Below are 113,089 nucleotides of genomic sequence, written 5' to 3' on the forward strand. Positions count from 1 at the left end.
CGGGCGCCTCCGCCTCGTCGCCCTTCGGCGCGGCGGCCTTCGGCGTGCGCGCACGCGGCGCCCGCTTGGCGCGCGGCTTCTTCTCCGCCGCCTCGCCAGAGGCCTCCTGGCTAGCCGGTTCCGCCGCCTCATTGCTCGGCGCCGCCTCAGTGGTCGTCTCCGCAGCGGTCACAATCGGAGCAGTCTTTGCCTCCGCTTCCGGCGCATCGCCGCCAGAAGCCTCGGCCTCGTCCGTCTCCGCCTTCGGCCGCCGGACGCCCCGTCCACGGGTCCCGCGTGCACGCCGCCGGCTCCGTTCCTCATCCCCCTCGCTGTCGCCGCCAGCCTCGTCGCCCGCCTTTGCATTGAGCATCGGCATGTTGTCGACAAATGGCTGCGGCGCATCGAGCGGCATCACCGGAGTGCCAGCGGCGGTCGGGGCAGTTGCGGCCTGCTCGCGCCCACGCCGCTCACGGCCACGCTCATTGCGGTCGTTCCGATCGTCGCGGGTCCGATCGTCGCGGGTCCGCTCTTCGCGGTTGCCGGTCTCCGCCTCGGCCTCATCCTCGTCGGCGCCGTCGCCGCGCGGAAGAACCACCGGCTGCTGCATGCTCTGCTGCGCCGCCGCGATGATCCGCAGATAGTGCTCCGCATGCTGGAAATAGTTTTCCGACATCACCCGATCACCGGCTGCCGCTGCGTCGCGCGCCAGCTGCTGATACTTCTCGGCCACATGATGCGCGGTACCGCGGATCTTCACATCCGGCCCGTTGGACTCGTAGGCACGGGACAGGGGATTGGGGCCCTTGCGCCCGCCACGGCCGCGAATACGTTTGTTGTTTTGATTTCCTGGTCTCATTCTGCCGTTATCTCTCACGAACGGCGACCGGTGCGAAGCCGATCTGATGTCCGGGCCGCCACGCGGCCCGTCTGCATGAATCGCATCGAAACACTGTCGATGTCGATGGCCCGATCGGACTTCCAAATACCAGACCCCACCTGCGCGCGAGCGCCGGCTGGCATTGCGGTATCATACGGTTCGTCCTGAACAGACCAGTGCCAAGTCGCACCCAGACCATAAGGTCTACGGCGCATCTTCGTCAGACGGGGCTGCCCGTCTCAAGATGCAGGTGTTGGCCGAAACGAAAAGCTCTATAGCAACCTTCGTACTGCCCTACCCGTGGAAAACACTCCACCCCCGTCGGGTCTCGGCGTGGTGAAACTAGCCCGTTCCGGTCGGTTTTCCAAGCGTCTTTTTCAATTGCCGTCAATCGCTGCGCCGTTGCCGTTATTTTGCAACACCTCGGGCGCGCACCACCCGGTCACATCCGCCAAGGTCTTGAAATACCGCGATGTCAGCCCGTCCCGCAGCCCGTGCGAGCGCCGCCACCTCCGCCGCCTGATCATGACCGATCTCCAGAAACAACGGCGCAGCCGGCGCCAGCAGCCGCGAACTTTCGCCGAAGATCGCCCGGTAGGCGGTCATCCCGTCGGCGCCGGCGAACAACGCCATGTCCGGATCGAAGCCGCGAACGCCAATATCGAGGGTATGCCGATCGCCTTCCCGTATATAGGGCGGATTGCTGACAAGAAAATCGAGACCGGGCGCGAGCGCGGCAGCAAAGTCGCCCTGTACCGGAACGAACCGGTCCGCCATCCCGTGCCGCGCCGCATTGTCCCGGGCGCAGCCAAGCGCGCCCGGCGACAGATCGACGGCAACCGCCACCGCGTTCGGCAACTCGCTCAGAAGGGCAAGGGCAATCGCCCCGGTTCCGGTTCCCAGATCGGCGAAACGCCAGGCATGTTGCGCCCCGCCATGGCCGCCGCACCAGGTCAGCACCGCTTCGACCAGGGTCTCGGTGTCCGCGCGCGGCTCCAGCGTGTCGGCGCTGAGGCCAAGGTCCAGCCCCCAGAATTCCCGCCGGCCGAGGATCCGTCCCACCGGCTCCCCGGCAAGACGGCGCGCCAGCATCGCCTCCGCCCGGGCAAGGGTTGCCGCATCGACCGCGCGGTCCGGATCGAGCACCACCTGATCGGGCAGGCAATCGGCCGCCGCCGCCCCCAGGAGACGGGCATCCAGCGAAGCCGTGTCGACCCCTGCGGTGCGCAACCGCGTGCGCATGCGGCGCACCATCTCGCCAAGACTGTCTGCGGCCAATTCGCTCATGCCCGGCCCTCGTCCGCCTTGCGGCCTTTCGCCGTCACAGCCCCTCGGCGGCCAGCAGCGTTGCCTGATGATCGAGCGCCAGCGCATCGACCACCTCGTCCAGCGCCTCGCCGCCGATCACCTCCGGAAGCTTGTAGAGGGTCAGGCCGATGCGATGATCGGTCACCCGGCCTTGCGGGAAATTGTAGGTGCGAATCCGCTCCGACCGGTCGCCCGAGCCCACCTGCAACCGCCGGGCTTCGGTCCGCTCGCTCGCCAGCCGCGCCCGCTCCTCGTCGAAGATCCGCGCCCGCAGGAGCTGCATCGCCTTCGCCTTGTTCTTGTGCTGGGAGCGCTCATCCTGCACGGCGACGACGATTCCGGTCGGGATGTGGGTGATCCGCACGGCGGAATCGGTGGTGTTGACGTGCTGGCCGCCGGCGCCGGAGGCCCGGAAGGTGTCGATCCTGAGATCGCTGTCGTGAACGGTGACATCCACCTCCTCGGCCTGGGGCAGCACCGCCACCGTTGCCGCCGAAGTATGAATGCGCCCGCCCGATTCGGTTTCCGGCACCCGCTGCACCCGGTGCACGCCGGATTCGAACTTCAGCCGGGCGAAGACATCGCCGCCGGTGACCGCGGCAATGATCTCCTTGTAGCCGCCGACCTCGCCCTCGCTGGCCGACACCACCTCCACCTTCCATCCCTTCAACTGGGCATAGCGCTGATACATGCGGAAGAGATCGCCGGCGAACAGCGCCGCTTCGTCGCCGCCGGTGCCGGCCCGCACCTCCAGGATGACATCGCGGCTGTCGGCGCTGTCGCGCGGCAGGAAACCGATGCGAATATCGTCGGACAGCGCCTCAAGGGTCTCCTCCAGCGCCTCGCGCTCGGCCGCCGCCAGCTCGCGCATTTCCGCATCCGCCGCCGGATCGTCGAGCATCGCCGTCACATCGGCAAGATCGGCCTCCGCCTTGCGGAAGGCGCGGATCTTCGACACCAGCGGTTCCAGCTCCGAATAGTCGCGGGACAGGCGCACATAGGTGTCCGGGTCCGGATTCTGCGTCATCCCGTATTCGATTTCGGCGAAGCGAGACAGCAGGCTATCGAGTTTTTCCGCCGGGATCATGGCGTGGCGTCTCCTACTGGAGCACACGGGTCGGGCAGCGGCATGGCTGCCCCGATCGCGCGGCGCTCCGGGCTGGGGCATCGGACCGCACCGCGCGCTTCCGAAGGTCGGGATGCGGCGATGCGGGTTAGGGACGAAGGCGCCCTGACAGCCAGGCCGTTCGGCCGCGACAGGGCATCAAAGAGGAATATCGTTGTCCTCGGCAAAAGAGCTCAGGAAGCCGCGCGGATCGACAAGCCCGCTTTCCTGGTCGAGCCGGGGCAGGAGCCGGGCGGACAGGCGCCCCACATCCAGCGCCCGGATCATCGCCTTGACCGGACCAAGTGCGGACGCGGACATGGACAGGCCCCGATAGCCAATGGCCGCAAGCGCCATCGCCTCCAGCGGCCGGCCGGCGATCTCGCCGCACAGCGTCACCGGCGTTCCATAGGCCCGCGCCCGTTCGGAAATGGCGCGGAGCGCCCGCAGGAACCCGACGCTCATCGGGTCGAACCGGGCGGCCACGCGGGTGTTGCCGCGATCGACCGCATTGAAGAACTGAAACAGATCGTTGGATCCGACCGAGGCGAAATCCACCGCCTGGAACAGCTCGTCGAGCTGATAGAGCAGCGACGGCACCTCGATCATCACGCCGAGCTGGAGCCGTTCCGGCGTGGGGTGATTGTGTCGGCGCAAATGGGCCAGCTCCCGTTTCACCACCTCCTTGGCGGCATGGAACTCCGAGACTTCGGAGACCATCGGGAACATGATCTTCAACTCGCGGCCGGCAGCGGCATGCAGCAGGGCGCGGATCTGGGTGCGCAGGATGCCCGGCCGGTCCAGGCCGAAGCGGATCGCCCGCCAGCCCATCGCCGGGTTTTCCTCCTGGATCGCCCGTAGATAGGGCAGCACCTTGTCGCCGCCGATATCCAGCGTCCGGAAGGTGACCGGACGCCCGCCGGCGGCATCGAGCACTTGCTCGTAATAGGATTTCTGCTCGCTCATCCGCGGAAAGGACGAGGCGACCATGAACTGCAGCTCGGTCCGGAACAGGCCGACGCCGCTCGCCCCCGATTCCGACACCGCCGGCAGGTCGACCAGCAGACCGGCATTGAGCTGCAGCGCCATCTCCACCCCGTCGCGGCTGACCGAGGGCTTGTTGCGCAAGCGCCGGTATTGCGCCTGCCGCCTGGCCCGGAAGCGCACCTTTTCCGCATAGGCGTTTTCGATGTCGGCCGCCGGGCGCAGATGCACCTGTCCGTTCTCGCCATCGACGATGATCGCATCGCCCGATTCGGCGAGACTGACGATGTTCTCCACCAGCCCGACCGAGGCGATGCCGAGCGCCCGGGCGACGATGGTCACGTGACTGGTCGGCCCGCCCTCCTCCAGCACCACGGCGCGAATGCGGTCACGACCATAGTCGAGCAGTTCCGCCGCGCCCATGTTGCGGGCGACGATGATCGCGTCCTGCGGCAGGCTTTCATCGAGCGGCCCGTGCTGCCGGCCCATCAATTCGCGGATCAACCGGTGAGCGAGATCGTCGAGATCGTGCAGCCGCTCGCGCAGGTAGGGGTCGGTCTGGCGCATCATCCGCGCCCTTGTGTCCGACTGCACCTTCTCCACCGCGGCCTCGGCCGTCAGGCCGTTGTTGATCGCCTCTTCGATCTTCCGGATCCAGCCACGGTCATGGGCGAACATCCGATAGGCTTCCAGCACGTCCCGATGCTCGCCATGCTGGGCGAAATCGCCACTGGCCAGAAGATCGTCCAGCGACAGCCGCAGCCGGTTGATCGAGCGTTCAAGCCGTTCCAGTTCGGCGCTGGAATCCTCGGCGATCAGGTTGGTGACGATGACCCGCGGCTCATGCAGCACCACATGGCCGAGACCGACCCCATCGGCCAGCGCCACCCCCTGAAACAGCATCGGCCGGCTGAGATCGAGCTTCGTGCCCTGCTGAACGATCGCCTCCAGCTCGCCGGCGGCGACCATTTCGGCGATCACCATCGCCGTCGTCTGCAGCGCCTCGACCTCATCCTCGAAATAGGTCCGGTGCGACTGATTCTGGACGACGAGCACACCGAGCGTGCGCCCGGCCCGAAGGATCGGCACGCCGAGGAAGGAGTTATAGGCCTCCTCGCCCGTTTCCGGGCGATAGGCGAAAGCCGGGTGGGCCTGGGCGTTGGGCAGGTTGAGTGGCCGCGCATCGGCGGCGATCAGGCCGACGAGGCCTTCGCCGACCTTCAGGCTGGTCTTGTGGACGGCATCGCGGTTGAGGCCCTCGGTGGCATAGAGTTCCAGCACCCCGTCGGCGCGCAGGATATAGACCGAGCACACCTCCGCCACGACATTCGCGGCGATCAGCACGACGATCTTGTCCAGACGCTCCTGGGCGTTGATCGGCTCCGCCATGACCTCACGGAGACGCCGCAGCAGGACACGTGGCCCGGCGAGAGTGCTCCGCATCACCCGTCAAGTCCTTTCCGCAAGTGCGGCGTCACCGCCGCGACGGCACCGGCGATTTCCGCCGGCACGGTCCTCCTCCCCAGGGAATCCCGAAGGCGAGATCCCCTAGCCGTCCAACCCGTATAGCGAATGCAGAGTTCGCACCGCAAGTTCGGTGTAGGCCGAATCGATCAGAACCGAGATCTTGATCTCCGAGGTGGTGATGGCGCGGATGTTGATGCCCTTGTCCGCCAGGCCCTGGAAACACCGGGCGGCGATGCCCGCGTGTGACCGCATGCCCATGCCGATCACCGACACCTTGACCACGTCGCGCGCGCCTTCGATCGCCTCGTAGCCGATCGCCTCGCGCTGTTCCTCCAGCACGCCGAGCGCCCGCTCATAGTCGCCCTCCGGCACCGTGAAGGTGATATCCGTGGTGCGCCCGTCGGGCGAAATGTTCTGGACGATCATGTCCACGTTGATGTTGGCCTCGGCGAGCGACCCGAAAACGGTGCTGGCCACACCCGGCTTGTCCGCCACGTTGCGGATCGAAACCTGGGCTTCGTCCTTGGCAAAGGCAATTCCGGTAACGACTTGCTGTTCCACGATCTCGTCCTCGTCGCAGATGAGGGTGCCCGGCGGCAGTCCGCCCGCGCCGACCTGCGGCGCATCCGGGTCGTCAAAACTGGAGCGTACGAAGGTGCGCACGCCATGAACCATTGCCATCTCGACCGACCGCACCTGCAGCACCTTGGCGCCCAGGGAGGCCATTTCCAGCATCTCCTCGAAGGCGATCCGGTCCAGCCGCCGCGCACGTGGCACGATGCGCGGATCCGTGGTGTAGACACCGTCCACATCCGTGTAGATGTCGCAGCGGTCGGCCTTGATCGCCGCCGCCAGCGCCACCGCGCTGGTGTCCGACCCGCCACGGCCGAGCGTGGCGATGCGGTTGTCCGGCGCCACGCCCTGGAAGCCGGCGACCACCGCCACCTGCCCCTGTTCGAGCCGCTCGATCAGCGTTCCGCCGTCGATGTCGGTGATGCGTGCCGCCCCGTGCGAGGCATCGGTGCGCAGGGCGATCTGCCAGCCCTGCCAGGAGCGGGCATCGATGCCCATATCCTGCAGAACGATAGCCAGAACGCCGCTGGTCACCTGCTCGCCGGAGGACACCACCGCATCGTATTCACGTGCGTCGTGCAAGGCGGAAGCCTCGCGGCACAGGCCGACCAGCTTGTTGGTCTCGCCCGCCATCGCCGAGACGACGACGGCCACCTGATTGCCGGCTTCCACCTCGCGCTTCACATGCCGCGCGACGTTTCGGATACGTTCCAGATTGGCGACGGACGTACCGCCGAACTTTAATACCAGACGGGTCATGGGATGCGTCAAACGTCTCGACGTAAACGGAAGTTGGGCGCGACATGCGCCATTCGGATTGGCGCACATCCATACAGACTGCGGCGGGCAACCGCAACTACCCGACTTGACAAAGCCGGTGCGACCATCGACCAAAGGATCCGGAAGCCGGCAAGGCGGCCGGAACCTCCCATCAACAGACAGCCATCCGGGGACGGCACGATGAACGCGGCAGATCAAAAGACCAGCAGCACGGGAAACGCCGGCGGCGGCACCACCGTGGATGACGCAGAGGTCGCCCGTTTTTCCGCAATGGCCGCCGAATGGTGGGACCCGGCCGGCAAGTTCCGCCCCTTGCACAAGTTCAATCCGGTACGCCTTGGCTATATCAAGGAGCAGATCTGCGCCCATTTCGGCCGCGACGCGCGGGCCAGCGACGCCCTCGCCGGCCTGAAGCTGCTGGATATCGGCTGCGGCGGCGGCCTGTTGTGCGAGCCGATGACCCGGCTCGGCGCAAAGGTGACCGGGGCCGATGCCTCGGCAACCAACATCGAGGTCGCCCGCATCCATGCCGCCGACGCCGGCCTTGCCATCGACTACCGGGCGACGACCGCGGAAAGCCTTGCCGAGGCCGGCGAGAGCTATGATGTGGTGCTCAACATGGAGGTGGTGGAGCACGTCGCCGACGTGCCGCTCTATCTTGAGGCCTGCGCCCGGCTGGTGCGGCCCGGCGGACTGATGTTCGTCGCTACCATCAATCGCACGCTGAAGGCCTATGCGCTGGCCATTGTCGGCGCCGAATACGTGCTGCGCTGGCTGCCGGTCGGCACCCACAGTTTTGAAAAGCTGGTGCGCCCGGAAGAGCTGGAAGGCCCGCTCACCGCCGCCGGCCTGACCTTGCGCGACCGCTGCGGCGTCAGCTTCAATCCACTGGCCGACGAATGGCGCCGCTCCGCCGACATGGATGTGAACTACATGATGCTGTTCGCCCGCGACGCCTAAGCCAATCCGCCGCGCGCCCATTCTTGAATCGCAGCAAGGCCCCCATGGAACCGATCGTCTTCGTGCCCGGACTGCTGTGCACCGAACTCCTGTTCGCGCGGCAAATCGCCGCCTTCGGCGACAGTCCGATACTGGTTGCCGATCACCGCAGCGACGACACGCTCGCCGCGATCGCCGAACGGCTGCTGACCGCCGTTCCCGGACGTTTCTCGCTCGCGGGTCTGTCCATGGGCGGCTATGTCGCCATGGAGGTGATGCGCCAGGCGCCGGAACGGGTCAGCCGACTGATGCTGCTCGACACCTCCGCCCGCCCCGACACGGCGGCGCAGACCGCCAATCGCCAGCGCCTGATGGACCATGCCGCCGCCGGGCGCTTCGACCGGATCGTACCGGCGCTGTTCCCCATGCTCGTGCACGAGAACCGGCTCGAAGATGCCCATCTGCGCCAGGTGGTGGAGGAGATGGCGCGGGAGACCGGCGCGGATGCCTTCCTGCGCCAGCAGCGGGCGATCATCGCCCGGCCCGATGCCCGCCCGAACCTTGCCGCGATAGCCTGCCCGACCACCATCGTCGTTGGCGAGGGCGACCAGCTGACCCCACCGGAGCTGGCCGCCGAGATGCACCGGGCCATTCGCGGCAGCCGGCTGGTGGAAATCCCCGGCTGCGGTCATCTCTCGACCCTGGAAACGCCCGAGGTGGCGATCCGCCTGATGCGGGACTGGCTGTCCGACCGATCCGCCTGATGCGCATCCGTTGGGGCGACCACCGACGCTTGCAGTGAGACAACCGGCCGCAACGGGCTGAAACGGTGATAGTGTAGCCAGGCGCACGATCCACCGGGAGGAGCAACCATGCAGGTTTCAATCACCGGACTTGCCCTGGCAGTACTCGGCTTGACCGCTCTGACGGGCCCCGCCCGCGCCGACTGGGCCTTCACCGGCGCGCCATCGCCGATTGCCTTCATTCAGACCGGCAACATGACCCTTGAGCTTCAGTGCGACCGTATCCGCTTTGCGCCGGCTGGCGCCGAAGACGCGCGGGACATCGCCCGCAAGCAGGCTCTTTCTTTCCGCTTTCTGAAAAACGCCACCACCGAGGTCGGTGCCTTTCAGGTGGGCGCCGCCAATGCGACGGTCGGCATCGTCGACAATTTTCCGGTGGAGATCACCTTCACGGACCGCACCGACTACGATCTTGTCCTGAGCCAGATCGCCCGCAATTCCCTGCTGAACCTGTCGATGGCCGACCAGGATGTCAGCTATGGCCTGTTCGACCTGAAGGGGTCAGCCGCCGCCATCAAGTCCCTGCGCGCAGCTTGCGCCGCAGCCCCTGCGTCAGGAGCCGCCTCCGCGCCCGACCCCACGGCCCCGGCGTCCATGGAAGCACCCGAGGGGGTGGTCTACTGCGGCGGCGGCCAGGTCAAGCGTCAGATCGAGTTCCTCATCCTGAAGGATGTACAGGATCAGTGGAACGCCCGCGTCACCGTCAACGGCAAGTCCCTGCGGGCGATGACCGCCTACAGCTACTTTGGCAATTCCGCGCCGCCACGCGGCTTCGTCGTCGCCCTGCTCGGCGAAGACCGATCCGAATTTCTGGTGTTCCGTGACGGCGGCGAAGACTGGCTGGAATACGGCGACTACACCTACCGCAAATGCAATTGACCGCAGCCGGCACCATCTGAAGCGGCAAGACGGGGGCGGCAATACGCCCCCGCTCCGCCGGGATGTCAGTTCCGATCCTCCGGCAGCACCGGCAGCGGCAGCACGGCGATCCCCTCGTCGATCAGGCTTTCCACATCGTCGGGAGAGGCAGAACCATAGATGCCGCGCTGTTCCGTCTCGCCATAGTGGATCTTGCGCGCCTCTTCGGGAAAGGCCGTCCCCACGTCTTCGGCACTGGTCATCACCGCCCGCTTCAACTCTCGCAGCCGTGACAGCACTTCGGCACGCAACTCGGCCATCGCACCTGCGTCGGGCTGCGCCACCGGCACGCTTCGCGCCGGTGCGGCAACCGGCACGGCGCTGTCTCCAGCCGGCGCAACGACCTGCTCCGCCGGAGCTTCGCCCTGCCGCGTCGCGGGCAACGTCCCGGCCTCAGACAAGGCCTCACGCCGGCGCGCGGTCGAAACGGCTGGGGCCATCAACCCCTTGCCGACCTCCGCCGAGCCGCAAACCGGACAGTGCAGAAGGCCGCGCTCGCTCTGGGTCTCGAAATCGGCGGAGTTGCGAAACCAGCCCTCGAACCCGTGCCCCGCATCGCACACCAGGGTGAAGTGGATCACTCCGCCGCCTCCTGGCCACTGGGCGAGCTGAAGGCCCGCTCGTTGGCGATGGCCGGAATGCGCTGGCGCGCCTCGGCAACCCGCGCCGGATCGAGTTCCGCCAGGGCAAAGCCGGGCTCATCATGGTCGAGCTCTGCCAAGATCTCGCCCCAGGGCGACACGATCATGCTGTGGCCATAGGTTTCCCGGCCATCCTCGTGGCGCCCACCCTGTGCCGCCGACACCATATAGGCGCCGTTCTCGATTGCCCGCGCCCGCTGCAGCACGTGCCAATGCGCCTCTCCGGTCTGCCGGGTGAAGGCCGCCGGCGCGCTCAAGACCTCTGCTCCGGCCCGCCCTTGCGCGCGGAAGATCGCCGGGAAGCGCACGTCGTAGCAGATCGCCAGGCCAAGGCTCATGCCCCCGGCGGGGGCCATCACCAGCTCCGAGCCGGGCCGGTAGGTCGCCGATTCCCGCCAGCTCTCGCCATTGGGCAGATCGACATCGAACATGTGGATCTTGTCATAGCGGGCCGCGACCGATCCGTCGGGAGCGAACAACAGGCCGCGATTGGCCACGCTGTCTTCACCGGTGCGAATGGCGAGCGAACCGATGTGCAGATGAATGCCGAGCTCCGCCGCCAGCGCCGAAAACGCCGCCACCGCCCGATCCTCGCCTTCCGGCGCGATCTTGGCGAAGAGTTCCTTACGGCTCTTTTCCAGGAGATTGGTCATCTCCGGCGTCTGGACGTAGCGCGCCCCGGCCCTGGCCGCCGCGCGGATCAGATCGCTTGCCGCCACCACATTGGCACCGACATCCCGGCCGCTCCGCATCTGGACGACCGCCGCCACCATCCCCGTCATCGCAAGCCCCTCTTCTCGACCGTCACGGATACGTCCCGCTCAGCCCGCCAGCAACGGATCCAGCTTGCCTGCCCGGTCCAGCGCCATCAACTCATCGCAGCCGCCCACATGCACATCGCCGATGAAGATCTGCGGAAAGGTCGCCTTGCCCTTGGCGCGCTGGATCATCTCCTGACGCAGCTCCGGCTGAAAGGTGGCATCCAGCTCCTGAAAGGAAACCCCCTTCCGGGTGAACAGGCTCTTGGCCCTCGAACAGTAGCCACACATCTGCCGGGTGTAGATTTGTACAGTCATACGCCAGTGTCCTTACTTCGATGCGCCGAAGGCCGGCCGCCTGGGGCCGGTCATCCGCTCGCGATCCCGCGAACGGCCAAGGCCTGCGGCCGGCGGGCCCCACGCTTATATTGAACAAATCACGCCGGCTACAAGTCCCCGCGCTCCGCGCCGCCGGCTATTGCAGCGGCGTGTCCGCCCCCGCATGGGCGAAAACCAGCACATCGACCGCCACCGCGCCCGCTGCCCGCAGCACCCGGGTCGCCGCCGAGACCGTCGCCCCGGTGGTGTAGACATCATCGATCAGCACCGCCCGGCGGCCGGCCAACCGCATTGCCGCCTCCGGCGCCACGGCAAAGGCGCCGCGCACGTTGCTGGCCCGCGACACCCGGTCGAGCCCCACCTGCCGGCGGGTGCGGCGAATGCGGCGCAACAGCTCCGGCGCCAGTTCGCAGCCGCTCGCCTCGGCCACCGCCCGCGCCAGCCGCGCCGACTGATTGTAGCGCCGCGCCCACTGGCGCAAGGGATGCAGCGGTACAGGCACCAGCAGCGGCGGCCCGACCTCCGGGAGTTCTTCCCCCGAGGCTCCGGACAGGAGTTCGGCACCGGCACGCGCCATCCAGCGCCCCATCGCCTCGGCCAGGGCCGGCCGGTCGCCATATTTCAGCCCGCTCACCAGCGCCCGCGCCGGACCGGAATAAGCGCAGGCCGCGCGCAACCGGTCGAACCGGGGCGGTCGGGCAATCGCCAGCGGCGACAGCGCCTCCGGCCCCAGGTCATAGGCGAAAGGCAAACCGAGCCGCGCGCACCAGGGCGGCGCCAGGAACGGTATCTGCGTCCAGCAACTGGCGCACAGCGCCTGATCCGCCTCGACCAGCCGGTGACAGCACAGGCAACTCGGCGGCACCGCGAGCGCCACCGTGGCAGCGCCCGCCCGGCGCAGATGACCGAACAGGCCGGAAAGCGCCGGTCTCCCGCGCACGGCCCGCCCCCCGCTTTCTCCGGCCTCCGAAGCCGTCTCCAAGCTCTCCGCCATCCACCAGGCTCCACTCTGGCCTTGCGGCGCGCTCCGGATGCCGACCGGCGATCCCGGTTGACCCGGTGCCGGCGACATGCTTTGACGCAACGCCTCTGCCGCGATGCTAGCATGGATCGCGCGCATATGTCGCCAACAACCCGCAAGGGTTGCAGAGCGCCCTGTCTCGGGAAAGGACCCCGGATGTCCCAGCCGGAACTGTTTGATCGCCCCCTTCTTGCCGAGCGCCGCCGCCAGGCGCTGACCCGTGCCGTCGCCGGCGCCGACTTTCTGCTGGAAGCCGCCTCTGCCGACCTGGCGGAGCGGCTCCAGACCGTGAACAAGAGCTTCGCGGTGGGCGTTGATCTCGGCGGCCACACCGGGCGGATGACGGCGCTGATGCGCGCCAGCGGCAAGGTGGAGCGGGTGATCCGGGCGGATCTGTTTCTCGCAGACCCTGCCGTCCCGGGCTGCGATCTGGTGATCGACGATGCGCTGCCGCCTTTCGCCGATGCCTCGGTCGATCTGATCGTCTCCCCGCTTGCGCTGCATTTCGTCAACGACCTGCCCGGCACGCTGATCCAGATCCGCCGCGCCCTGCGGCCCGATGGTCTCTTTCTCGGCGCCCTGCTCGGCGGCGACACCTTGCGCGAACTGGGCGATGTGTTGATGCGGGCGGAACTGGAGGTGAAAGGCGGCGCCGCCCCCCGGGTCGCGCCCTTTGCCGACACCCGGTCGCTGGGGGCGCTGTTGCAACGGGCTGGCTTTGCCCTGCCGGTCGCCGATTTCGACCGGGTCACCGTGCGCTACGACACGCTGTTCGACCTGATGCGCGATCTCAAGGCCATGGGCGCGACCAGCGTCCTGCGCGATCGCAGCCGGACGCCGCTGCCGCGCCGGGTGTTCCTGCGCGCGGCCGAGCTCTACCAGGAGCATCATGCCGACCCGGACGGGCGCCTGCGCGCCACCTTCGATATCGTTTCATTGTCGGGATGGGCGCCGCATGAGAGCCAGCAGAAGCCGCTCAAGCCGGGCTCGGCCCGCCAGCGGCTGGCCGACGCCCTCGGCACCACGGAACTGCCGGCCCATGACCCGGCTCGCCCGGGGCAAAAGTAACAGCCGGCAAAAAGCGAAAGCGATGTGGGAGTTGGGACGCCCGGTGCGCCGGGCGTCAGACCGCCGAGGCGGCGCTGGCGATCACCGTGAAGACATTCTCGTCAAGCACCTTGCTGATGCCGGCAAGGGTGGTGAGGATCGCCACCGAGATCAACCCGACCATCAGGCCGTATTCCAGCATCATCTCACCGGACCGGTCCTTCAGGAAGCGGTTGGAGAGACGGATAAGCCGATCGCCGCGACCGCACATGGTCTGTGTGATTGATTGCATCTGTCGCGCCTTTTATCTGCACATCCCGCGATGGCGATCGGCACGGCGTCTCGGCTCAGACCAGATCCATCAGATGCGGAACAAGCGGTTCGTCCGCGGCTGGCATCGGGTAATCCCGAAGCCGCACCGGCCGCACCCACTTGATCGCCTGACCTTCCTGTCCGGCCACCGTGCCCGACCATCGTCGGCAGACGTACAATGGCATCAGCAGGTGAAATTCCTCATAAGCGTGACTGGCGAACGTGAGCGGCGCGAGGCACTCTTTCTTAACCGTGATGCCGAGCTCCTCGGCCAGTTCCCGGATCAGCGCCTCCTCCGGGCGCTCACCGGCCTCGACCTTTCCGCCGGGAAATTCCCACAATCCGGCCATTGCCTTTCCGTCCGGCCGCTGCGCGATCAGGACCCGGTTGTCCACGTCCAGCAGAGCGCAGGCGGCGACAAGCAGAAGCTTCATGTTCGATCTCGTTTCGTTTCGGGACGGAAGGGAAAGGGTTTGCTCACCATATGGCGGGAAGGTCAACCGCCGTCCGGTGGCGCGCGGTAGTGATAGCGGTAGGCCTCGGAAAATCCGAGCGCGCGGTAAAGCGCCCGCGCCGGTGCATTTTCCGCCGTCACCTGCAACCAGGCCTCACGGCAGCCCGCATCCGCGCCATGGGCAAGACAGGCCCGCACCATCGTCCGGCCGAGCCCCGACCGGCGGCAGGACGGCGCCACCGCCAGATCGTAGATGCCCAAGAGGTCCCGGTCGGCCACCGCCACGGCGACCGCTGCGGGCGCCCCCTCCCTCGTCCGCGCGACAAGGCAGATCAGATCGGCCGCCACCCGCTCCAGCGCAGCCCCAAGCCGGGACAGCGCCAGCGGCGCCACCGCCGCCGGCCGGGTGCCCCCCGTGGCGCCGAAGGCGACCAGCCAGTCGGCCAGCGCCACCCGCTCCACATTGGCACCGACGCCGGATGGATCCGCATCGGCGTCAATCACCCGGCTCCAGACACCGGTTTCGCCGATCCGCGCCCAGCCCAGCGCGTCCACATGGCCGGTGAGCGCCTGCGGCACCAGCGGCGTCCAGCGCAAGTGGAAGTCCACCCCGGCCCTGGCGAACACCGCCCGCGCCGCCGCAAGCCGGGCGGCGCAGTCCGCGCCATCCGCCGGATCGAACACATTCAGCGAATTGACCCGGCGCGCCGGGTTGCCCGGCGACAGACGCAGGAACCACTGCCCGTCGAGCAGCAGCCGGTCGCTTGGAAAGCCGTTGAGATTGGCTTCCTCCAGCGCCCGCACCCGGGAAAGCGGCACCGCCGGCGCCGCCACCCCGGATCTATCCGCCTCAGGAGCGATAGTCGCCATTGATGGTCACATATTCCTTGGTGAGGTCGCAGGTCCAGACCGTCGCCGTTCCCTCGCCAAGGCCCAGATCGACCCGCACCGGAATGGTCTCGCCGCGCATCACCGCGGTTGCCGCCTCTTCCGAATAGTCCGGATCGCGCTCGCCTTCGACGGCAACCCGCACATCGCCGAACCAGATCGCCAGCCGGTCCCGGTCGGCCGGCTCGCCGGCCTTGCCGACCGCCATCACCACCCGGCCCCAGTTGGCATCCTCACCGGCGACAGCGGTCTTCACCAGCGGCGAGTTGGCGATGGAAAAGGCGATCCGCTTCGCCGAGGCATCGCTCTCCGCGCCCGTGACAGTCACCTCGACGAACTTGCGCGCGCCCTCGCCATCCTTGACGACCATATGCGCCAGGTCCCGGCTGAGCTCCGCCAGCGCCTGCTTGAACGGCTCAAGCCGAGGATCGGCCACCTCGCGCACCGGGTCCCCACCGGCCGTACCGGTGGCGAACAACAGCACCGTGTCGGAGGTCGAAGTGTCACCATCGACGGTGATGGCGTTGAAGGACTGCCCGACCGCATCGGCCAGCAGCGCCTGCAGCACCGGCGCGGCGATCGGTGCATCGGTAAACAGGAACGACAGCATGGTCGCCATGTCCGGCGCGATCATCCCCGCGCCCTTGGCAATGCCGTTGAGGGTCACCGCGACGCCGCCCAGATCGACCCGGCGGGTCGCGACCTTGGGAAAGGTGTCGGTGGTCATGATCGCCTTGCCGGCCTCCAGCCAGCGGCCCGCATCCGCGCTGGCGGCCCCGGCCAGATCATCGATCACGCCCCGGAATTTCTCCGCGTCCAACGGCTCGCCGATGACACCGGTCGAGGCGAGATAAACCTCCTCCGGTGCGCAGCCCACCGCCGTTGCCGCCAGCTCGGCCGAAAGCGCGGTGGAGGCCGCCCCCTTCTTGCCGGTGAAGGCATTGGCATTGCCCGAATTCACCATCAGCGCCCGCGCCTTGCCGCTGGCCAGATTGGCCCGGCACCATTCGACCGGCGCCGAGGGGCAGCGCGAACGGGTGAACACGCCGGCAACCTCCGCCGGCGCGTCGAACACTGCCAGCAGCACGTCGGTACGATCCGCGTATTTGATGCCCGCTGCGGCGGTCGCGAAACGAACGCCGCCGACCGCCGGCATTTCGGGGTAGGACTTGGGAGCAAGGGGAGAAATCGCGTCCGACATCTGGGGGCCGCCTTTCCGGAAGTTGGCAGGTGCTAATAAAAAAGCCCGCCCCGCATCAGCGGGACGGGCTCTTCTCACCACCGGTGAGAGCGCTTGTCAATTTCCGTCTTTGGCCGGCTTTTCGTCGGCCGCAGGCGCATCGCCATCCGCTGGGGCTTCGCCTTCAGCCGGGGCGCCCGGCTCGGTGGCCACGATCTCGATGGTCGTGTTGGCCTTCAGCTCGTCCATCAGCGCCGCATAGCGCTCGCGCAGGAGGTCCTGACGCAGCCGCTCCTGGACTTCCGACAGCTCCGGCGCCGCCTGGGTGCGCACGTCCTCGACCTTGATCACATGCCAGCCGAACTGGGTCTCCACCGGGTCCTTGGTGTAGCTGCCCGCCTCCAGGGCGAACGCCGCATCCTCGAATTCCTTGACCATCCGACCACGGGTGAAATAGCCCAGATCGCCACCGCTCGGACCGGACGGACCGGTCGACTTTTCCTTCGCCAGATCGGAGAAGTCCCGGCCGCCATCGAGCTCGGCAATCGCCGCGACCGCCTCATCCTTGGTCTTGAGCAGGATGTGGCGCGCCTTGCGTTCCTCGTCGCCCTTGAAGTCGGCGAATTCCTTGTCATAGGCCGCCTGGACGTCCGTGTCCGTGACCTTGTTCTCCACTTCGCGGACCAGAAGCGCATTGCGCAGCGCCCGCATCTTCAGGAATTCGACCTGACGCTTGAAGTCCTCTTCCTCGGCAATGCCGGCGGCGGCGGCCGCATTGGCCATCACCTTCATGTCAACGACCACATCGGTCAGCACCTTGCGCCACTGGGTCGGCGGCACCTGTGCCAGCTGGGCCGAAAAATCACGGGACGCAAAGGCGATATCCGCTTCGGTGATGGTGGTGTCCCCCACCTTGGCGACGATTTCACCCGGCTCCTGGGCGAGGGCGGGCGAAGCGGCGATGCAGGCCACGAAGGCGGCGGCAAAAGCACCGCGCCGCAGCGGGCCGGCGGAAATGCGTGTCATATCTGTTCCCTTTTCGGCTTGGTCCGGGGTCCGGTCACCCAAGCGCCCCGTGTCGTACAGGCAAACTCGCCGAAACACGTGACGTTGACAACCTTCTGACCCCCTCTTATCTGTCGGGCGTCCCTGTCGTTACGGCCGGACAGCCCCATTCAAGCGTGCGTTCCTCTCCCGCGACAATACGGCGGATCTGAGGCCGACGTTCGCATGTAAAGTCAATCTGATCGTCGGGTCGCCGCCTGTGCACTGCCGGGCGGCACCTGCTTCACGGAAGGACCGCCACATGGCCGGCCTCGGCGCACTCGCCAGAAAGCTCTTCGGATCCGCCAACGACCGCCGCATCAAGCAGATGCGCGCCCGCGTCGCCGCCATCAACGCGCTGGAGCCGGAGTTGCAGGCCCTGAGCGACGATGAGCTGCGCGCCCGCACGGACATGTTCCGCAAGCAGATCGCCGACGGCACCAAACTCGACGCCCTTTTGGAGCCGGCCTTCGCCACCGTCCGCGAGGCCGCCCGGCGCGTCCTCGGCCAGCGCCATTACGATGTGCAGCTGATCGGCGGCATGGTGCTGAACTCCGGGCAGATCTCCGAGATGCGCACCGGTGAGGGCAAGACCCTGGTCGCGACCCTGCCGGCCTATCTCAACGCCCTGACTGGCAAGGGCGTCCACGTGGTCACGGTCAACGACTACCTCGCCCAGCGCGACGCGGAGTGGATGGGGCGGGTCTACCGCTTCCTCGGCCTGACCACCGGCGTGATCGTCCATGGCCTGACCGACGAGCAGCGCCACGCCGCCTATGCCGCCGATGTCACCTATGGCACCAACAACGAATTCGGTTTCGACTACCTGCGCGACAACATGAAGTACGAGCGCGAATCGATGTGCCAGCGCGGCCATCATTTCGCGATCGTCGACGAGGTCGATTCGATCCTGATCGATGAGGCGCGCACGCCGCTGATCATTTCCGGCCCGCTTGAGGACCGCAGTGACTTCTACAATCTGGTCGATGCCTTCATCCCGCATCTGACCGACGAGGATTTCGAGCTCGACGAAAAGCAGCGCTCCGCCACCTTCACCGAGGCCGGCAACGAGAAGCTTGAAAACCTGCTGCGCGAAGCGGACCTTCTGAAGGGCGAGAACCTTTACGACGTGGAGAACGTCTCCGTCGTCCATCACCTTCAGCAGGCGCTGAAGGCGCACAAGCTGTTCCAGCGCGACAAGGACTACATCGTCCGCAATGGCGAGGTCGTCATCATCGACGAGTTCACCGGCCGCATGATGCCCGGCCGGCGCTATTCGGAAGGCCTGCACCAGGCACTGGAGGCCAAGGAAAAGGCAAACATCCAGCCGGAAAACCAGACGCTGGCCTCGATCACCTTCCAGAACTACTTCCGGCTCTACGAAAAGCTCTCCGGCATGACCGGTACCGCCCAGACCGAGGCGGAGGAGTTCGGCGACATCTACAATCTGGAAGTCGTCGAGATCCCGACCAATGTCAGCGTCAAGCGCATCGACGATGACGACGAGGTCTACCGGACCGTCGACGAGAAATTCAACGCCATCGTCGAGCTGGTCGATGACTGCAAGGGACGTGGCCAGCCGATTCTGGTCGGCACCACCTCGATCGAGAAATCCGAGCTCCTCGCCTCCCATCTGAAGAAGGCCGGCTACCGCCAGGTCGACGTCTCCGATCCGGAGGCGTTCAAGCCCCTGTTCGACGGCGACAGCGGAACGAAGAAGGAAAAGGTCTTCGCCGTTCTCAACGCCCGCTACCATGAGCAGGAAGCTTCGATCATCGCCCAGGCCGGCCTGCCCGGCGCGGTGACCATCGCCACCAACATGGCCGGTCGCGGCACCGACATCCAGCTCGGCGGCAACGCCGACATGCGCATCGAGCATGAACTGGCCGACATGCCCGAGGGCGAGGAACGCAGCGCCCGCGAGGCGGAAATCCGCGCCGAGGTGGAAGCCCGCAAGCAGCAGGCGCTGACCGCCGGCGGCCTTTACGTGATCGGCACCGAACGGCACGAAAGCCGGCGCATCGACAACCAGCTGCGCGGCCGCTCGGGCCGTCAGGGCGATCCCGGCCATTCCAAGTTCTTCCTGTCCCTGCAGGATGACCTGATGCGGATCTTCGGTTCCGACCGCATGGATGGCATGTTGCAGAAGCTCGGTCTCAAGGAAGGCGAGGCGATCGTCCATCCCTGGATCAACCGGGCGCTGGCCAAGGCGCAGCAGAAGGTCGAGGCGCGCAACTTCGACATCCGCAAGAACCTGCTGAAGTTCGACGACGTGATGAACGACCAGCGCAAGGTGGTGTTCGACCAGCGTATCGACCTGATGGATGGCGCCGCGGTGGCCGAGACCGTCACCGACATGCGCCACGACGTCATCGAGGATCTGGTCGCCCGGCACATTCCGGAAAAGGCTTATCCGGAACAGTGGGATACGCAAGGGCTACAGGATGAAGTCCGCCAGACCCTCAATCTCGATCTGCCGATCGTCGACTGGGCCAAGGAAGAGGGCATCGCCGACGAAGAGGTGATCGAGCGCCTGAAGAAGGTCGCCGACGAGACCATGGCCCGCAAGGTCGGCCAGTATTCGCCCGACATCATGCGTCAGGTGGAAAAGGCCGTCCTGCTCCAGACCCTCGACCATCTGTGGCGCGAGCATCTGGCCAATCTGGACCATCTGCGCTCGGTGATCGGCTTCCGTGGCTACGCCCAGCGCGATCCGCTGCAGGAGTACAAGACCGAGGCCTTCACCCTGTTCGAGAGCATGCTGGCCAACCTGCGCCAGGCGACCACCGCCCAGTTGATGCGGGTGGAGCTGGTGCAGCAGGACACGCCGAGCCTGCCCGCCGACGGCGAGTTGCCGGAGATGCAGGCCCAGCATCTGGATCCGACCACCGGCGAGAACGAATTCGACCAGGCGGCGATGGCACCTCTGCCCGCCGGCGGCGCCCGCGACCCGGCCAACCCGGCGAGTTGGGGCAAGGTGGGGCGCAACGAAGCGTGCCCCTGCGGCTCCGGCAAGAAGTTCAAGCATTGCCACGGCGCGCTCGCCTGATCGCTTGGCCGCCGGCCCGGCACATGATCTGATCGAACGGCGGGCCCTCCGGTCCGCCGTTTTTCGTTTGCGGGCGGTGAGGCGGGCGCGCCCATGGGCGAGGACAGGCCCAACAAGGACAGGCAATGCAGACGACCCCGGTACTTGAAGCCATCGAGGACTGGCTGATTCGCGAGGCGCTCGGCGACCCGGACACCGCCGAGATGTTCGCCGGTCTATGCCAGCGCATGAACGCCAGCGGCATTCGCGCCGAGCGGGCGATGCTGTCCTGGGCGACGCTGCACCCGCTGATCGAGGCCGAAACCGTGCTCTGGATGGACGGCGGCGGCATCGAGCTCGCCCAGCATCGGCATGAGGACGCCAACAGCGACGAATGGCTGAACAGCCCGATCCGCGCCATGCTGGAACGCGGCGACCTGCGTCTCAGATGTCCGCTTTCCCGGAGCAACGCCCCCTTCGACTACCCGCTGTTTCACAGCCTGGCCGATCAGGGCTTCACGGATTATCTGGCCATCGCGACGCCCTTCGCCCTGCCGACGGCCCAGGAGGTCGGTGCCAGCGGCATTATCGTCACCTGGGCGACCCGCGCGCCCGAGGGCTTCGACCAGACCACCATCGAGCAGATCGAGTATCTGCTGATGCGTCTGGCGCTGGCCTGCCGCGCAACGATCCAGACCCGGATCGCCCAGACCCTGGCGGACACCTATCTGGGTCGGCGCGCCGGCTCGCAGGTGCTGGCCGGGCGGATCCGCCATGGCGACGGAGAATCCCTCGACGCGGTGATTTTCTACACCGACCTGCGCGGCTCGACCGCCCTTGCCGAACGGCTCGACCCGGATGCCTACCTGCGGCTGCTCAATGGCTATTTCGATGCCGCCGCCGGCGAGGTGATGGCGCGCGGCGGCGAGGTGCTCGACTTCATCGGCGACGCGGTGCTGGCGGTGTTCCCGATCGAGGCGGAGGGCCTTGGCCCCGCCGCCCGGCAGGCGCTGGCGGCGGCACGGGCGGTGCATGCGCGGCTCGCGGCCTTGCCCGTGCCCGGCGCGACGCCGCTCACTTGCGGCATCGGCCTGACCTGCGGGCCGGTGATGTTCGGCAACATCGGCGTACCCGACCGGCTGACCTTTTCGGTGATCGGCCGCACGGTCAATGCCGCCGCCCGGATCGAGGCGAAGACCAAGGAGCTGCGGGAGCCGGTTCTGGTGACGGAAGAGGTGGCCGCCGCCGATCCCGCCAGCTTCCGGGGCGTCGGCCGCTTCGCCCTGACCGGGGTCGACCGACCCGTCGAGCTGTTCGCCCTGCGCACGCCGGCCGTCGCATCCGACCCGGCGCCCCGCTAAGCCGTTCGTTCCAGACTGGTCGTGCGGTGTTTCAGAGCTCCCCAGGCAATGAGACCGGCGGATACGATAACCGCAGCGAGATTGTAGATCATCGCTCCGGAGAAGGCGGCGGCATGGCGCGACACCTGTGCGGTTCCGTCGCCGGCATCCGTCCCCAGAAGGCCGACGAAGAAGATCCCGACGATGGAGACGCCGAACGCACCGCCCACCTGCTGCAGGGTGGCAACGCCGCCGGCCGCCATGCCGGCATGGCGCTCGTCGACCATGCCGATCACGAGATTGAGCAGCGGCGTCATCGACAATCCCTGACCGATACCGACCAGAATGAAGGCCGGCAGTACGGACGAAAGGTCGCTTCGGTCGCCAAGTCCCGAGGTCATGACAATCAGCGCCGCCAGTCCGGCGGCATAGACCAGCATGCCGCCGGCGATCCCGAGCGGGCCGAGGCGCGCCTGGATCTTCGGCGCCGCCCAGGAGGCAACAACGAAACCGCCACTGGCCGGGGCGAACACCAGCCCGGCCTCGAACGGCGTCAGGCCGAGGCCGGACTGGATCAGCAGCGAGAAGCAGAGAAACAACGAGGTTGACGTCGAGTAGATCAGCAGGACCACAAGGGACCCGGCCGAAAAGTCCCGGTTGCGAAACAGCCCCAGATCAACGGTCGGATCGCCGCCCTGCTGCATGACACGGGCTTCCCAGAGCACGAACCCCGTCAGCACCGCGACAGACGCCGCCATGCTGGCCCAGGTCCACAGCGGCCAGCCGCTGGCCGGGCCTTCGAGCAACGGCAAGAGCAGCAGAAGCAGCCCTGCGGTGGCAAGACAGATCCCCGCCCAGTCGACGCCCAGGGCACCCGGTGCGCGCGATTCCGGCAGGCTGCGGGCCAGCACTGCGGCGGCAAGCCCGACCGGCAGGTTGACCAGAAAGATCATCCGCCAGCCGAGACCGAGAATATTGGCCTCGATGAGAACGCCGCCCAGCACCTGACCGGCGATCGCCGCGAGCCCCAGCGTCATGCCAAGCAAACCGAAGGCGCGGCGGCGGCCCGCCTCGTCATACATCACCCGCAGCAACGCATAGACCTGTGGGAACAGGATCGCCGCCGTTGCCCCTTGCAGGCCCCGGGCCACAATCAGCGAGGCGGCATCGGGAGCAATCCCGCACAGAAACGAAGTCAGCGCGAAACCGACCATACCGACCGCGTAGAGGCGCCGCCGGCCATAGCGGTCGCCCAGCCGCCCGCCGGCGATCAGGAGCACGCCGAAGGCCAGCGCGTAGCCGGCGACGACGAGGCCGATTTCAGCAAAACCGGCGCCAAGATCGGCCTGCATCGGCGGGATGGCGACATTGACGACAAACAGATCGAAGACGGTGATGAAGCCGCCCAGCAACAGGGTGGGCAGTGCGAGCCGCGAGGGACGCGATTGAGACAGGCATGGTCGGGCGCTGTGCGAAGCGTGGTCGGTGGTCATGACAACTCCATTGGTGTTGGCGTTGCCTCGCACATCAGTTAGACCATTACTATGGAACAAGTTATCGTATTACAATGAGCGACATGCCCGGCAATCGCCTTGACCGCACCCGTGCCGAACTGGCGGATTTCCTGCGACGGCGCCGGGAGAGCCTGTCCCCCCTCGATGTCGGCCTACCCGCCGGCAAGAGGCGGCGCACGCCTGGCTTGCGCCGGGAAGAGGTCGCCGCGCTCGCCGGCGTCGGCATCACCTGGTACACGTGGCTGGAGCAGGGACGCGCCATCTCGGTGTCATCCGCCTTTCTGGACAATGTCGCCCGCGTGCTGATGCTGGATGAGATCGAGCGACGGCACCTGTTTCTGCTCGCCCATCAGCGGCCACCGGCAATGACCGGGCAGGCCTGGTGCGAGTTGCCGCCCCTGGTGCGGCGCCTGCTCGATGACCTGACGCTGCGCCCCGCCTATGTGGCCAACCTGCGCTGGGACGTCACGGGTTGGAACGCTGCGGCGACGCGCCTGTTCGGCTTCGCGGAGCGCGATTCGTCTGAGCGGAACATGCTGTGGATGCTGTTTGCCGATGATCGGCTGAACAGCCGTATCGCCGAGTGGGAGCTGCAGGCACCGCAGGTGCTGGCCAGCTTCCGGCGAGACTTCGCGCAAGCGCCCGAGGATGATGGCATGCTGGCGCTCGTCGCCGCGCTGGAGCGGGTATCACCCACCTTCAAGACCCTGTGGAACCGGCACGATGTCCACGGCCGCTGCGAGGGGCGCCGAAGCTTCCTCGTCGACGGTATCGGCCCGGTGACCTTCGAACACACGTCCTTTATCGTCGACCAGGAAAAGCATTTGCGACTGGTCTTCTACGCCGCCGAGCCCGGTCGGGACACCACCGCCGCATTCGAGGCAGCAATGCGCCAGGAACCGGCCCGGAGCGCAGACTGAGCCCCGGCGCCGCTGTCATCTGCGGCGCCGAGGGAGCGTCAAGACGTCAGAGAACGTTGACCTGGGCGCCCACGGACACCCGGTTGTAAAGGTCTTCCACATCCTCGTTCAGCATGCGGATGCAGCCGGAGGACACCGCCCGGCCGATCGACCAGTCCTCATTGGTGCCATGGATGCGGAATTCGGTCGCGCCGAGGTAGAGCGCGCGGGCGCCCATCGGGTTCTTCGGGCCGCCCGGCATGTAGCTCGGCAGCTTGCGGCCCTTCTTGCGCTCGCGGACGATCATTTCCTGCGGCGGCGTCCAGCTCGGCCATTTCGCCTTGCGCGACACCTTTTCCCGGCCCGACCAGGTGAAGCCCTCGCGGCCGACACCGATGCCGTAGCGCACCGCCTTGCCGTCCGGCAGCACGTAGTAGAGATAGCGCTTGCGGGTATCGACCACCACCGAGCCGGGCTTTTCCGAGGTGCGATAGCGCACGGTGGTGCGCTTGTACTTCTCCCGCACGATCTTGCCGGCGGCCTGCGGCGTGATCTTGTGCGTCACCCAGCTGCGCGACACCGGATCGAACACCTTCTCGGTCATCGCCTCAGCCATCGGCATCGACACGGCGACGGTCAGAGCCGCCGCCGCCAGCATTTTCGAGATTCTCATTGCAAGTCCCTTGCCCACCAAGTGCCGCGCCATCCCGGCGCCGATTTCAACCCAAGATTACCGCTGATTTCCTGTTAAACATTAAACGTCGGGGCCGCCACCTTCCCGACGGGCGAGCAAAGCTTCCACCTCGGCGCGGCGCGGCAGCGGTGCCACCGCGCCATAGCCGCCGACCGCGAGCGCCGCCGCCGCATTGCCATAGCGGGCAGCCTCGCGCGCGTCGCCCGTTTCCAGATAGCGGGCGAGAAAAGCGCCATCGAAGGCATCCCCCGCTCCGGTCGCGTCCACCGCCGCCACCTTGTGCGGGGCGATCAGGTCCGAGCCGCTGGCGTCGGCAACGAGCACCCCGTCCCCGCCCAGCGTCAGCGCGACGATACCTGCCCCCCGGGCCCGGAACCAGTTGGCGATCTCCGCCGGCGCCTCAAGCCCGGTGATCTGCCGGGCGTCATCGAGGCCGGGCAGCAGGATGTCGCAAAGGGGAACCGTCGCGGTGATGATCGCGCGCGCCCGGGCGAGCGGCCACAGCGAAAGGCGCAGGTTGGTGTCGTAGGAGATCAGCCCGCCGGCATCCCGCACGACTTCAATGGCGGCGAACACGGTATCGCAAGCGCTCGCCGAAATCGCCTGGCTGATCGCCGAGACATGCAGCGCCCGGGTCTGGCGCAACAGCGCCGGATCGAGGTCCTCGGGAGCCATCCGCGCCGCCGCCGAGCCCGTCCGCCGGTAGCTGAAGGCATGGCCCTCGGCGCCATGGGTGACGAAGTAGATCCCGGTTTCCGCCCCCGGCATTCGCCGCACCCCGGCGTCCGAGACCCCTTCGGCGCGCCATAGCGCATGCAGCATGTCCCCGAAGGCATCGTCTCCGGTGGCGCTCACATAGCCGGTCCGGGCGCCGCTGCGGGCGGCCGCAATTGCCGCATTCGAGGTATCGCCGCCAAATCCCTGCCGATAGGCCTCGCCGGTCGATGCCTGATTGAACTCGACCATCGCCTCGCCGAGGCACAAAAGATCCACGCTGCGCTTCCTTTCCGGCTCGCCTTTTCAATCGATTGAAAGTGAGTGCCCCGGCGCTCCCCTGCCTGTCAAGCATGCGGCGGGCCGCAGCGAGTGGTTCAATCGTGAAGGCTTTCCACCTCGCGATCCGGCCCAACTCGTGGCACAACGGAAGGGATCGGGGCGGGCAGGGAAGCGAGGGGCAGGACCCTAGCATGACAGGCGATGCGACAGCCGGCGCCCTGCCGGCAACCGAATATGGTGCGACCAACAGCGGCCCCCCGGTGGTGTTTCTGCATGGCTTTGCCGCCGATGCCCTCACCTGGGCCCCGGTGCAGAAATCCCTGGCCCGGAGCCACCACACCCTTGCCCTCGACCTTCCCGGTCACGGCCGGGCGCTGGACTGGCCCCGGATCGGCAATGCCGCCGTTTCCGCCCGGGCGGTGGCCACCACACTCGACCTGCTCGGGCTCGACAAGGTGCATCTGGTCGGTCATTCCATGGGCGGCACCACGGCGGCGCTGATGGCGCTCGACCGCCCGGAGCGGGTCGCCAGCCTGACCCTGCTCGCGCCGGGCGGCTTCGGCCCGGAGATCAACCACCGCCTGCTGCGCCGCTTCGCCGCCGCCGTGGAAGCGGAGGAACTGGCAGACCTGCTGGAACAGTTCTTTCATCCGGATTTCCGCCTGCCACGCCTGATTGCCCGGCAGACCGCTGCGGGCCGCGCCCGACCCGGCGTGCGCGAAGCCCTGATGCACATTGCCGAGAGCCTGATCGACGGCACCTCGCAAAAGGTGTTGCCGCATGAGGAGATCGCCGGGCTGCCGGCCCCGGTCAAGGTGATCTGGGGCACGCAGGACCGGGTGGTTCCGGCCCATCAGGCAGACGGATTGCCGGCGCAGCTTTCCACCCACCTGTTCGAACGGATCGGCCACATGCCGCATCTGGAAATGGCGCGGACGGTCTGCCAGCTCATCCATCAGCAGACCGCCCAGGGCTAGGGTCAGGCGGCCGGCAACAGGTCGTCGGTAAAGGGTTTGCCAATGGCCCGCCGCGCCATCATATGCGAGCGCGGATGGTTGACGCTGTCGGCGGCGATCAGCCGGCCATCTGCCAGATAGGCGACATAGAACCCGCCGCCTTCCGCCGGATCGCCGACGACCCGCACCTCGTCATAGCCTTCGGACAGGCCGGCGATCTGCAGCTTGATGGCATACTGGTCCGACCAGAACCACGGCACCGGATCGTAATCCTCCTCCGCGCCGGTCAGTGCCGCCGCCACCGCCTTGGCCTGGTCGATGGCGTTCTGAACGCTTTCCAGCCGGATCGAACGGCCATAGCGGCCGGAGAAGAACCGGGTGCAATCGCCGGCGGCATAGATCGCCGGATCCGATGTCTGGCCCGCGCCATCGACCAGAATGCCATCGTCCACATCAAGGCCGGCAGCCGCCGCCAGCTCATCATTGGGCGCCGCGCCGACGGCGACCAGCGCCAGATCGCAGGCGATCTCCCGGCCATCGGCCAGCGTGACCGCGCGCACATGATTGCTTGCGTCGCCGGCAAAACCGTTGATCCCGGTGCCAAGCATCAGCTCCACGCCATTCTTTCGGTGCAGCTCCTCGAAAAAGGCGGAAAGCGCCGGCGAGACCACCCGCTTCATCACCCGATCCTGGGCCTCGACCACCACGACCTCGTGCCCAAGACTGCGGGCGACCGCCGCCACCTCCAGGCCGATATACCCGGCGCCGACAATGGCAATCCGCCCCGGCCGCAGCAGAACCGGACGCATCGCCTCCACATCGGCGATGGTGCGCAGGCTGACCACCCCGGAGAGCTCCGCCCCGGGCAGGGAGAGCGTGCGCGGCCGTGTGCCGGTCGCCAGCACCAGCCGGTCATAGCCGACCGTCTCGCCATCCGACAGCGCCAGCTCGCGGGCGGCGCGGTCGATGCCGGTCACCTCCACATCGAAGCGACACTCGATCCGGTTCTGTTCGTAAAAGGCCGCCGGCCGCAGGTGCAGCGCCTCGTCCTCGATGGCGCCGGCGAGATGTTTCTTCGACAGGGGCGGGCGCTGGTAGGGCGGGTGCGGCTCCTCACCGATCAACACCACCTCCCCCTCGAAACCGCCCATCCGAAGCGACTGGGCAACCTGGGCGCCAGCCTGTCCGGCGCCGACAATCACGATGCGATCCTGCATGGAAACCCTCTCGGTTGTTTTCCTGTCGCCTAACATGGGGTTTGGGAAAAGACCATGCACGGCAAGGCCCGCGCGACAAATGGAACCGGCGCAGGGCGCCACCGTCATGCGCAGGCAAGGCGGTCATCCTCCCTCATCCGCTGGGGCAGGGAAACCTGTCAGGAATAGGAGGCTTTCATAGGAGACTCAGATGCTTAAGCCGCCCGCACACGGTCAAGGAATGCGCCGATTTCCTTGCGCAGGACCGCCGCCTGCGCCCCCAGAGTGTCGGACAGCTCGCCCACCAGCGCGCCGGTGCCCCGGGCGTGTTCGGTCGCCCGGCTGACCCGTGTCATCGCCTCCGCGCCCGTGCCCGACCGGTGCGAAGCCTCGGCCACATGTTCCGTGATTTCGCCGAGCGCCGCGCTCTGCTGGGCGACCGCCCCGGCCACCGAGGCGGCAATTTCATTCATCTCGCGGATGATCTCGCCCACCTCGTCGATGGCCGACACCGCCGAGGCGGAAGCGGACTGGATCGCCCCCACCTGCTGGGCGATTTCCTCGGTCGCCCGCGCCGTCTGGCTGGCCAGATCCTTGACCTCTGCGGCCACCACCGCGAAGCCCCGACCATGCTCGCCGGCGCGCGCCGCCTCAATGGTCGCGTTCAGCGCCAGGAGGTTGGTTTGATTGGCGATTTCCCGAATGAGTCCCATCACCTCGCCGATCCGGTCGGCGGTCGCAGACAGGTCCCCCATCGAGGCGCCCGTCGTCCGGGCACTGCCCATGGCCTGTTCCGCAACCTCGGTCGACCGGTTGGCCTGGCTGGCGATTTCGGCAATCGAGGCATTAAGCTGTTCCGAAGCCGACGCGGCTGAGGTGACGTTGTCGGCGGCGACCCGCACCGCCTCACCAGCCCGCGTCGCCTCGCTCGCCGCGCCGTCCGCCGCCTCATCCAGCGTGTCGGACGCGCCGGCCAGATCCGTCGCCGCCTGATCGAGCCGCGACAGCGCCGCCTCCACCGTTGCCTCGAAGCCGGCGATCAGGGTTTCCAAATGCGTCATCCGCTGGTCGCGCGCCGCATTTCCCTCCGCCTGCGCCGCGGCGAGCCGCGCCTGTTCCCGCGCGGTATCGCGAAACACCGCGACGCTGCGCACCATGGCATCGAGCTCGGTGCGGCCCGGCGCCTCCGGCAGGTCGATCTCGGTTTCGCCGGAGGCGAGCCGTTCCATCGCCGCGCGCAACCGGGTCAGCGGCGCGGCGATCGACCCGCCGATCAGCGCGCCGGCGCCAAGCAGAACCAGCAGCGTTGCAATCAGGATCCCCGCCATGATCAGGCTGGCCAGTTCCCGCCCCTCTGCCAATGCCTTCGCCGCCTCGGCCTTGCCACCATCGGCCGCATTGGCCAGCGTTTCCAGATAGGGCGGCAGCACATCGAAGAAGGCTTCGAGCTTTTCCACCTGGGCGGTGCGCTCGGTGCCGGCGGTGCTGTAAAGGTCGAAGGCGGCGCGATAGGCGGCCATGGTCTCGCCCAGCGGACTGGAGACCTCCGGCGCAAGCTTCGCCCGGGAGAGCGCCCGTTCAAACCGCCCGGCCGCCACCTCGAAACCGCCGAGCGCCACATCGCTGCGGTCAAGCAGGTAGGCCTTTTCCGAACGCTGAAGGTCGATCACCGCAAGGTTCAGCTTCGCCGTTGCCGGGCTGCGGTTGAACCGGGCGAGCTTCGTCACCCGCTGATGCAGCGAACCGCCGAGGCTGGCAAGATCGCCGCGCGCACCGCTTTCGCTGTTGAAGCCAAGTTGCTGCTGAACCCCGTGCAACTCGGCGAAAGCGGCATCAATATTGTCAAATGTCGCGCCAACTTTTGTAATTTCCGTCGCAAACGGCACCGAAACTGGCATCGCCGCAAGCCGCGCCAGTTGCGCCCGGGCACTCGCCAGCACCGCCCCGAACCGGGCATAACCTTCCGCGCCGGGCTCCGCGAGATAGTCCTTTTCCACGATCCGCATGGTTCCGGCGGCTCGCTCCAGATCCTCCACGCCCGAGGCAAGCCTGGCGAAAGTCTCCGCCCGGGTGAAGGCGGTCTCGACCCGGTCCTGGCTCCACCAGAACACCGCGCCGACGGCGGCCAACCCGACCAATGACAGGCCGATCAGAACAAAAATCCTGATGCGGACCGACAAACGTCCAACTATGCTCACCGACAGCCCGGGGAAACGATACCGCGACACCTTGGACACCTCGCCAGCAACGGATTGCGCTGACCGAAAATTTCAATCGGAAGCGTTAAAATCCGATCAACACTGCGGAACTCAGCGCAAGATCCTGATAAACCGCAAGTTTCTAGCCGCCAGACCTCCTTCCAGACCGGACCTCCGCCTTGCGATCACTTCTCGACACCCTGTCTCCCGCCATCTTCGTTCTGCTCTGGTCGACCGGTTTCATCGGCTCAAAGCTCGGCGCGCCCTATATCGAACCTTTCGTCTTCCTGAGCATTCGCTTTCTCTGCGTCATTCCGGTCCTGCTCGCCTTCGCGTTCCTCACCCGCGCCCGCTGGCCGGGCAGCGGGCGCGACATCGGTCATTGCCTCGTCGCCGGAATGCTCATCCATGGCGTTTATCTGGGCGGCATCTTCTTCGCCATCGACCGGGGCATGCCGGCCGGCATCGCCGCGCTGGTGCTCGGGCTGCAACCGCTGCTGACCGCCCTGCTCGCCGGCCCCTTGCTGCAGGAGCGCATCGGCGCGCGCCACTGGCTCGGCCTTGCGGTCGGCGGCTGCGGCCTCGCCCTGGTGGTGCTGCCGCAGCTCGGCGTCGCCGCCTCCGGGCTGACGCTGGTCAACGCGCTGGTCTGCCTGGTCGCGGTCATCGGCATGGCCTTCGGCACGGTTTATCAGAAGAAATACGCCGGCGGCCTCGACCTGATGCCGGCCACCACCTTGCAATATGTCGGCGCGCTGCTGATCACCCTGCCGCTCGCAGCCGGCGAGAGCTGGCAGATCAACTGGTCGGCGGAGCTGATCATCGCCCTCACCTGGCTGGTGCTGGTGCTGTCGATCGGCGCGATCCTGCTGCTGATGGTGCTGATCCGCAGGGGCAGCGCCGCCCGGGTCGCCAGCCTGTTCTATCTGGTCCCGGTCGCCGCGGCGATCGAGAGCTACTTCCTGTTCGGCGAAACCCTGGGGCCGGTGCAGATCGCCGGCAGTGCCCTGGTGGTCGGCGCGCTGCTGATGATCCGGGAACGGCGCATCGGCACCCGGCGCACACCCGCCTGATCCGCTCCGCCTGAGACCCAAGAGGCCAGGCGGGTGCCGAAGCGGTTCAGGCCGAAACGGCCGCCTCGGCCCGGCGGCGGCGCCAGCGCAAGGTGGCGGCGTTGAGCTCGCCGCCCAGCACGAACACCATCGACACCAGGTACAGGAAGATCAGCGCCGTCATCACACCGGCAAGACCGGCATAGGTGGAGACGTAATTGGCAAACCCGGCGAGATAGATACCGAACGCCACGCCCGAGACCATCCACAGCACCAGGGTCGCCAGCACCCCGGGCAGCACGTCGAAAAAGCCGCGCCGGCCGGCCGGCAGCACGAAATGGGCGACGAACAGCCCCATCAGGGTCAGGATCGAGGCGATCAGGTAGCGCGACAGGTTCAGCCGGGCGGTGAATTCCTCCAGGAAAGGCGCGTATTTCAGCACCGCCGTCCAGACCAGCGGCGCGAACACGATCAGGAAGGCGAAGGTGATCAGGATCGCCGAGCCGATCAGCACCAGGGCGATCGCCTGCAGCCGGCGGTAGATGAAACCGCGGTTTTCCGGCTCCCGATACGCCCGGTTGAGCGCCACCCGATAGGCCTCCACCCCGTTGGAGGCGAACCACACCGAGGCGATCACACCGACGGTCAGGAAATCGCCGCGCGGTTCGGTCAGAACCACCGTGATTTCCCGCGAAATCGGCCCGGCGACCTCCTTCGGCCAGGCATCGAACAGCATCTCGGCAATCCGGTCGGCCATGTCACCAAGGCCGAGAAAACCGGTCAGCGCGGCAATGAAGATCAGAAACGGAAACAGCGCCAGCAGCGACGACAGCGCCACATGGCTGGCAATGGCGAACCCGTCATCGCGCGACATTTCCGAAATGGCGTCGCCGATGATCGTTCCAACGGCCTTGAGAATCGAAAAAATGGACATGTGTTCTCGTTTGCGGCAGCGACCGCCGCCGGTCAAGCCGCTCCCTCCCGTTCATGCCGCATTGCAACCGGCGTGAAATAAAATTTCTTGATCCGTCGGTCAAAAGAAGGATTGCTTCGGCGGCGCGCCGCGATACAGTTTGCACCGCAACATAATGCGCAGCAATCGCGCATGAGGTTAATGGAGAGGATGCATGTCGCTAGCGAGCGAATTCGGCGATAACCAGATAGACCGCGCCCTGGAGGAATTGACCGGCGCCGCCGTGGAGGCCCTCGATGGCCTGCTGGGCGCTGCCGCCGATGCGGTACGGGCGCGGGTCATGGACGGTGGCCGGATTTCCACGGCGAAGATGGACGCGGAACAGCGCGCGACCCACGGTCTGGCCTGGCTGGCGACCTATGTGGAGGCGCTGCGCCAACTTCATGCCTATGGCAATCGCCTGCGCGAAAGCGGCGCTTTCGGCGAGACCGAGGAGCTGATCACCCGCATCGGCTTTGCCGAATACCTGGCGCAGATCTTCGGCGGCATTCCGATGAACCAGGGCGAGTTCGTGCGCCTTGCCGATCTGGGGCTGGACGGGGGCCAGGCGGGCCGGTTCCATACGACTGAGATCACCGCCCTGATCGCCACCGGCAACACGCCGGCGACCCGCGCCCGGCTTGCCGGGTTGATCCAGCAGCAGGAAGGCGCCTCGCTGTTCGGCGCCTCCGGGCTCGACGAGACCTATGAGCAGGTGCGCGACGAGATGCGCCGCTTCGCCGCCGACAAGGTCACGCCCCATGCCCATGAATGGCACCTGAGCAACAGCTACATTCCGCTCGACGTGATCGCCACCATGGCCGAGCTCGGCGTCTTCGGCCTGACCATCCCGGAAGAGTTCGGCGGCATGGGGCTGGGCAAGGAATCCATGTGCGTCGTCTCCGAGGAGCTGTCGCGCGCCTATATTGGCGTGGGCTCGCTCGGCACCCGCTCGGAGATCGCCGCCGAGCTGATCCTGTGCGGCGGCACGGACGCGCAGAAGGCCAAGTGGCTGCCGCTGATCGCCTCCGGCGAGGTGCTGCCGACCGCCGTCTTCACCGAGCCCAACACCGGTTCGGACCTCGCCTCGCTGAAGACCCGCGCCGTGCGCGAGGGCGATGTGTGGAAGATCTACGGCAACAAGACCTGGATCACCCACCCGGTGCGCGCCGACATCATGACCCTGCTGGCCCGCACCGACCCGAGCGAGCCCGGCTACAAGGGCCTGTCGATGTTCATCGCCGAAAAGCCGCGCGGCACCGATGACAATCCCTTCCCCGCTCCGGGCATGTCCGGCGGCGAGATCGAGGTGCTCGGCTATCGCGGCATGAAGGAATACGAAATCGCCTTCGACGGCTTCGAGGTGAAGGCGGAGAACCTCCTCGGCCAGGTTGAGGGCCAGGGCTTCAAGCAGCTGATGCAGACCTTCGAAGGGGCCCGCATCCAGACGGCGGCCCGCGCGCTTGGCGTCGCTCAGGCCGCGCTCGACCTTGGCCTGCGCTACGCCCAGGAACGGGTGCAGTTCAGCCGGCCGCTGATCGCCTTCCCCCGCGTGTCGGACAAGCTGGCGATGATGGCGAGCGAATTGATGATGGCCCGCCAGCTTACCTATTTCTCGGCCTGGGAGAAGGATTCGGGCCGGCGCTGCGATCTGGAGGCCGGCATGGCCAAGCTGCTCGGCGCCCGGGTCGCCTGGGCGGCGGCGGACAATGCGCTGCAGATCCATGGCGGCAACGGCTTCGCGCTGGAATACGCGGTCTCGCGCGTTCTGTGCGACGCCCGTATCCTCAACATCTTCGAGGGCGCGGCGGAAATCCAGGCGCAGGTGATCGCCCGGCGCGTGCTGGAATTGCGGGCCTGACCCCCATCGAAGCTGCGAGATGACCAGCGCGCCCCGGATCCCCGCGATCCGGGGCGCGTTTTTCTTGCCCTGTCCCTCCAGTCCGGATCGCGCCCGCTGTGGCTCTCCGATCCCGGCTCGCCGCTTTGCGGCGTGCGGGAGGACGCGGAGCGTGGGGCAATCACCGCGTGACGGAAGGCGTCGCCTCAAAGACGGGCGTCCTCCCGGGCAAGCCTTGGCGCGACCCGGGATCGGGGAGCCGGAAGACTTGCGTTTTCATGAGGATGGACCCGCGAGGCCGTGGCTCTGCGGTCCCGGCTCGCCGCTTTGCGGCGTCCGGGAGGACGCGGAGCGTGGGGTAAGCGCCGCGTGACGGAAGGCGTCGCCTTAAAGACGGGCGTCCTCCCGGGCAAGCCCTGGCGCGACCCGGGATCGGGGGGCCGAAAGGCAAGCGTTTTCAATCAGCAAGAGCCGCCAGGCCGTGGCTCGCCGGTCCCGGATCTTCGCTTTCGCTTCGTCCGGTAGGACGCGGAGAACGGGGCGATGGCCGCGTGACGGAAGGCGTCGCCTCAAAGACGGCCGTCCTCCCGGGCAAGCCTTGGCGCGACCCGGGATCGGGGAGCCGAAAGGCAAGCGTTTTCAGTCGGCAGGAACCGAGACGCCGTGGCTCTCCGGTCCCGGCTCGCCGCTTTGCGGCGTCCGGGAGGACGCGGAGCGTGGGGCGATGGCCGGGGCAGATCAACCGTTGCCCTAAGGACTGGCGTCATCCCGCACGCAGCGCAAGCGAAGATGCGGGATCGGGGAGGCACCGGACCATCGACGCAGCTCCACAAGCGGCACCGTCCGGGTGACCGACCCACCCGCTCAGCGCATCGCCCCGACCAGCCAGAGCGACAGCACCGGACAGCCGATCAGAAGCCCCAGCCGGACGATGTCGGCGATCCAGAACGGAGTGACGCCCTTGAAGATCGTCGCCAGGCTGACGTCCTCCAGAACGCTGCGCAGCACGAAGACGTTGAGCCCGACCGGCGGCGTGATCAGGCTGATCTCGGTGACCACCACGACGACAATGGCGAACCAGATCAGCACCAGTTCCGGATCGGCCAGGAGGCCGGTGCCGAAATCCAGCTCCGACACCAGCGGATAGAACACCGGTACGGTCAGCAGGATCATCGACAGGCTTTCCAGCACGCAGCCGAGGATCAGATAGACGACGACAATGGCGGCGATCACCAGCCAGGCGTTGACCTCAAGGTCATAGACGAAACCGGAGAGCGCATCCGGCAAGCCGGCGAAATTGACGAAGTTGGTGAAGATATCCGCGCCGATGATCAACACGAAGATCATCGCCGTTGCCCGCGCGCTTTCGCCGATCGCCCCCATCAGCGGCCGCCAGCCGAGCCGGCCGAACAGGGCCGCCAGCGGCAGCGAGGCGCCCGCGCCGATGCCCGCCGCCTCGGTCGGCGTGAAGAACCCGCCATAGATGCCGACCATGATGATGGCGAACAGGATCACCAGCGCGGCGACGCCGAGCCCGTCGCGCCGGGTCAGCGGATCCAGCTCTTCAGCAGGCGGGGCCAGCGCCGGATTGCGCCAGACCGCCACCTGCACGGCGGCGAGATAAAGCACGAGCCCGAGCAGCCCCGGCACGATGCCGGCGATGAACAGCTTGCCAATGTCCGATTCGGTCAACAGCCCGTAGATGATCAGGATCACGCTCGGCGGGATGAGAATGCCCAGCGTGCCGCCGGCGGCGATCGACCCGGCGGCGAGACTGTCGGCATAGCCGTAGCGGCGCATGGAGGGCATCGCCACCTTGGACATGGTGGCGGCGGTGGCCAACGACGAGCCGCAAACGGCGGAAAAGCCACCGCAGGCGATCACCGAGGCCATCGCCAGCCCGCCGCGCATGCGCGCGGTCGCGTGATTGGCCACCGCGTAAAGCCCGTGGCTGATGCCCGAGCGCGCCAGCACATTGCCCATGAAGATGAACAGCGGCACCACCGAGAGCGAATAGGCAAGGCCGGCATCGAACACCAGCGTGCCGGTCATCGCCAGCGCCGCGTCGAGCCCGCGCAGCAGGGCGAAGCCGACGAGACCGACCAGCGCCATGGCGAAGGCCACCGGCATCTTCAGGAAAATCAGCAGCAACAGGATCGCAAAACCGATCAGGGATTCCGTCATGAAAGCTTCCGTTCAACGCGGGCGGACACGCAGTGCCTGCAGCGCCGCCGACAAGGCGCTGATCGCGCAGGTCACGGCGGCGAGAAAGGCCACGGGGGCAAGGGGCAGCGACAGGGAGTTGGTGACCGTGCCATCCTCGGCAAGGCGCAGGCCATGGACGAACAGGCGCCAGGCGAACACCGCCAGCACCAGCGCCGTCAACAGGCCGGTCACCGGCCGCGCGGCACGGGCGATCCGTCCGCCGGCCACCATGTCGAGCAGGTCGACCTCCACATGCTCACCGCGCCGGGTGGTCAGCGGCAGCGCCAGGAACACCAGCGTGGCGAGGAAGATCTCGGTCAGCTCATAGGCTCCCGGCAGCGGCGCGTCATAGGCATAGCGCGCCACCACGTCGATGCAGGTGACAAGGGTCAGCGCCAGCAGCAGAACGCCGCCGGCCACCGCCAGCCCCCGGTCGAGCGCATCCCACAGGGAGCGGCGCGGGCGCCGCTCGCCGTCAGGCTGCACGCCCGGAGCGTTCGGGGATGTCATCGCGTGCCCGGCCCGCCTAGTAGGCAACGCCGGTGCGGGCGCGAAGATCGGCCAGCGCCGCCGCCCCATCGAAGCCTTGCGCCGCGACCGCCTCGGCCCAGGCCGCCTCATGCCTGGCCGCAGCCTCCTTGATCGCCGACAGCACGGCGTCATTGGCCGCATAGACCTCGATGTCCGTGCCCGCGACCAGTTCCGCGCCGCCCGCATCGGCCTCGTCCCACACCTTGCCGGCCCGCTCGGCGAAGGTGGCGCCGGACAGCGCCTCCAGCGCCGCCTTGTCCGCATCGGACAGAGCATCCCATTTCGCCTGGTTCATCACCAGGAACCAGGAGGTGTTGTACATGCCGCCGGGCATGGTCATGGTGCTGGTCAGGTGATCGGTCAGGCGGAAGGCTTTCAGCGCCTCCATCGGGAAGGTGACCCCGTCGATCACCCCACGCGACAGCTTTTCATAGACCTCGCCCGGCCCCATGAACTGGGTGGTGATGCCCAGATCCTGCGACAGAGCGGCGATATAGCCGCCGGGGGTGCGGATCTTCAGCCCGGCAAAATCCTCCGGGCTTTCGATCTTGCGGCGGTTGTTGTGAAACATGCCCGGGCCATGGGCGAACAGGCTGAGCAGCTTGACCCCTTCATGTTCGCCCTGGGCATCGAGCTGACCGCCGTAGACGTCCCAATAGGCCTTGGAAACCGCCACCGCATTATCGCCGAGGAACGAGAACTGGCCGATGCGCGAGCGCAGGAACCGGTCGTCCTTGGTGAAGGAATGCAGCCCGTAGGTGATGTCCGCGACCCCGTCCCGGGCGAGATCGAAGTGCGCCGGCGGCGCCCCGAGCGGCTTGGCCAGCACGCGCACCTTGACCCGCCCGTCGGTCGCCTTCTCCACATCGCGGGCCCAGGGCTTCATCACCTTGGCGACGATCGGATGCTTCGGCGGCAGCCAGGACGACAGCACCAACGTCGTCTCCGCCTGCGCGGCGGTGACCGCGAACCCGAGCGTCGCCGCGACCGCGACAAGCCCTCCCGTTACCAGTCCGGCGAACCTCTTCATGACATCTCTCCCATTGGCGCCGGCCTCCCCATGGCGCCGGGCGGCGCACAGCGTCTCTCCCATCCCCGTCCCTTCCGGGCGGGGCTCCAATTAGTTACAGATGAAACTTTTTCAGGAAACGGAACCTGCGTCAAGCTGTCCGCGGGCCTGCGGGAAAGCCAGCGACAACCGCGCGAAAACGCAAGGAAGACCGCGAGCCGGAGCCCGCGGGGATCTCAGAGAAAGGACCCGGCTGAGGGACCGGACGGCAGTCGTCGGCCGCTACCAGTGTTCCCCAGGCAGCGGGTCGACCGGGAACCGCCCCTCCGCGTGACCTCCGCCGGCGCCATGGCGGCCGGTCAGCGGATAGGCCTCCTCCACCAGATAGGGGCCGCCGCCGACGCTGGCGCGCGAGGAAAACAGCACGAAGCGGCCAGCGGTGAAGCTCGGCGCCTGAAAGCTGCCGCGTTCGGCCAGCCAGCGCGCCACATCCGAGGCACTGGAGGCGCGGCAGCGGGCCAGCGTCAGATGCGGCGTATACTTGCGCCGCTCCGGCGGAAGACCCAGCCGCTGCAGGATGCGCTCCTGCTCCGCCTGAAGCTCCATCAGCTCCGGCGTCGGCTCGACCCGCGCCCAGACCGCATGCGGCTTGCCATTGCCGAAGGAGCCAAGCCCGTCGAGCCGGACCGTCACCGGCTCCCGCCGGATGCGGTCGAAGGCGGCGACCACCTCATCGGCCATCCGCTCGTCGATGTCGCCGATGAAGCGCAAGGTGATGTGATAATTTTCCGGATCGATCCAGCGCGCGCCACGCAGGCCGCCGCGCAATAGGGAGAGCATGAGACCGGTGTCTGACGGGATCTCAAGCCCGGTGAACAGTCGAGGCATGGTGTTCCCCTCCGCTGTCGCCGATACCCTATCAGGACCACAATCGGCATTGCCGACAAGGAAAAACATAAAATCGATTGAAATCAGCTCGTTAAATTCTGCCCCGCCGCAACGGAACCCGGCGGCGACACCGCCGCCGGGCTCGCGAATCAGTTGACCGCCCGGCGCGAACCGCGCCGGACAAGGCTCACGGGCAGGGGCTGCCGTGACGCTGGAACAGCCCGTTGATGCGCGCTTCCAGCTCCGCGTCGATGGTCACGTCGAGCGCGCCGAGATCGTGCTCGAGCTGGCCGAGCGAGGTGGCGCCGAGGATCACCGAGGTGGTGAAGTCCCGCGTACGGGCAAAGGCGATCGCCAGTTGCGCCGGCGAGATGCCGACCTCCTCGGCAAGGTCGAGATAGGCGTCGATCGCCTCCGCCGCGCCCGGCTTCTCGTAGCGGCCAAGCCGGTCGAACAGGGTCTTGCGCGCACCGGCCGGCAGGGCGCCATTGCGGTACTTGCCGGTGAGATACCCCTGCCCCAGCGCCGAATAGACGAGCAGGCCCACATCCTCGCGCAAGGCGATTTCCGCAAGCCCGCCCTCGAAGGTGCGGTTGACCAGCGAATAGGCGTTCTGGATCGACGCCACGCGCGGCAGGCCGACCCGCTCGGCGGCGGCCAGATAGCGCATGGTGCCCCAGGGGCTTTCGTTGGACAGGCCAACGTGCCGGATCTTGCCCGCCGCCACCAGGCCGGCGAGCGCCGCCAAAGTCTCCTCGATCGGCGTTTCGTCCGCCGCCCGCTCGGGCGCTTCCCAGATCGTCGGGTTGGAGCCGAAGCAGGTGACCACCCGGTCCGGCCAGTGCAGCTGGTAAAGGTCGATGTAATCGGTCTGCAGCCGGCGCAGGCTCTTGTCGACCGCCTCGGTCAGCTGCGCATGGGTCAAACGCCCAGGCACGCCGCCCTCGCGGAACCAGGTGTTGCCCGTGCGCCCGACCGCCTTGGTGGCGATCACCACCGAGGCACGATTGCCCCGCGCCTTCATCCAGGTACCGAGGATTTCCTCGGTGCGCCCCTGGGTCTCCGGCTTCGGCGGGATCGGATAGAGTTCGGCGGCGTCGAACAGGTTGATGCCATGCGCCAGGGCGGCATCGAGCTGGGCGTGACCTTCCGCTTCGGTGTTCTGCTCGCCGAAGGTCATGGTGCCGAGGCAAAGGCTGGAGACAAAGAGGTCGGTGCGTCCGAGACGGCGCTTTTCCATGTGTCTGTTTTTCCTGTGAGATGTTCGGATGCGTTGGCAGTTTGAGACGGGGCGCGAACGGCCCGGCGGTCAGCCGCCAGAAGCGCGTGCCCGGGAAATCAGCTCCTCGACGCTGGGCAGGATGCCCTCGACCATCAGCCCGACGCCGGCGCCGGTCGGATGGATGCCGTCGGCCTGCACCGTTTCGGGCGAGATCGGCACCCCATCGAGAAAGTAGGGATAGAGCAGCGCATCATGCGCCTCCGCCACCGCGGGAAACACCGCGTCGAAGGCATCGGCATATTCGTCGCCCAGATTGCGCGGCGCCTTGATGCCGGCGAGCAACACGGGCAGGCCGCGCGCGCGCAAGGCGCCGACGATCTGCTCCAGATTGGCCCGGGTGGTGGCCGGCGGCAGACCGCGCAGGGCATCGTTGCCGCCAAGCGCGACGATCACCGCGTCGCTATCCGCCCCGACCGACCAGTCGAGCCGGGCCAGCCCGCCGGAGGTGGTGTCGCCGGAGACACCGGCATTGACCACGGTGACCTGATGGCCGCGTGCGCGCAAGGCGGCCTCAAGCTGCGCCGGGAACGCCTCCTCGGGGGGAAGCTGGTAGCCGGCGGTCAGGCTGTCGCCCAGCGCGACGATGGTCACGCTCTCCGCCGCCGGCGTCTCCTTGGCCGGTGTTTCGGCGCGGGCGACGCCGCCGGCGAGCGCGAACACCGCCAGCGCACACAGGGCGAAAAATGTATCTTTTCGTATCAAGCTGCCTGATCCTCTGGACGCTGCCGCCGGAGTTTCCCATATCGGCGGTTTGAGCGATTGCCGTGACCGCCAGATGACCATGGAGCCTTTCGCCCGTGGTCGGCACACCGCCTATATAGGGTTATCCATGACCGACCGACCAGCCTCGGCGCCTCTCATTTCCCTCAAAGACGTGCATCTCAGCCTCGGGCACGACGCCGGACGGGTGCATATTTTGAAGGGAATCGACCTGGACGTCACCGCCGGACGCTCCCTCGGCATCATCGGTCCGTCCGGGTCCGGCAAGTCGACGTTGCTGATGGTGATGGCCGGGCTGGAGCGAACCGACCGCGGCAGCGTCCGTGTGGCGGACGCCGACCTGACCGGCCTGTCGGAGGACCGGCTTGCCCGGTTTCGCGGCGAAACGGTCGGCATCGTTTTCCAGTCCTTTCATCTGATTCCCAACATGACCGCGCTGGAAAACGTCGCCATTCCGCTGGAGCTGTCCGGGGTGCGCGGCGCCCATGACAGGGCGCGGGCGGAGCTGGCCGCCGTCGGACTGGAAGAGCGGCTCCATCACTACCCGGCGCAAATGTCCGGCGGCGAGCAGCAGCGCGTTGCCATCGCCCGTGCGCTGGTGACCCGGCCGCCGCTGCTCTTGGCGGACGAGCCCACCGGCAACCTTGATGAGGCCACCGGCGCGCAGATCATCGAGCTGATGTTCCGCGTCTCGCGCGAGCGCGGCATGACCCTGGTGCTGGTCACCCACGACAGCGCCCTGGCAAAGCGCTGCGACGATGTGATTCGCGTGCGCTCCGGACGGATCGAACCGCTCGATGCCGCCTCCTCGGCCCGCGCGACGGCCTCCGCCGCCGCTTCCGCCGGGGGAAACTGAGCGATGCATGGCCCCACCACAGGCGCCCCGCGCCCTGCCGCCCGCCCGTCTCTCGCGCTCGCCTGCCGTTTTGCCTTTCGCGAAATGCGCGGCGGCCTGCGCGGCTTTTATATCTTCATCGCCTGCATTGCCCTCGGCGTTGCCGCCATCACCGGCGTGACCTCGGTCTCCCGGGCGCTGACCGAAGGCATCGCCGCCGAGGGAACCTCGATCCTGGGCGGCGATCTCGCCTTTCGCCTGATCCACCGCCAAGCCTCCGCCGAAGAGGCCGAATTCCTCGAAAGTCTCGGCGACGTCTCGCGCATCGCCACCTTGCGGGCGATGACCCGCGCACCGGATCAGGACGAACAGACGCTGGTGGAGCTGAAGGCGGTGGATGGCGCCTATCCGCTCTATGGCGATTTTCGCCTGACCGGCGGCGGCGCTCTGGCCCCGGCCCTGCGCCGCGAAGGCGATGTGTGGGGTGCGGTGGCGGAGGCGGAACTGCTGGCCCGCCTCGGCATCGAAACCGGCGACGAAGTGCGGCTCGGCCGCGCCCGGGTACGGATCACCGACACCATCGCCGCCGAACCGGATCGGCTGAGCGGCGGCATCAATTTCGGCCCGCGCCTGATCATCTCCGATGCGGCCATCGACGACACCGGCCTGATCCAGCCCGGCAGCCTGGTGCGCTGGCTCTACCGGGTTCGGCTCGAAGGCACGGCCAGCGACGCCAGGATCGCCGCCATTGTCGAAGAGGCCGGCGAACGCTTTCCCGATGCCGGCTGGCGCATCCTGTCGCGCGACAACGCGGCCCCCGGACTTCAGCGCAACATCGGCCGGCTGGCGCAATTCCTGACCCTTGTCGGCCTGACCGCGCTGATCGTCGGCGGGGTCGGCGTCGCCAATGCGGTGCGTGCCTATCTCGACGGCAAGCGCCCGGTGATCGCCACCTTCCGCTGTCTTGGCGCCGATGGCGATTTCGTCTTCCGCGTCTATCTGATCCAGATCCTGGTGCTGACCGCCCTTGGCGTCGCCGCCGGTCTGGTGCTGGGCGCGCTGATTCCCTTCGCCGCCGCCGGGCTCTTGTCCTCCCTGCTGCCGATCAAGACCGTCGCCGCGCTCTACCCGTCCGAACTCGGCCTCGGCGTGCTCTACGGCTTCCTCACCGCGCTGACCTTCGCGCTCTGGCCGCTTGGCCGCGCCCATGACGTGCCGCCGAGCCTGTTGTTTCGCGACGATGTCAGCAGCGCCCGCCGGCTGCCGCGCCGCCGCTACAGGATCGCCACCGCGCTGGCGGTCCTGGTGCTGGCCGGTCTGGCCGTGGGCCTGTCCGGCGACCTGCGCATCGCCCTTGTCTATGTCGGCGCCACCGCCGTCGTGTTCGCTCTACTGGCGCTGATCGCCCGGCTGATCATGGCCGCCGCCCGCCGCCTGCCGCGCGCCCGCTCCACCGGCCTGCGCCTTGCCATCGGCAACATTCATCGGCCCGGCGCCCTCACCTCCTCGGTGGTGCTCTCGCTCGGGCTTGGCCTGTCGCTGCTGGTGACGCTGGCGCTGATCGACGGTAATCTGCGCCGCGAGCTCGGCACGGCGATTGCCGGCCGCGCCCCGAGCTTCTTCTTCGTCGATGTGCAGAACAGCGAGCGCAGCGCCTTCGATGCCCTGCTGGCCGGTGCGGCCCCGGAAGCGCGGATCGACGGGGCGCCGATGCTGCGCGGCCGCATCACCGCGTTGAACGGCATCCCCAGCGACCAGATCAAGCCGGCCGAGGGCGGGGCCTGGGCTCTGCGCGGCGATCGCGGCATCACCTATTCCGCCGGGCTTCCCGACAACTCCACCCTGAGCGAGGGGAGTTGGTGGGCGCCGGACTATTCCGGTCCGCCGCTGGTCTCCTTCGAGGCCGAGGTCGCCGAGGCGCTGGGGGTCACGCTCGGCGATACGGTCACCGTCAATGTGCTCGGCCGGCCGATCACCGCCGAGATCGCCAATCTGCGCAAGGTGGAGTGGCAATCCCTGGCCATCAACTTCGTCATGGTGTTCTCGCCGAACACCTTCGCCGGCGCGCCGCACACCCATCTCAGGACCCTGACCTTCGAAAACGGTGCCAGCGAGGAGCGGGAGCTTGCGCTCCTGAAGACGGTCGCCAAGGCCTACCCGACCGTCACCTCGGTCCGGGTCAAGGATGCCATCGAGCAGGTCAACGCGCTGGTCGCCCAGCTCGCCTGGGCCATCCGCGCCGCCGCCTCGGTGACCCTGGTCGCCTCGGTGCTGGTCTTGGGCGGCGCGCTGGCCGCCGGCCATCGCCACCGGGTGCATGACGCGGTGGTGCTGAAGACCCTCGGCGCGACCCGGCGCCGGCTGATGGGCGCCTTCGTGCTGGAATACGCCATCCTCGGCCTGGTAACGGCGCTGTTCGCGGTGGTGACGGGCACGCTCGCCGCCTCCTTCGTGCTGGTCGAGGTGATGGATGCCGGCTTTACCTTCCTGCCCGCAACCGCCACTGGCGCCGCCCTTGCCGCCCTGGCGCTGACCGTCGGCTTCGGCCTGATCGGCACCTGGCGCGTGCTCGGGCGCAAGTCCGCCCCCGTCTTGCGCAACCTGTAAGGCGCTGAAAATCAGGGAAAATTAACCCTCACGCACCGTAAAAACGCACAAGGGGGTGCACGCCCTTGCCTGCCACGATAAGGTGCACCCGGGACGACGCGGGCTGGGGAGCCTGCGACATGACACGGGCTATGGGGACATCTCATGAATTTCAGCTTTACCAAACCGCTTCGCACGCTCGCCGCCGGGCTCGCCCTGGCCGCTGGTCTGGCCGCGCCGGCCATGGCCGAATCGCCCTTCCACACCGGCGTCTGGCAGGTCAACGAGCCGACCGGTCCGCGCGGCCTGGTGGTCAGCGACTGGCTGGTGTTCGAGGAGGGGCTGCCGAAGTTCTGGCTCTATCGCAAGGCCGGCACCAACGACCTCAACCAGTTCGACTTCCTGACCCGGCCGATTGGCCAGTCCACCTACGCCCCGGTGGAGATTCGCGTCTACCGCACCGGTGAGCACAAGATGCAGTACTCCACCTTCGTCAAGAAGGAAGAGCCGGTGCAGCATCCGGCCGAACGGCTGTCGATCCCGAATTACAAGAATTCCTGCCTGTCGGTGGAGAACAAGGGCGAGCGCCTGTTCGGCACCTGGCTCGGCACCAGCGGCTCGACCATGAAGCGGCTGCACCTGTCGAAGTCGAAGATCACCATCGACGGCGAGAGCCGCAAGGTCGACATCATGCCGGTGCGCACCGGGCGCCTCGGCATCGTCGAGAACGGCCAGCCGGTGGCCTTCTTCACCGATGGCGGCGGCGACTATGCCGTGCTGCAGTGGTTCAAGCCGGGCGTGACCACCGAGGTCATGGTCGACCCGAAGAAGGAAATCCTCGACTTCGCGCGCGAGGAAATCGTGCGCGACCCGAAGGGCACCTGCGACCGGCAGATCGCCTCGCGCCTGAAGGCGATGAAGTAACCGGTCTTCGGCGAAACGCCGGGATCGACAGGGCCACAGGCAACATGGCGAAATCGTAATGTTGCCTGTGGCGATTGCATCTTGTCCTTGTCGCCGGCCGCCCCCATATTTCAAAAGACCTGCGCCAGACCGCGCCATCGGGGCGCCTGAGAAACCCGCAGGGTCTCGCATTCATTCACGAGGGATAGAGAGGACTTCGATGTCGACCTTCGACCGCAACTCGAACATTCGGTATGCCGCGGCCGGCGCGCGCGCCGAGGCCGGCGTCTATGACGAAGGGCTTCGGGCCTACATGCTGGGCGTGTACAATTACATGGCCCTGGGCCTGGCCATCACCGGTGTGCTGGCTCTGGCGACCGTGTATTTCGCCACCACCACCGACCCGAGCCTCGCCGTCGCCACCCTCGGCAACGGCAAGATGCTTACGAGCCTCGGCTACACGATCTATGCCAGCCCGCTGAAGTGGGTGGTGATGCTGGCGCCGCTGGCGATGGTGTTCTTCCTCAGCTTCCGCATCCAGTCGATGAGCGCCTCCACCGCGCAGACCACCTTCTGGGTCTATGCCGCGCTGATGGGCGTCTCCCTGTCGTCGATCTTCCTGGTCTACACCGGCGGTTCGATCGCCCGGGTGTTCTTCATCACGGCGGCCTCGTTCGGTGCCCTGAGCCTGTTCGGCTACACCACCAAGAAGGACCTGTCGGCCTGGGGTTCGTTCCTGTTCATGGGCCTGATCGGCATCATCATCGCCTCGCTGGTCAACCTGTTCCTGGCATCCTCCGCACTGCAGTTCGCCATCTCGGTGATCGGCGTGCTCGTGTTTGCCGGCCTGACCGCCTATGACACCCAGCAGATCAAGGAAATGTACGACGGTGCCGACGGCTCCGAGGTGGCCGCGAAGAAGTCGATCATGGGCGCGCTGCGTCTCTACCTCGACTTCATCAACCTGTTCCTGATGCTGCTGCAGCTGTTCGGCAACCGCGAATAAGCGGCTCCGGCCTCAGCGAAAAACCAAGAAGCGCGGGATCGTCTCCCGCGCTTTTTTGTGCCCGGCGCCGCTCCAGCTCCGTCTTCGGACAGGCCGCACAGCATTCCGGACAGATGGTCAGGCAAGGCCCGCAACCCTCCGTTGACGCTCAAGATATTCCCCGCAAGAGTACTTTTCATCCTCACCTCGCTCCGAAAAGCACAATCATGCCCAATTCTCATTTCCACTGCTGCGCTTCCTTGTCCGCCGTTCTGTGCGCGCTCATGGCGGCGACCCCGCTCAGCGCCGATGAATATTCCGCGCAATGGGGCCTGGGCATGATCGGCGCCAAGGCAGCGCATGATCGCGGCTACACCGGCGCCGGCGTCACCGTCGGCGTGGTCGACAGCGGCATCTATCAGTACCATTCGGACCTGATTGACAACCTGAGCCCGATTTCCATGAACGGCCCCACCGGACTGCCCTCCGATGGCGTCGATGTGGAGGGGCACGGCACCCATGTCGCCGGCACCATCGCCGCAGCGCTCAACGGGTATGGCATGGTCGGCGTCGCGCCGGGCGCCCAGGTCGCCTCGCTTCAGCTCGCCGACTACGGCTCCGACGAGATCACCGATGCCACCCTCGACACGACCGCCGCGCGGCTGTTCGACCATGGCCTCGACAACGGCATCGAGTTCTACAACAACTCCTGGGGCAGCGACGACATGATGCCGTTGGACGAGGCCGGACAGGCGGCCACGCGCGACATGCTTGAGACAAAATACGACTACATGCTCGACGCCATCGAGCGGGGCGTCGAGGCGGGCAATGTCTACGTCTGGGCCAATGGCAACGACGGCCTGCCGAGCGTCGCCCTGGAGGCAGGCCTCCCGGTGCTTGCCCCCGAGCTGAAGGGACATTGGATCGCGGTCGCCGCCCTGGAGCAGACAGGCGAGATCGCGTCCTATTCCAACCGCTGCGGGATCGCCGCGACCTGGTGCATCTCCGCGCCCGGCGGCGATGACGATGAGGATGCCGGCGGCATCTACTCCACCGACCACAACGGCACCTATGTGCGCATGTCCGGCACCTCGATGGCCGCCCCACATGTGACCGGCGCGCTGGCCATCGCCCGGCAGATGTTCCCCAATGCCAAGGGCAGCGATCTCACACAGCTCATCTTCGCCACCGCGACCGACGTGGGCGACGAAGGCATCGACGCGGTCTACGGCTGGGGCATCCTGAACCTCGACGCCCTCACCTCGACCCGCGACGCCGAGGCCGGCGCCCTCTACTCCCAGAGCGCCTACGCGCAAGGGCGCACCCTCGGCCAGATCGCCGACATCGCCGGCGCCATCGTCTCCGGCGGACCCGGCGGCGGACAGCAGAACGTCACCTTCTCGACCAACGGCCCGGCTCCGGAGACGGATTTCAACGCCCGCTGGTGGACCGCCCCCCTTGCCGGACTGACCCGGACCCTCGCCAGTGCAACCAGCAACTCGGCCATGACCCGAACCGGCGGCGTGCTCACCGGTCTCGATTTCCGTCCCTCGCAGGACGTACGTTTCGGCTTCGGCCTCGGCTTCAGCGAAACCCGCACCTCCAGCGGCGGCAACAAGAGCCGCGCCGCCGGGTTGCATGCGCTCGCCTACGCCGGCCTGACCATGGGCGAATGGTTCACCGATGCATCCGCCGGTCTCAGCCGCTTCGAGACCTCGACGAGCCGCGCCGCCATCCCCGGCGCGGGCGGAGCGGGCGGCTTTGCCGGCACCGCCAAGGGAACCGACATCGGCGTCTGGGGCAATCTGCGTGCCGGCATGAACCTCACCACCAGCCTCGCCGAGATCCAGCCCTATGCCCAGGCCCGCGTCGTGCACCAGTGGCTTGGCGGCTCCACCGAAACGGGCGCCGGCGTCTTCGCGCTGACCGCCCCCTCGGCCACATCCTCGCAGACGGACCTGGGCGTTGGCGTCCGGTTGACCGGAACGCCCCTGCCGATCTCCACCGGCGACCTGAAGCCGGTGCTTGACGTTGCCTATGCCCGCGCCATCGGCTCGCTCGGCGACAGCCGCGCCACCAGCCTGCTCGGCGCACCGGTCGCCGCCAGTTCGGTGGGCATCGGCCGGGACATCGGCCGTCTCGGCGCCGGCCTGACTTATGCCTCGGCCAGCGGCACCATCAGCGCCACGCTCGGCTACTCGGGCGAGTACCGAGCCCGGGCCGCATCGCATGCGCTCAGCGCCGGCGTGTCGATCAAGTTCTGACATTCCGGAGATGCCGGAACGGCAAAAGGGGCCGCGCGACATCGTCGCGCGGCCCCTTTTGCCGTCGTCTTTGTCGTCGCCGTGCCGGGAACCGGGTCCGCAGCCGGACCCTAGACCTCGACCAGCCGCAGATCGCGTTTCTTGTCGAACACCTTGAGCACCTGGGCCAGATCAGCGCCGCGCTTCAGCACCACGCCGCCAGCGCCCAGCACGCTGTAGGCGCCCTGACGGCGGGCGTTCTTCGGATTCTTCTCGATCCGGAACAGCGGCACCTCGCTCGTGCGCCGAAACACGGAAAACACCGCCCGATCCTTCAGAAGGTCGATGGCGTAGTCGCGCCACTCGCCCGAGGCGACCTTGCGTCCGTAGAGCCGCAGGATCTGATCCAGTTCGCGCCGATGGAAGGAAACAACCGGTCGGGGCGCCGCCGCCGCGCCGCTTCCCGCCGCCGATCCCGATCCGCCTCCCGACCCGCCTCCCGACCCGATGACGGCGCTGCGCACCGCTTGCGGCCGGGATGCCGGGGACTCATCGTCGAACTCGCTCATGACGCCTCCCGCCAGGTTGGTCTGTCCGCACGCTGGCGGCACCTGCCCCCCGCCACGCCGTGCCGCCATGATGCCTCCGGCGCCGGCGCTTTGGCAAGCCGGCGGCCAAACCGGCACGGATCGCGTGCGCAGGCTGCACACGCTCTACCGGAGCGCTCACCCCTTGGCGGAATTCATAGTTTTGCCCCAATCCAGTCAACACCGCGCCATCTTGGAGAGCGACAGTCCAACCGTTGCCAACGGGATTGGCGCTGGTGAGACTTCGGTACGCAACAGCCCCCCAGCCCCCCGGGGTTTCCCGATGTCTTTCCCCGTCCCTTCGCGGACGAAACGGCAACCGGAAGGGCCGGCGTTACGCCGGCCCTTTTCCGTTTTGCGGACCGGCGCGCGCTGGTTCGCCATCTCCCCTCCCTCCGCAATTCTGGCAATCAAGCTTTTGCCCGCGCCGATTCAGCGCTATCATCAAGGCATGAGCCTTGGTCTGATTGCCCTGCGCCCGGCCCGGCAAGATGACGCCATGGCCCTCGCCCTGATCCATGAGGAGGCGTGGCGAGGCACCTATCGCGGCATTCTCGGCGGTGTCGAGCTTGAACGGATGATCTCCCGGCGCGGGCCGCGCTGGTGGAGAACCGCCCTGTCGCGCGGTGTTCGCATCCAGATGCTGGAGGTGGCCGGCACCCCGGCCGGCTATGCCACCTACGGGCGGAGCCGCATGCGCGAACTGCCCTTCGAAGGCGAAATCTACGAGCTCTACATCCGTCCCGACCATCAGGGGCTGGGCTTCGGCACCGAGCTGTTCCATGCCACCCAACGCGCCCTCGACCGGGCCTATCTCTCCGGTCTGGCCGTGCGCGTCCTCAGCGACAATGCCGAAGCGGTCCGCTTCTACCGCCAGCGCGGCGGTCAGGCGCTGATGACCACCCGCGAGCAGATCGCCTCCTCCACCCTTGAGCTGACCATCTTCGGCTGGTTCGCCGACACGCCCCAATAGCCGGCCGGCCGGTCGCGCCTGCCCCCTTCCCTCGCTTCGCCGCGCGGGCCTGGCGGTTTCGCGCGTCCAGAGCGGTTGCACCGCACAATTTCCACCTTGCCATCGGCGCCGGTGCCTGCGATACAGCCCGCGACCCATCACTCTAGGAGCTTGATCCATGCGCATCGATGCCGTTCCGATCGGGAAGAACCCGCCCGAAGACATCAACGTGATCATTGAAGTGTCCGCGGGCGGCGAGCCGATCAAGTACGAAATGGACAAGGACGCCGGCGCCATGTACGTCGACCGCTTCCTGTACACGCCGATGCGCTACCCCGGGAACTACGGCTTCGTGCCGCACACCCTGTGCGGTGACGGCGACCCGGTCGACGTGATCGTCGCCAACCAGCGGCCGATCGTTCCCGGCGCGATCATGAACTGCCGTCCGATCGGCGTGTTGTTCATGGAAGACGAAGCCGGCATGGACGAGAAGCTCGTTGCCGTTCCCAGCTCCAAGCTGACCCGGCGCTACGAGAACATCGCTCATTTCGAGGATCTGCCGGAAATCACCATGCAGCAGATCAAGCATTTCTTCGAGCACTACAAGGATCTGGAGCCCGGCAAGTGGGTCAAGATCTCCGGCTTCGGCGGCCCGGACGAGGCCAAGCGGATCATCGAGGAATCGATCGCCCGCGCCAAGGCCGACAAGGCCTGAACAGCGCGACGCCCGCGCCTGAAGCTCTGAAGAGCTGACAGCTTGACCATCTGACCGGCGGCGGCGCTGCCGGTCAGTTTGCGGCCTCGATGGCTTCCATATCGTCATCGGACAGGCCGAAATGATGGCCGATCTCGTGCACCAGCACATGGGTGATGACCGCGCCGAGCGTTTCCTCATAGGCGCACCAGTAATCCAGGATCGCCCGGCGATAGAGCCAGATCCGGTTCGGCATCTGCCCGCTCCAGCCGGCGGCCGCCCCTTGCGCCAGCCCCACCCCCTCGAACAGCCCCATCAGCTCGAACGGGCTTTCGATGCCCAGTTCAATCAGCACGTCCTCATCGGCAAGATCGGCGACGCGCAGCTCGATCTCGCCGCACAGTGCGCGAAACGCCTCTGGCAGGCGGGCAAAGGCATCCGCCGCGATCTGTTCGAACACCGCAAGATCCGGGGCCTGCGCCCCGCTCCAGCGCATGTCTTCAGGCTTTGGTGCCGCCGTTGCCACGATCCGTCGCTTTCCTCTGGAATTTCATCCGCCTCGGTGGCGCAGCACTAGAGATAGGTCACCACCAGATAGATGATCAGGGCGACGGCGAAGAGCGCGCCGGCGGTTCGGCCGATCCGCGTGCCCCATTCCTCGATTCTGTCAGGCGGGGGCGCCTCCGGATCGGCATTTCCCGAGCGGCCGGATTTGGCCGCGCCGGTGAAGGTGGTGCGCAGGAAGGTCTCGCTTTCGCGCTCGGCTTGCGCAAGCAGGCTGTCCGCCTCGCGCTTGCGCTCCTCCGCACTCCTTTTGTCGGCCATGTCTCGCGCCCGCCGTTCCGCTCTGGTGCCGGCTCACGCCGGCACGGGTCTCAGTCGGCCTTCAGCTTCGAGCCATTTGCCCGCGATGTCCACAGGCAGAGGAGCGCCAGCAGCGCCAGCCCGGTGGACGCCACCGCATTCCAGCCGGCAAAGGACAGGCCGAACATCCGCCAGCTCGCCTCGGTGCAGCTGACCACCCGGGTGCTGCGCAAGGCATTGAGCAGATCCGCCGCATTGGCCGGGGGTGCGGAGCCGCCGCCGCAATCGGCCGGTCCCGGCCAGAAGCCCCATTCCGCGCCGGCCTGATAGCCCCCGAGCCCGGCGCCATAGGCAAACAGCGCCGCCACCAGAAGAAGAAGCACCACCAGCAGCCCGCGCGCCGCCCCCCGCCACAGCAGCCACAGGGCGACAAGTGCCAGCGGCAGGCCGGCGTAATAGGGCACGCGCTGCTCCAGGCAGAGCTTGCAGGGCGCATAGCCGCCGATCAGCTGGTAGCCCCAGGCGAAGGAAATCGCCGCCGTTCCGCCGGCGATCAGCAGGACGAGCAGCAACAAGGAAAACGAACGCGGCGAGGACACGAGGCCAGTCCCTCCCAAGGGTGTCAGAGAAACTTGATCAGGACGAAACCGCCGACCAGGCCGACGACGAACAGGGTGAACATCAGGCCCAACCGCTTTTCGATGAAATGGCGGATCGGTGGACCGAAGAAATACAGAAGGCCGGCGACGACGAAGAAACGCAAGCCCCGGGCAAGCACGCTGGCGACGAGAAACACCGGCAGGCTGAGGCCGGACGCGCCGCTGGCGATGGTGATCACCTTGTAGGGAAAGGGCGTCACCCCGGCGATGAAGACGATCCAGGCGCCGTATTCGTTGAAATTGTCCTGGAAGGTCTGGAACTTGTCGAGGTAGCCGTAGAAGGCGAGGATCGGCTGCGCCAATTGCAGGAACAGCAGGGCGCCGATGGCATAGCCGGCAAAGCCGCCGATCACCGAGGTCACCGTGCACAACAGCGCGTAGAAGAACGCGCGCGCGCGCCGGGCGATCACCATCGGGATCAGCAACAGATCCGGCGGCAGCGGAAAGATCGAGCTTTCGGCAAAGGACACCAGCCCGAGCGCCAGGGGCGCGCGGCGGCCGGAAGCAAGGGACATGGTCCAGTCGTAGAGTTGGCGCAACATGGCGTCTGCTTAGCCCGTCCCCCGCCAGTTGTCACGCGCGCGTGTGCCGCCCGGCACGCTTCCCGGTGACAACCGGTCAGGACAGGCGATCTTTCCGTTGACGGGCCGTGCGCGATGACTATGATCGCCGCGTTTCCGGCAGCCTTTTCGCCCGCTGCCAAAGAGTGCCCCCGTGGCGGAACTGGTAGACGCGACGGATTCAAAATCCGTTTCCTTAACCGGAGTGTCCGTTCGAGTCGGACCGGGGGCACCACTTCCCACCATCGCTGACGCGCCGCATCGCGTGGCCCACACGCCGCCTCCCGGCCTATGTGCTGATGCGTTCCGGGTTTTCCCGCCCTTGCCTTCCTCCCGCCCCCGGTCTTTCATGCGCGGACCGCATGGGGGCGCGCCAGGATCAGGACCCTGGCCGTTTCCTCACCACCCATTTGCCTCGCGGCCGTGAAGCGCACGCCACCAGACGCATTGCCTGCACTTTTATAGAACCAGGGCCGCGCGAAACCGGTAGATCGGAAGCATGACGCAAGGGACACGAGAGATCGAGCTGAAGCTCGAGGTCGATGCCGATGCGCTGGAGGAGCTGAAGGCCGCTCCCGCGCCCCTGGGCTACACGGTCGATCCGCCCCGAACGCAAGACCTGCGCTCGATCTATTTCGATACCGCCGATCTGGACCTCTACCGGGCCAAATGGTCCTTGCGGGTGCGGCAGGTGGGCGCGGACTGGATCCAGACCGTCAAATCCGGCACCTCGGTCAGCGGCGGCCTGTCGATGCCGAAGGAGCAGGAAGCCGCGGTCAGCGCGCCTGCGCCGGACCTGACTCGGATCAACGACCGGACCTTGCAAAAGGCGCTGTGGAAGCAGATCGACGGCAAGCAGGTCGATCCGGTGTTCGAAACGCGGATGCAGCGAACCACCCGCATCTTTCGCACCGAAGAGGGCGCGGAGATCGAGATGGCGCTGGATGCCGGCGAGGTCCGCACCAGGACCCGGACCCAGCCGCTGTTCGAGGCGGAACTGGAGCTGAAGCGCGGCCAGGTGGGCGATCTGTTCGCCCTCGCCTCGGCGCTCAACGGCACCAGCATTGCCCGGTTTTCCGCCCTCAGCAAGGCGCAGCGCGGCTATGCCCTGATGCGCGGCGACGACATGACCTGTCGGCCGGTCGGCGCCGGCCGCGTCGAGCTGTCCCGCAAGACCGACACGGCGGAGAGCGCGCTGCGGGCGATCCTGCGTTCTTGCCTGGCGCAGATCGCCGCCAACCGCGATGCCACCCTGGAGGTGGACGATCCGGAGGCGGTGCACCAGATGCGCATTGGCCTGCGGCGGTTGCGCAGCGCCCTCAAGGTGCACCGCGACCTGCTGCCGATCGCCTTGCGCGAGAACCTTGATGAGCGGGCCAAGGTGTTGGCCCTGAGGCTCGGCGACTTGCGCGATCTCGATGTGCTGGTCGATGAGATCATCGCGCCGGTGCTCGATCAGGTCCCCGCCGATGTCGCCGCGACACGTCTGGCGGAGGTGGTCGGCGCCCGGCGCCAATCGGTGCGCAAGGCGCTGCGAACCGAGCTGCGCGCGCCGGAGGTCAATCACCTGCTGTTCGATCTGGGCAGTCTTGCCGAAGCGGAAACCTGGCCGTGCGACCCGATGGACACGGATGCCGCCGCCGCGCTGCGGGAAACGCTGGCCATGCCGGCGCGCGACTATGCCCGCCGCGCGCTGGAAAAGCGCTGGAAGGCGGTTGCCCGGCTGGGCGAGCGCATTGACGAGCTGACGCTGGAGGAGCGGCACGACATGCGCAAGCAGCTGAAGAAGCTGCGCTATGCGGTGGAATTCTTCCAGCCGCTGTTCCCGGCGAAACACTGCGCCCCGTTCATCGCCACGTTGAAGACCCTGCAGGATGTGTTCGGCTATCTCAACGATGTGGTGATGGCCGCCAAACTGGCGCCGATCGCGCGGGACAAGCGCGGCGAGGGCGCCAAGCTGAGCCTGGCCGCTGGCTTCGTCATGGGCTGGCACGAATACCGGGCGGAAAGCGAATGGGCCAAGGCCCGGGCGCTGTGGGACAAGAGCCGGCGGAGCCGCAAGTTCTGGCGGAGCTGACCGGCTAGCGCAAGCCCCACGCGGAGCGCGTAAACCGGGCGCGCTCCGCCCCTCCGGCGCTATTGCTGCGGCGGCGCCGCGTCCGGCTCGGGCTTCGGCCCCTTGCCGATGCCGAAGGAGCCGAGGAAGCCCGACGGCAGGCCGAAGCCCTGCTCCACCGCGTCCAGCACCTCCTTGTCATCGACCTCGCCGTCGATCACCTTCTGCACGTCGATGCTGCTGCCGCCGCCGGTCACCCGGCCGATCACGTCATTGGCCGCATCGGTCAAGGCCTTCTCCGGCCGGCGCTTGAGCAGCTCCGCCAGACCGCCGCCGATCCCCTCAAGCTGCTTCAGCGCCGTTTTCGGATCGTCGAGAATACCCTTGATGTCGGGATAGATCTTCGGCTTGTTCCAGGGGCCGCGCACGATCACCGGCACGCCGAGCCCGGCCATTTCCCGATCCTCGCCCTTGCCGCGCGGCATCGGCGGCGCCCCTTCGAGCGTCGCCACCACCTTGGGTTCGAACCGCCAGTCGAGGCTCTTGCGCGGCAGGTCGATGAGCCCCGCGCCGGACATGCGCACCAATGGTCCGTAGAGCGCCAGATCGGTCGAGCGGGCGACGCCGTTGGCAATCTCGAAGCCAAGGCCCAGCGAGGAGAAATCCGTCTTCTGCGCCGGATTTTCCGCCCAGCCGAGCAGGGTATCCACGGTCAGCCCGCGCACCATGCGCGGAATGTTGATGCCGCGCACCGCCCCATCCACGAAGTCGAACCTTGCGGTGCCGCCAAGGCTGGCGACCAGATCGGCCTGGCTTGCCCCCCGGGCGCGCAGCGCCAGCGCGGTGCCGACGCGGCCCTCCAGCCAGCCGAAATCGATCAGCGCCGACAGGAACGGATGGGCGTTTACATCGACCAGATCGAACGCGGCTTCGATCACCGGCACCGGCCCGGAGCCATCCAGCGTCAGCGTGCCGCGACCACTGCCGTCGTAAAGCGTGAGATCGGCGAGATCCGCCGTCAGTCGCCCGCCCTTCAGCGCAACCGTCAGCCGGCTCGGCCCGACCTCGACCTTGTCCCAGGCGATGGTCCGGGCGCTCAGCTCCAGATTGGCGTCAACCGCTTTCAGACCGGAAAGATCAATCGGGTCGGTGCTCCAGGGCACTGGGCCGCCGGAGGGCGCGCGGGCGCCCGACTTGGCACTGGATTTCCCGCCCACGCGAGCAGGTGCGGGCGCATTGCCCCCGTCGGCCAGATAAGGATCGAGCCCGAGCCGGTCGAGCGCCAGCGCGGCGGTGATCAAGGGCGGATCGCTGAGGCGGATTTCGCCCTTGCCGGTGCCGCTGATATCATCGAGGCGGATCCGCGCGTCGGTGAAGGCGACCGCCCCCGGCGCAGCCCCGAGCCGCCCGGCGATGGAGAAGGTCTTCAGCCCGCCGCCCGGCGGCAGCGGTGACCCGAGCCAGGCCGCCAGCCCGCGCAAGTCTACCGTTTCCAGAAAAAGATCGCCATCGAGCGCGCCTTGCACGGAGACCGCACCGTCATAGCCCGCGCCCACCCGGCCGCTTTCCACACGCACTCGCACCGGCGCCGGCAAGCCGGCCAGCATCAGCGCCGGTTCCGCCGTTCCGGACAGCCGGAAGCTCTCGTCGCGCCAGCGCAGACCGCCGGTCAGCGACACAGGCCGGTCGAGACCGGCGATCTCCACACTTGCACTGATGTCCTCGATCGTCGCCGACGCCGGATCCTCGCCAAGCGGCGAGGGCAGCACCAACCCGCCGATGCTGCCCTTGGCAAGACGCAAGGACCCGCGCAGGTCGAGCGAGCCGATGAGCGCCGCCGTATCGCCGCCGCGCGCGCTGAAGGCCAGATCGCCCCCGAGCGCGCCGGTCGCCGCCTCCGTGCGGCCGGCAAGGAGCAGCACTTCGGCCAGATCGAGATCGGCAAGGCGCACCCGGCCGGAGATCGCCGGCGCGCCCGCGCCATGCAAAAGCGAACCGGCACCGCTGACCTTTGCAGCGCCAATGCTGGCAACCAGATTGTCCAGATCCACCCGGCCGGCGGACAGGGCGACATCGCCGGCAAGACTGTAGGCACCCGGGTCACGGGCGAGCGAAATGCCAAGGGCGGCCAGCGGCTCGGCGAAGGAGTCCCCGGCAGCGGCAAGGGTCAAGGCCCCGCTGCCGGCGGCGGAAAGATTGCCCGTGCTGCGCAGGGACGCACCGGCCACGGTGGTCGTCAGGTCGATCTCGCTGGCCCCGCCCCTTGCCAGCGCCAGTGGGGCCGCGACACGCCCGGAGACGGCCGCCTCGATGCCGCGATAGCGGGCAGCAATGTCAAGGTCGAGCGTCCCGGCGAGCGAAGGCAGGCGCAAGGTGGCGTTGATCGCATCCACCGCCACCGCATCGCCGCTGCGCCGGTCGGCGTAGACCAGCCGGCCATCCCTGACCTGAAAATAGGCGACACCGATTCGCGCCAGCCCGAGCATGGGATCGGCGGCCTCCGCCGCCCCCTCGCCATCCCCTTCCGAAGAGGCGGGCGGCGCGGCTGCGGCAGGTGTCGCAGCTTGCGGCGGCGGCGCGCCATCGGTCGAGTTTTCGGAAATGGCCTCGGCGGCGGCGGCCCAGCGGTCATGCGGGAAGGCGGAACGCGGTGCCCAGTTGGCCGCCCCGTCCGGCCCGACCTCCAGGCTGATCTCCGGGGTCCGCAGAACGATATGGGTGAGCTGCAGCGAGCCACCGAACAATGTGCCCCAGGCCAGGCCGAAATCGACCTCCTCGGCCCGCACCAGTTCGGCCCCGCCCATTCCGGCCGCTCCGGTGAAACCGACATCGGCGGCCTGCAACCGCAAACTGGGCAAGAGCGAGATCGACACCGGGCCATCGAGTCGCAGTCGCCAGCCGGAGCGGCGTTCCACCTCGGCGATCACCCGGGCCTTGAGCGCATCGGCCGGCAAGAAATACGGCACGATCAGCGCGGCCGCGACCAGCACGAGGACCAGCCCCAGGATCCCAATCGCCAATCGTTTCACCTGCGCCTCCCGTTCCGTGCGAATCACCCGGAGTGTACGTCAAAGCGTGTCGACAGAGTGGCCGACCCCCCGATTGCGTCGCCCCTGCCCCCAGATCCGCACACTTGCCCAGCTCCCTCCGCTGTTGGCATGGACAAGCCTGCGGGATTTTTGCGATGCTGTGGCCGGAATTCCCCACCGACATCGGCGGCAACACGCGGCCCGGGCGGATGGCAGTCAAGGAGTATGCATGTTCGTTGCGTTGAAGCGTTTCCTGAAACAAACGGTGACCGGAAAGCAGGGCAAGCTGAATTTCGCCGAAGACGACCACCGGCTTGCTGCCGCCGCGCTGCTCGTCCACCTCGTCTCCGTCGACGGAGTGGTCGACGACAAGGAGCGGGAGGCCCTCAACGAGGTGCTCCGGCGCAATTATCAGTTGACCCCGGAGATGACCGCCGAGCTGATCGCGGCGGCCCAGCAGCGGGACGATGAGGCCGTCGACTTGTTCGGCTTCACCTCCGTTCTCAAGCGCGATCTGGAGATCGAGGAACGGCTGAAGGTGCTGGAGATGATGTGGGAGATCGTCTACGCCGATGGCATCGTCCATGAATTCGAGGACAACACCATCTGGCGGGTGGCCGAACTCCTGGGCATTTCTTCCCGCGAGCGGCTCGCCCTGCGGCGCAAGGTGGCCGGCGCCAGGGACGCCGCCGCGCCGAACGACGCCGACGACACCTAGCCCGGGACCGGATCGGCGACGGCCCGCGGACTGGCGGCGGGCCGCAGCCCATGCGTGAAATCCCGTAGGGAACGGATGACAACCGGGGCACCCATGCGTTAGGTTGTGGTCATGATCCTTGATCCGAAGCTTCTGGCCGGACGGCCGAAAATCCTTGTGGTGCTGCATCAGGAAACCTCGACACCCGGTCGGGTCGGACAGGAACTGATCCGGCGCGGTTTCGCCCTCGACATTCGCCGCCCGCGTTTCGGCGACTGTCTGCCCTCGACCCTTGAAGACCATGCCGGCGCGGTGATCTTCGGCGGGCCGATGAGCGCCAATGACACCGACGCCTTCGTTTCCCGGGAAATCGACTGGATCGACGTGCCGCTGCGCGAGGGAAAACCGTTCCTTGGTATCTGCCTCGGCGCGCAGATGCTGGCCCGCAATCTCGGCGCCAGGGTTCGTGGCCACGAGGATGGCTTGGTCGAGATCGGCTATTACGATCTTCACCCGACAGAGACCGGCTGCGAGCTGATGCCCCACTGGCCCGACAAGGTCTACCAGTGGCACAAGGAGGGCTTCGATCTGCCGAGCGGCGCCACCTTGCTGGCCAGCGGCGAGACCTACCCCAACCAGGCAATCCAGGTCGGCCCCGCCGCCTTCGGCATCCAGTTCCACCCGGAGCTGACCTATCTGATGATGGTGCGCTGGACCACCCGCGCCGCGCCGCGCATGGCCCTGCCGGGCGCGCGGAACCGGCGCGATCATTTCGCCGGACGCTATGTGTTCGACCCGGCGGTGAAATCCTGGCTGGTCGGCTTTCTCGACCGCTGGATCGGCCATGCAAATGCCTCTGCCCAGCCCTGCCGCGCCGCGATGGAGATGCCCCAGCGGGTGCTGAGCTGACGCCCGGCGCGACCTGAACGGCCACGCCGCGTAGGCAGCGGAGCTAGCCCTCGCGGCAGTCGCGGCACAGACCGCGCAGCTCGATCGTCGAGCCGGCCAGCACAAAGCCTTCGGCCTTGGCCCAGTCGCGAATCGGCGCGGCGATCCGCTCCTCGGCAAACTCGCTCACCTTGCCGCATTTCTCGCAGATGGCGAAGCCGGCGGTCTCATGCCCGGCGCAGTCCGGATGACTGCAGGCGACAAAAGCATTGAGGCTTTCCAGCCGGTGCACCAGCCCATAGGCGCGCAGCTTCTCCAGCGCCCGGTAGACCTGCAGCGGCGCGCGGAAGCCTTCGCCGCGCAGGGCATCGAGAATGGAATAGGCGCTGAGCGGCGCGTCCGAGCCGTTCAGCACATCATAGACAAGCGACTGGTTGCGGGTCAGGTCCGGATGATGGACATGCGCTGCGGTCATCTGGCGCCTCCGCCTCCTCCGTGGGGTGTTGTAAAGCGGCGCAGCAAGGCGCCGACCGGGGTCATCCCCAGCAGGAACAGCGCCAGCGCGGCAACGACGATCGACGGCCCGGACGGGGTGTCGAACCGCAGCGATCCGAAAAGCCCGCCGATGACGGCCAGCGCACCGATGAGTGCCGCATAGACTGCCATCTGCTCCGGGCCGCTGGCAAGGCGGCGCGCGGCGGCGGCCGGGATGATCAGGAGCGCGGTGATCAGCAACACACCGACGATCTTCATGGACAGGGCGATGACGGTGGCCATCAACAGCATGAACACCGCATTCGCCGCATCCGGATTGAGCCCTTCCGCCTCCGCCAGTTCGCGGCTGACGGTGGCGGCGAACAGCGGCCGCCAGATAAAGGCCAGCACCGCCAGAACGGCGGCGCCGCCGGCATAGATCACCGCGATGTCGAACACGGACACCGCCAGGATATCGCCGAACAGGAAGCCCATCAGATCGATCCTGACCCAGCTCAGAAACGCCAGGCACACAAGGCCGAGCGCCAGCGCCGAATGGGCCAACAGCCCGAGCAGGGCATCGGAAGACAGCGACCCGCGCCGCTGCAAGCCCATCAGCAGGATCGAAATCGCCAGGCAGACAGCGAACACCGACAAGGTGATGTTGACCTCCAGCAGGAACGCCAGAGCCACGCCGAGCAAGGCCGCATGGGACAGGGTGTCGCCGAAATAGGCCAGTCGCCGCCAGACGATGAAGCAGCCGAGCGGGCCGGCCACCAGGGCAACGCCAACGCCGGCGACCAGCGCCCGCAGGAAGAAATCGTCAAGCATGGCCCGCCTCGTCCGTCTCCGCCGCGCCTTCTGCGTGGGCGTGACCATGGTGGTGATGACCATCCGCCGGATGGCAATGATCGGTGATCGAGCCATCCGCATGGCGCACCCGGCCATCGGCCAGATGCACGTGGTCGTGGTGATGTTCATAGACGGCGAGCGCCGCATTGGCCCGCCCGCCGAACAGTTGCTGGTAGGCGGCGCTGCCGGCGACCGCCGAGGGCGCGCCGGTGCAGCAGACATGGCCATTGAGGCAGATGACGTGGTCGGTCGCCGACATCACCACATGCAGATCGTGGGAGATCAGCAGGATGCCACAGCCCAGCTCGGCGCGGATCGCCGAAATCAGCTCATAGAGCGCGCTCTCGCCGCTGAAATCGACCCCCTGCACCGGCTCGTCGAGCACCAGGAGGTCCGGCTTGCGGGCAATCGCCCGTGCCAGCAGCGCCCGCTGGAACTCGCCGCCCGACAGGTGGCGCACCTCCGCCCCGACAAGATGGGCAACACCCGTGCGCTCCAGCGCCTCATGGGCCGCGCCGGCCGGCAGCGGTCCGGTCAGCCGCATCAGCCGGTCCACGGTCAGCGGCAGGGTCCAGTCGATCGCCAGCTTCTGCGGCACATAACCGACCTTAAGGCCCGGCGCCCGGTGGGCGGCGCCCTCGTCCGGCCGCGCGATCCCCAGCGCCATTTTCGCGCTGGTCGACTTGCCCGATCCGTTCGGGCCGATCAGCGTGACGATCTCGCCCCGGGCAACGGTCAGGTCGACACCGCGCACCAGCCAGCGGCCGTCGCGGTAAAGCCCGGCGTTTTCAAGACGGACGAGCGGCGGCGCACCGGCACCCGCCCGGGCAGCAGCGGCAAGGGTCATGAGGAAGGGCTCGCAATCGTCATCGTCAGGTCCGGTCCAGGATCTGGCGGTTCCACGTCGAACCGCCGTGTGGGTGTGGTACGGCACGGGCGCCCGCCGTCCAAGCCGTTTTTGTCCCCGCCCCGGGGGAGCGAGGCGCAAGCCGCGCCATGAGTGGGATCGATCGCGGCAGCGCCAGCGCCCATCTTGCGGGCGGAGATTCGTTATGTTATGTCATAACACATCCCGACGCCGGGATCGAGAACCGACCTTCATTTCAGACACGCCCTGTCGCATTTCAAGGACCCTGCCCCGTGGTATCGCCCGCCTCTCCGCTCCAACGCCTGCCGTCCCTCACCTCGCTTCTGCTGGCAAGCACGGTCACCCTCGCCAGCGCCGTTCCAGCCATTGCCGAGGTGACGGTGGTCGCCTCGATCAAGCCGCTGCATTCGCTCGTTGCCGGCGTGATGGACGGTGTCGGCACCCCGGACCTGATCGTCGATGGCGCCGCCTCGCCGCATGTTCATGCGCTGAAGCCCTCCAAGGCACAGCAGTTGCAGGATGCCGATGTGGTGTTCTGGATCGGCCATGAGCTGGAGGCGTTTCTGGAAAAGCCGCTGGAAACCCTGCCGCGCGACAAGGCCGTGGTCGTCGAGCTGCTCGACAGCGACGGGCTGGTGCGCCACCCGATGCGCCAGGACGAGGCCTTCGAGGCGCATTCTCATGCCCATGCGGATGAGGAAGAACACGGCAACGACCATGATCACGACCATGGCCCGGAACATGATCACGACCATGGCCATGGCCACGCCCACGACGAACATGCTCATGCGGACGGCAAGCCGGCGCTCGATCCGCATGTCTGGCTCGACCCGGAAAACGCCAAGGTGTTCGTCGCCGCGATTGCCGCCACCCTCGCCAAGGCCGACCCGGACAACGCCCCCGCCTATGCGGCCAATGCCGAGGCGATGACCGGGCGTCTCGACGCGCTTCAGGCGGAACTTGGCAAGGAACTAGCCCCGGCGGCGGGCAAGCCCTTCGTCGTCTTCCATGATGCCTATCAGTATTTCGAAAAGCGCTTCGGCCTGACCGCAGCCGGCGCCATCACCCTCAGCCCGGAATCGGCGCCCGGCGCCGAGCGCGTGGCGGAAATCTCCGGCAAGATCCGTGCCCTCGACGCGGCCTGCATCTTCTCCGAACCGCAGTTCGAGCCCAAGCTGGTCGCTGTCGTCACCGAAGGCAGCAATGCCCGCACCGGCGTGCTCGACCCGCTCGGTGCCACCCTCGACAACGGCCCGGAGCTCTACCCGACCTTGCTGCGCAACATGGCCGGCGCGATCAGCGGCTGCCTGCTCGCCGGCGGCTGAGGCGGCCCGCACCCCGGACACCGAATGATCGACGGGCGGCCCTAGGGCCGCCCGTTCTTTTTTTGCCGGACAGGATCCGGTTCAGTTGTGATGACCGCTGAGACCGCCGGAAATCTCCTCGGTCTGCTCCGCGCTGAGCTCCTGCGGCAGGATCAGGTTGAGCACGATCGCCAACACCGCCGCCGGCAGCAGGCCGGTGGTCAACAGGATCTGCAGGGTGCGCGGCAGATGCTGCAAGGCCTCGGGCACCAGTTGCAGCCCCAGCCCGACCGACAGCGCCACAGCGAAGATCACCATGTTGCGCCGGTTCCAGTTGACATCGGCCAGCATGCTGATGCCCGCCGCCGCGACCATACCGAACATGACGATGACGCCGCCGCCGAGCACCTCGATCGGCACGGTGGAAATCAGCGCCCCGACCTTCGGCACCAACCCGCAGACGATCAGGAAGATCGCCCCGAAGGTCACCACATGCCGGCTCATCACCCCGGTCATGGCGATCAGCCCCACATTCTGGCTGAAGGAGGTGTTCGGGAGCCCGCCGAACACCCCGGCCACCGCCGTGCCGAGACCGTCCGCATAGGTCGCGCCGGCAATCTCCCGGTCACTCGCCTCGCGCCCGGCGCCGCCCTTGGTGATGCCGGAGACATCGCCCACGGTCTCGATTGCCGACACGACGCCCATCAGGCCGAAGCCGATCACCGCCGCCCAGTCGAAGGCGAGACCGAAATGCAGCGGGTTCGGCAGGGTGAACCAGGCCGCCCGGCCCACATTGGCGAAGCTGACCATGCCGAGCGCCATGGACAGGAGGTAGCCGACGATCAGCCCGATCAGCACCGCCGCCACCGACCACATGCCCCGGGTGAAGAACTTCAGCCCGAGGGTGACGGCAACAACGACAAGGGCGACGAACCAGTTCTGGGCGCTGCCGAACTCCGGCTTGCCCATGGCCGGCACACCGCCGGCCGCATATTGAATGCCGACCTTGACCAGCGCCAGACCGATCATCAGCACCACCAGCCCGGTGACCAGCGGCGGCAGGGCGAAGCGGATCTTTCCGATCACCGTGCCGAGCGTGGCGTGAAACAGCCCGCCAATGATGATGCCGCCCATCAGCGCCGCCATCGCATCGACGCCCTTGCCCGCGACCAGCGGGATCATGATCGGCAGGAAGGCGAAGCTGGTGCCCTGCACCACCGGCAGCCGGGCGCCGATCGGCCCGGCGCCGATGGTCTGGAACAAGGTGGCGATGCCGGCAAACAACAGCGACATCTGGATCATGTAGATGAGATCGAACACCCCGGCGGTGCCGAAGCCGAACCCGGCGGCGCCGGCGACGATGATCGCCGGGGTGATGTTGCTGACGAACATGGCCAGCACATGCTGGATGCCGAGCGGCACCGCCGTGGCAAGCGGCGGCGTGTAGTCGGGATCCCGCAACTGGGCGGGTGTCCCTATCGAACTGTCGACGGCCATCTCTTTCTGTCTCCTTCTGGAAGGTGCGTGGCGGTTCCGCCTTGTTGTTTTTTCGTTCCAAGCAAATCCGGTGCCGGCTTTTTGTTCGCGTCCTCCGCGCGATGCCGGTCACCGGAAACTCTCAATCGGGCAGCAGGCTCAGTCGGCCAGCGTGCCGAACAGGCGCAGCCGGCTGACGCCCCCGTCGGGGTAGATGTTGAGCCGCACATGGGTCACCGGCCCGGTGGAGGCCACCGCCTCCGGACCGATCGCATGCTCCGCATCGGCGGCCAGCGGCGTGCGGGCGATCAGCTCCGGCCAGAACATCGACGAGGTCACCACCGCGTCGCGCAAATCGCCGCCGAGCGCCCCGAGATCGGCCCCTTGCAGGGAAAAGCTCTCCGGGAAATTGCCCTTGAAATGCGCGGTATCGACCAACGCCCGGCCAATGGTGCCGCGCGCGCCCAGCGCAACGATGATCCAGTCATTGCCCGGCTCGCGCCGGCGCCGGGTCTCCCAGCCATCGCCCATGTTGATCCCGCGCCCGGGCACCAGCAGCCGGTGATAGGAGCCGTAATGGGCGTTGGAAAAGGCGACGATCCGCCCGCCGCTGAGCGCCGAGGCCAGATCGATCTCCCCGCCACCGACCGCATCGCGGTCGAGCTCCGGCCGGCCATAGACCCTGAAACGCGCCACCCCGCCATCGGGATGGATATGCAGGCGGACATGGCTCCACAGCGCATCGGAGCCGCAGGCGAAGAAATGCTGTGCCGATGGCCCGAGCGGCGACATGGCCACCAGCTCCGTCCAGACCGTCGCCGCATCCGGCTCGCCCGAAACATGGCACGCCTCGATGCGGCAGGCGGGCGGGTAATTGCCTGTAAAATGGGCGGTATCCACATCGAAGCCCGAAATTCGACCAGCCACCGCCAGCCGCACCACCGCGTGATCGTGCCCCGGACCGCGCCGCCGGCGCGATTCCCAGCCATCCATCCACTTGCCGTTGTCATCGAACTTGTCGGCGATGAACACCGCCTCGGTATCGGCGAGCATGCGATCGGCGGCGGCGAAGAAATCGTCGGTCACGGAGACAACCCGCGCGCCGAGCCCGGCGGAGGCGAGATTGACATCGGTCCGGGTGAAGGCCGGACGGTTGTCGGAGGAAGAAACGCTCATGAAGGCTCCTTGGCGAAAGCGATGAAAACGACACAGGGCCGGCAGCCGGCCGGCGGAAAACGAAACGCGCCGAAACTTCAGTCCGGCAGCATGTCCTGAAGGCGAAAGAGGGCGATCCGCTCCACCTGCTGGCAGGCGGTGCGGAATTCTCGTGCCCGGTCATGGCCGATCCGCGCCTCGAAACTGGCGAGGATCTCATCCTTGCTGCGGCCCTTCACCGCCAGGATGAAGGGAAAGCCGAAGCGGGCCGTGTAGGCGGTATTGAGCTCCTGGAAGCGGGCACGCTCTTCGTCGGTCAGCGCATCGAGCCCGGCGCCGGCCTGCTCGCGGGCGGAGTCCTCCGTCAGCCGCCGGGCCGCCGCCAGCTTGCCGGCAAGATCCGGATGGGCGGTAAGGACCCCGAGCCGTTCCGCCTCGCTGGCACTGCGGAAGATCCGGCAAAGCGCATTGTGCAGCCCGGTCGCCGTATCATGGGCCGGGCCAAGCTCCAGGTCGAAGGCCCGCTCGGCGATCCAGGGCGAATGCTCGAACACCCCGCCGAACCGCGCGACGAACCCGGCCCGCGCCAGACGCGACGGCCGCCCCTCCAGTGGGCGCGGCGGATGGTGCCGCGCCCAATGCTCGGCGATGTCGATCCGCCGGGCGAACCAGACCCGCTCCTGCGCGGCGGCATAGTCGAGAAACCGGGCAAGGGCGGCGGCCCGGCCCGGCCGGCCGGCGAGCCGGCAATGCAGGCCGATGGACAGCATCTTCGGCGCGCCCGCCACGCCCTCGGCGTGCAGCATGTCGAAACTGTCCTTCAGATAGGCGAAGAACTGATCGCCGGAGTTGAAGCCTTGTGCGGTGGCGAAGCGCATGTCGTTGGCATCGAGCGTGTAGGGCACGATCAATTGCTGCCGCCCGTCGTGGTCGCGCCAGTAGGGCAGGTCATCCGCATAGGTGTCTGCCACATAGTCGAACAGGCCGGTTTCCGTCGCCAGATCGACCGTGTTGACCGAACAGCGCCCGGTGTACCAGCCGCGCGGGGCCGCACCGGTCACCTCCTCATGCAAGCGCACGGCGGCGCGCATGTCCGCCAGTTCCGCCTCGCGGTCATGGTCCTTGTATTCGATCCATTTCAGCCCGTGCGAGGCGATCTCCCAATCGGCCGCCTGCATCGCCGCCACCTGGGCAGGCGAGCGGGCGAGCGCCGTCGCCACTCCGTAGACGGTGATCGGAATCTTGCGCTGGGTCAGGATCCGGTGCAGCCGCCAGAAGCCGGCGCGGGCGCCGTATTCGTAGATGGATTCCATGTTCCAGTGACGCTGGCCCGGCCAGGAGGCGGCGCCGACGATCTCCGACAGGAACGCTTCGGAGCCCGCATCGCCGTGCAGGATGGCGTTCTCCCCGCCCTCCTCGTAGTTGACGACGATCTGCACGGCGATCGCCGCATTGCCCGGCCAGCCCGCTCCCGGCGGAGTGGCCCCATACCCTTGCATGTCACGGCAATAGCGCGGCGGAACGTCAGATGCGGTCACCGTTCGGTCTCCCTTCGATCATGAGGACAGAATACGAACCGATAGATAAGGCCGCGCTTCGCCATGTCTCATGCCACGCCGGCCCCATGTATCGGTCCGCCCCTTCATATTGGTAATGCAGAACAATCACCCTCTCTTTCAAAATTTTCTTGAAAGAGATATGCGCCGTCCGGTTGTTTGCCGGCATGGCTTCACCCGGGATAGTGCCGCCCCGCAGTTCAAAACGTAAAGGGCTTCCATGACCCGGACAGCGAATCCCCCGGCAGATCCGGCAACCGCCAAACCGGCCAGCGTCACCACCCATGTGCTCGACACCGCGCGCGGGGTGCCCGCCGAAGGGCTTGTCATCGAGGTGTTCCGGCTCGGCACGGATGGCACACGGCTGCCGCTCGCCCGCCGGGTGACCAATGCGGACGGGCGCACCGATGCGCCGGTGGTGGCGCCGGAGCAGATGGCGGCGGGCAGCTATGAACTGGTGTTTCATGCCGGGGCGTATCTTGCCGCCGCCGAACTCGTCCCGGCAGGCACCCTGCCCTTTCTGGATGCCGTGCCGATCCGCTTTGGCATCAGCGATCCCGCCCGGCACCATCACGTGCCGCTGCTGCTCTCGCCCTTCGGCTATTCCACCTATCGCGGCAGCTAGGGTCCAGACTCTAACTTGCCGCTTGTGCCCCCGGAGGCGCGTCCGCATCGGCCAGCAGCGCTTCCAGTTCCTGCCGGCAGCGCGCGGTGACGAAATCGATGAACAGGCGGATCTTCGGATCCTGATAGCGCTTGTGCGGGTAAAGGCAGGCAAGGCGCACCGGCGGCGGCGGCGTCTGCTCGCACACCGTCACCAGCGCGCCAGAACGCAAATGCCCGGCGACCTCGAACAGCGGCTTGTTGACGATGCCGCAGCCCGCCAGCGCCCAATCGGTCAGCACATCGCCATCGTCAGATTCGAACGGCCCGGACACCTCGAAGGTCTTGCCCCCCTCGGCGGTCGACAGCCGCCATTGAAACTCGCTGGCCCCGGGGAAGCGCAGCAGCAGGCAGTGATGCTCATCGGCAATCAGATCCTCGCCGCGCGCGGGATGCCCATGGGCGGCGAGATAGGCGGGCGCGGCGCACAGCACCCGCTCGCAATCGAGCACGGGGCGCATCCGCAAGGTGGAATCCTCCGGCGAGCCGAGCACGAAGGCCATGTCCAGCCCCTCGCCCATCACATCGAGCTTGCGGTCCGACAAGCGCAGCCGCACATCGACCATCGGATAAGCCGCCTTGAATTCCGGGATCAGCGGCGCGATCAGCCGCCGGCCGATGCCCAGCGGCGCGGCGGCGAAGATCGACCCGCGCGGCGCCCGCGCCACATCCGCCACCGCCGCTTCCGCCTCGGCGATGGTGTCGAGGATCTTCACCGCGCCCTTGTAGAAGATCGCCCCATGCTCGGTCGGCTGCAGCTTACGCGTGGTGCGGTTGAACAGGCGCACCCCGAGCCGCTTTTCCAATTCGCCGATGCGGCTCGACACCACCGCCGGCGACACCCGCTGGTCGCGGGCGGCGGCGGACATGCTGCCCAGCTCGACAACCCGCACGAACACCTTGAGATTGTTCACATAGGACATGACAACCCCGTACCATCTTCAAGAAATTTTTGATAGTGCTGGGGAACGCACCGCATTTTTTGCAAATCCTCCCCGTGCCACCCTTGCCGGCATGGGCTGCGTCGCCGGGGCGAACGTGAAATGATCCCCTGTGCATGGGGCTCGCGGCCGGACACATCGGGGCGGCCGAACGCATCAGGGCGGAGAGAACGGACAAGATGATCGACATGGCATTGGCTTGGGACTGGCTTTCCTTCGCGCTGCGCTGGCTGCACGTGATCACGGCCATCGCCTGGATCGGCTCGTCCTTCTATTTCATCGCTCTCGACCTTGGCCTGCGCAAGGCGCCGGACCTGCCGGAAGGCGCTCATGGCGAGGAATGGCAGGTGCATGGCGGCGGCTTCTATCACATCCGCAAATACCTGGTCGCGCCGGCGGAAATGCCCGAGCACCTGACCTGGTTCAAATGGGAGAGCTACGCCACCTGGCTGTCCGGCTTCGCGCTGATGGCTGTGGTCTACTATGCCGGCGCCGATCTTTATCTGATCGACGCCAATGTGCTGGAGATGTCGCAGCCGGTGGCGATCGCCGTCTCGCTCGCCTCCATCGCGCTGGGCTGGATCGTCTACGATCTCCTGTGCAAGTCGCCCGCCGGAAAGAGCACCACCGGGCTGATGCTCCTGCTCTATGGCGTGCTGGTGGCGATGGCCTGGGGCTACACCCAGATCTTCACCGGCCGCGCCGCCTTCCTGCATCTGGGCGTCTTCACCGCGACAATCATGTCGGCCAATGTCTTCATGATCATCATCCCCAACCAGAAGAAGGTGGTGGCCGCGCTGATCGCCGGAAAGACGCCCGATCCGGCCCTTGGCGCCCAGGCCAAGCAGCGCTCGCTGCACAACAACTACCTGACCCTGCCGGTCATTTTCCTGATGCTGTCCAACCATTACCCGCTGGCCTTCGCCGTTCAGTACAACTGGCTGATCGCCTCGCTGGTGTTCCTGATGGGCGTCACCATCCGCCATTTCTTCAATACCCGGCACGCGCGAAAAGGTTCGCCCTGGTGGACCTGGGCAGCAACCGCGGCCCTGTTCGCCGCCATCGTCTGGCTGTCCGCCCTGCCGCAGCCGATGGCCGGCGAGCCTGAGGACAGCGCCCGGCTGACGCCGCAGCAAAGCCGCTTCGTGACCCAGGCCCGGTTCGACGCGGTGCGCGACACCGTGCTCGGCCGCTGCTCCATGTGCCACGCCCGCGAGCCGGTGTGGGAGGGCATGATCGTGCCGCCGAAGGGGGTGGTGCTGGAGACCGATGCGGACATCGCCGCCCATGCCCGCCAGATCTACCTGCAGGCGGCCCGCAGCCGCGCCATGCCGCCGGCCAACCTGACCTACCTGGAAGACAGCGAACGGCGCCTGCTCGCCGCCTGGTACGAAGACGCGACCCGCTAAGCACGACCCGCGCGCCCTTCGCCTGCCTTACTCACTGCGCTGAAAACCACTCTCTCACCGCCCGGCGCCAACGCGCCCGGCGGCGCTTGCGCGTGGGCACGTCAGTCCGCGCCGGCCCGGTGACGGTTGCACCAATATTGCGCAGCAGCCTTACCAAGGTGGATTCTCGCGACAAAACGTATTAACAAGTCCATCCATCCCGCCTTGGCGCGCCATGCGCCCCTCCGATGCGTTGCCGCATTCGGACAAGACAGAAAATTCGCGCAACAAGAACGACGCCGACTTTTTGTCGCCGGCGCGCGAATAATGACAAGGAGACGACAGACCGATGCCGATTCTCACAGAAGCGGAAGAAATCTCGGATATTGCTTTTGGATACATGGCCTCAAAGGCATTATTCGCAGCGCTTCACTTCGGCATCTTCACGCATCTGTCCCAGGCTCCGGCAAGGGTCGAGGATCTGGCCGCGAAGATCGGCGTTCCGGCGGAGCGGTGCCGCACCTTGCTGACCGCGCTTGCCGCCCTGGGCCTGATCGAACGGGACGGCGGGGCGTACCGCAACTCACCCGCCGCCGAACGCTTTCTGGTGAAGGGCGCGAAATACGACTTCAGCGACTACTTGCGCCTCCAGGTCCATCAGCAGATGTATCCGCTGATGGATCAGATCGAACCGGCGCTGGCCGGCGAGCTGCCGGAGGAGGCGACCGCCTCCTACGCGGAGTGGTTTTCCGACCCCGAAGAGGCGCGGCTTTATTCCGAAAGCCAGCATGCCGGATCGCTCGGCCCGGCTCTCGGCCTTGCCCGCCGGGTCGACCTGTCCGGCGCGCGCAAGCTGCTCGATGTGGGTGGCGGCACCGGCGCCTTCGCCATCACCCTGTGCGAGGCCTTCCCCGAGCTCTCCGCCACCATCGTCGACTTCCCCAATGTGGCGACGCTCGGCCGCACCTTCATCGACAAGGCGGGGCTGTCGGACCGCATCGCCTATCGCGAAGGCAATGCGCTGGAAACCGACTGGCCGGAGGCGCAGGACGCGATCCTGATGTCCTATCTGCTCTCCGGCGTGCCGGATCACACCCATGTGGGGCTGATCGAACGCGCCCTCCGGCATCTGGCGCCCGGCGGCCTTCTGATGGTGCATGACTTCATCGTCGACAGCGACCGCGCCGGGCCGAAGAACACCGCGCTGTGGCAGCTGCAGCACACCGCCTTCACCCCCGAGGCCCGCTCGCTCGCCGACGACTGGCTGGAAACACAGTTGAAAGCCGCCGGCTTTGAAAATGTTAGCGTCGAGCCGCTGATCCCCGGCATGACCAAGCTTGCCGTTGGAACCCGCCCGGCCTGAGGCCGCGCGCCTCAACGGTCACGCTGGTCGAGCAGCCAGTCGCGCACCCGCAGAGCGGGCGGTGCCAGCGCCCGCCCGCGCGGCCAGATGAGCTGGAACGTCTGGTCCGTCTCCAGCACATGCCCACCGACCGGCAGCAGCAGACCGGCCCCTACCAGCCGGTCGGTCAGATGCTGCCAGCCAAGCGCGATGCCCTGCCCTTCCATCACCGCCTGCACCACCAGCACATAGTCGTTGATCACCAGACCGCTGGCGCGCGGCGGGCGCGGCAGGCCGACACTGGCGAACCAGTCGCCCCAGTCGGTGCAGGGGCGGTAGGGCTCCTCCAGATGGATCAGCCGCTGGGACGCCACCTCCGCCGGGGTTCGCGGCCGGCCGAACCGCGCCACATAGGCGGGGCTTGCCACCGCCGCGATCCGCTCCGGCGCCAGCACCTCGGCCTCATAGGCCGCGAAGCCGCCGGCCGGGCCGGAGCGCACCCCGAGCGGAATGTTTTCCGCCGCCAGATCGAAATCCCGATCGCCGGTCTGGATGCGCAAATCGATATCCGGCAGGTCCTCGCGCAATTGCGCCAGACGCGGCAACATCCAGAAACTGGCGAAGGCGGTGGAGGCGAACAGCGTCACATGCCGGTCGCTGCCCAGCGCCCGCAGCTCCTCCGCCGACTTGCGGATATGGCCAAGGCCCAGCATCACATCCGCATGGAACCGGGCGCCCGCCTCGGTCAGCTCCACCTGCCGGTGCCGGCGGTGAAACAGCCGCACCGCCAGACTGTCCTCCAGACCTTTGACCGCGAGACTGACCGCCGCCTGGCTGAGCCCCAGCTCCGCCGCCGCCCGGGTAAAGCTGCCGAGCCGGCCGGCCGCCTCGAAGGCGATCAGCGCGCGGGCCGAGGGCAGCAGATGGCGCAGGCTTTCCATAAGGGAAGCTTATCCGTTCGATGAGAATTTGCCAGCGTCACGGCGCTTGTCGCCCAAGCTAACCTGATGCGAGCGGCAAGAACTCCGGAAAAATCGAAAACGCCGCGGCGGAGGAGAGCATGACCGAAGCCCGACTGGAGACGCCCCCCCACGAAACCCACGGCTCCCGCGACCGCCGGCGGGGCGGCAGCGCCCGCGAGCGGCGGAAGGCCCAGCGGCAGGCAGCCGCCGGCACCGCCGCCCCGGCCTATATCACCCGCGCCCTGCCCCCTTACGACATTCTCGGCGAAGAGGGGCTGGCCCGCATCGAACAGGCCGCCGACCGCATCCTCGCCGAGGTTGGCATCGAGTTTCGCGGCGATCCGGTGGCGCTGGAGCTGTTCCGCCGCGCCGGGGCAGAGGTGCAGGACCTGCGCTGCCGCTTCGAGCCGGGCATGCTGCGCGAGATCCTGAAGAGCGCGCCGTCGGAGTTCACCCAGCTTGCCCGCAACCCGGCGCGGTCGGTGCGCATAGGCGGGAACAGCGCGGTGTTCGCCCCCGCCTATGGCTCGCCCTTCGTGATGGACCTCGACAAGGGCCGGCGCTACGGCACGCTGGAGGATTTTCAGAACTTCGTGAAACTGGCCTATATGGCGCCCTGGCTGCACCATTCCGGCGGCACGGTGTGCGAGCCTACCGACGTGCCGGTCAACAAGCGCCATCTCGACATGGTCCATGCCCATATCCGCTACTCCGACAAGCCGTTCCTCGGCTCGGTCACCGCGCCGGAGCGGGCGGAAGAGTCCATCGAGATGGCCCGCATCCTGTTCGGCCCGGAAGTGGTCGAGCGCCATTGCGTGATCATGGGCAATGTCAACGTCAACTCGCCGCTGGTCTGGGACGGCATGATGACCGGCGCCATCCGCGCCTATGCGGCGGCCAACCAGGGCTCGGTGATCGTGCCCTTCATCCTCGGCGGCGCCATGGGACCGGTGACCACCGCCGGCGCCATCGCCCAGTCGCTGGCCGAAACCATGGTCGGCTGCGCCCTTGCCCAACTGGTTCGGCCCGGCGCGCCGGTGATCTTCGGCAACTTCCTCTCCTCCATGGCGCTGCGCTCCGGCTCGCCTACGTTCGGCACGCCGGAGCCGGCGGCCGGATCGCTGGTGGTCGGCCAGCTGGCCCGCCGGCTCGGGTTGCCGCTGCGCTGCGCCGGCTCCTTCACCACCTCCAAGCTGCCGGATGCCCAGGCCATGCAGGAAAGCGTCACCTCGATGCTCTCGGCGGTGCATTGCGGCGCCAATTTCCTGCTCCATTCCGCCGGGTTTCTCGATGGCCTCCTGTCCATGAGCTACGAGAAATTCATGCTCGACGTCGATGTCTGCGGCGCCCTGCACAGCTACCTCGCCGGGGTCGCGGTGGATGACAACGCGCTGGCGCTCGATGCCTTCGCCGAAGTGGGGCCGGGCAATCACTTCTTCGGCTGCGCCCACACCCTAGCCAACTACGAGACCTGCTTCTGGGACAGCCAGCTTGCCGACAACGACCCGTTTGAAACCTGGGCCGAGAACGGCGGGCTTGATGCGGCGGCCCGAGCCAATGCACGATGGAAGGCAATGCTGGCCGCCTACGAGCCGCCGCCCCTCGATCCTGGCATCGATGAGGGCTTGCGCGACTTCATCGCCCGCAAGAAGGCCTCGATGGAGGATGCCTGGTACTGATCAGAGGACTGATCCGATGGACGAGGAGGGAGGGGAGGCCCGCCGATGACATCAAATCCCGCGCCGCCGGACACCATGAACGCCGCGCAGGTCGCCGGCGATCCGCTGCTCCAGCCCTACCGGCTGAAGCACCTGACCTTGCGCAACCGCATCATGTCGACGGCTCATGAGCCCGCCTATGCGGAAGACGGCCTGCCGAAGGAACGCTACCGGCTCTATCACGCGGAAAAGGCCAAGGGCGGCATTGCCCTGACGATGACCGCCGGCTCGGCCATCGTCTCGCCGGACAGCCCCGCCGCCTTCGGCAATCTCCACGCCTACCGGGACGAGATCGTGCCCTGGCTGCGGGAGCTCACCGACGCCTGCCATGAGCATGGCGCGGCGGTGATGATCCAGATCACCCATCTGGGCCGGCGCACCAACTGGAACAAGGCCGACTGGCTGCCGGTGCTGGCCCCCTCGCCGCTGCGCGAACCGGCCCATCGCGCCTTCCCCAAGGAGGCGGAGGATTGGGATCTCGACCGCATCACCGCCGATTATGCCGATGCGGCCGAGCGGATGCAGGCCGCCGGCCTCGACGGCATCGAGATCGAGGCCTATGGCCATCTGCTCGACGGCTTCTGGTCGCCCGCCACCAACCAGCGCACGGACGAGCACGGCGGCAGCCTCGACAACCGGCTGCGTTTCACCCGCCGGGTGCTGGCGGCGATCCGTGACCGGGTCGGCAGCGACTTCATCGTCGGCATTCGCATGGTCGCCGACGAGGATTGGAACAAGGGGCTGAGCCGCACTGAGGGCATCGACATCGCCCGGCGGCTGGTCGGCGATGGCGCCATCGACTTTCTCAACGTCATTCGCGGCCATATCGACACCGACGCCGCTCTGGCGAAGGTGATCCCGATCCAGGGCATGGCCGCCGCGCCCCATCTCGACTTCGCCGGCGAGGTGCGCGCCGCGACCCGCTTCCCGGTGTTCCACGCCGCCCGCATCAACGATGTCGCCACCGCCCGCCACGCCATCGCCGAAGGCCGGCTCGACATGGTCGGCATGACCCGCGCCCACCTCGCCGATCCGCATATCGCCCGCAAGATCGCGGAAGGGCGGGAAGCGGACATCCGCCCTTGCGTCGGCGCCACCTATTGCCTCGACCGGATCTACGAAGGTCACGAAGCCCTGTGCATCCACAACGCGGCCACCGGACGCGAGGCGACCATGCCGCATGCGATCCGCCGCAGTGAACGCGCGCAGCGCCGTGTCGTGGTGGTCGGCGCCGGGCCGGCCGGGCTGGAGGCGGCCCGGGTGGCGGCGGAGCGCGGCCATGAGGTCACCGTGCTGGAAGCCGCGCCCCATGCCGGTGGCCAGGTCCGGCTGGCGGCGCAAACACCGCGCCGGCGCGAGCTGATCGGCATCGTCGACTGGCGCATGGATCAATGCGACGCCGCCGGGGTCCGCTTCCGGTTCAACACCCTGGCCGAGGCGGAGGACGTACTGGCGCTCGCCCCGGACATGGTGTTCATCGCCACCGGCGGCCTGCCAAACACGGACGTGCTTGAGGCGGGCGGCGATCTCGTCGTCTCTTCCTGGGATCTGCTTTCCGGCGATGTGCGCCCGGGCGCCAGCGTCCTCGTCTTCGACGACAACGGCGGCCACCCCGGCATGCAGGCGGCGGAACTGGCCGCGCGTGCCGGATCGCGGGTTGAAATCGTCACGCCGGAGCGCTTTTTCGCACCTGAAATGGGCGGGCTCAACCATGTGCCCTATGCGGCGCTGTTTCAGGAAACCGACACCCGCATCACCATCAACACCCGCCTCGTGGCGGTGGCGCGGCGCGGCAACGGGCTGGTGGCAACGCTCGGATCCGACTACGGGCCGCAGCGAACGGAACGCTCAGTGGATCAGGTGGTTGTCGAACACGGCACGCTGCCGCTCAGCGATCTCTACTTCGCCCTGAAGCCGCTTGCCCGCAACCGGGGCGAGATTGATTGGCGCGCGGTCATCAACGGCGGCAATCCGTTCCCGGACCGCAATCCCGAGGGGACCTTTCAGCTTGCCCGGATCGGCGATGCGGTCGCCGCGCGCAACGTCCATGCGGCCATCTACGAGGCGTTGCGCCTGGCCAAGGATCTATGAGGCGGCGGCGCTTCTGCCGCGCGCGCCTCGGGCGACAGATGCAACTGTGCAACACTCCGCCGATTTCGGTTTTCCTGTTAAGGCATTCCCCGCCGGTTCGGCGTATAACCCATGACAAGTAGATACCGACGCCTTTTCCGGAGTGGATTGACCACCATGCGCATCGCCAAGCTCCTCGCCGCAAGTCTTTTGTCCGCAACGTTTTTGTCCGCCGGCCCGGGCCTTGCCCAGGATGGAATGAGCGCGCCGGACGATCTGCCGCTGCCGCAGAAGCAATATGTGGTCGACCTCGGCGTCGGCGCCATGGTCCAGCCGAAGTATGAAGGCGCGGACAAGATGCTGGTCTATCCGCTGCCGATCGTCTCGGTCGGCCGCTTCTACGTGCCGGGCCTTGGTCAGGTCGCGGAGGGCGGGGCCGTCAAGCGGGGTGTCTTCTTCTTCCCCTCCTTCAACTTCATCGGCGAACGCAAGGCGTCCGACAGCACAAGGCTGACCGGCACCAACAAGATCGACTGGGCGCTGGAACTCGGTGCCGGCGCGGGCTTCCGCTACGACTGGTTCCGCGCCTTCGTGGAGCTGCGCCAGGGCATCAATGGCCACACCGGACAGGTGGGCCAGATCGGCGCCGATGTGGTGTTCAACCCGATGGAGCGGCTGCAGCTCAGCTTCGGCCCGCGCGCCGACTTTGCCAGCGGCAACTACATGGACACCTATTTCGGTGTGACGACGGCGGAAGCGGCGGCCTCCGGCGGCGCGCTCACCGCCTATAACCCGAGCGGCGGCTTCAAGTCCCTCGGCCTTGTCGGCCGCGCCAGCTACGCGGTCACCGACACCACCGCCCTGCATCTGCAGGCGGGTTGGGACCGGTTCATCGGCGATGCCAAGAACAGCCCGATCGTCAAGGCGGGCAATGAAGACCAGTTCACCGTCGGCGTCGGCGTCACCTACCGCTTCGCCTTCGATCTGTTCGACTGATGCGGACGGGGCGCCCCGCCCCGCCGAACCGCATGTCGAACTGCAAGGACGGCCGAAACCGGCCGTCCCGGGAATGACCGTCCGCCAATAGGCGTTCTCAGTCTTCCGCTTCCTGTGAGCGGCAGGTCTTCAGCGAGAAACCGTCCGGCAGCCGGGTGGTGCTATCGCCGCAGGCACCGATCAGCCGCGCGGCCTGAAGCCCGCGCGAGTGGCGCAAGTCAGCCCCCACCAGACGGGTTCGCCGGAACAGGGCGCCTTCCAGATTGGCCCCGCTCAAATCCGCGCCTGTCAGGTCGGCACTGGAAAAATGCGCGCCGCTGAGATCCGCATCGCGAAACACCGCGCCGCGCGCCTTGACCCGGTCAAGGTCGCCGTATTTGAGCCGGACGCCGGTCAGGTCCGCATTCGTCAGCCAGGTGCGCTCCAGCACGACCCCATCCATCTTCGCGCCGCGAAACACCGCCCCGACGGCCGAAGCGCGCACCATGTTGGCAAGACGCAGATCCGCGTCGACGAAGCTTGCCTTCTCCAGATCGGTCTCGCCGAGATCCGCGTTGCGCAAATCCGCATCGTAGAACCGGGCGCCGGTCAGCTTCGCCTTTTCCAGATCGACCGCCCGCATGGCGGCGCCCTCAAGTTGCGCTCCGGAGAGATCGGCCCGTTCCGCCTCGGTCCGGCGAAGGTCGGCACCGCGCAGATCCGCCCCAACCAGCGACACGCCCTTCATATCCGCCTCGCGAAAGACGGCGCCGCGCAACCTGGCGTTTTTGACATCAAGGCCGCGCAGTTCGCCCAGCTTGAAGTTGCATCGCTCGCACGCACCGGTCCGCTTCAACTGCTCCAGAGGCGTTTCCGCCACGGCGCCGCCGACCGGAAGGACCAGAAGCAGGCTCAGCGCTGCGGCGCATCTGGCGCGTGTGCTGGCGATCATGTCGCATCTCCATCATCCAAATTCGTCACTCCATAGGATTTAGGCTTTTCGGCAGCAAAATGTAAGAGAACAGACCGACTTGCCGCGCGTCGGCCGGCATTTTCCCCCGTGAGGGGACTCAGCCCCGCTGGCGTGTTAAAATTACCGATAATCGTCTGGATTGCTGACTTCCACGTGCGGCCTAAGGGGGGAACACGATGAAGTGCATGTCCTTGATTCGCAGGTGTGCGGTGATCGCCGCCCTGCTTTTTGCCGCGCCCCTGCCGGCGGCGACCGATGCCTTGGCGGCGCAACTGGTCGCCCGCATCGACCTGTCCGAACAACGCATGCGGGTCTACGTCAATGGCCGGCGCTACAGCTCCTGGCCGGTCTCCACCGCCCGGCGCGGCTACCGCACCCCGGTCGGCACCTTCCGCCCGGGGCGCATGCATCGGCGCTACTATTCAAAGAAATACCATGGTTCGCCGATGCCGCATTCGGTGTTCTTTTATGGCGGCTATGCCATTCACGGAACCAATGCGATCCGCCAGCTCGGCCGGCCCGCGTCCCATGGCTGCATCCGCCTGCACCCACAAAATGCCCGCGAACTGTTTTCGCTGATCAAGCGAACCGGCAAGCGCAACGCGCGCATCGTGATCACCCGGTAACCTTTCCGAACGATCGGGTCACTTGAGTACTTTTCCCGGGGGAACGGCTCGGATAGGCTGCGGCAAATTCGGATGCACCATGAGGCATCCGGCAAGATGGGCGGGACGAAGGAAAACAGCGGGGTCGCATTTGCCGTTTTCCCTCGTCCGCCGATCGCTGACGACGCACTACCTGACTATCAGCGCGCCAAAGATGGAGCAAAACCCTTGCCAAATCGTTGGCGCGCTGAATTTCCCAGATCTGGGTCGTCGCCAATCCCTCAAAACAATATGTTGATTTCATTAACCTTTTGACAAGGACCACTGCATCGCATCCCGCCTTGCAAACTGCCTGAACCGGTTAGCGAAAGGTAAACAGCGCCTCACCCTACCCGACGGGGCGCATCCGCGATCCGCTCAAAGAAACTCCGCGCGCAGATCGATGCTGGAGCGTTCGCCCACCGCCGCGAAATTCTCCTCGGCCCAGGTCTCCGCCGCGCCGCGCCCCAGATCCCTGAGATGGGTGAGGAACGGCCATTCCGCGTTGACCTTGGAGGAGGATTGCAACGGCTTCAGCCCTTCCGCCACGATCCGGTGGATGCGCACCTTCTGATAGTCCTTGCGGTCGAGCTTGCCGTCCTCGATCAGCCGGCCGACGAACTCCACCGCCCGCATTTCGCGCAAGAGCGTGGAGTTGAAGGTGATCTCGTTCAGCCGGTTGAGGATCTCCCGCGCCGTGCGCGGCGTTTCCTTGCGCTCCAGCGGGTTGATCTGCACCAGCACCGTATCTTCGGTTCCGGTGGTGCCGAACAGCGGAAACAGCGGCGGATTGCCCATGTAGCCGCCATCCCAATAGGGCACGCCGTCGATTTCCACCGCCTGGAACATATGCGGCAGGCAGGCGGACGCCATCACCGCGTCCAGGGTGATCTCCGGCCCTGAGAACACGCGGATCTTGCCCGTATGCACATTGGTCGCGGCGAGAAACACCTTGAGATGATCGCAGGCGCGCACCAGCTCGAAATCGACGGTCTCCTCCACCACCTCGCGCAAGGGATTGATGTTGAGCGGATTGAACTCGTACGGCGAGGAAAACCGCGAGGCGAGATCGAAGGCGAGATAGCTCGGCGACAGATCGAGGCTCCACTGGCCCATGATCACATCAAGCGGCGTGCGCTTGATCGGACTGAGCCAGGCGCGATTGCTGACCGCCTTCCAGAACCGATGCAGCGCGTCGCGCGCCCCCGCCTGGCCGCCCTCATGCAGGCCGGCGGCCAGCACGACCGCGTTCATCGCCCCGGCCGAGGTTCCGCTCAGGCCCTTCAAGGTGAAGAGTTCGCTCTCCAGGAGCCAGTCGAGCACGCCCCAGGTGAAGGCGCCGTGGGCGCCTCCCCCTTGCAGGGCGAGATTGATCGGCTTGGCCTTCACGGTCATCGTCTCGTCTCCCGCCCCGGTACGGCGCGCTTATTGCGCCGTCCAGCCACCATCGAGCTGCATCATCGTACCGGTGATGCAGGAGGCCGCATCGCCGGTGAGATACAGCGCCATCGCCGCCACCTGCTCGACGGTGACGAATTCCTTGGTCGGCTGGGCCGCGAGCAAGACGTCGCGCTTGACCTCTTCCTCGGTCAGCCCACGCGCCTTCATCGTGTCCGGGATCTGCCGCTCCACCAGCGGCGTCCAGACGTAGCCCGGGCAGATGGCATTGACCGTCACCCCATGCTGCGCCACTTCCAGCGCCACCGTCTTGGTCAGGCCGGCGATGCCATGCTTGGCCGCCACATAGGCGCTCTTGAACGGCGAGGCGACCAGCGCATGGGCGGAGGCGGTGTTGATGATCCGGCCCCAGCCCTTTTCCCTCATGCCCGGCACGGCGGCGCGGATGGTGTGGAAGGCAGAGGAGAGGTTGATCGCCAGAATCGCGTCCCATTTCTCCACCGGGAACTCATCCACCGGCGAGACATGCTGGATACCGGCGTTGTTGACCAGAATATCCACCGTGCCAAAGGTCTTGGCCGCATCCGCCATCATCCCGGCGATCTCGTCCGGCCGGGTCATGTCGGCACCGGAATACTGGCAGGAAACGCCGAATTCGCTCTCGATGCCGGACCGCTCCGCCTCGATCGCGGCGGCATCGCCGAACCCGTTGATGACGACATTGGCGCCCACGCGGGCGAAGGTGCGGGCCATGGCAAGACCGATCCCCGAAGTGGAGCCGGTGACAAGGGCGGTTTTATTGGACAGCATCAAGGCGGTTCTCCCGATCACACCGACCGGCGAACGCCCGCCGGCCTGTTTCGCTCATACAACATGAGATCGCATTGCACCGCAACATCAGCCCTCCGGCGGCGCACCCCGCGCTCAGACCGGGGGCTGGGCCTGCTGCGCGGCATTCGCCTGCCGCTCCCGCAGGAGGAAATAGGCACGGGTCAGGAGAGTTACATAGACAACCGATCCGACGTGCAAGATGGCAAATACAAGAAATAAAAATAAAATTCCGAAAGGTGAATATAAACCATTCACCGCGATAAATCTCAAAGAAAACAATATTGCTATTTTCATAGACAAAAATAACGGAGCCGCCAAAACAAAAATAGAAAATCGAGCCCCCTCACTTAACTTTACTGCTTGAGATATAGTTAAATTCCGCCCCAAAGAAATAGCAGGAACAACAAGCGACGAAGGAGCATGAGACGTCAGAAAAAAATATAAGAAGATAAATACATAAAAAAAATAATCAAGATTATCCGGAAGCAAGAAAAGAAAAAGAGAGTTACCATCATTTAACAAATATCTGTAATAAAATATATTAAAAAAATGAGAACAAAATCTCGCGACAGTAAACGCAATACTAAAACTTCCCAATGTAATAAATGAATATTTGATAAATAAACGAATATATCTCGAATTTAAATTTAAATTAATCCAAAAGACATCTTCATTCAACTGAATGGCACGAATCCACGTCACCGCCCCCGAGGTCAACCCGATCATCAATATGATCATGGGAGGAATATGAAGCAGTTGAAACGACGAAGCGATATCAAGGTAATCGTCAGGCTCTATTCCCGTGATTAGAAATGTCATGGCACTCAGAACCGTCCAGGCGCCACAAACCTTCACAACGAGGATGGGGTTTGAAGATACGACTCTGAGCGTTTCGGTAAGAAGCTGCCTGGTGGTTGCAAACATGCCCTACTGAACCTCGATGTTTCGTACAGGGGGCTTCAGAAGCCGGGAACCGCCTTAGTCCTCCGGCGCCACGCTCAGACTGGGGGCTGCCCCTGCTGCGCGGCATTCGCCTGCCGCTCCCGCAGGATGTAATAGCCGCCGGTCAGAACGCTGATCTGCAGCGCGGTCGTCACGATCTGCAGGACAAGCGAAAGGATCACCGTGGCGAACGCGGCCATCAACTGACCGCCCGCCGGCGTCAGATAGTCGAGCACTGCCGAGACCGCACCGACGATCAAGCCCAGCCCGATCGCCGCCAGCGCCATCGGAAAACCAAGGCCTTCGCTGTCGCGGAAGGCCTCGCCGATCGACAGCTTCTCGTCGAAAGCGGCGGCCGGAAGGATCAGGCTCAACCGCATGAGAAAAGGCAGGAAAAACGCCAGGAACACAAAGCCGGATAGAATAGCGAGCATCCTCCCGCCCATACCCGCCAGCAACCCCGCCAAGGTCACCGCGATAACTGCCGGAACGATAGCGATCACGCCAACCAGAAGCATCTTCAGAAGGTAGGTTACCTCCCGCGCCCCGACCTTCAGATGGAAGCTGCGGGGCGCCTCCTCCAGCAACAGGCACCGGTGCCAGGCGACCGCAATGGAACTGCTGGAGACAAAGAAAAGAGCAACGGCAACGAAGGTGAAGACGATATCCCGAGGACCGACGGCCCCCGTCCCGACCATGTCGCCAGGAAAAACAATTGCGGAAAGCTGGACCGTAAGAAGGAGCGCATACCAGGCCCAGCATATCTTGATCAGGCTGTCGAAATTCGAAAACAGCGCCTTGAACGCGCCGACGAACAGCCGGCTGGTGGTGGTGACGAACATGAAGCCCCCGGGACCCTGACAGATGCATTGCGATACGTGAAGCGCCTGCAGGAAACCCGCTCGGCACAACCCATGCAAGGTATTTTCCGCAAAAAAGCTGTAAAATCTACCGCTTCCGCCGGCGGCCGATATCGCGCACCGCCGCCACCGCCCGGGTCGCCTGAGCCCGCTGGCGCTCGCCGCGCAGCCGCGCCGCCCGCTCCACCTCCGCCTGTTGCAGCCCGACCTGCCGCGCCACCCGCTCGCGCACCAGCCCATAGACGGTGACATGCAGGCTGGAGAGCAACCAGGTCACGATCACCATCCCCCCCATCGGCAGAAGCGCGGAGCGCACTTGTGCGAGCGGCCCGCTGCCGCCGGGTGCCAGCGCCGCATCGAACAGCCACAGCAGCAGCGCCCAGATACCGGCCGCGGCGCCGACAATCGCCAGAACCGCAATCGCGGCAATTGTCAGCGCCCAGCTGAGGCCCGCCGTCAGCCGCCAAGACTCGCGCAAGGTCAGCGGATCATCCAGCGCCGCCGCCGGCAACACCAACGAGAAACGCTGCACCAGCATGATCGACAGCGGCAGACACGCGATCATCAGCGCCGCGCCGACGGGCGGGGCGATCAGCGTCGTAAACGCGGCGCCGAAGAACAACGCCATCAGGATCCCGGTGCCGAGCAGGCCAAGCAGCAACAGCTCCCAGGCCACCCGCACATGGCGCAGACCGAAGGCGAGGAAAAACTCGCGCCGCCCCGTGACGATCCGGCGCACATAGGCAATGGCGATGGAAAACCCCGCCAGCAGATTGGCAAGAACGGCCAGCCCCCGCAGCGCCTTGGCCCGATCGGCATCATCGATGCTGCCGCCGGCGGCAAAAGGCTCCATCATGTAGGAGCCGGTCTGGAAGCCGGTATCCGGGGTCATCGCCACGCTGAGCGCCAGGTTCACCGCCAGCAGCAGCAACATATAGGCCCAGCCGGCGGCAAAGAACGTGCCCAGCCGGCTGCGGGCAAGTTTCAGACTGCGACTGACAACGATCAAAAGCATGAGGCACCCTCTCCCCGTTCAGATGCGGTCTGCGACCCGCGAGGTCAAGCTGCATCTCATCTGGAAGATGCAGACCCGGCCGCGCGCCCTCACGGTCTCCCGTCGACCGGCTATGCGCCGCCCCTTGCGCGCAGGCCCCGTGCGTCCTATTCAATCTGCGGGATTGCGAGCGCCCCGCGTCCCCGCCGGGCGCGACCAGACAAACGCGGATCGGCGTCATGCACAGCGAACAGACAAGTTTCGGGCCGGCGGCGCGCCGGATCTCCGTCCCCGTCCGGGTCGGCTCCGTCACCATCGGCGGCGGCGCACCGGTTGCCGTCCAGTCGATGACCAACACCGACACCGCCGATATCGACGGCACGGTCGCCCAGGTCTCCGCCCTTGCCCGCGCCGGCTCGGAGCTGGTGCGCATCACCGTCGACCGCGACGAGGCGGCGGCGGCGGTGCCGAAGATCCGCGAGCGGCTGGAACGGATCGGCTGCTTCGTGCCACTGGTCGGCGATTTCCACTACATCGGCCACAAGCTCCTCGCCGATCACCCGGCCTGCGCCGAGGCGCTGGCCAAATACCGCATCAACCCGGGCAATGTCGGCTTTCGCGACAAGCGCGACCGGCAGTATTCGGAAATCATCGACATCGCCCTGCGCCACGACAAGCCGGTGCGCATCGGCGTCAACTGGGGCTCGCTCGATCAGGAACTGTTGACCCATCTGATGGACGAGAACGCGGGGCTCGCCAAGCCGGCGCCGGCCAATGCGGTGATGCGCGAGGCGATCATTCAGTCCGGCCTCCTGTCCGCCGCCCGCGCCGAGGAGCTGGGCATGGGCCGGGACAAGATCATCCTCTCCGCCAAGGTCAGTCAGGTGCAGGACCTGATTGCCGTCTACGCCGATCTCGCCGCCCGCTGCGACTACGCCCTGCATCTCGGGCTCACCGAGGCGGGCATGGGCACCAAAGGCATCGTCGCCTCCGCTGCCTCCATGGGCATCCTGCTGCAACAGGGCATCGGCGATACCATCCGCGTGTCGCTGACCCCGGAGCCGGGCGGCGACCGCACCCGCGAGGTGCAGGTGGCGCAGGAGCTGCTGCAGGTGATGGGCTTCCGCGCCTTCGTTCCGGTGGTTGCCGCCTGCCCGGGCTGCGGCCGCACCACCTCCACCGTGTTTCAGGAGTTGGCCCGCGACATCCAGGACAACATCCGCGTGTCGATGCCGGTCTGGCGCGAGAAATACCCCGGCGTCGAGGCGCTCAATGTCGCGGTGATGGGCTGCATCGTCAACGGGCCGGGCGAGAGCAAATTCGCCGATATCGGCATTTCCCTGCCCGGCACCGGCGAGACCCCGGCGGCGCCGGTGTTCATTGACGGCAAGAAGGTCGCCACCTTGCGCGGCGAGAACATCGCCGAGGAGTTCAAGGCGATGGTCGACAGCTATATCGAAAACCGGTTCGGCTCCAGCTCCCGGTCCGCCGCCGAATGAGCGCGCCAATGACGCCCGGCGCCCCCCGGCCGGAGATCCTCGTCGTCAACTCCCAGGTGGTGCGCGGCGCCGTTGGCGGCCGGGTTGCCGTCTTCGCGCTGGAGCGCCTGGGCTTCAAGGTCTGGTTCCTGCCGACCGTGCTCTTGCCCTGGCATCCCGGACAGGGGCGCGGTGCCCGCCATGTGGCCTCCGACGAGACCTTCGCCGCGCTGGTGGAGGATCTTCTGGGGGCCGACACGCTGGCCAACATCGGCGCCGTCGTCTCCGGCTACCTCGGCGCGCCGAGCCAGGCGCACGGCCTTGCCCGTCTCGTCGACAAGATCAAGCAGGTCAATCCGGACGCCTTCTACCTGTGCGATCCGGTCTGCGGCGATCACAACGGCCTCTACCTGCCGGAAGAAACGGCAACTGCCATCCGCGACGACCTGTTGCCGCGCGCCGATGTCGCCACCCCCAATCTGTTCGAGCTGAAGTGGATGAGCGGCCTTGCCGCCGACACGGAACAGGCAGCGATCGCCGCCGCCCGATCGCTGGCACCAAGACGCGTCCTCGTCACCTCCGCGCCCGCCCTCAGGCGCAATGCGGTCAGTAACCTCCTGGTGACCGCCAAGGGGGCGATTGCCGCCGAACACGGCATCGTTCCCGATGCGCCCAATGGCACGGGCGATCTGATGTCGGCGCTGTTCGCCGCTCATCTTCTCGATGGCCTGGATGATGAAACCGCCCTGAAGCGGGCCGCCGGCACCACCTTCGAGATGGTGGCGCGCAGTGTCCGGCAGGGCGCACGCGACCTCTTGATCGCCAGCGAACAGGCCTCGCTCGTCGGGCCGATGGCGATGGTCTCCTGCCGGCGCATCCTCGACCTGCCGATCCGCGCCTGAGACCCGGTGCGGACCTGCCGCGTGAGCCTTGCCGCGCTATTGCGGCTTGGCGGCCGGCAGCGGTGCGACCCCGCCGGCCGAAGTGGCTGGGGAGGCAGCGGTCGCCGCCGCCTCATCCCCGCCGGAAAACAGCCGGCTGAAGAAACCGCCGGAGGATTTTCGCTGAGCCGGCTCCGGCGCGAAAGCCGTGGCGGTGGGCTCGCTCGATGCTGTGGTTGTCGCCGTGGCTGCGGGTACTGACGCAGTCACAACACCGGTCGCCGGATCGGCGGGCGCTTTCTCCGCATCCGCATCCTGAGCCGCGCCGCCACCGAAAATGGCGGCGATCTGCGCCTTGCGCTCTTCCGACCGCTTGCGGCTGGCGACGATCTGCTCCACCTGGTCCCGGTCTTTCTTCTGCTTGACCGCAACCGCCTGCTCGACCGGATCAGGCACATCGTAGGCCGGACATTTGGCGGTGGCGCGGAAGGGCACGCCCTCCACCAGCGGCACCGCGTCGAAGACATAGCCCTTGTCGCAGACATCGACCTTCGGCGGCCGCTTGGTCACCTCGAAATGATCGGAGCCACGCTTCAGCATCCGCCAGAAGTCGATATGCGGACTGTCCTGATGCTCGGCCATGTTCTTCGCGGTCATGCGGAAGGGGAGCGCCTGCACCTGGAAGGAGCGCTGACCGCCCTTGAAGCTTTCGCGCGCCAGCGCGTAGATGTCCTGAACCTGCGCATCGGTCATGGCATAGCAGCCGCGCGAAGAGCAGGCACCATGCACCATCAGATGCGACCCGGTGCGATTGTGCGAGCGGTCGAACTTGTTCGGGTAGCCCATGTTGAACGCCAGATGGTAGCTGGAGTTCGGGTTCATCAGCGAAGGAGTGATTTCGTAAAAGCCTTCCGGCGCCTGCCGGTCGCCTTCCTTGAACTTCGGCCCGAGCTTGCCCGACCACTTGCAGATCTCGAAGCTCTCCAGCAGCGCATAGCGCCCGGATTTGGTCTGCTTCCATACCTCCAGCTCGGAATCTTCCTTGAAGATCCGCAGCATGATCGGGCTCTTGCTGTCCATGCCGAGGCGGGTGATCTTGCTCTTCAACTCGTCGCTGATCGGCCTGAGGTGCTTGGGGCCATAGCCCAGCTCATCCGCCTGACATGCCCCGAGAACGCCGACCAGCGCCAGCGCGGCCACCGTCTTCACCTGCCGTGACCCGAACCGGGCAAATTCCTGAGACATGTCGTCAATCCACCCTCAGCGCGCCGCCATACGGCGGTTTCCAGACAAGGATTTATACCAAACCGGAGCCTAGCGGGAACCGGTTTACCTACGGTTAACCCATGCTGGCGGCACGAAACCGGCCAGCACCACGACCCCAGCGGGTACTTGCTGACTCAGAATTCCGGCAATTTGGCGGCAGAAAAACGACCGGCGTGACGGCGCTACAGCGTGCGGCCGATCTCCAGGAACTTCGCGCGGCGCTGTGCCCGGATCTCCTCGGCGCTCATGCCGTCGAACCGCGCCAGCGCCGCCTCGATGGCCGTCCCCGCCCGATCGACGACGATCTCCTTGGCCCGATGGGCACCGCCGAGCGGCTCCTCGATGATCTCGTCGATCACCCGCAGACCGATCAGATCCTGCGCGGTGATCTTCATGTTGGTCGCCGCGTCCTGCGCCCGGGCGCTGTCCCGCCACAGGATCGAGGCACCGGCCTCGGGAGAAATCACGCTGTAGATGGAATGTTCGAGCATCGCCACATGGTTGGCGGTGGCAATGGCAATCGCTCCGCCCGAGCCACCCTCGCCGATGATCAGCGCCACGCTGGCGGTGGACAGCCCGAGGCCGGCATCGGTCGAGCGGGCAATCGCCTCGGCCTGACCACGCTCTTCCGCGCCGATGCCCGGATAGGCGCCCGCGGTATCGACCAGCGACACGACCGGCAGCGAGAACCGCTCCGCCATGTCCATGATCCGCACCGCCTTGCGATAGCCTTCCGGCCGGGCCATGCCGAAGTTGCGCTTCAGCCGCGACTGGGTATCCGCGCCCTTTTCCTGCCCGAGAATGGCAACCGACCGGCCACGAAACCGGCCAATGCCGGCAATGATCGCCGCATCCTCGGCATAGCTGCGGTCGCCGGACAGCGGCGTGAAATCCTCGATCAGCCCGGAGATGTAATCCACCGCATGGGGCCGGTCCGGATGACGCGCGACCTGGGTCTTCTGCCAGGGCGTGAGCTTTGCATAAAGCTCCTTCAGCGTCTGCTCCGCCTTCTGTTCGAGGCGGGCGATTTCCTGGGAGACTTCCACCGTCTCACCGGTGCCGGCGACGGCCTTGAGTTCGTGCACCTTGCCCTGAAGGTCGGCGACGGGCTTTTCGAAGTCGAGGAAACTGAGCATGGAAAGACGATCTCGGCGCTATGCGGGGTCGGGATATGCCCCGCGGTCTGCGGCGCGAAACTGGCGAGACACGCCCCTCCTGTCAAGAGCGGCGCGCGATCACATTCAAGTGGCGCGGCAAAGGGCCGTTTTCAAGACCGGTTTCCCGCCAATTCAGGGGAACCCTCCGGCAACCGGCGAAATCTCCGCCGGCACGCCTTGGCCCTGCTAGCGCGCGGCCTGGTCCCGCCCGCCGGTGAACCGCAGCTTGCGCGGCTGCACCACCAGGGTGCCGTTCTTGGTCGCCATCTCCACCCGATAAGGCACGAACACGCCCTTGGAGCCGATCGGCGCGAGCCAGGCTTCCATCCGCCGGTTTTCCTTCATGTATTTCACCGAGGCCCGGGACGGGCGATGGCCCGCAACGGGGATCCACCGCGCCGAGCACACCACCACCTGGCCGTCATAGCCCTTGCCCGAGACCTCCCGCATCTCCTTGTACTCAAGCTGGATATCGAACCGCGTCCAGCCATCGAACACCGGGATCCGCCGCTTGCAGACCGAGGCATCCGGCGCGCCGCGGGTGGCCGCCGCCGGCATCAGGATGGCGCTCAAGGGGTCGACCACATTGCGCTTGTGCCGGTCGGTCACCTTGATGCGCTCGGCATTGGGCTTGAACTTCGGCGTGACCCGCATGGAGCGGACCCGGCCCGAACCTTGCGCAAGATCGACGAAGAAATCCCGGTCCGCCGCCCGCGAGGCCATCTTGTAGCGCGCCGGCCGCACATGCTTGCCGTTCAGCCAGCCAGAGGCCTCCGCCCCGCCCTTGCCTGTGGAAAACAGCGTACCGATCCCGGCGGGCTCCATCACCACCTTGGCGGAATAGGCATTGCTCTGCACCACAAGGGACAGGGAGCCGCGCGCGATCTTCAGCCCGGAGACGGAGATATCGTAGACGCCGCCGAGCTTGGTGGTCTCGGCCTGGGCGACGGGCGCCTCGGCAAGCGCCAGTGCCGACGCACCGGCGAGCACGGGCAGGGAGGTCCGCGCAAGGCGGGTGAAAACGGTCGATAGCCTGGTCATCGGAACCTCACCGGAAACGCGGCGACACACGCCGGGCCTGAAGCCGGGGCAGAAACAAAATCGTGGGTTACATCATGCCGACGGGGCGGCACCTTTCACGCAAGTTTCATCGCTCAGGGTAACCGCATGGTTAATGGACTGCAAATGAAGAGCGCGTCAAACCGGCGAAGGCAGGTGCCCGGATAGGCGCGGGAGGACAACGGGCGACCCGCCCCTCGATCTTTCGCAAGTTGCTGGCGCAAGATGCCTTGACGGCGCCGGCGATGCCCCTTATAGCAAGCCGACTTTCCATGAAATGCCGGTCGGACAGTGCCGGACCCATCAGGTCCGCGCGAGGATTGGCAGTTTCGACCAAGAGGCGCGAGCCTCACCGAACAACCCGATTGAGAGAAGGTGTCCCATGGCCCGCCGTTGCGAACTGACCGGCAAGGACGTGATGACCGGCAACAACGTCAGCCACGCCAACAACAAGTCCCGTCGCCGCTTTCTGCCGAACCTGTGCAATGTTTCGCTGATGTCCGACGTACTTGGCGAGACCTACAAGCTGCGGATCAGCGCCCATGCGCTGCGCTCGGTTGAGCATCGTGGCGGTCTCGACGCGTTCCTGATGAAGGCCGCCGAAAGCGATCTGTCGCCGAAGGCGCGGCTGCTGCGCACCGAGATCCGGCGTCGCCAGGCCGAAGCCGTTGCGGCCAGCTGATCGCGAGGGACGCAATTTCCGCTACGGAAAGTTGCTTGCGTCCCCCGACATGATCCGGATATGAGAAGAGAGGCGCCGCGGCGCCTCTTTTGGTGTTTGCGCCCCGTTCGCCCCAGAAAGGCGAAAATCGGCGCCTGACACGCCCAAGCCCCCGTGCGCCTTGTCCGGCGCCGGCGACAAGGATCGACTGCCCGTGACCGACACCCCCAGCTTCACCCGCCTTCACGCCTTCAACGCCATGCTGGCCATGGCCGCCGTGGTGGTCGCCTCGAATGTGCTTGTCCAGTATCCGGTGCATGCGACGCTGGCCGGCATCAATCTGGCCGATCTTCTGACCTGGGGCGCCTTCACCTATCCGGCCGCCTTCCTCGTCACCGATCTGACCAACCGGCGCTTCGGCCCGGCAGCGGCCCGCAAGGTGGTGATGATCGGCTTCGCGCTGGCGGTCGGCATCTCGATCTTCGCCGCCACGCCGCGCATCGCCATTGCCTCCGGCTCGGCCTTCCTGATGGCCCATCTGCTCGACATCGCCGTGTTCGACCGCCTGCGCCGCTTCGCCTGGTGGACCGCCCCGGCCGTCTCCTCGGTCTGTGGCTCGCTGCTCGACACGCTGCTGTTCTTCGGCATCGCCTTTTCCGCTCTGGCGACTCCGCTGCTCGGCCATCACGACGATTTCGCTGCCGAGGCGGCCCCGCTGCTCGGCGTCTTCGCGCTGGAGGTACCGCGCTGGGTGTCCTGGGCGCTTGGCGATCTGTCGGTCAAGCTGCTGGTCGCCGCCGCGCTGCTGCTGCCCTATCGGCTGCTGCTCGCCTGGTTCGCCCTGACCGGCTCCCCGAGCCGCGCCTGACACCTTCCGGACCAGCTGACCGGCGCCTACGTTCCGAGCTTCAAGAAAACGACGCTCCGGGCCTGAAGAGCTTCTCAGGTCCGGAGCGCTGAAACAGGTGCGGCGTGTTACATCGCCGGCACGGCCAGGCCGCGCCGCTGGCAGGCCGCCACCACCGTGTTCGCCAGCAGGCAGGCGATGGTCATCGGCCCGACGCCGCCCGGCACCGGCGTGATCGCCCCGGCAACCTCCACCGCCTCGTCAAAGGCGACATCGCCGACGAGCCGGGTCTTGCCCTCGCCCTTTTCCGGCGCCGGCACCCGGTTGATGCCCACGTCGATCACCGTTGCGCCCGGCTTGACCCAATCGCCGCGCACCATCTGCGGCCGCCCGACCGCCGCGACCAGAAGATCCGCCGACCGGCACAGGGCGGCGATATCGCGGCTGCGCGAATGCACCATGGTCACCGTGCAGTTTTCATTCTGAAGCAGAAGCGCCACCGGCTTGCCGACCAGAATGGAGCGGCCGAGCACCACCGCGTTGACACCGGAGAGATCGCCGCCCATCGCTTCCTTCGCCAGGATGACGCAGCCCTGCGGCGTGCAGGGCACCAGCCCGGGCTTGCCCAGAACGATGCGGCCCGCGTTCTGCGGATGCAGGCCATCCACATCCTTCGCCGGATCGATGGCCAGCACCACCTTGTCGGTGTCGATATGCCCGGGCAGCGGCATCTGCACCAGAATACCGTCCACATCCGGATCGGCGTTCAGCCGCTCGACCAGTGCCAGCAGATCGGCTTCCGAGGTCTCCTCCGGCAGCCGATGCTCGAAGGAGCGCATGCCGCATTCCTCGGTCTGGCGCGCCTTGTTGGCCACATAGACCTTGCTCGCCGGGTCCTCGCCGACCAGCACCACGGCCAATCCCGGGGTCAGCGCCTCGGTTGCCTTCAGCGCCGCCACCGCGCCGCTCACCGCCTCGCGCAGCCGTGCGGCCCGCGCCTTGCCATCAATCAGGGTTGCGGTCATCTCGTCTCCGATGGGTTATGCGCCACGTGCGAAAAAGCTCCGGGCACAGTCTGATCATTCGCCGCCGCACAGCTCCATCAACCGTGCGGCACATTCTTGCGGATCTGCGTCAAGGTGAAGGATTTTCAGCCGCGCCGTCGCCCCGCTTTCCAGCGTGACGGCACTGCGGGCGAGGCCCAGCTGCTTGGCCAGAAGCTTGACCGTCGCCACATTGGCCGCGCCCTTGTCGGGCAGCGCCCGTACCCGCAGGCGCAGCACCGGGCGGCCATCGGACAGGGTCTCGACCCCATCGACCCCGTCGCGGCTGGCCTTGGGCGTGACCCGCACCGCCAGCCTGAGCCCGGAGCCCGAGACGCGCCAGGGAAGGGGATCGACACCGGTCATCTCCCGGCTCCTGGCCTTAGAAGACGTAAGGGTAGACGTAATAGGCGATCAGCCGCTGCAGCAGGAAGATGCCGAGCAAGAGCACGATCGGCGAAATGTCCAGCCCGCCGAAGGAGGGCACGAACCGGCGGATCGGCCGCAACAGCGGTTCGGTGAGGTTGTAGAGCGCCTGACCGATCATCGAGACAAACTGATTGCGCGGGTTGACCACGTTGAAGGCATAGAGCCAGGAAAAGATCGCGCTGGCGATGATCACCCAGGTGTAGAGGTTCAGGATCAGGAAAAGAACGTCGAGAATGGCACGCATGGGCGAGAAGGCTCCGGATCGGACCAGGGATTTTGCGATTGCCCTGATGTAACGGCAGCACGCGCGCCCCGCAAGGCCGCAGACCGGGAAGGGATGCCGCAGCGGCGGTCGCGCGATTCCGCTTTCTCCTCATGGAAACCGAGAGAATAAGGCGCGACGACCCGGAAACCGGGGCGCCCCAGGGGCAAACCCTCTGGCGCGACGACGCCGGACAAGGTCCGGTCAGCTTGACTTTTCCCCTTGCAACCTGCCGCCTGGCGCCGTTTCGGACCCACGCCCACGCTTCTCTTGTGTGCCGGCGCCCATGGCTCTTGACAGCACCCTCCCCGCTCCCCTAAAAGCCGCTGAACGCCAAGGCGTTGGGGCCGTAGCTCAGATGGGAGAGCGCTGCAATCGCACTGCAGAGGTCAGGGGTTCGATTCCCCTCGGCTCCACCAATTCCCCGAAAGATCTGCATTTCCACGAAAATTCGATGACGCAACGGCCGTGCCTTTCAGGCGGCGGACGCGCATTTGCACGCCTCTACGCGCCCTGAGCGGGCGGGCAGGTGGAAAAAGCCGGTAAAGGGGCGCCCCGCGCGCTATCGGCGCCTTGCTGCCGATAGCGCTGTAAGGTCAAAGGCAAGCGTGGCTTTACGCCGCGCCGCCATATTCCAGCGGGCCTTGCCAGGCGACCGGCACCGGGATCATCGCGGCGGCTTCCGCCGGCTGCACGCGATCGGATGGTTGCGGGACCGGCAGCGGCATCGGCGCACAGACATGGGCGCCATCGGCGCGCGGCACGGCGGCCAGCAGGCGGCGGGTATAGAGATGGCGCGGCGCGTGCAGCACCTGCGCGGTCTCCCCCTCCTCCACGATCTCCCCCTGATACATGACCGCGATCCGGTGGCTGACCCGTTCGACCACGGCGATATCGTGGCTGATGAAGAGGAACGACACCCCCTCCTCGCGCTGGATCTTCGCCATCAGATCGGTCACGCGCCGCGCATTGGAGACGTCGAGCGCGGAAACCGCCTCGTCCGCGACGATGATCTGCGGCCGGACCGACAGGGCCCGGGCGATGCAGATCCGCTGTCGCTGCCCACCCGAGAACTGGTGCGGATAGCGCTCGGCGGCATCGGCGGGCAACGCCACCCGCTCCAGCAACTCGCGCGCCATGGCATCCCGCTCCCCGGGGGCGACCATCCCATGCAGATGGGCCGGCTCGGTCACCAGATCGCGGACCGACATGCGCGGGTTCAGCGCCGCGTAAGGATCCTGAAACACCATCTGGATCTTCGCCCGGTGCGGCTTCAGCGCGGCCGCAGTCAGCCCGTCCACCCGCGTACCCAGCAAGGCGATCTCCCCCGCGGCGGGATCGACCAGACGCATGACCGTGCGCGCCAGCGAAGACTTGCCACAGCCGCTCTCGCCGACAAGCCCGAGCGTTTCGCCCCGGCCCAGGGTCAGCGAAACACCGCGCACGGCGGTAAACGGCTCGGACCGGGTCAGGAAACCGCCACCGCCGTAGGTGGTGACCACATCGCGCAGCTCCAACACCGTCTCCGCCCCTCGCAACGGCGCCGGCGAGCCGCCGCCAAGGCGCGGCGTGGCGGCCAGCAACTCGCGGGCATAGTCGGAGCGCGGCGCGGTGAAGAGATCCGCCTTGCGCCCCTCCTCGACCAGATTGCCATCCTTCAGCACCACCACCCGGTCGGCGATTTCGGAGACCACACCGAGGTCGTGGGTGATGAACAGGACCGCCATGCCGAGATCGCGCTGCAACCCGGCGATGAGCGCGAGGATCTCGGCCTGGGTGGTGACGTCGAGCGCCGTGGTCGGCTCATCCGCGATCAGGACGTCCGGCTCGCAGATCAGCGCCATGGCGATCATCACCCGCTGCCGCAATCCGCCGGACAGCTCGTGCGGATACTGGCCGAGACGGCGTTCCGGCTCGGGGATCCGCACCCGCTCCAGCGCGATCCGTGCAGCTTCACGCGCCGCCTTGCCGCGCAGTCCCCGGTGCAACGCCAGCGTCTCGCCCAATTGCGCGCCGATGGTCATCACCGGGTTGAGCGAGGTCATCGGCTCCTGGAATACCATCGCGATCCGGTCGCCCCGGATCGCCCGCAGCGCGGCCGGGGCAAGCTCGGTGATCTCGGCCGGGCTCTCGCCGCCTAGCCGGATGCTGCCCCCGGTGATCCGCCCGCCCTCGCGTTCGATCAACCGCAGGATCGAGAGCGCCGTGGCGCTCTTGCCCGAGCCGCTCTCGCCGACAAGCGCCAGCGTTTCGCCCCGGTGAATGTCGAAGCTCAGGCCGTGCACCGCCTCGACCGAGCCGAAGGCGACGCGCAGGTTCTTGACCGAAAGGACGGGGGGATTGGGGGTCATGGCGCCTACTCCGCCGCGAGGTCTGCGAAGAACGGCGCCAGCGGCGGCGTCCAGCGGCGGCGGGACGGCGTCAACCGCGCCTCGAAGGGATCGTCGCCGAACACCTGCCAGTGGATCGTCTCGCCCAGCTCCAGCAGTCCCCAGGCCCGGGCCGGCTCGCCGGCGGTGGTGAAGCTCTCGGTCAGGCTCTGCTGGGTCATGTGCGGGATACCGTCGACGGTGGTGACGGTGTTCCAATGAACGTGCCCGGCGATGGCCGCCATCGGCACGCGGGCCTGCGCCAGCGCGGTGCGGGCACGCTCGACCTGCGGGTAGGTCGAAAAGCCGGGGTTGCGCTGGAAATAGTAATTGCCGGTCTGGGCATGACCGGAGATCGGGACATGCGAGGCCAGCAGTGTGGGCTTTTCCGCCTGCTGCGCCATGCGCGACAGCCAGAGCAGATCCGCCTCGGGCAGATCGAACCCCGGGCGCGGCACATTGCGGTGAATACGCGCATCCGCCCGCCACAACGCCAGTTGCCAGGCACCGAGGTCAATCACCTCGCTGGCGAGCGCCGTGCCGAGGATTTCCTCGTTGTCAGCGACGCTCAGGTGGTCACGGTCATGGTTGCCGCAAACGTGGTGCAGCGGCGCCTCGATGCGGGCGAGGATGTCGGCCACCTCGCGCTCCAGCCGCGCGTCGGTTTCAGCATCCACGTCCGAGATCCGGTCGCCCAGATCGAGCACCAGATCGGGCTTCTGCTCATTGGCCCAGTCCGTGAAGGCGGCGAGCAACTCAAGCGCCGTATCGCCGCGCTTGGTGTGCGAGGGGGCGCCGTGGTGAATGTCGGTGATGATGGCGATCCGGGTCATGATGATCTCTGTCAAAGCGCGCCAGCTGCGCGTGGAGGCTGTGGAGGATGGGGCCGCAGGGCAAGGGGCCGGACCCGAAGGCCCGGCCCCGTCAGCGCGGGGATCAGTTGCCGGCGAAGGAAATGCTGCCGGCGCGGAAATCGAGCACGTAGGGGATGTGCCCGGGCATCGGCGCCCAGTTCACCGACTGCTTCATGCCCCAGCTTTCGAAGGGACGGTACAGCGGCAGCAGCGGCGGATCCTGCTTGATCTCTTCCATCAGCTCGACATAGGCGGCGTTCCGGTCGGCCACGTCGGTGGAGAAGCGGAAGCGGTCCCACTTCTTCGCGTAGTCGGCATCGGTGTTGAAGCGACCCTCGCTTTCCGAGGGGCCACCGGGCGCCCACATCACGCCGAAGGAGCCAAAGGGATCGGCGAAATACATCGGGTTCGACCAGTTGCGCACCATCATCTCCGGATCGTTGCCGGACCACTGGTCCTGCACGTTCACCCGGCCGTTGATGCCTACCGCGTTCCACATCTCCATGATCGCCTGCGCGGCCAGCAGACCGTTGGTGTAATAGGTCGCGGCGGTGTCGAAGGTGATCTCGAACCCGTCGTAGCCCGCTTCTTCCAGGAGCTTCCGGGCGCGCTCCGGGTCATACGCGAAGGTGACGAGATCGGGCTGATGCAGCGCGCCCATCTCGGCCATGGTGTGGGTCGAGGGCACGATCGCCTTGCCCAGCCACAGCGCCTCGTTGAGCGCGTCGCGGTCGATGGCCAGCGACAGCGCCTGACGGATGCGCGGATCCCGCAGCTTGGGGTGGTTCTGGTTCATGATCATCACGTGGAACAGCGCGGTGGCCGAACCTTCGGTCTTGAGGTTCGGATCGCTGTCGATCAACGACAGCTGATCCGGCGCCACGTTGGTGATGATGTCCGCTTCGCCGGTCTTCAGAGCGGTAACGCGGCTGGCGGTCTCGGCGATCTGCACGACGGTGGCGCGCTCCAGCGGCGCGGTCTCGCCCCAGAAGTCGTCGAACCGCTCCCACACCAGCTTCTCGCCGGGCTGGAAGGCGGCGACCTTGTACGGACCGGTGCCCACGGGCGCGAGAGCGAAGGCCTCGTAGTCGCTGTCCTCGGCCACGTCGGCCTTGCCGGTCAGACCCTTGATGTAGGCCTCGGGCACGATCATGACCTGCTGCAGGGACATCAGGGTTTCCCAAAGCGGCTCTTCACGCTCAGCCACCACGCGGACGGTCAGGTCGTCGACCTTCTCCGCGCGCAGGAAGTTGCCCAGACGATCCTTGGCCCGCACCACATAGGGCGGGAAGGTGGCCTGCATCATGCGGTTGAGCGAGAACACCACGTCATCGGCGGTCATGTCGGCGCCATTGTGGAATTTCACGCCCTCGCGCAGCTTGAACTCCATGACCTTCGGCTCGACCAGCTTCCAGGAGGTGGCGAGCGCCGGCACCCACTCAAGCTCCCGCTTGCCGTGGTCCCGGTCGATCAGCGTGTCGAAGGTGTTGTAGTAGAACTGCGAGCCGACGTTGGAGTGATCGCGGCCCGGATCGAGGTAGGGGGCCACGTTGGCAGCACCCACGGTGATTTCCTGTGCGGCCGCCACCAGCGGCAGCGCGACAAGGGCGGTGGTCAGAAGCAGACGGAACATGAAATGTCTCCGATTGGGGGGAAGAGAAACAGCAACGGGACGGGCCGGTTTGTCCGGCTCTCGGTTTCTTGTCGGATCAACGCTCTCTCAGGCGGACATCGGCGCGGTCGCGCAGCCAGTCGCCAAGGATTTGCACGGTGAAGGTCAGCACCACGATCAGCGCGGCGGGGGTCAGCACGATCCACGGCGCGGTCGGCATGTAGTCGCGCCCCAGCCCCACCATCGATCCCAGCGAGGGCTGTGGCGGCTGCACCCCGAGCCCCAGGAAGGACAGCGTGCTCTCCAGGATCACGATGTTCGACAGCGACAGGGTGAACTGCACGACCAGCGGCGACACCAGATTGGGCAGCACATGGCGCCAGGCGATGTAGAACGGCCCGGCCCCGGCGGTGTGCGCGGCCTCCAGATAAGGCTGCGCGGCGATGCGGCGGACCTCGCCGCGCACAATGCGGGCGTATTGCTCCCAGCCGGCAATGCCCAGAACCAGGACGAGCACGGTCAGGCTCGACCCCATCAGTGCCAGCACCAGCAGGGCGACAAGCGTGAAGGGAATGGCGATCTGCATGTCGACCAGCGACATGATCCCATCCTCGACCCAGCCCCGGCGCTGCCCGGCGATGAGCCCCAAGAGCCCACCGATGAGGAGCCCGATCACCGCACCGGCGAAGGCCAGCGCCAGGGTGAGGCGCAACCCGTGCAGGGACCGGGACAGCACATCGCGGCCGAGCTCATCGGTGCCCGCCAGATGGCCGGCGGCGTAGCGGTCGAAGCCGATGGGCGGACGCAAGCGGGCGAGCAGGCTCTGATCGAGCGGGTCGAACGGCGTCAGCCAGGGGGCGAGAAGGGCGCCGCCGGCCAGCAGCACGGCGCAGACCAGCGCGATGGTCTGGATGATATCCGCCCCCTGCCCCTTGCGGCGCCCGCTGCGGCGGCGAAGGCGGGGAAGCGCGTCAACAAGGCTTGCCATGTCGGTCTCCTTCAGGCGCGGGCCAGCCGGATGCGCGGGTCGGCCAGCGCATAGGCGATGTCTGTCAGGATGTTGATGGCGACGACGGCCACGGCGACGGCGATCACGCCGAACTGCAGCACCGGGTAGTCGCGCAGGATCGCGGCGTTCACCAGCATCTGCCCCACGCCGGGCCAGGAGAAGATGCTCTCCACCACCACGGAACCGGCGGCGGCAAGCCCGGCGATCTGCAGCCCGAGGACCGAAATCACGGTGATCGAGGCGTTGCCGAGACCATGCTTCAGCACCACCTGCGTCTCGCGCAGGCCCTTGGCCCGGGCGGTGCGGATGAAGTCCTGCCCGAGCACATCCAGCATGGCATTGCGGGTGAAGCGGGTCAGCGCGGCGATCAAGACGCCGGACATGGCGATGGTCGGCATGATGAAGTGCAGCCAGGTGCCATTGCCCACCACCGGCAACCAGTTCAGCCAGTAGGAGAAGGTCAGCACCATGACGATGGCCAGCACGAAGGACGGCACCGCGTAGCCCGTGAAGGCCACCACCATCACCGCCGAGCCGATCCAGCTGCGCCGATAGACCGCCGCCAGCACCCCCAGCGGCAGGGACACCGCCACGGTCAGGGCGACCGAGCTCAGCAGCAGTTGCCCCGATGGCCAGAGCCGTTCGGCCACCACCGTCGTGACCGGACGTCGGTCGACGAAACTGAGACCGAATTCACCCGAGAGAACACCGCGCAGATAGGCCAGGTACTGGTGCCACAGCGACCGATCGAGCTGGAAGTAGTCGATCAGCGCCTGTCGCCCCTCGGCGGTCAGCCCTTCGCCCAGAAACGTGTCGATCGGGTTGCCCGACAGGCGGGTGGCGACGAAAGTCACCGTGACGATCGCCCAGAGCGTCACCACCGCCTTGAGCACATGGCGCAACAGATAGGGGGTCATTTCCCGGCCCTCCGCTGGATATGGATGAACGACATGCCGGCGGCCTCGGCGGCGCGCCCGTCAGTCGCGGCGTTGTCGCCGACAAAGACCGACTGCGCCGGCTCCAGCCCCGCCTCGGCCATTGCATGCAGCAACATGGCGGCATGCGGCTTGCCGAGGCAGTGCCAGGCAAGACCGGGCCGGATCGCCCGCAGCGCGGCCAGCAGCGCGCCGGTTTCCGCCACCGGCCGGCCCGCATGATCGGGATGCGAGACATCCTCGTTCGAGACCCACAGCGGAACGCCTCGCGCCACCGGCGCCAGCAGCGGCCCGAGCGTATCGACGGTCTGCGCCGGGTCCCGGCAGAGCAGCACCGCCTGGGGGTCGCGCGCCTCGGGGTCGAGCCCGAGGGCGCGGGCGCGGCCCATGAGCAGCGGCGCGGCGCAGAGCGTCAGCCGCCGCACGCCCTGGCGGGCAAGGTGCTGCAGGGTGAACTCGCCCGCCATCAGAATGTGCGCGGGAGGTACGGAGAGACCCAGCCCGGACAGTTGCGACGCCAGCGCCTCCGCCGTGCTGTCGGAGCGATTCGAGACGATGCGCAGCCGGTCGCCACATCCGTCGGCGAACGCCGCCGTCTCCTCGAAGAGCCGCCCTTCGGACATCAGGCATCCGTCCAGATCGCAGAGTACGATCCGCGCCTGTTGCACGTCACGGGGATCAAGCCGGGCGCGACGTCGGGTTGTCGGGAGGGATGTTGGAACGACGGTCAAGCCTGCTCTCTCCTTGCGTTTGCAAGACCGGACCCCACTGGCCCGGCGCTGGAGAGCAGATTTGACGGCGCTTTGTAACAGGACTGATACGAACGAAAGCTAAGCTTTGGACAAACCAAACCCGGAGCTTGAGAGATGGCCATTTCCCCGCAACGTCTCGATGCCGTCAGGGCGGTCGCGGAAACCGGCTCCTATGCCGCCGCGGCGCGCACGCTGGCGGTCACCCAACCGAACATCTCCGCCCAGGTGCGCGGCCTGGAGCAGGAGTTCGGCGTTCGCCTGTTCCGCCGCGAGGCCGGACGGCTGCTGCCCACCGATCTCTGCCTGAAACTTTGCGATACGGCGGAACGCATGGCCGAAGCCCGGCAGGAGGCCGAACGGCTGCTGCTGAGCCGCTCGTCGCTGCGCGAGGGACAGATCATCGTCGGCCTGGGCAATGCCATGCCAGGCATGGCGCTGGTGGCCTCCTTCCACCGCGCCTTTCCCGGGGTGACGCTGAAGGTCGAGACCGGCTCGCACCACAAGATCACCCGCGCGGTGCTGAACCACGAATGCGACATCGGCGTTTTGCCCGATGTGCCCGCCGATCCGCGCTTTCGCCGCGCGCATCTGGCAAGCGCCCGCGTGGTGGCGATCGCCCCGCTTGGCCACCGGCTGGCGCAGGAGCGCATGGTGACCGCGAAAATGCTCTGCGATGAACCGATGATCTTCCGCGCCTCGGGCTCCTCGACCCAGCGGGCGGTGGACAGGATGTTCGCCCGGGCCGGGCTCTCGCCCCGCCCGTTCCTCACCCTCGACGCCCGCGACGGGCTCTACGAGGCGGTGGCCAATGGTCTCGGCATCGGATTTCTGTGGCAAGGCTCCACCGGCCGCAGCGACGGGGTGGTGCGTCTGCCCATCGCCGAAATGCAGGGCCTGACCATCCACGAGACGGTGTTCAGCCTGAGCGAGACCACCAGTCAGGTGGTCGAGGCGTTTTATCAGCTGGTCCCGCCGCTGCCGAAGTAAGCCGTCCCGTCAACGTCCTTCATCACACGAATAGGCCAAATAACTGCATATATTTCACAGAATGGATAGATAAGAGCGCGATAGCCTGAATAATCGGTTCTGTTTGCCACACACTCACATCTACGGCTTTCTCGAGAACCTTTATCAGCTTCGGCACCGTTTTCTCAAAAAAAGCCTCCCCGAGAAGGGGAGCCAAATAATATTCATACTGTCTTTCTTGAGAAAAATCATCTCGGAGGAGTGTAGACTCCAGCCTCTCGCGCGATCCGTCCAAGCACCCCCCTGACGGTCACATCCAACTGCGAGTTCTCCCGATAGTCAGCTGGAGCTACATAGTTTGCCCGATCCTCGGCAATCAACCTATGAACCTTGCTTTGGGCAGAAGCTTCCTCCCAATGGCGCGGGTCGAAAACGGCAATCGCTGTTCCACCTTGGTAGCGAACCATCTTCATTGACGGGATATCTGTATCGCCATCACCGATAAAGATCATGTACTCAAAAGGCATGGGACGTTTCTTCATCGGGATCCAGTAGTTTACCGCCTCAGAATCCCAAGAGCTCATAATTCCTTTATTTATACGAAAAAGAAACTGCGTCTTATTTGTGAAGTTCACAGCAACTGCAGGCCACACCGCATGTCCATGCTCATCATAAGCAAACCTTGATGCAAAAACATGTTTAAACTCCCGTGCTATAGCGCATGCTTCAATCATTTCATGATTTCCCGAGGAAACCACATAGTGCTCCAAATTCAGACCCCGACCAGAAGCATATGCGTTGATGCGCTCAAACCAACGTGAAACGCCATCAAAAAAAGGAAGTTCTCGACCATGCTCCTGAAGTTGCTCACGAGTAATTTCCCCCTTCTGAATCATGTGCTGCATATAGGTTAGGATCTCGTCACCATCACGGGCCTTCGCCTCGTCTTTGACTTCCCTCCAAAACACATTATGATTCTCGTATCCAAGAGAAGGAATAAAAGAATGCTGCTGCATTGAGCCCGGAGAAAGCGTTCCGTCAAAATCATAAACAATCGCAACAGGAAGACTATCACCCAACATAGGAATCTCCTTTTTATTTAAAATCAAACAAATATCACCTTCTTATAATTGAACAACAACCCATAAACTTAATTTTCTACACAAAAGAATCAGAAACTACGAGCACCCGACAATCAAAGAGAAAAGCCCTGCATACAAATAAAAAGAGAGAAACCTCGTTAGAAGCCCTTCTTTTGCCCCCCGCCGGTTCCGGCACTGCGGCTTGATCCTGCCCCAGCGGCAGGATGTAGGACATATCGCCGGATGAGATGCCGGGAGCATGGACACAGGAGAGAGCCCCATGCAACAGGCGCCCCGGACCGGAGACCGGCTCACCGACAAATCCACCACACCCGATGACGCGACCCTACGCGACTGGATCGGGGCGGAAGCCTGCGAGCACTGGACGGCGCTGCGCGCCTGGATCGACAGCTCCTACCCCGGCGTCTTCACTCCGGACTGGATCTATGGCGGCAAGACCCATGGCTGGTCTCTGCGCTACAAGAAGTCCAAGGCCTTCTGCACGTTGCTGCCCGAATATCGAGCCCTCTCGGCGGTGGTCGTGTTGGGCGCCAGGGAGCGGGAGAAGGTGGAAGCGCAGCGAGAAGCCCTGAGCCCCGGCCTGATGGCGCTGTATGACGCGGCCGAGACCTATCACGATGGCAAATGGCTGAAGATTGGGATTGCCTCCGCCGAGGACCTTCAGGATGTGACCGCGCTTCTGGCGCTCAAGCGCCCGCACCGCAAGGGCGCCTGACGCTTCCACGCCCTTGAGGACAGGCACGGGGCGGCACTCTCACGGAAGCGCCGCGCCGTGCGGATCAGGCCGTCTGCCGGTCCGGGTTGACGCCGGTCCAGGCGGTGCGGTCGAGATCGAGATCAGGGAAGTCGTCCGGGTTGAGCAGCGGCCGGGCGACGCCGGCCTTGAGCTGCGCCCGGAAGTCCCGCAGGATCCGCAGGCAGGTGGGCAGCAGCATCATCAGGACCACCAGATTGACCACCGCCAGGATACCCATCAGCGGATCGGAGAAGAAGAACACGGCGGTCGCCCCCGGCGCCACCGCACCGACGAAGACGATACCCATGACGACCAGCCGGAAGCCGTTCAGCGCCATCGGATGTTCGGTGATCACCGTCAGCGCGTTCTCGCCGAGATAATAGTTGTAGATGATCGAGCTGAAGGCGAAGAGCAGCAGGATGAACGTCAGGAAATACTGGGTCCAGTCGCCCAGATGTTCCGCCAGCGACTGCTGGGTCAGCACCACGCCGTCCACGGCCTCCGCCCCGGGCTGGTAGACATCGCCGAGCAGGATGACGAAGGCGGTGCAGCTGCAGATCAGGATCGTGTCGATGAACACGGAGAACGACTGGGTGATGCCCTGGCTGATGGGATGACGCACATCCGCCGTCGCCGCCACATTCGGCGCCGAACCGAGACCGGCCTCATTGGAGAACAGCCCCCGGCGCAGCCCCTGCGCCAGCGCCGCGCCCATGCCGCCGCCCACCGCCTGCTCGAAGCCGAAGGCATTGAGAACGATCGAGGCCAGCACGCCGGGCAGCTCGGTCAGATTCAACGCGATCACCACCAGTGCCATCAGCAGGTAGCCGACGGCCATCACCGGCACGACCACATCGGCGGCCTTGGCGATGCGATGAATGCCGCCGAAGACGATGAAACCGGCAATGATGGTCAGCGCCACGCCGGACCAGAGACGGTCGATACCCAGGCTTTCCTCGGCCGCGCCGGCCACCGTGTTGCCCTGAAAGGCATTGAAACCGAGGCCGAAGGCGGCGATCAGGCAGACCGCGTAAAGCACCGCCAGCCATTTGTACTCATGACCAAGCCCGTGAATGATCGAGCGGGCCGGGCCGCCGCGAAAGGCGCCATCGGGCTCGCGCCGCTTGTAGAGCTGCGCCAGCGAGCATTCGACCAGACTGGTCGCCATGCCGACAAGGGCAACCGCCCACATCCAGAAGACCGCCCCCGGTCCGCCGAGGGTGATCGCCACGGCCACGCCGGCAATGTTGCCGCCGCCGACCCGGCCGCCGACGGACACAAGCAGCGCCGCGCGGGCGGAGATCGCGTTGGGATCGGCGCTCTGGTTTTCCGAGGACAGCACCCGGAACATGCGCTTGAAATAGCGGATCTGCACGAACCCGGTCAGCACCGTGATGAAGACGCCGAACACCACCAGCAGCGGGATCAGCGCCCAGCCCCAGGTGAGGTCGCCGATAACCCCGAACACCCCTTCGATAAACGCCATTTCTCCCCCGCTCAGCCCAGCTTGCAGACACATACCCCACGCGGGCGGTCGCCTGGACGGACGGAAACGCCGCGAGATCGACCCTAGTTAGACCATGAGTCTTAACAGCAATACTGCGTCTTGCCTGCCAAAGGGCTCCGGGCGGCAGCCGTAGCGGGAAACAGGAGAGCTAGCCCCGGCGCTCCACCTCCTCCATCGCCAGCGCCGTCAGCACCGGAACCGTCTGGCCGTAGCGCAGCGCCGTGTCCGCATTGGCGGCATTGCCATCCAGATAGCGGCGATAGATGCCCTGCAGGATGGCGGCGAGCCGGAAGAAGGAAAATGCCAGATGGAAGGTCCAGCCCTCGATACGGGCCAGTCCGCGCCGCCGGCAATAGGCGGCGAGATAGGTCGCCTCGTCGGGAATGCCCAGCGCACCCCGGTCGATGCCGCCGAGCCCCTTGAACACCCCGTCATTGGGCAAACGCCACTGCATGCATTGATAGGCGAGATCGGCGTAGGGGTGGCCCAGCGTCGACAGCTCCCAGTCCAGCACCGCGCGGATCGCCAGCGTCTCGGGGTCGAAGATCAGATTGTCGATCCGGTAGTCGCCATGGACAAGGCTCACCGTCCCGTCATCCTTGGGCAGATGCCGGTCCAGCCAGGCGATCAACCGCTCCATGTCCCGGTTCTCACCGGTCTCGCTCGCCCGGTACTGACGCTGCCAGGTGGCGAATTGGCGGGCGAAATAGTTGCCCGGCCGGCCGTAGTCCGACAGCCCGACGGCGGCGATGTCGACATCGTGCAGATCCGCCAGCACCATGACCATGGCGTCATAGACCCGGCCACGCTCGGCCGGGGTCTTGTCCGGCAGTGCAGGGTCCCAGAAGACGACGCCCTCCACCCGCTGCATGACGATGAAACGGCGGTCGAGCCACGCATCCTCACCGCCGCTCAGCAGCATCTCCGGCACCGGCACGCGGGAGCCGTGCAAGGCCTGCATCACCCGGAATTCGCGGTCGACCGCATGCGCCCCCTTCAGCCGCTTGCCGGCCGGCTGCACCCGCAACACCGCTTCGCCGCCGGAACCGCGCGCCAGGAAGGTCGGGTTGGACTGACCGCCGCCGAACGGGACGATGGTCACCCCGCGCCCGAGCGCCGGCAACCACTCTTCCAGCAGCGGCGCGAGGGCCGCGACATCGCCGGGAACCGCGCTCATGCCGCCGCCCGCGCCTTCAGCATCTGCCGCGCCAGCGCATCCTGATGCACCTCGTCCGGACCGTCGGCGATGCGGATGGTCCGGGCATAGGCGAAGGCGGCGGCGAGGAAGGTGTCCTGCGACACGCCCGCCGCCCCATGCACCTGAATCGCCCGGTCGATCACCGTCTGTGCCATCTGCGGGATCACCACCTTGGCCATGCCGATCAGATCACGCGCGTCCTTGTTGCCAAGCCGGTCCATCTTGTCCGCCGCTGCCAGCGCCAGAAGCCGGGCCTGCTCGATCTCGCACATGGAGAGGGCAATCTGCTGGCGCACCACCCCCTGATCGGCGAGCGGCTTGCCGAAGGCCCGGCGCGCCAGCACCCGGTCGCACATCAGCTCCAGCGCCCGCTGGGCGGCGCCGATCAGCCGCATGCAATGATGAATGCGCCCCGGCCCGAGCCGGCCTTGCGCGATCTCGAAGCCCCGGCCCTCGCCGAGCAGCAGGTTGTCCGCCGGCACCCGGACATTGTCGAACAGGATTTCCGCATGTCCGTGCGGCGCGTCATCGGCGCCAAACACGTTGAGCGGGCGCACCAATGTCACTCCCGGCGTGTCGAACGGCACCAGGATCATCGACTGCTGCTTGTGCCGTTCCGCCTCCGGATCGCTCTTGCCCATGACGATCAGGATGCGGCAGCGCGGATCGGGGGCGCCGGTGGCCCACCACTTGCGGCCGTTGATGACGTAATGATCGCCATCGCGCAGGATCGAGGCTTCCACATTGGTGGCGTCCGACGAGGCGACCGCCGGCTCGGTCATGCAGAAGGCGGAGCGGATCTCGCCGGCGAGCAGCGGCGTCAGCCATTTCGCCTTCTGCGCCTCGGTGCCATATTTGATCAGCACCTCCATGTTGCCGGTGTCCGGCGCATTGCAGTTGAACACCTCCGGGCCGATGATCGAGCGGCCCATGATCTCCGCCAGCGGCGCGTAGTCGCAATTGTTGAGCCCGGCGCCATGCTCCGGATAGGGGCACCACAGGTTCCACAGACCCTCCGCCCTGGCGCGCGCCTTCAACTCCTCCATCACCGGCGGGATCGTCCAGCGGTCCTTGCTGCTGTCGACGAAGCGGTGATAGTCGGCCTCGGCCGGGATGACATGCGCCTCCATGAAGGCGGATACCCTGGCCTCCAGGTCCTCGACCTTTGCGCTGTGGACGAAATGCATTCAAACCCCCGAAAGTAATGTACCGCCGTCGACGGTCAAAGTGGTTCCAGTCATGAAACTGCCCGCCTGCGAGGCGAGCAGCAGCAACGGCCCGTCGAGCTCGCTCAACCGGCCCAGCCGCCGCGGAAACAGCTTGCCGATCAGCGCCTGGCCGGCGTCACTGTCGAAAAAATCTGAGTTGATATCGGTCTTGAAATACCCCGGCGCGATGGCGTTGACGCGAATGCCGTACCGCCCCAACTCCCGGGCCATGGCCCGGGTCAGGTGCAACACCCCGGCCTTCGCCGCCGCGTAATTGGTCTGGGTCGGCTGCACCGCAAGCCCGAGGATCGAGGCGATGTTGACGATCGATCCGCCCCGTTCGCCGGCAACCATCGCCCGGGCCACAAGCTGCCCGGCGCGCCACAGGCCGGTCAGATCCGTGTCGACCACCGCCGCCCAGTCCTCTTCCGACATGTCGAGAAACCGTTCGGTGCGGGCAATGCCGGCGTTATTGACCAGAACATCGATCCGCCCGTGCCAGTCGGCGATGCCGGCAACCGCCGCCTCCAGCGCCGACCGGTCGGTGATGTCGGCCGGCGCGCAGCGCACATCGATGCCGTCAGCGCGCAAGGGCGCGGCCACCGCCTCCAGTTTCTCACCGTTGCGAGCGATCAGCGCCACCGCCGCGCCCGCCTCCCCCAGCGTGCGCGCGAAATGCGCCCCAAGACCGGAGGAAGCTCCGGTCACGACGGCAACCCGTCCGGTCAGATCCAGCAATGTCATATGGCTGCTCCCACGACGAAGGCGGCGATGGTGGTGGTCGATCCGCCGATGTTGAGAAGCCCGACCCGCCGCGCGCCCTCCACCTGGCAGGCGCCGGCCCGGCCGGTCACCTGGCGGTAGCCATCGAGCATCATCCGCACGCCGGTCGCCCCGACCGGATGGCCGAGCCCGATCAGGCCGCCGGAGGGATTGACCGGCAAGCGGCCATCGGCGGCGATCACCCCTTCTTCAATCGCCTTCCAGCTTTCCCCCGGCGCGGTGATGCCGAAACTGTCGATGGCGGCATATTCGGTCATGGCGAAACAATCATGGGTCTCGATGGCGTCGAGCGCGAAGACATCGCCGACCCCGGCCCGGCCGAAGCACTCGGCGATGGTCTTTTGCACCTGAGGCAGAACGTAGCGCGTATTCCGCCCCTCCTTCAACTTATCGGAGAGAAGCATCGGTGCGGTGCGATGGCCCCAGCCCTCGATCCGGGCAAGGTCCGACAGCTTCAGCCCACGCTTTTCGGCATAGGCGCGCGCGCGTTTGGCGGAGGCGAGAAAGACGGTGGCGGCGCCATCTGTCACCTGGCCGCAATCGTTGCGCCGCACCCGCCCCTCGATCACCGGGTTCGCCTCGTCATGCTCGGTGAAGCTTTCCGGCGTGAACGACCAGTTGCGCGTCTGCGAAAAGGGATTGCGGCGGCCGTTCTCGTAGTTGATCCGGGCGATCTCGCCGAGATGGGCATAGTCGACCTCGCCGTATTTCTCCGAGTAGGCATCGATCAGATCGGAAAAGGCGGCGGGCCAGAGGTAGCGGGCATCGGTCCATTCCCGCCCATGCCAGGCGGCGGCACCGAGATGTTCGGCCGCCGTCTGGCCGGGCACGTTGCGCATGTATTCAACGCCAAGGACGCAGGCGAGGTCGTAGCGCCCGGCCTCGATCTCCGCCATGGCGGAGAGCACGGCCATGGAGCCGGAGGCGCAGGCCGCCTCGTGCCGGCTGGTCGGCACGCCGGAAAGGTCCGGATGGAGCGAGGCGAAAATGCCGCCGAGCTGCCCCTGACCGCAGAACAATTCGCCGGTGAAATTGCCGATATGCGCGGTCTCGATCTCGGATGCATCGAGGCCGGTGGCCTCCAGCCCCTGATGCAGCGCCTCCGCCATCATGGCGTCGATGCCGAGCCCCTCCCGCGCCCAGTTGCGGGCAAAGTCGGTCTGGGCGCCGCCGAGAATATAGACGCCGCCCGCCCCGTTCCCTTCTGCCTGGTCCCGTTCGCGTGTTGCCTGAGATGTCATGTCGTCAAACCTCCAGCCATGCCTTGCGGATCGTCTCATCAGTGCGCAATTCGTCGGGGCTCCCTTCAAACACGGTGCGACCATGGCCCATCACATAGACCCGGTGGGCGATCCGCATTGCGATGGTCAGCTTCTGCTCCACCAAGAGGATCGCCACGCCGCGCCGAGCGATTTCGGCCAAGAGATCACCGACCTGCTCGACGATCAGCGGTGCCAGCCCCTCGGTCGGCTCGTCGACGATCATCAGCGCCGGACCGCTCATCAAGGCCCGGCAGATCGACAGCATCTGCTGTTCGCCGCCGGAGAGCACCTCCGCATGGGTGGCACTGCGCCGCCGGAGCGAGGGGAACAGCTCGTACACCTCCTCAAGCTGCCAGCTGCGGGCACTCGCCGCCCCATGCCGGCCAAGCAGGAGGTTCTGCTCCACCGTCAGCCCGGGAAACACCGCCCGCTCCTCCGGCACATAGCCGAGGCCGAGCCGGGCGACCCGATGCGGTTCAAGACCGATGGTCTCGCGCCCGCGCACCCGGATGCTGCCCTGGCGTTCGACAATGGCCATCACCGCCTTGCACAGGGTGGAGCGGCCGACGCCATTGCGCCCGAGCAGCGCGACGATCTCGCCCTCGCCCACATCGAGATCGACCCCGTGCAGCACATGGCTGAGGCCATAGAAGGCGTGCACGCCGCGCAGGCTGAGGATCGGCGCGCTCATGCCTCCGCTCCCAGATAGGCTTCGCGCACCGCCGGATCCTGGCGGATCTCCTCCGGCGTGCCGGTGGCGATGATCTGGCCATAGACAAGCACCGAAACCCGGTCGGCCAGGCTGAACACCACGTTCATGTCATGCTCCACCATCATCACCGTGCGCCCCACCGCCACCTTGCGCAGGAAGCCGGCGAACTGCTCCACCTCATTGTGGTTCATGCCCGCGGTCGGCTCGTCGAACAGAAGAACCCGGGCGTCGCCGGCAATGGTCATGCCGACCTCCAGCGCCCGCTGCTCCGCATAGGACAGGTTGCCAGCCTTCTCCCCTGCCCGTGCCGACAGGCCGATCTCGTCGATCAGCCGCTCCGCCTCCGCGCCGATCCGGCGATAGCCGGAGGCCCGCCGCCAGAAGCAGTAGCCCGCCCGGCCCGGCCACATCAGCGCGCAGCGGATGTTCTCGAACACGCTCATCTCGTTGAAGATGTTGGTGATCTGGAAGGAGCGCGACAGGCCCAGCCGATTGATCCGGTAGGGCCGCATCCCCGAGATATCCGTGTCGCCGAGCAGGATCTTTCCGGAGGTCGGGGCAAACCGTCCCGAAATCAGGTTGAAGAAGGTGGACTTGCCGGCCCCATTCGGCCCGATCACCGCATGGAAGCTGCCTTCGCGCACATCGAGCGAGATGCCGCGAATGATCTGGGCGGCGCCGAAATCCTTGTGCAGATCGCGAATGGAAAGCGCGGGCGCGGAAGCGGTCATCATGAGCCCTCCTCCACCATCGGCGCGGCAACCACTTGCGGCCGCCGTCCGCCGCGCCGGGCCCGCAGCACCAGCGCCGCCGACAGGGCACATGCCCCCAGCGCCAGCGCCCACACGCCCCAGTTCGTGGCATCGACATCGCGCCAGAACAGGCGCAGCGGATCGCTCGGGTCGAAGCTGTTGGACAGGTGATAGCTCAGCTCCACCAGCATCACCCCGCCGACAAGGCCAGAGAGCACCGCCGGGCCCCAGACCAGCGCCCGGCGCAGGCAGCTGGCCGGACCGTGGCGGCGCAGTGCCCCGGGCAGTCCGGCCAGGATCCCGGTCAGCCCGCGCGGTGCGAACAGGATGATCGCCAGGAACAGAAGACCGTAATAGAACAGCCAGGCATCGGTGATCCGCGCCAGGTTGAGCTCCAGGAGCAGCACCACGAAGGCACCGACCACCGGCCCCAGCACATAGGTGATGCCGCCGAGATAGGTGGCGATCAGCACATTGGCCGAGGTGCGCAGGCCGAACACCTCCGCATTGGCGATCTCGAAGGTGAGCGCGAACAGGCTGCCGGCAAGTCCGGCGAAGGTGCCGGCGATGCAGAATTGCAGGAAGCGGATCCAGTAGGGATCGTAGCCGAGGAACTCCACCCGCTGCGGATTGTCCCGCACCGCATTCGCCATCCGGCCAAGCGGGCTGCGCGACAGGAACACCATCAAGGCGACGCTGACCAGAGCCCAGACCAGCACCAGCAGATAGATCTCCGAGGGCCGCCCATAGCCAAGACCCGTCAAGGTGACATCCACCATCCGGTCGGTGGAGACCCCCTGTTCGCCGCCGAAGACGCTCGGAAACACCATGGCGGCGGCGGTGATCAGCTCGGCCATGCCCAGCGAGATCATGGCGAAGGTGGTGCCCGCCCGGCGCACGGAGACAAGCCCCAGCACGGCGGCCATCGCCAATCCGGCGAGCGCGCCGCCAAGCGGTACGAATTCCAGGGGCAGCGCCAGCGCACCGCCGCCGATCGCCGTGATCAGATAGAGCGCGGCAAAGACGCCGCCGCCGAAATAGACCGCATGGCCGAAGGACAGGAGCCCGGTCTGTCCCAGAAGCACATTGTAGGACATGGCGAAGGTCACCATCACCGCGAGCTGGGTCAGGAACAGGGTGAGAAACCGGCTGTCCGAGACCAGCGGCAACAGCAGCGCCGCGCTGAGGGCAAGAAGGCCCAAAAGCAGGAGAGAGATGGATCTGGTCATGTTTCGCGCGTCCCCAGAAGACCCCGAGGCCGCACGATCAAGAGCACCACGAGCAGGAGGTAGGGCAGGACCGGAGCAAGATTGGCCGGGGTAATCGTCCAGATTTCATGGAATGGGCCGGTCGCCTGCGGCGCCGCACCGCCAAGGCCCACCACCAGATCGGTCAGCGTGCCATCGAAGGCGACCATCAGCGTCTGCAGGATGCCGATGAGGATCGAGGCAAGGAAGGCGCCGAGCAGCGAGCCGAGCCCGCCGAAGACGACGATCACGAACAGGATCGTTCCCATCTGATGGGCCATGCCCGGTTCGGTGACGAGATAATTGCCGCCGATCACCCCGGCGAGACCGGCCAGCGCCACGCCGCCGCCGAACACCAGCATGAACAGGCGCGGCACATTGTGCCCAAGCGCCCACAAGACATCCGGATGGGACAGCGCCGCCTGCACCATCAGGCCGACCCGGGTGCGCTTCAACAGCGCCAGCAGGCCGAGGAACACCAGAACGGCGATGGCGAACATGAAGCCGCGATAGGCGGAATAGTCGATGCCACCAATGGAAAACAGCGGAAAATCAAGCGCCTCCGGGATGCGATAGGGCACCGGCTGACGGCCCCAGACAAGCCGCACCAGCTCCTCGATCAGGTAGGCAAGACCGAACGTGAACAGAAGCTCGGCCACATGCCCATGCCGGTGCACCACCCGCAGGCCGTAGCGCTCGACCGTGGCGCCGAGCAGCCCCACCAGGAGCGGTGCCAGCACCAGCCCCAGCCAGAAATTGCCGACACTGCTCAGTTGAAAGGCGAAATAGGCGCCCAGCATGAAGAAACTGGCATGGGCGAAATTGAGCACGCCCATCAGGCTGAAGATCAGCGTCAGCCCGCTGGCCAGCATGAACAGCAACATGCCGTAAAGCAGACCATTGACCACGGCAAAGGCGAAAGTATCCACCCGCAAAGCCTCCCCAAGGGCGGGTTGCCTCTCCTTTTCAAGAGGGACGCAACCCGCAGAGTCCAGTCAGATCGGTGAAACGGGCGCCTATGGGCGCTTCACCTCACAGGTGGAATCGTCGGAAAGCCGATCGGCGTTCACGGTCATGACCGTCTTCCAGCCAAGGCCGGTTCCTTCGGAATCGTTGGTGATCCCCTCGCCGGTGAAGACCGACATGAACAGCGGGTGGAACAGCTGGTGATCGGACGCCCGCATGGTCATCTTGCCGGTGGGACCGTCGAACGCGGCCCCGGACAGGGCTTCGGCCACTGCCTTGGGGTCGGTCGAGCCGGCCGCCTCGATGGCCTCGGCCAGCATCTGCATCTGCACCAGGATCTGAACGTAGTAGAGATCCTCGCCGTATTTCTCCTGGAACCCGGAGACCAGTTGGCCCGCCGCCGCGTTGTTCTGCTCCACCGGAACGTCCGGATGCCAGGGCGCGGCATCGT

At 66.6% G+C, this 113,089-nt stretch carries 103 protein-coding genes and 2 tRNA genes (1 of these 105 cut by a window edge); 36 read left to right on the forward strand and 69 right to left on the reverse strand.

From position 1 onward, the window contains the following. The 5 genes from LC062_RS17185 to LC062_RS17205 all read right to left on the reverse strand — a co-directional run. The coding region (locus LC062_RS17185) for a DUF4167 domain-containing protein (RefSeq protein ID WP_224912256.1) at positions 1-838 on the reverse strand (838 nt) is incomplete at its 3' end. 429 nt (positions 839-1,267) lie between these two features. After that, positions 1,268-2,146, reverse strand: coding sequence for a peptide chain release factor N(5)-glutamine methyltransferase (gene prmC, locus LC062_RS17190; protein ID WP_224912257.1), 879 nt, complete (start codon positions 2,144-2,146; stop codon positions 1,268-1,270). Between the two features lie 34 nt (positions 2,147-2,180). Further along, positions 2,181-3,254: a peptide chain release factor 1 gene (gene prfA / locus LC062_RS17195; protein WP_224912258.1), complete on the reverse strand. Its 1,074-nt coding sequence runs from the start codon at positions 3,252-3,254 to the stop codon at positions 2,181-2,183. A 177-nt stretch (positions 3,255-3,431) separates the two neighbouring features. Then, positions 3,432-5,699, reverse strand: coding sequence for a phosphoenolpyruvate--protein phosphotransferase (ptsP, locus tag LC062_RS17200; protein WP_224912259.1), 2,268 nt, complete (start codon positions 5,697-5,699; stop codon positions 3,432-3,434). Positions 5,700-5,804: 105 nt separating this feature from the next. Next, entirely contained in the window at positions 5,805-7,055 is a 1,251-nt protein-coding gene (locus LC062_RS17205) for an aspartate kinase (protein ID WP_224912260.1), read from the reverse strand. Positions 7,056-7,256: 201 nt separating this feature from the next. Here LC062_RS17205 and ubiG point away from each other — a divergent pair, with 201 nt between their 5' ends. The 3 genes from ubiG (at position 7,257) to LC062_RS17220 (ending at position 9,697) form a co-directional block, all read left to right on the forward strand. Next, positions 7,257-8,036: a bifunctional 2-polyprenyl-6-hydroxyphenol methylase/3-demethylubiquinol 3-O-methyltransferase UbiG gene (ubiG, locus tag LC062_RS17210; protein WP_224912261.1), complete on the forward strand. Its 780-nt coding sequence runs from the start codon at positions 7,257-7,259 to the stop codon at positions 8,034-8,036. A gap of 44 nt (positions 8,037-8,080) precedes the next feature. After that, positions 8,081-8,779 carry an alpha/beta fold hydrolase gene (locus tag LC062_RS17215; RefSeq protein ID WP_224912262.1) on the forward strand — a complete coding sequence of 233 codons (699 nt, stop codon included), beginning with the start codon at positions 8,081-8,083 and terminating at the stop codon, positions 8,777-8,779. Between the two features lie 108 nt (positions 8,780-8,887). Next, a complete protein-coding gene (locus LC062_RS17220; protein WP_224912263.1) occupies positions 8,888-9,697 on the forward strand; it encodes a hypothetical protein in 810 nt (269 codons plus the stop codon). A gap of 65 nt (positions 9,698-9,762) precedes the next feature. Here the strand turns inward: LC062_RS17220 and LC062_RS17225 are convergent, their stop codons facing one another. The 4 genes from LC062_RS17225 to LC062_RS17240 all read right to left on the reverse strand — a co-directional run bounded on the left by LC062_RS17225 (position 9,763) and on the right by LC062_RS17240 (position 12,468). Then, a complete protein-coding gene (locus tag LC062_RS17225) occupies positions 9,763-10,317 on the reverse strand; it encodes a DUF1178 family protein (RefSeq protein WP_224912264.1) in 555 nt (184 codons plus the stop codon). Continuing rightward, positions 10,314-11,159, reverse strand: coding sequence for a carbon-nitrogen hydrolase family protein (locus tag LC062_RS17230; protein WP_224912265.1), 846 nt, complete (start codon positions 11,157-11,159; stop codon positions 10,314-10,316). The genes LC062_RS17225 and LC062_RS17230 overlap by 4 nt, the downstream gene beginning before the upstream one ends. Before the next feature lie 39 nt (positions 11,160-11,198). After that, positions 11,199-11,453, reverse strand: a complete 255-nt coding sequence (gene grxC / locus LC062_RS17235) for a glutaredoxin 3 (protein WP_224912266.1) — start codon at positions 11,451-11,453, stop codon at positions 11,199-11,201. Between the two features lie 157 nt (positions 11,454-11,610). Continuing rightward, on the reverse strand, positions 11,611-12,468 hold the full coding sequence (locus tag LC062_RS17240; protein WP_224912267.1) for a ComF family protein: 858 nt from the start codon (positions 12,466-12,468) through the stop codon (positions 11,611-11,613). Between the two features lie 183 nt (positions 12,469-12,651). Here LC062_RS17240 and LC062_RS17245 point away from each other — a divergent pair, with 183 nt between their 5' ends. Next, a complete protein-coding gene (locus tag LC062_RS17245) occupies positions 12,652-13,563 on the forward strand; it encodes a methyltransferase domain-containing protein (RefSeq protein ID WP_224912268.1) in 912 nt (303 codons plus the stop codon). Between the two features lie 55 nt (positions 13,564-13,618). Here the strand turns inward: LC062_RS17245 and LC062_RS17250 are convergent, their stop codons facing one another. The 5 genes from LC062_RS17250 to LC062_RS17270 form a co-directional block, all read right to left on the reverse strand. After that, entirely contained in the window at positions 13,619-13,834 is a 216-nt protein-coding gene (locus LC062_RS17250) for a Flp family type IVb pilin (RefSeq protein ID WP_224912269.1), read from the reverse strand. A gap of 55 nt (positions 13,835-13,889) precedes the next feature. Then, on the reverse strand, positions 13,890-14,288 hold the full coding sequence (mutT, locus tag LC062_RS17255; RefSeq protein WP_224912270.1) for an 8-oxo-dGTP diphosphatase MutT: 399 nt from the start codon (positions 14,286-14,288) through the stop codon (positions 13,890-13,892). A gap of 62 nt (positions 14,289-14,350) precedes the next feature. Further along, positions 14,351-15,178, reverse strand: coding sequence for a GNAT family N-acetyltransferase (locus tag LC062_RS17260; RefSeq protein WP_224912271.1), 828 nt, complete (start codon positions 15,176-15,178; stop codon positions 14,351-14,353). Continuing rightward, entirely contained in the window at positions 15,159-16,397 is a 1,239-nt protein-coding gene (argJ, locus tag LC062_RS17265) for a bifunctional glutamate N-acetyltransferase/amino-acid acetyltransferase ArgJ (protein WP_224912272.1), read from the reverse strand. The genes LC062_RS17260 and argJ overlap by 20 nt, the downstream gene beginning before the upstream one ends. 96 nt (positions 16,398-16,493) lie before the next feature. Then, complete coding sequence (locus LC062_RS17270) at positions 16,494-17,402, reverse strand: peptidylprolyl isomerase (RefSeq protein ID WP_224912273.1); 909 nt, start codon at positions 17,400-17,402, stop codon at positions 16,494-16,496. Between the two features lie 280 nt (positions 17,403-17,682). Between LC062_RS17270 and secA the strand changes: the two genes are divergently transcribed. Together secA and LC062_RS17280 are read left to right on the forward strand one after the other, a co-directional pair. After that, positions 17,683-20,469 (forward strand): preprotein translocase subunit SecA, encoded by a 2,787-nt coding sequence (gene secA / locus LC062_RS17275; protein ID WP_224912274.1) that lies wholly within the window; start codon positions 17,683-17,685, stop codon positions 20,467-20,469. A gap of 125 nt (positions 20,470-20,594) precedes the next feature. Further along, complete coding sequence (locus LC062_RS17280; protein ID WP_224912275.1) at positions 20,595-21,809, forward strand: adenylate/guanylate cyclase domain-containing protein; 1,215 nt, start codon at positions 20,595-20,597, stop codon at positions 21,807-21,809. On the opposite strand, the gene LC062_RS17285 is transcribed toward LC062_RS17280, so the two are convergent. Further along, a complete protein-coding gene (locus tag LC062_RS17285) occupies positions 21,806-23,281 on the reverse strand; it encodes an MFS transporter (protein ID WP_224912276.1) in 1,476 nt (491 codons plus the stop codon). The genes LC062_RS17280 and LC062_RS17285 overlap by 4 nt on opposite strands. A gap of 74 nt (positions 23,282-23,355) precedes the next feature. Between LC062_RS17285 and LC062_RS17290 the strand changes: the two genes are divergently transcribed. Further along, positions 23,356-24,222 (forward strand): helix-turn-helix transcriptional regulator, encoded by an 867-nt coding sequence (locus LC062_RS17290; RefSeq protein ID WP_224912277.1) that lies wholly within the window; start codon positions 23,356-23,358, stop codon positions 24,220-24,222. Between the two features lie 46 nt (positions 24,223-24,268). Here the strand turns inward: LC062_RS17290 and LC062_RS17295 are convergent, their stop codons facing one another. Next, a complete protein-coding gene (locus tag LC062_RS17295) occupies positions 24,269-24,874 on the reverse strand; it encodes a L,D-transpeptidase (RefSeq protein ID WP_224912278.1) in 606 nt (201 codons plus the stop codon). An 81-nt stretch (positions 24,875-24,955) separates the two neighbouring features. After that, on the reverse strand, positions 24,956-25,888 hold the full coding sequence (locus LC062_RS17300; protein WP_224912279.1) for a sugar kinase: 933 nt from the start codon (positions 25,886-25,888) through the stop codon (positions 24,956-24,958). A 194-nt stretch (positions 25,889-26,082) separates the two neighbouring features. Between LC062_RS17300 and LC062_RS17305 the strand changes: the two genes are divergently transcribed. Then, positions 26,083-26,868, forward strand: coding sequence for an alpha/beta fold hydrolase (locus tag LC062_RS17305; protein WP_224912280.1), 786 nt, complete (start codon positions 26,083-26,085; stop codon positions 26,866-26,868). Between the two features lie 2 nt (positions 26,869-26,870). On the opposite strand, the gene LC062_RS17310 is transcribed toward LC062_RS17305, so the two are convergent. Then, positions 26,871-28,064, reverse strand: coding sequence for an NAD(P)/FAD-dependent oxidoreductase (locus LC062_RS17310; protein WP_224912281.1), 1,194 nt, complete (start codon positions 28,062-28,064; stop codon positions 26,871-26,873). Positions 28,065-28,258: 194 nt separating this feature from the next. Beyond that, complete coding sequence (locus LC062_RS17315) at positions 28,259-30,223, reverse strand: methyl-accepting chemotaxis protein (RefSeq protein ID WP_224912282.1); 1,965 nt, start codon at positions 30,221-30,223, stop codon at positions 28,259-28,261. Positions 30,224-30,420: 197 nt separating this feature from the next. Here LC062_RS17315 and LC062_RS17320 point away from each other — a divergent pair, with 197 nt between their 5' ends. After that, entirely contained in the window at positions 30,421-31,314 is an 894-nt protein-coding gene (locus LC062_RS17320; RefSeq protein ID WP_224912283.1) for a DMT family transporter, read from the forward strand. 46 nt (positions 31,315-31,360) lie between these two features. Here LC062_RS17320 and LC062_RS17325 read toward each other — a convergent pair whose 3' ends face one another. Further along, a complete protein-coding gene (locus tag LC062_RS17325) occupies positions 31,361-32,227 on the reverse strand; it encodes a YihY/virulence factor BrkB family protein (protein ID WP_224912284.1) in 867 nt (288 codons plus the stop codon). A gap of 193 nt (positions 32,228-32,420) precedes the next feature. Here LC062_RS17325 and LC062_RS17330 point away from each other — a divergent pair, with 193 nt between their 5' ends. Next, positions 32,421-34,106 (forward strand): acyl-CoA dehydrogenase family protein, encoded by a 1,686-nt coding sequence (locus LC062_RS17330; protein WP_224912285.1) that lies wholly within the window; start codon positions 32,421-32,423, stop codon positions 34,104-34,106. An 843-nt stretch (positions 34,107-34,949) separates the two neighbouring features. Here the strand turns inward: LC062_RS17330 and LC062_RS17335 are convergent. From LC062_RS17335 to LC062_RS17360, 6 genes are all read right to left on the reverse strand, one after another. After that, entirely contained in the window at positions 34,950-36,269 is a 1,320-nt protein-coding gene (locus LC062_RS17335; RefSeq protein WP_224912286.1) for a TRAP transporter large permease, read from the reverse strand. 12 nt (positions 36,270-36,281) lie between these two features. Beyond that, entirely contained in the window at positions 36,282-36,800 is a 519-nt protein-coding gene (locus LC062_RS17340) for a TRAP transporter small permease (protein WP_224912287.1), read from the reverse strand. A gap of 16 nt (positions 36,801-36,816) precedes the next feature. Beyond that, on the reverse strand, positions 36,817-37,851 hold the full coding sequence (locus LC062_RS17345; RefSeq protein WP_224912288.1) for a TRAP transporter substrate-binding protein: 1,035 nt from the start codon (positions 37,849-37,851) through the stop codon (positions 36,817-36,819). Between the two features lie 261 nt (positions 37,852-38,112). After that, positions 38,113-38,718, reverse strand: a complete 606-nt coding sequence (thpR, locus tag LC062_RS17350) for an RNA 2',3'-cyclic phosphodiesterase (RefSeq protein WP_224912289.1) — start codon at positions 38,716-38,718, stop codon at positions 38,113-38,115. Positions 38,719-38,905: 187 nt separating this feature from the next. Continuing rightward, complete coding sequence (locus LC062_RS17355) at positions 38,906-39,958, reverse strand: aldo/keto reductase (protein WP_224912290.1); 1,053 nt, start codon at positions 39,956-39,958, stop codon at positions 38,906-38,908. A 69-nt stretch (positions 39,959-40,027) separates the two neighbouring features. Further along, on the reverse strand, positions 40,028-40,702 hold the full coding sequence (locus LC062_RS17360; protein ID WP_404829742.1) for an arylesterase: 675 nt from the start codon (positions 40,700-40,702) through the stop codon (positions 40,028-40,030). Between the two features lie 127 nt (positions 40,703-40,829). Between LC062_RS17360 and LC062_RS17365 the strand changes: the two genes are divergently transcribed. From LC062_RS17365 to LC062_RS17385, 5 genes are all read left to right on the forward strand, one after another. Next, positions 40,830-41,576 (forward strand): ABC transporter ATP-binding protein, encoded by a 747-nt coding sequence (locus LC062_RS17365; protein WP_224912365.1) that lies wholly within the window; start codon positions 40,830-40,832, stop codon positions 41,574-41,576. 3 nt (positions 41,577-41,579) lie between these two features. Continuing rightward, the gene (locus LC062_RS17370; RefSeq protein ID WP_224912291.1) at positions 41,580-44,162 is read left to right on the forward strand and encodes an ABC transporter permease; all 2,583 of its coding nucleotides are present in this window, start codon (positions 41,580-41,582) and stop codon (positions 44,160-44,162) included. 144 nt (positions 44,163-44,306) lie between these two features. Further along, entirely contained in the window at positions 44,307-45,065 is a 759-nt protein-coding gene (locus LC062_RS17375) for a hypothetical protein (protein ID WP_224912292.1), read from the forward strand. 199 nt (positions 45,066-45,264) lie between these two features. Continuing rightward, positions 45,265-46,050, forward strand: coding sequence for a Bax inhibitor-1/YccA family protein (locus LC062_RS17380; protein ID WP_224912293.1), 786 nt, complete (start codon positions 45,265-45,267; stop codon positions 46,048-46,050). Positions 46,051-46,256: 206 nt separating this feature from the next. Further along, positions 46,257-48,293 (forward strand): S8 family peptidase, encoded by a 2,037-nt coding sequence (locus LC062_RS17385; RefSeq protein WP_224912294.1) that lies wholly within the window; start codon positions 46,257-46,259, stop codon positions 48,291-48,293. 110 nt (positions 48,294-48,403) lie between these two features. On the opposite strand, the gene LC062_RS17390 is transcribed toward LC062_RS17385, so the two are convergent. Next, positions 48,404-48,841: a DUF2794 domain-containing protein gene (locus tag LC062_RS17390; RefSeq protein ID WP_224912295.1), complete on the reverse strand. Its 438-nt coding sequence runs from the start codon at positions 48,839-48,841 to the stop codon at positions 48,404-48,406. Positions 48,842-49,310: 469 nt separating this feature from the next. On the opposite strand from LC062_RS17390, the gene LC062_RS17395 reads away from it, so the two are divergent. Next, entirely contained in the window at positions 49,311-49,832 is a 522-nt protein-coding gene (locus LC062_RS17395) for a GNAT family N-acetyltransferase (protein ID WP_224912296.1), read from the forward strand. Between the two features lie 157 nt (positions 49,833-49,989). Then, positions 49,990-50,526 carry an inorganic diphosphatase gene (gene ppa / locus LC062_RS17400; RefSeq protein ID WP_181759595.1) on the forward strand — a complete coding sequence of 179 codons (537 nt, stop codon included), beginning with the start codon at positions 49,990-49,992 and terminating at the stop codon, positions 50,524-50,526. A gap of 73 nt (positions 50,527-50,599) precedes the next feature. On the opposite strand, the gene LC062_RS17405 is transcribed toward ppa, so the two are convergent. The 4 genes from LC062_RS17405 to LC062_RS17420 all read right to left on the reverse strand — a co-directional run bounded on the left by LC062_RS17405 (position 50,600) and on the right by LC062_RS17420 (position 52,510). Continuing rightward, positions 50,600-51,001 (reverse strand): metallopeptidase family protein, encoded by a 402-nt coding sequence (locus tag LC062_RS17405; protein ID WP_224912366.1) that lies wholly within the window; start codon positions 50,999-51,001, stop codon positions 50,600-50,602. Between the two features lie 77 nt (positions 51,002-51,078). Further along, positions 51,079-51,330: a hypothetical protein gene (locus LC062_RS17410; protein ID WP_224912297.1), complete on the reverse strand. Its 252-nt coding sequence runs from the start codon at positions 51,328-51,330 to the stop codon at positions 51,079-51,081. A gap of 50 nt (positions 51,331-51,380) precedes the next feature. Beyond that, on the reverse strand, positions 51,381-51,908 hold the full coding sequence (locus LC062_RS17415; RefSeq protein WP_404829743.1) for a disulfide bond formation protein B: 528 nt from the start codon (positions 51,906-51,908) through the stop codon (positions 51,381-51,383). 23 nt (positions 51,909-51,931) lie between these two features. Then, a complete protein-coding gene (locus LC062_RS17420) occupies positions 51,932-52,510 on the reverse strand; it encodes a YqaA family protein (RefSeq protein WP_181759598.1) in 579 nt (192 codons plus the stop codon). Positions 52,511-52,676: 166 nt separating this feature from the next. On the opposite strand from LC062_RS17420, the gene LC062_RS17425 reads away from it, so the two are divergent. Next, positions 52,677-52,763, forward strand: a tRNA-Leu gene (locus LC062_RS17425). Positions 52,764-53,027: 264 nt separating this feature from the next. After that, positions 53,028-54,605 carry a CYTH and CHAD domain-containing protein gene (locus LC062_RS17430; protein ID WP_224912298.1) on the forward strand — a complete coding sequence of 526 codons (1,578 nt, stop codon included), beginning with the start codon at positions 53,028-53,030 and terminating at the stop codon, positions 54,603-54,605. A 59-nt stretch (positions 54,606-54,664) separates the two neighbouring features. Here the strand turns inward: LC062_RS17430 and LC062_RS17435 are convergent, their stop codons facing one another. Beyond that, positions 54,665-57,604 carry an AsmA family protein gene (locus LC062_RS17435; protein WP_263625763.1) on the reverse strand — a complete coding sequence of 980 codons (2,940 nt, stop codon included), beginning with the start codon at positions 57,602-57,604 and terminating at the stop codon, positions 54,665-54,667. Positions 57,605-57,842: 238 nt separating this feature from the next. Between LC062_RS17435 and LC062_RS17440 the strand changes: the two genes are divergently transcribed. After that, entirely contained in the window at positions 57,843-58,331 is a 489-nt protein-coding gene (locus tag LC062_RS17440; protein WP_224912300.1) for a tellurite resistance TerB family protein, read from the forward strand. 111 nt (positions 58,332-58,442) lie between these two features. After that, positions 58,443-59,219 carry a glutamine amidotransferase gene (locus LC062_RS17445; RefSeq protein ID WP_224912301.1) on the forward strand — a complete coding sequence of 259 codons (777 nt, stop codon included), beginning with the start codon at positions 58,443-58,445 and terminating at the stop codon, positions 59,217-59,219. A 43-nt stretch (positions 59,220-59,262) separates the two neighbouring features. Here LC062_RS17445 and LC062_RS17450 read toward each other — a convergent pair whose 3' ends face one another. From LC062_RS17450 to LC062_RS17460, 3 genes are read right to left on the reverse strand one after another with little or no spacing between them, the layout of a single operon-like run. Beyond that, positions 59,263-59,673 carry a Fur family transcriptional regulator gene (locus tag LC062_RS17450; protein ID WP_224912302.1) on the reverse strand — a complete coding sequence of 137 codons (411 nt, stop codon included), beginning with the start codon at positions 59,671-59,673 and terminating at the stop codon, positions 59,263-59,265. Then, positions 59,670-60,503, reverse strand: coding sequence for a metal ABC transporter permease (locus LC062_RS17455; protein ID WP_224912303.1), 834 nt, complete (start codon positions 60,501-60,503; stop codon positions 59,670-59,672). The genes LC062_RS17450 and LC062_RS17455 overlap by 4 nt, the downstream gene beginning before the upstream one ends. Further along, positions 60,496-61,371: an ATP-binding cassette domain-containing protein gene (locus LC062_RS17460; protein WP_224912304.1), complete on the reverse strand. Its 876-nt coding sequence runs from the start codon at positions 61,369-61,371 to the stop codon at positions 60,496-60,498. The genes LC062_RS17455 and LC062_RS17460 overlap by 8 nt, the downstream gene beginning before the upstream one ends. A gap of 293 nt (positions 61,372-61,664) precedes the next feature. Between LC062_RS17460 and LC062_RS17465 the strand changes: the two genes are divergently transcribed. After that, the gene (locus LC062_RS17465; RefSeq protein WP_224912305.1) at positions 61,665-62,717 is read left to right on the forward strand and encodes a zinc ABC transporter substrate-binding protein; all 1,053 of its coding nucleotides are present in this window, start codon (positions 61,665-61,667) and stop codon (positions 62,715-62,717) included. An 81-nt stretch (positions 62,718-62,798) separates the two neighbouring features. Here the strand turns inward: LC062_RS17465 and LC062_RS17470 are convergent, their stop codons facing one another. The 3 genes from LC062_RS17470 to puuE form a co-directional block, all read right to left on the reverse strand. Next, complete coding sequence (locus LC062_RS17470; protein ID WP_224912306.1) at positions 62,799-64,193, reverse strand: uracil-xanthine permease family protein; 1,395 nt, start codon at positions 64,191-64,193, stop codon at positions 62,799-62,801. A 138-nt stretch (positions 64,194-64,331) separates the two neighbouring features. After that, positions 64,332-65,348, reverse strand: a complete 1,017-nt coding sequence (gene alc, locus LC062_RS17475) for an allantoicase (protein WP_224912307.1) — start codon at positions 65,346-65,348, stop codon at positions 64,332-64,334. Between the two features lie 77 nt (positions 65,349-65,425). Then, complete coding sequence (puuE, locus tag LC062_RS17480) at positions 65,426-66,826, reverse strand: allantoinase PuuE (protein WP_224912368.1); 1,401 nt, start codon at positions 66,824-66,826, stop codon at positions 65,426-65,428. Between the two features lie 277 nt (positions 66,827-67,103). Between puuE and uraH the strand changes: the two genes are divergently transcribed. Further along, complete coding sequence (gene uraH, locus LC062_RS17485; protein WP_224912308.1) at positions 67,104-67,508, forward strand: hydroxyisourate hydrolase; 405 nt, start codon at positions 67,104-67,106, stop codon at positions 67,506-67,508. Positions 67,509-67,518: 10 nt separating this feature from the next. On the opposite strand, the gene LC062_RS17490 is transcribed toward uraH, so the two are convergent. Next, on the reverse strand, positions 67,519-68,469 hold the full coding sequence (locus LC062_RS17490; protein WP_224912309.1) for a LysR family transcriptional regulator: 951 nt from the start codon (positions 68,467-68,469) through the stop codon (positions 67,519-67,521). Positions 68,470-68,666: 197 nt separating this feature from the next. Between LC062_RS17490 and LC062_RS17495 the strand changes: the two genes are divergently transcribed. Both LC062_RS17495 and LC062_RS17500 read left to right on the forward strand, forming a co-directional pair. Next, positions 68,667-69,896 (forward strand): urate hydroxylase PuuD, encoded by a 1,230-nt coding sequence (locus LC062_RS17495; protein WP_224912310.1) that lies wholly within the window; start codon positions 68,667-68,669, stop codon positions 69,894-69,896. Positions 69,897-70,224: 328 nt separating this feature from the next. Then, positions 70,225-71,238: an acetylserotonin O-methyltransferase gene (locus LC062_RS17500; RefSeq protein ID WP_224912311.1), complete on the forward strand. Its 1,014-nt coding sequence runs from the start codon at positions 70,225-70,227 to the stop codon at positions 71,236-71,238. Between the two features lie 11 nt (positions 71,239-71,249). On the opposite strand, the gene LC062_RS17505 is transcribed toward LC062_RS17500, so the two are convergent. Next, a complete protein-coding gene (locus tag LC062_RS17505; protein WP_224912312.1) occupies positions 71,250-72,158 on the reverse strand; it encodes a LysR substrate-binding domain-containing protein in 909 nt (302 codons plus the stop codon). A 119-nt stretch (positions 72,159-72,277) separates the two neighbouring features. Here LC062_RS17505 and LC062_RS17510 point away from each other — a divergent pair, with 119 nt between their 5' ends. The 3 genes from LC062_RS17510 (at position 72,278) to LC062_RS17520 (ending at position 76,963) form a co-directional block, all read left to right on the forward strand. Further along, positions 72,278-73,858 carry a trimethylamine methyltransferase family protein gene (locus tag LC062_RS17510; protein ID WP_224912313.1) on the forward strand — a complete coding sequence of 527 codons (1,581 nt, stop codon included), beginning with the start codon at positions 72,278-72,280 and terminating at the stop codon, positions 73,856-73,858. Positions 73,859-73,903: 45 nt separating this feature from the next. Next, positions 73,904-75,988, forward strand: coding sequence for an NADH:flavin oxidoreductase (locus tag LC062_RS17515; RefSeq protein WP_318246113.1), 2,085 nt, complete (start codon positions 73,904-73,906; stop codon positions 75,986-75,988). A gap of 156 nt (positions 75,989-76,144) precedes the next feature. Beyond that, the gene (locus tag LC062_RS17520; RefSeq protein ID WP_224912314.1) at positions 76,145-76,963 is read left to right on the forward strand and encodes a MipA/OmpV family protein; all 819 of its coding nucleotides are present in this window, start codon (positions 76,145-76,147) and stop codon (positions 76,961-76,963) included. Positions 76,964-77,060: 97 nt separating this feature from the next. On the opposite strand, the gene LC062_RS17525 is transcribed toward LC062_RS17520, so the two are convergent. Further along, positions 77,061-77,894 (reverse strand): pentapeptide repeat-containing protein, encoded by an 834-nt coding sequence (locus LC062_RS17525; RefSeq protein WP_224912315.1) that lies wholly within the window; start codon positions 77,892-77,894, stop codon positions 77,061-77,063. Between the two features lie 206 nt (positions 77,895-78,100). Here LC062_RS17525 and LC062_RS17530 point away from each other — a divergent pair, with 206 nt between their 5' ends. Next, positions 78,101-78,541, forward strand: coding sequence for a L,D-transpeptidase (locus tag LC062_RS17530; protein WP_224912316.1), 441 nt, complete (start codon positions 78,101-78,103; stop codon positions 78,539-78,541). Between the two features lie 396 nt (positions 78,542-78,937). Here LC062_RS17530 and LC062_RS17535 read toward each other — a convergent pair whose 3' ends face one another. The 5 genes from LC062_RS17535 to LC062_RS17555 all read right to left on the reverse strand — a co-directional run bounded on the left by LC062_RS17535 (position 78,938) and on the right by LC062_RS17555 (position 83,605). Further along, positions 78,938-79,954: a patatin-like phospholipase family protein gene (locus LC062_RS17535; RefSeq protein WP_224912317.1), complete on the reverse strand. Its 1,017-nt coding sequence runs from the start codon at positions 79,952-79,954 to the stop codon at positions 78,938-78,940. A gap of 30 nt (positions 79,955-79,984) precedes the next feature. Then, on the reverse strand, positions 79,985-80,767 hold the full coding sequence (locus LC062_RS17540) for a 3-hydroxybutyrate dehydrogenase (RefSeq protein WP_318246114.1): 783 nt from the start codon (positions 80,765-80,767) through the stop codon (positions 79,985-79,987). 114 nt (positions 80,768-80,881) lie between these two features. Beyond that, the gene (locus LC062_RS17545; RefSeq protein ID WP_224912319.1) at positions 80,882-81,712 is read right to left on the reverse strand and encodes a hypothetical protein; all 831 of its coding nucleotides are present in this window, start codon (positions 81,710-81,712) and stop codon (positions 80,882-80,884) included. A gap of 74 nt (positions 81,713-81,786) precedes the next feature. Then, positions 81,787-82,572, reverse strand: coding sequence for a hypothetical protein (locus LC062_RS17550; RefSeq protein WP_224912320.1), 786 nt, complete (start codon positions 82,570-82,572; stop codon positions 81,787-81,789). 106 nt (positions 82,573-82,678) lie between these two features. After that, positions 82,679-83,605, reverse strand: coding sequence for a 4-hydroxy-3-methylbut-2-en-1-yl diphosphate synthase (locus tag LC062_RS17555; protein WP_224912321.1), 927 nt, complete (start codon positions 83,603-83,605; stop codon positions 82,679-82,681). A 218-nt stretch (positions 83,606-83,823) separates the two neighbouring features. Here LC062_RS17555 and ispG point away from each other — a divergent pair, with 218 nt between their 5' ends. Further along, positions 83,824-85,083 carry a flavodoxin-dependent (E)-4-hydroxy-3-methylbut-2-enyl-diphosphate synthase gene (ispG, locus tag LC062_RS17560; protein ID WP_224912322.1) on the forward strand — a complete coding sequence of 420 codons (1,260 nt, stop codon included), beginning with the start codon at positions 83,824-83,826 and terminating at the stop codon, positions 85,081-85,083. A gap of 8 nt (positions 85,084-85,091) precedes the next feature. Further along, the gene (gene pdxY / locus LC062_RS17565; RefSeq protein WP_224912323.1) at positions 85,092-85,964 is read left to right on the forward strand and encodes a pyridoxal kinase; all 873 of its coding nucleotides are present in this window, start codon (positions 85,092-85,094) and stop codon (positions 85,962-85,964) included. Positions 85,965-86,000: 36 nt separating this feature from the next. Here the strand turns inward: pdxY and LC062_RS17570 are convergent, their stop codons facing one another. The 3 genes from LC062_RS17570 to LC062_RS17580 all read right to left on the reverse strand — a co-directional run bounded on the left by LC062_RS17570 (position 86,001) and on the right by LC062_RS17580 (position 89,407). Continuing rightward, complete coding sequence (locus LC062_RS17570) at positions 86,001-87,188, reverse strand: L,D-transpeptidase family protein (protein WP_224912324.1); 1,188 nt, start codon at positions 87,186-87,188, stop codon at positions 86,001-86,003. Between the two features lie 203 nt (positions 87,189-87,391). Continuing rightward, entirely contained in the window at positions 87,392-88,345 is a 954-nt protein-coding gene (locus LC062_RS17575; protein ID WP_224912325.1) for an acetyl-CoA carboxylase carboxyltransferase subunit alpha, read from the reverse strand. A gap of 207 nt (positions 88,346-88,552) precedes the next feature. Next, complete coding sequence (locus LC062_RS17580) at positions 88,553-89,407, reverse strand: DUF3108 domain-containing protein (protein WP_224912326.1); 855 nt, start codon at positions 89,405-89,407, stop codon at positions 88,553-88,555. Between the two features lie 400 nt (positions 89,408-89,807). On the opposite strand from LC062_RS17580, the gene rpmB reads away from it, so the two are divergent. Both rpmB and LC062_RS17590 read left to right on the forward strand, forming a co-directional pair. Beyond that, positions 89,808-90,107, forward strand: a complete 300-nt coding sequence (rpmB, locus tag LC062_RS17585; protein WP_224912327.1) for a 50S ribosomal protein L28 — start codon at positions 89,808-89,810, stop codon at positions 90,105-90,107. 238 nt (positions 90,108-90,345) lie between these two features. Next, positions 90,346-90,954: a VUT family protein gene (locus tag LC062_RS17590; RefSeq protein WP_224912370.1), complete on the forward strand. Its 609-nt coding sequence runs from the start codon at positions 90,346-90,348 to the stop codon at positions 90,952-90,954. Positions 90,955-91,061: 107 nt separating this feature from the next. On the opposite strand, the gene folD is transcribed toward LC062_RS17590, so the two are convergent. From folD to LC062_RS17605, 3 genes are read right to left on the reverse strand one after another with little or no spacing between them, the layout of a single operon-like run. Beyond that, positions 91,062-91,958 carry a bifunctional methylenetetrahydrofolate dehydrogenase/methenyltetrahydrofolate cyclohydrolase FolD gene (gene folD, locus LC062_RS17595; RefSeq protein WP_224912328.1) on the reverse strand — a complete coding sequence of 299 codons (897 nt, stop codon included), beginning with the start codon at positions 91,956-91,958 and terminating at the stop codon, positions 91,062-91,064. A 54-nt stretch (positions 91,959-92,012) separates the two neighbouring features. Then, positions 92,013-92,342: a DUF167 family protein gene (locus LC062_RS17600; RefSeq protein ID WP_224912329.1), complete on the reverse strand. Its 330-nt coding sequence runs from the start codon at positions 92,340-92,342 to the stop codon at positions 92,013-92,015. A 16-nt stretch (positions 92,343-92,358) separates the two neighbouring features. After that, positions 92,359-92,649 (reverse strand): YggT family protein, encoded by a 291-nt coding sequence (locus tag LC062_RS17605; RefSeq protein ID WP_224912330.1) that lies wholly within the window; start codon positions 92,647-92,649, stop codon positions 92,359-92,361. A 361-nt stretch (positions 92,650-93,010) separates the two neighbouring features. On the opposite strand from LC062_RS17605, the gene LC062_RS17610 reads away from it, so the two are divergent. Next, positions 93,011-93,086, forward strand: a tRNA-Ala gene (locus LC062_RS17610). 195 nt (positions 93,087-93,281) lie between these two features. On the opposite strand, the gene LC062_RS17615 is transcribed toward LC062_RS17610, so the two are convergent. The 6 genes from LC062_RS17615 to LC062_RS17640 form a co-directional block, all read right to left on the reverse strand. Then, a complete protein-coding gene (locus tag LC062_RS17615) occupies positions 93,282-95,018 on the reverse strand; it encodes an ABC transporter ATP-binding protein (protein ID WP_224912331.1) in 1,737 nt (578 codons plus the stop codon). Between the two features lie 5 nt (positions 95,019-95,023). Continuing rightward, the gene (locus LC062_RS17620) at positions 95,024-95,869 is read right to left on the reverse strand and encodes a metallophosphoesterase family protein (RefSeq protein WP_224912332.1); all 846 of its coding nucleotides are present in this window, start codon (positions 95,867-95,869) and stop codon (positions 95,024-95,026) included. Positions 95,870-95,972: 103 nt separating this feature from the next. Beyond that, the gene (locus LC062_RS17625; RefSeq protein ID WP_224912333.1) at positions 95,973-97,523 is read right to left on the reverse strand and encodes an ABC transporter substrate-binding protein; all 1,551 of its coding nucleotides are present in this window, start codon (positions 97,521-97,523) and stop codon (positions 95,973-95,975) included. A gap of 76 nt (positions 97,524-97,599) precedes the next feature. Then, positions 97,600-98,490: an ABC transporter permease gene (locus LC062_RS17630; protein WP_224912334.1), complete on the reverse strand. Its 891-nt coding sequence runs from the start codon at positions 98,488-98,490 to the stop codon at positions 97,600-97,602. Between the two features lie 11 nt (positions 98,491-98,501). Next, positions 98,502-99,428 (reverse strand): ABC transporter permease, encoded by a 927-nt coding sequence (locus tag LC062_RS17635; RefSeq protein WP_224912335.1) that lies wholly within the window; start codon positions 99,426-99,428, stop codon positions 98,502-98,504. Beyond that, on the reverse strand, positions 99,425-100,114 hold the full coding sequence (locus LC062_RS17640; RefSeq protein WP_224912371.1) for an HAD family hydrolase: 690 nt from the start codon (positions 100,112-100,114) through the stop codon (positions 99,425-99,427). Before LC062_RS17640 ends, LC062_RS17635 begins: the two co-directional genes overlap by 4 nt. A gap of 198 nt (positions 100,115-100,312) precedes the next feature. Here LC062_RS17640 and LC062_RS17645 point away from each other — a divergent pair, with 198 nt between their 5' ends. Next, positions 100,313-101,185, forward strand: coding sequence for a LysR family transcriptional regulator (locus tag LC062_RS17645; RefSeq protein WP_224912336.1), 873 nt, complete (start codon positions 100,313-100,315; stop codon positions 101,183-101,185). Between the two features lie 227 nt (positions 101,186-101,412). On the opposite strand, the gene LC062_RS17650 is transcribed toward LC062_RS17645, so the two are convergent. Continuing rightward, positions 101,413-102,246: an HAD family hydrolase gene (locus LC062_RS17650; RefSeq protein WP_224912337.1), complete on the reverse strand. Its 834-nt coding sequence runs from the start codon at positions 102,244-102,246 to the stop codon at positions 101,413-101,415. A gap of 280 nt (positions 102,247-102,526) precedes the next feature. On the opposite strand from LC062_RS17650, the gene LC062_RS17655 reads away from it, so the two are divergent. Then, positions 102,527-102,982: a DUF3788 domain-containing protein gene (locus LC062_RS17655; protein WP_224912338.1), complete on the forward strand. Its 456-nt coding sequence runs from the start codon at positions 102,527-102,529 to the stop codon at positions 102,980-102,982. A gap of 64 nt (positions 102,983-103,046) precedes the next feature. Here LC062_RS17655 and LC062_RS17660 read toward each other — a convergent pair whose 3' ends face one another. From LC062_RS17660 to LC062_RS17705, 10 genes are all read right to left on the reverse strand, one after another. Next, positions 103,047-104,489 carry an alanine/glycine:cation symporter family protein gene (locus tag LC062_RS17660; RefSeq protein WP_224912339.1) on the reverse strand — a complete coding sequence of 481 codons (1,443 nt, stop codon included), beginning with the start codon at positions 104,487-104,489 and terminating at the stop codon, positions 103,047-103,049. A gap of 169 nt (positions 104,490-104,658) precedes the next feature. Continuing rightward, positions 104,659-105,687 (reverse strand): phosphotransferase family protein, encoded by a 1,029-nt coding sequence (locus LC062_RS17665; RefSeq protein WP_224912340.1) that lies wholly within the window; start codon positions 105,685-105,687, stop codon positions 104,659-104,661. After that, on the reverse strand, positions 105,684-106,895 hold the full coding sequence (locus LC062_RS17670; protein WP_224912341.1) for an acyl-CoA dehydrogenase family protein: 1,212 nt from the start codon (positions 106,893-106,895) through the stop codon (positions 105,684-105,686). The genes LC062_RS17665 and LC062_RS17670 overlap by 4 nt, the downstream gene beginning before the upstream one ends. After that, the gene (locus tag LC062_RS17675; RefSeq protein WP_224912342.1) at positions 106,896-107,660 is read right to left on the reverse strand and encodes an SDR family NAD(P)-dependent oxidoreductase; all 765 of its coding nucleotides are present in this window, start codon (positions 107,658-107,660) and stop codon (positions 106,896-106,898) included. Then, positions 107,657-108,940: an acetyl-CoA acetyltransferase gene (locus LC062_RS17680; RefSeq protein ID WP_224912343.1), complete on the reverse strand. Its 1,284-nt coding sequence runs from the start codon at positions 108,938-108,940 to the stop codon at positions 107,657-107,659. The genes LC062_RS17675 and LC062_RS17680 overlap by 4 nt, the downstream gene beginning before the upstream one ends. Before the next feature lie 4 nt (positions 108,941-108,944). Then, a complete protein-coding gene (locus LC062_RS17685; RefSeq protein ID WP_224912372.1) occupies positions 108,945-109,640 on the reverse strand; it encodes an ABC transporter ATP-binding protein in 696 nt (231 codons plus the stop codon). 8 nt (positions 109,641-109,648) lie between these two features. Next, positions 109,649-110,404, reverse strand: coding sequence for an ABC transporter ATP-binding protein (locus tag LC062_RS17690; RefSeq protein WP_224912373.1), 756 nt, complete (start codon positions 110,402-110,404; stop codon positions 109,649-109,651). Continuing rightward, complete coding sequence (locus LC062_RS17695; RefSeq protein ID WP_224912344.1) at positions 110,404-111,654, reverse strand: branched-chain amino acid ABC transporter permease; 1,251 nt, start codon at positions 111,652-111,654, stop codon at positions 110,404-110,406. Before LC062_RS17695 ends, LC062_RS17690 begins: the two co-directional genes overlap by 1 nt. After that, complete coding sequence (locus tag LC062_RS17700; protein ID WP_404829744.1) at positions 111,651-112,556, reverse strand: branched-chain amino acid ABC transporter permease; 906 nt, start codon at positions 112,554-112,556, stop codon at positions 111,651-111,653. The genes LC062_RS17695 and LC062_RS17700 overlap by 4 nt, the downstream gene beginning before the upstream one ends. Before the next feature lie 132 nt (positions 112,557-112,688). Further along, a protein-coding gene (locus LC062_RS17705; protein WP_224912346.1) for a branched-chain amino acid ABC transporter substrate-binding protein crosses the window boundary here: on the reverse strand, positions 112,689-113,089 show its end. Its footprint extends 835 nt past the window's final position; only the last 401 of its 1,236 coding nucleotides appear in the window; the start codon falls outside the window, past its right edge; the stop codon is at positions 112,689-112,691.

Origin of the sequence: Stappia indica, assembly GCF_020177335.1 — a bacterium.
In the GTDB taxonomy this organism is placed as follows: Bacteria; Pseudomonadota; Alphaproteobacteria; order Rhizobiales; family Stappiaceae; genus Stappia; species Stappia indica_B.

Excerpts from the sequence above, each read along its gene's own strand:
- prmC (WP_224912257.1), bottom strand. The coding sequence starts at position 2,146 with ATGAGCGAATTGGCCGCAGACAGTCTTGGCGAGATGGTGCGCCGCATG.
- prfA (WP_224912258.1), bottom strand. The coding sequence starts at position 3,254 with ATGATCCCGGCGGAAAAACTCGATAGCCTGCTGTCTCGCTTCGCCGAA.
- ptsP (WP_224912259.1), bottom strand. The coding sequence starts at position 5,699 with ATGCGGAGCACTCTCGCCGGGCCACGTGTCCTGCTGCGGCGTCTCCGT.
- LC062_RS17205 (WP_224912260.1), bottom strand. The coding sequence starts at position 7,055 with ATGACCCGTCTGGTATTAAAGTTCGGCGGTACGTCCGTCGCCAATCTG.
- ubiG (WP_224912261.1), top strand. The coding sequence starts at position 7,257 with ATGAACGCGGCAGATCAAAAGACCAGCAGCACGGGAAACGCCGGCGGC.
- LC062_RS17215 (WP_224912262.1), top strand. The coding sequence starts at position 8,081 with ATGGAACCGATCGTCTTCGTGCCCGGACTGCTGTGCACCGAACTCCTG.
- LC062_RS17220 (WP_224912263.1), top strand. The coding sequence starts at position 8,888 with ATGCAGGTTTCAATCACCGGACTTGCCCTGGCAGTACTCGGCTTGACC.
- LC062_RS17230 (WP_224912265.1), bottom strand. The coding sequence starts at position 11,159 with ATGACGGGGATGGTGGCGGCGGTCGTCCAGATGCGGAGCGGCCGGGAT.
- grxC (WP_224912266.1), bottom strand. The coding sequence starts at position 11,453 with ATGACTGTACAAATCTACACCCGGCAGATGTGTGGCTACTGTTCGAGG.
- LC062_RS17240 (WP_224912267.1), bottom strand. The coding sequence starts at position 12,468 with ATGGCGGAGAGCTTGGAGACGGCTTCGGAGGCCGGAGAAAGCGGGGGG.
- LC062_RS17245 (WP_224912268.1), top strand. The coding sequence starts at position 12,652 with ATGTCCCAGCCGGAACTGTTTGATCGCCCCCTTCTTGCCGAGCGCCGC.
- LC062_RS17250 (WP_224912269.1), bottom strand. The coding sequence starts at position 13,834 with ATGCAATCAATCACACAGACCATGTGCGGTCGCGGCGATCGGCTTATC.
- mutT (WP_224912270.1), bottom strand. The coding sequence starts at position 14,288 with ATGAAGCTTCTGCTTGTCGCCGCCTGCGCTCTGCTGGACGTGGACAAC.
- LC062_RS17260 (WP_224912271.1), bottom strand. The coding sequence starts at position 15,178 with ATGGCGACTATCGCTCCTGAGGCGGATAGATCCGGGGTGGCGGCGCCG.
- argJ (WP_224912272.1), bottom strand. The coding sequence starts at position 16,397 with ATGTCGGACGCGATTTCTCCCCTTGCTCCCAAGTCCTACCCCGAAATG.
- LC062_RS17270 (WP_224912273.1), bottom strand. The coding sequence starts at position 17,402 with ATGACACGCATTTCCGCCGGCCCGCTGCGGCGCGGTGCTTTTGCCGCC.
- secA (WP_224912274.1), top strand. The coding sequence starts at position 17,683 with ATGGCCGGCCTCGGCGCACTCGCCAGAAAGCTCTTCGGATCCGCCAAC.
- LC062_RS17280 (WP_224912275.1), top strand. The coding sequence starts at position 20,595 with ATGCAGACGACCCCGGTACTTGAAGCCATCGAGGACTGGCTGATTCGC.
- LC062_RS17285 (WP_224912276.1), bottom strand. The coding sequence starts at position 23,281 with ATGACCACCGACCACGCTTCGCACAGCGCCCGACCATGCCTGTCTCAA.
- LC062_RS17290 (WP_224912277.1), top strand. The coding sequence starts at position 23,356 with ATGAGCGACATGCCCGGCAATCGCCTTGACCGCACCCGTGCCGAACTG.
- LC062_RS17295 (WP_224912278.1), bottom strand. The coding sequence starts at position 24,874 with ATGAGAATCTCGAAAATGCTGGCGGCGGCGGCTCTGACCGTCGCCGTG.
- LC062_RS17305 (WP_224912280.1), top strand. The coding sequence starts at position 26,083 with ATGACAGGCGATGCGACAGCCGGCGCCCTGCCGGCAACCGAATATGGT.
- LC062_RS17310 (WP_224912281.1), bottom strand. The coding sequence starts at position 28,064 with ATGCAGGATCGCATCGTGATTGTCGGCGCCGGACAGGCTGGCGCCCAG.
- LC062_RS17325 (WP_224912284.1), bottom strand. The coding sequence starts at position 32,227 with ATGTCCATTTTTTCGATTCTCAAGGCCGTTGGAACGATCATCGGCGAC.
- LC062_RS17330 (WP_224912285.1), top strand. The coding sequence starts at position 32,421 with ATGTCGCTAGCGAGCGAATTCGGCGATAACCAGATAGACCGCGCCCTG.
- LC062_RS17335 (WP_224912286.1), bottom strand. The coding sequence starts at position 36,269 with ATGACGGAATCCCTGATCGGTTTTGCGATCCTGTTGCTGCTGATTTTC.
- LC062_RS17340 (WP_224912287.1), bottom strand. The coding sequence starts at position 36,800 with ATGACATCCCCGAACGCTCCGGGCGTGCAGCCTGACGGCGAGCGGCGC.
- LC062_RS17345 (WP_224912288.1), bottom strand. The coding sequence starts at position 37,851 with ATGAAGAGGTTCGCCGGACTGGTAACGGGAGGGCTTGTCGCGGTCGCG.
- thpR (WP_224912289.1), bottom strand. The coding sequence starts at position 38,718 with ATGCCTCGACTGTTCACCGGGCTTGAGATCCCGTCAGACACCGGTCTC.
- LC062_RS17355 (WP_224912290.1), bottom strand. The coding sequence starts at position 39,958 with ATGGAAAAGCGCCGTCTCGGACGCACCGACCTCTTTGTCTCCAGCCTT.
- LC062_RS17365 (WP_224912365.1), top strand. The coding sequence starts at position 40,830 with ATGACCGACCGACCAGCCTCGGCGCCTCTCATTTCCCTCAAAGACGTG.
- LC062_RS17370 (WP_224912291.1), top strand. The coding sequence starts at position 41,580 with ATGCATGGCCCCACCACAGGCGCCCCGCGCCCTGCCGCCCGCCCGTCT.
- LC062_RS17375 (WP_224912292.1), top strand. The coding sequence starts at position 44,307 with ATGAATTTCAGCTTTACCAAACCGCTTCGCACGCTCGCCGCCGGGCTC.
- LC062_RS17380 (WP_224912293.1), top strand. The coding sequence starts at position 45,265 with ATGTCGACCTTCGACCGCAACTCGAACATTCGGTATGCCGCGGCCGGC.
- LC062_RS17385 (WP_224912294.1), top strand. The coding sequence starts at position 46,257 with ATGCCCAATTCTCATTTCCACTGCTGCGCTTCCTTGTCCGCCGTTCTG.
- LC062_RS17390 (WP_224912295.1), bottom strand. The coding sequence starts at position 48,841 with ATGAGCGAGTTCGACGATGAGTCCCCGGCATCCCGGCCGCAAGCGGTG.
- LC062_RS17395 (WP_224912296.1), top strand. The coding sequence starts at position 49,311 with ATGAGCCTTGGTCTGATTGCCCTGCGCCCGGCCCGGCAAGATGACGCC.
- ppa (WP_181759595.1), top strand. The coding sequence starts at position 49,990 with ATGCGCATCGATGCCGTTCCGATCGGGAAGAACCCGCCCGAAGACATC.
- LC062_RS17405 (WP_224912366.1), bottom strand. The coding sequence starts at position 51,001 with ATGCGCTGGAGCGGGGCGCAGGCCCCGGATCTTGCGGTGTTCGAACAG.
- LC062_RS17410 (WP_224912297.1), bottom strand. The coding sequence starts at position 51,330 with ATGGCCGACAAAAGGAGTGCGGAGGAGCGCAAGCGCGAGGCGGACAGC.
- LC062_RS17420 (WP_181759598.1), bottom strand. The coding sequence starts at position 52,510 with ATGTTGCGCCAACTCTACGACTGGACCATGTCCCTTGCTTCCGGCCGC.
- LC062_RS17430 (WP_224912298.1), top strand. The coding sequence starts at position 53,028 with ATGACGCAAGGGACACGAGAGATCGAGCTGAAGCTCGAGGTCGATGCC.
- LC062_RS17440 (WP_224912300.1), top strand. The coding sequence starts at position 57,843 with ATGTTCGTTGCGTTGAAGCGTTTCCTGAAACAAACGGTGACCGGAAAG.
- LC062_RS17445 (WP_224912301.1), top strand. The coding sequence starts at position 58,443 with ATGATCCTTGATCCGAAGCTTCTGGCCGGACGGCCGAAAATCCTTGTG.
- LC062_RS17450 (WP_224912302.1), bottom strand. The coding sequence starts at position 59,673 with ATGACCGCAGCGCATGTCCATCATCCGGACCTGACCCGCAACCAGTCG.
- LC062_RS17455 (WP_224912303.1), bottom strand. The coding sequence starts at position 60,503 with ATGCTTGACGATTTCTTCCTGCGGGCGCTGGTCGCCGGCGTTGGCGTT.
- LC062_RS17460 (WP_224912304.1), bottom strand. The coding sequence starts at position 61,371 with ATGACCCTTGCCGCTGCTGCCCGGGCGGGTGCCGGTGCGCCGCCGCTC.
- LC062_RS17470 (WP_224912306.1), bottom strand. The coding sequence starts at position 64,193 with ATGGCCGTCGACAGTTCGATAGGGACACCCGCCCAGTTGCGGGATCCC.
- alc (WP_224912307.1), bottom strand. The coding sequence starts at position 65,348 with ATGAGCGTTTCTTCCTCCGACAACCGTCCGGCCTTCACCCGGACCGAT.
- puuE (WP_224912368.1), bottom strand. The coding sequence starts at position 66,826 with ATGCAAGGGTATGGGGCCACTCCGCCGGGAGCGGGCTGGCCGGGCAAT.
- uraH (WP_224912308.1), top strand. The coding sequence starts at position 67,104 with ATGACCCGGACAGCGAATCCCCCGGCAGATCCGGCAACCGCCAAACCG.
- LC062_RS17490 (WP_224912309.1), bottom strand. The coding sequence starts at position 68,469 with ATGTCCTATGTGAACAATCTCAAGGTGTTCGTGCGGGTTGTCGAGCTG.
- LC062_RS17495 (WP_224912310.1), top strand. The coding sequence starts at position 68,667 with ATGATCGACATGGCATTGGCTTGGGACTGGCTTTCCTTCGCGCTGCGC.
- LC062_RS17500 (WP_224912311.1), top strand. The coding sequence starts at position 70,225 with ATGCCGATTCTCACAGAAGCGGAAGAAATCTCGGATATTGCTTTTGGA.
- LC062_RS17505 (WP_224912312.1), bottom strand. The coding sequence starts at position 72,158 with ATGGAAAGCCTGCGCCATCTGCTGCCCTCGGCCCGCGCGCTGATCGCC.
- LC062_RS17510 (WP_224912313.1), top strand. The coding sequence starts at position 72,278 with ATGACCGAAGCCCGACTGGAGACGCCCCCCCACGAAACCCACGGCTCC.
- LC062_RS17515 (WP_318246113.1), top strand. The coding sequence starts at position 73,904 with ATGACATCAAATCCCGCGCCGCCGGACACCATGAACGCCGCGCAGGTC.
- LC062_RS17520 (WP_224912314.1), top strand. The coding sequence starts at position 76,145 with ATGCGCATCGCCAAGCTCCTCGCCGCAAGTCTTTTGTCCGCAACGTTT.
- LC062_RS17525 (WP_224912315.1), bottom strand. The coding sequence starts at position 77,894 with ATGATCGCCAGCACACGCGCCAGATGCGCCGCAGCGCTGAGCCTGCTT.
- LC062_RS17530 (WP_224912316.1), top strand. The coding sequence starts at position 78,101 with ATGTCCTTGATTCGCAGGTGTGCGGTGATCGCCGCCCTGCTTTTTGCC.
- LC062_RS17535 (WP_224912317.1), bottom strand. The coding sequence starts at position 79,954 with ATGACCGTGAAGGCCAAGCCGATCAATCTCGCCCTGCAAGGGGGAGGC.
- LC062_RS17540 (WP_318246114.1), bottom strand. The coding sequence starts at position 80,767 with ATGCTGTCCAATAAAACCGCCCTTGTCACCGGCTCCACTTCGGGGATC.
- LC062_RS17545 (WP_224912319.1), bottom strand. The coding sequence starts at position 81,712 with ATGTTTGCAACCACCAGGCAGCTTCTTACCGAAACGCTCAGAGTCGTA.
- LC062_RS17550 (WP_224912320.1), bottom strand. The coding sequence starts at position 82,572 with ATGTTCGTCACCACCACCAGCCGGCTGTTCGTCGGCGCGTTCAAGGCG.
- LC062_RS17555 (WP_224912321.1), bottom strand. The coding sequence starts at position 83,605 with ATGCTTTTGATCGTTGTCAGTCGCAGTCTGAAACTTGCCCGCAGCCGG.
- ispG (WP_224912322.1), top strand. The coding sequence starts at position 83,824 with ATGCACAGCGAACAGACAAGTTTCGGGCCGGCGGCGCGCCGGATCTCC.
- pdxY (WP_224912323.1), top strand. The coding sequence starts at position 85,092 with ATGACGCCCGGCGCCCCCCGGCCGGAGATCCTCGTCGTCAACTCCCAG.
- LC062_RS17570 (WP_224912324.1), bottom strand. The coding sequence starts at position 87,188 with ATGTCTCAGGAATTTGCCCGGTTCGGGTCACGGCAGGTGAAGACGGTG.
- LC062_RS17575 (WP_224912325.1), bottom strand. The coding sequence starts at position 88,345 with ATGCTCAGTTTCCTCGACTTCGAAAAGCCCGTCGCCGACCTTCAGGGC.
- LC062_RS17580 (WP_224912326.1), bottom strand. The coding sequence starts at position 89,407 with ATGACCAGGCTATCGACCGTTTTCACCCGCCTTGCGCGGACCTCCCTG.
- rpmB (WP_224912327.1), top strand. The coding sequence starts at position 89,808 with ATGGCCCGCCGTTGCGAACTGACCGGCAAGGACGTGATGACCGGCAAC.
- LC062_RS17590 (WP_224912370.1), top strand. The coding sequence starts at position 90,346 with ATGCTGGCCATGGCCGCCGTGGTGGTCGCCTCGAATGTGCTTGTCCAG.
- folD (WP_224912328.1), bottom strand. The coding sequence starts at position 91,958 with ATGACCGCAACCCTGATTGATGGCAAGGCGCGGGCCGCACGGCTGCGC.
- LC062_RS17600 (WP_224912329.1), bottom strand. The coding sequence starts at position 92,342 with ATGACCGGTGTCGATCCCCTTCCCTGGCGCGTCTCGGGCTCCGGGCTC.
- LC062_RS17605 (WP_224912330.1), bottom strand. The coding sequence starts at position 92,649 with ATGCGTGCCATTCTCGACGTTCTTTTCCTGATCCTGAACCTCTACACC.
- LC062_RS17615 (WP_224912331.1), bottom strand. The coding sequence starts at position 95,018 with ATGACCCCCAATCCCCCCGTCCTTTCGGTCAAGAACCTGCGCGTCGCC.
- LC062_RS17620 (WP_224912332.1), bottom strand. The coding sequence starts at position 95,869 with ATGACCCGGATCGCCATCATCACCGACATTCACCACGGCGCCCCCTCG.
- LC062_RS17625 (WP_224912333.1), bottom strand. The coding sequence starts at position 97,523 with ATGTTCCGTCTGCTTCTGACCACCGCCCTTGTCGCGCTGCCGCTGGTG.
- LC062_RS17630 (WP_224912334.1), bottom strand. The coding sequence starts at position 98,490 with ATGGCAAGCCTTGTTGACGCGCTTCCCCGCCTTCGCCGCCGCAGCGGG.
- LC062_RS17635 (WP_224912335.1), bottom strand. The coding sequence starts at position 99,428 with ATGACCCCCTATCTGTTGCGCCATGTGCTCAAGGCGGTGGTGACGCTC.
- LC062_RS17645 (WP_224912336.1), top strand. The coding sequence starts at position 100,313 with ATGGCCATTTCCCCGCAACGTCTCGATGCCGTCAGGGCGGTCGCGGAA.
- LC062_RS17650 (WP_224912337.1), bottom strand. The coding sequence starts at position 102,246 with ATGTTGGGTGATAGTCTTCCTGTTGCGATTGTTTATGATTTTGACGGA.
- LC062_RS17655 (WP_224912338.1), top strand. The coding sequence starts at position 102,527 with ATGCAACAGGCGCCCCGGACCGGAGACCGGCTCACCGACAAATCCACC.
- LC062_RS17660 (WP_224912339.1), bottom strand. The coding sequence starts at position 104,489 with ATGGCGTTTATCGAAGGGGTGTTCGGGGTTATCGGCGACCTCACCTGG.
- LC062_RS17665 (WP_224912340.1), bottom strand. The coding sequence starts at position 105,687 with ATGAGCGCGGTTCCCGGCGATGTCGCGGCCCTCGCGCCGCTGCTGGAA.
- LC062_RS17670 (WP_224912341.1), bottom strand. The coding sequence starts at position 106,895 with ATGCATTTCGTCCACAGCGCAAAGGTCGAGGACCTGGAGGCCAGGGTA.
- LC062_RS17675 (WP_224912342.1), bottom strand. The coding sequence starts at position 107,660 with ATGACATTGCTGGATCTGACCGGACGGGTTGCCGTCGTGACCGGAGCT.
- LC062_RS17680 (WP_224912343.1), bottom strand. The coding sequence starts at position 108,940 with ATGACATCTCAGGCAACACGCGAACGGGACCAGGCAGAAGGGAACGGG.
- LC062_RS17690 (WP_224912373.1), bottom strand. The coding sequence starts at position 110,404 with ATGACCGCTTCCGCGCCCGCGCTTTCCATTCGCGATCTGCACAAGGAT.
- LC062_RS17695 (WP_224912344.1), bottom strand. The coding sequence starts at position 111,654 with ATGACCAGATCCATCTCTCTCCTGCTTTTGGGCCTTCTTGCCCTCAGC.
- LC062_RS17700 (WP_404829744.1), bottom strand. The coding sequence starts at position 112,556 with ATGTTGCTGTTCATGCTGGCCAGCGGGCTGACGCTGATCTTCAGCCTG.